Annotated in this window: 107 protein-coding genes; 62 read left to right on the forward strand and 45 right to left on the reverse strand. The window is 64.2% G+C overall.

The features are described 5' to 3' along the window. Together IVB27_RS28390 and IVB27_RS28395 are read right to left on the reverse strand one after the other, a co-directional pair. Positions 1-729, reverse strand: a 729-nt coding sequence (locus IVB27_RS28390) for an ABC transporter ATP-binding protein (RefSeq protein ID WP_247446264.1), incomplete at its 3' end; no start/stop codon positions are given. A gap of 66 nt (positions 730-795) precedes the next feature. Then, positions 796-1,662, reverse strand: coding sequence for an IclR family transcriptional regulator (locus IVB27_RS28395; protein ID WP_247343920.1), 867 nt, complete (start codon positions 1,660-1,662; stop codon positions 796-798). 126 nt (positions 1,663-1,788) lie between these two features. Between IVB27_RS28395 and IVB27_RS28400 the strand changes: the two genes are divergently transcribed. The 9 genes from IVB27_RS28400 (at position 1,789) to IVB27_RS28440 (ending at position 13,168) form a co-directional block, all read left to right on the forward strand. Beyond that, a complete protein-coding gene (locus tag IVB27_RS28400; RefSeq protein WP_247446265.1) occupies positions 1,789-3,885 on the forward strand; it encodes a 3-hydroxyacyl-CoA dehydrogenase NAD-binding domain-containing protein in 2,097 nt (698 codons plus the stop codon). 217 nt (positions 3,886-4,102) lie between these two features. Continuing rightward, positions 4,103-5,797: a dicarboxylate--CoA ligase PimA gene (gene pimA / locus IVB27_RS28405; protein WP_247446266.1), complete on the forward strand. Its 1,695-nt coding sequence runs from the start codon at positions 4,103-4,105 to the stop codon at positions 5,795-5,797. Further along, positions 5,794-6,981, forward strand: coding sequence for an acetyl-CoA C-acyltransferase (locus IVB27_RS28410; RefSeq protein ID WP_247446267.1), 1,188 nt, complete (start codon positions 5,794-5,796; stop codon positions 6,979-6,981). Before pimA ends, IVB27_RS28410 begins: the two co-directional genes overlap by 4 nt. A 16-nt stretch (positions 6,982-6,997) precedes the next feature. Then, entirely contained in the window at positions 6,998-8,188 is a 1,191-nt protein-coding gene (gene pimC, locus IVB27_RS28415; RefSeq protein ID WP_247446268.1) for a pimeloyl-CoA dehydrogenase large subunit, read from the forward strand. A gap of 131 nt (positions 8,189-8,319) precedes the next feature. Next, complete coding sequence (gene pimD / locus IVB27_RS28420; protein ID WP_247446269.1) at positions 8,320-9,462, forward strand: pimeloyl-CoA dehydrogenase small subunit; 1,143 nt, start codon at positions 8,320-8,322, stop codon at positions 9,460-9,462. Between the two features lie 125 nt (positions 9,463-9,587). Further along, positions 9,588-10,361, forward strand: a complete 774-nt coding sequence (locus tag IVB27_RS28425) for an SDR family NAD(P)-dependent oxidoreductase (RefSeq protein ID WP_247343903.1) — start codon at positions 9,588-9,590, stop codon at positions 10,359-10,361. A gap of 255 nt (positions 10,362-10,616) precedes the next feature. Next, the gene (glpK, locus tag IVB27_RS28430) at positions 10,617-12,119 is read left to right on the forward strand and encodes a glycerol kinase GlpK (protein ID WP_247343901.1); all 1,503 of its coding nucleotides are present in this window, start codon (positions 10,617-10,619) and stop codon (positions 12,117-12,119) included. Continuing rightward, a complete protein-coding gene (locus IVB27_RS43820) occupies positions 12,120-12,362 on the forward strand; it encodes a hypothetical protein (protein ID WP_524536525.1) in 243 nt (80 codons plus the stop codon). A 176-nt stretch (positions 12,363-12,538) separates the two neighbouring features. Further along, positions 12,539-13,168, forward strand: coding sequence for a glutathione S-transferase family protein (locus tag IVB27_RS28440; protein ID WP_247446353.1), 630 nt, complete (start codon positions 12,539-12,541; stop codon positions 13,166-13,168). 712 nt (positions 13,169-13,880) lie between these two features. Here IVB27_RS28440 and IVB27_RS28445 read toward each other — a convergent pair. The 5 genes from IVB27_RS28445 to metF form a co-directional block, all read right to left on the reverse strand. After that, positions 13,881-14,888 carry a DUF3592 domain-containing protein gene (locus IVB27_RS28445; RefSeq protein ID WP_247446270.1) on the reverse strand — a complete coding sequence of 336 codons (1,008 nt, stop codon included), beginning with the start codon at positions 14,886-14,888 and terminating at the stop codon, positions 13,881-13,883. An 82-nt stretch (positions 14,889-14,970) separates the two neighbouring features. Beyond that, complete coding sequence (locus IVB27_RS28450) at positions 14,971-15,663, reverse strand: hypothetical protein (RefSeq protein WP_247446354.1); 693 nt, start codon at positions 15,661-15,663, stop codon at positions 14,971-14,973. 56 nt (positions 15,664-15,719) lie between these two features. Further along, complete coding sequence (locus tag IVB27_RS43030) at positions 15,720-15,851, reverse strand: hypothetical protein (protein WP_256467615.1); 132 nt, start codon at positions 15,849-15,851, stop codon at positions 15,720-15,722. Positions 15,852-16,232: 381 nt separating this feature from the next. Further along, entirely contained in the window at positions 16,233-20,090 is a 3,858-nt protein-coding gene (gene metH / locus IVB27_RS28455; protein ID WP_247446271.1) for a methionine synthase, read from the reverse strand. Positions 20,091-20,096: 6 nt separating this feature from the next. Continuing rightward, positions 20,097-21,017, reverse strand: coding sequence for a methylenetetrahydrofolate reductase [NAD(P)H] (metF, locus tag IVB27_RS28460; RefSeq protein WP_247344344.1), 921 nt, complete (start codon positions 21,015-21,017; stop codon positions 20,097-20,099). 387 nt (positions 21,018-21,404) lie between these two features. Here metF and IVB27_RS28465 point away from each other — a divergent pair, with 387 nt between their 5' ends. Further along, on the forward strand, positions 21,405-22,418 hold the full coding sequence (locus IVB27_RS28465) for an LLM class flavin-dependent oxidoreductase (protein WP_247446272.1): 1,014 nt from the start codon (positions 21,405-21,407) through the stop codon (positions 22,416-22,418). 127 nt (positions 22,419-22,545) lie between these two features. On the opposite strand, the gene IVB27_RS28470 is transcribed toward IVB27_RS28465, so the two are convergent. Continuing rightward, positions 22,546-23,391 (reverse strand): prephenate dehydratase, encoded by an 846-nt coding sequence (locus tag IVB27_RS28470; protein ID WP_247343888.1) that lies wholly within the window; start codon positions 23,389-23,391, stop codon positions 22,546-22,548. Positions 23,392-23,412: 21 nt separating this feature from the next. Continuing rightward, positions 23,413-24,153: a 3-deoxy-manno-octulosonate cytidylyltransferase gene (locus tag IVB27_RS28475; RefSeq protein WP_247446273.1), complete on the reverse strand. Its 741-nt coding sequence runs from the start codon at positions 24,151-24,153 to the stop codon at positions 23,413-23,415. A gap of 218 nt (positions 24,154-24,371) precedes the next feature. Here IVB27_RS28475 and IVB27_RS28480 point away from each other — a divergent pair, with 218 nt between their 5' ends. The 6 genes from IVB27_RS28480 (at position 24,372) to IVB27_RS28505 (ending at position 32,860) form a co-directional block, all read left to right on the forward strand. After that, positions 24,372-24,923 (forward strand): c-type cytochrome, encoded by a 552-nt coding sequence (locus tag IVB27_RS28480; RefSeq protein ID WP_247343882.1) that lies wholly within the window; start codon positions 24,372-24,374, stop codon positions 24,921-24,923. A 211-nt stretch (positions 24,924-25,134) separates the two neighbouring features. Further along, positions 25,135-27,036 (forward strand): extracellular solute-binding protein, encoded by a 1,902-nt coding sequence (locus tag IVB27_RS28485; protein ID WP_247446274.1) that lies wholly within the window; start codon positions 25,135-25,137, stop codon positions 27,034-27,036. Between the two features lie 14 nt (positions 27,037-27,050). Further along, on the forward strand, positions 27,051-28,925 hold the full coding sequence (locus tag IVB27_RS28490) for an extracellular solute-binding protein (RefSeq protein WP_247446275.1): 1,875 nt from the start codon (positions 27,051-27,053) through the stop codon (positions 28,923-28,925). A 2-nt stretch (positions 28,926-28,927) separates the two neighbouring features. Beyond that, the gene (locus IVB27_RS28495; RefSeq protein WP_247446276.1) at positions 28,928-30,037 is read left to right on the forward strand and encodes a microcin C ABC transporter permease YejB; all 1,110 of its coding nucleotides are present in this window, start codon (positions 28,928-28,930) and stop codon (positions 30,035-30,037) included. Then, positions 30,037-31,218 (forward strand): ABC transporter permease, encoded by a 1,182-nt coding sequence (locus IVB27_RS28500; RefSeq protein ID WP_247446277.1) that lies wholly within the window; start codon positions 30,037-30,039, stop codon positions 31,216-31,218. The genes IVB27_RS28495 and IVB27_RS28500 overlap by 1 nt, the downstream gene beginning before the upstream one ends. 4 nt (positions 31,219-31,222) lie before the next feature. Beyond that, positions 31,223-32,860 (forward strand): ABC transporter ATP-binding protein, encoded by a 1,638-nt coding sequence (locus IVB27_RS28505; RefSeq protein WP_247446278.1) that lies wholly within the window; start codon positions 31,223-31,225, stop codon positions 32,858-32,860. Positions 32,861-32,866: 6 nt separating this feature from the next. On the opposite strand, the gene IVB27_RS28510 is transcribed toward IVB27_RS28505, so the two are convergent. Continuing rightward, complete coding sequence (locus IVB27_RS28510; RefSeq protein ID WP_247446279.1) at positions 32,867-33,709, reverse strand: C40 family peptidase; 843 nt, start codon at positions 33,707-33,709, stop codon at positions 32,867-32,869. Beyond that, positions 33,702-35,075, reverse strand: coding sequence for a leucyl aminopeptidase family protein (locus tag IVB27_RS28515; protein WP_247446280.1), 1,374 nt, complete (start codon positions 35,073-35,075; stop codon positions 33,702-33,704). Before IVB27_RS28515 ends, IVB27_RS28510 begins: the two co-directional genes overlap by 8 nt. A gap of 202 nt (positions 35,076-35,277) precedes the next feature. Between IVB27_RS28515 and IVB27_RS28520 the strand changes: the two genes are divergently transcribed. The 3 genes from IVB27_RS28520 to IVB27_RS28530 all read left to right on the forward strand — a co-directional run bounded on the left by IVB27_RS28520 (position 35,278) and on the right by IVB27_RS28530 (position 38,166). Next, complete coding sequence (locus IVB27_RS28520) at positions 35,278-35,481, forward strand: hypothetical protein (protein ID WP_247343862.1); 204 nt, start codon at positions 35,278-35,280, stop codon at positions 35,479-35,481. Between the two features lie 264 nt (positions 35,482-35,745). Then, the gene (locus tag IVB27_RS28525) at positions 35,746-37,245 is read left to right on the forward strand and encodes a metallophosphoesterase family protein (RefSeq protein WP_247446281.1); all 1,500 of its coding nucleotides are present in this window, start codon (positions 35,746-35,748) and stop codon (positions 37,243-37,245) included. 93 nt (positions 37,246-37,338) lie between these two features. Next, on the forward strand, positions 37,339-38,166 hold the full coding sequence (locus tag IVB27_RS28530; protein WP_247446282.1) for a tetratricopeptide repeat protein: 828 nt from the start codon (positions 37,339-37,341) through the stop codon (positions 38,164-38,166). Between the two features lie 58 nt (positions 38,167-38,224). Here IVB27_RS28530 and IVB27_RS28535 read toward each other — a convergent pair whose 3' ends face one another. The 10 genes from IVB27_RS28535 to IVB27_RS28580 form a co-directional block, all read right to left on the reverse strand. After that, positions 38,225-39,199: a type II secretion system F family protein gene (locus IVB27_RS28535; RefSeq protein WP_247446283.1), complete on the reverse strand. Its 975-nt coding sequence runs from the start codon at positions 39,197-39,199 to the stop codon at positions 38,225-38,227. A gap of 9 nt (positions 39,200-39,208) precedes the next feature. Further along, a complete protein-coding gene (locus tag IVB27_RS28540) occupies positions 39,209-40,186 on the reverse strand; it encodes a type II secretion system F family protein (RefSeq protein ID WP_247446284.1) in 978 nt (325 codons plus the stop codon). A 16-nt stretch (positions 40,187-40,202) separates the two neighbouring features. Next, complete coding sequence (locus tag IVB27_RS28545) at positions 40,203-41,663, reverse strand: TadA family conjugal transfer-associated ATPase (RefSeq protein ID WP_247446285.1); 1,461 nt, start codon at positions 41,661-41,663, stop codon at positions 40,203-40,205. A gap of 19 nt (positions 41,664-41,682) precedes the next feature. Further along, a complete protein-coding gene (locus IVB27_RS28550) occupies positions 41,683-42,951 on the reverse strand; it encodes a CpaE/TadZ family protein (protein WP_247446286.1) in 1,269 nt (422 codons plus the stop codon). Continuing rightward, positions 42,948-43,685 (reverse strand): CpaD family pilus assembly protein, encoded by a 738-nt coding sequence (locus IVB27_RS28555; RefSeq protein ID WP_247343843.1) that lies wholly within the window; start codon positions 43,683-43,685, stop codon positions 42,948-42,950. The genes IVB27_RS28550 and IVB27_RS28555 overlap by 4 nt, the downstream gene beginning before the upstream one ends. 17 nt (positions 43,686-43,702) lie before the next feature. Beyond that, on the reverse strand, positions 43,703-45,178 hold the full coding sequence (locus IVB27_RS28560) for a type II and III secretion system protein family protein (protein ID WP_247446355.1): 1,476 nt from the start codon (positions 45,176-45,178) through the stop codon (positions 43,703-43,705). Between the two features lie 11 nt (positions 45,179-45,189). Next, positions 45,190-45,987, reverse strand: a complete 798-nt coding sequence (gene cpaB, locus IVB27_RS28565; RefSeq protein WP_247446287.1) for a Flp pilus assembly protein CpaB — start codon at positions 45,985-45,987, stop codon at positions 45,190-45,192. A 127-nt stretch (positions 45,988-46,114) separates the two neighbouring features. Beyond that, positions 46,115-46,639, reverse strand: coding sequence for an A24 family peptidase (locus IVB27_RS28570; protein WP_247446288.1), 525 nt, complete (start codon positions 46,637-46,639; stop codon positions 46,115-46,117). Between the two features lie 122 nt (positions 46,640-46,761). Continuing rightward, positions 46,762-46,908, reverse strand: coding sequence for a hypothetical protein (locus IVB27_RS28575; protein WP_247343835.1), 147 nt, complete (start codon positions 46,906-46,908; stop codon positions 46,762-46,764). Positions 46,909-46,976: 68 nt separating this feature from the next. Beyond that, on the reverse strand, positions 46,977-47,141 hold the full coding sequence (locus tag IVB27_RS28580) for a Flp family type IVb pilin (RefSeq protein ID WP_011084259.1): 165 nt from the start codon (positions 47,139-47,141) through the stop codon (positions 46,977-46,979). A gap of 260 nt (positions 47,142-47,401) precedes the next feature. Here IVB27_RS28580 and IVB27_RS28585 point away from each other — a divergent pair, with 260 nt between their 5' ends. The 4 genes from IVB27_RS28585 to IVB27_RS28600 all read left to right on the forward strand — a co-directional run bounded on the left by IVB27_RS28585 (position 47,402) and on the right by IVB27_RS28600 (position 50,316). Then, complete coding sequence (locus IVB27_RS28585) at positions 47,402-48,229, forward strand: sterol desaturase family protein (RefSeq protein WP_247446289.1); 828 nt, start codon at positions 47,402-47,404, stop codon at positions 48,227-48,229. Positions 48,230-48,383: 154 nt separating this feature from the next. Beyond that, positions 48,384-48,881 (forward strand): pilus assembly protein N-terminal domain-containing protein, encoded by a 498-nt coding sequence (locus IVB27_RS28590; RefSeq protein ID WP_247343830.1) that lies wholly within the window; start codon positions 48,384-48,386, stop codon positions 48,879-48,881. 218 nt (positions 48,882-49,099) lie between these two features. Further along, entirely contained in the window at positions 49,100-49,672 is a 573-nt protein-coding gene (locus IVB27_RS28595; RefSeq protein WP_247446290.1) for a TadE/TadG family type IV pilus assembly protein, read from the forward strand. A 23-nt stretch (positions 49,673-49,695) separates the two neighbouring features. After that, on the forward strand, positions 49,696-50,316 hold the full coding sequence (locus tag IVB27_RS28600; protein WP_247446291.1) for a TadE/TadG family type IV pilus assembly protein: 621 nt from the start codon (positions 49,696-49,698) through the stop codon (positions 50,314-50,316). 75 nt (positions 50,317-50,391) lie between these two features. Here IVB27_RS28600 and IVB27_RS28605 read toward each other — a convergent pair whose 3' ends face one another. The 3 genes from IVB27_RS28605 to IVB27_RS28615 all read right to left on the reverse strand — a co-directional run bounded on the left by IVB27_RS28605 (position 50,392) and on the right by IVB27_RS28615 (position 52,675). Further along, on the reverse strand, positions 50,392-50,604 hold the full coding sequence (locus tag IVB27_RS28605; RefSeq protein ID WP_247320093.1) for a cold-shock protein: 213 nt from the start codon (positions 50,602-50,604) through the stop codon (positions 50,392-50,394). 266 nt (positions 50,605-50,870) lie between these two features. Then, positions 50,871-51,158 carry a translation initiation factor IF-1 gene (gene infA / locus IVB27_RS28610; RefSeq protein ID WP_007599789.1) on the reverse strand — a complete coding sequence of 96 codons (288 nt, stop codon included), beginning with the start codon at positions 51,156-51,158 and terminating at the stop codon, positions 50,871-50,873. 23 nt (positions 51,159-51,181) lie between these two features. Next, positions 51,182-52,675: a DEAD/DEAH box helicase gene (locus IVB27_RS28615; protein ID WP_247446293.1), complete on the reverse strand. Its 1,494-nt coding sequence runs from the start codon at positions 52,673-52,675 to the stop codon at positions 51,182-51,184. 521 nt (positions 52,676-53,196) lie between these two features. Here IVB27_RS28615 and urtA point away from each other — a divergent pair. The 16 genes from urtA to IVB27_RS28695 all read left to right on the forward strand — a co-directional run bounded on the left by urtA (position 53,197) and on the right by IVB27_RS28695 (position 67,446). Then, entirely contained in the window at positions 53,197-54,519 is a 1,323-nt protein-coding gene (gene urtA / locus IVB27_RS28620) for an urea ABC transporter substrate-binding protein (protein WP_247343819.1), read from the forward strand. Between the two features lie 82 nt (positions 54,520-54,601). Then, positions 54,602-56,209, forward strand: a complete 1,608-nt coding sequence (gene urtB / locus IVB27_RS28625) for an urea ABC transporter permease subunit UrtB (RefSeq protein ID WP_247446294.1) — start codon at positions 54,602-54,604, stop codon at positions 56,207-56,209. Then, positions 56,206-57,375: an urea ABC transporter permease subunit UrtC gene (gene urtC, locus IVB27_RS28630; RefSeq protein WP_247446295.1), complete on the forward strand. Its 1,170-nt coding sequence runs from the start codon at positions 56,206-56,208 to the stop codon at positions 57,373-57,375. Before urtB ends, urtC begins: the two co-directional genes overlap by 4 nt. 4 nt (positions 57,376-57,379) lie before the next feature. Beyond that, entirely contained in the window at positions 57,380-58,141 is a 762-nt protein-coding gene (urtD, locus tag IVB27_RS28635) for an urea ABC transporter ATP-binding protein UrtD (RefSeq protein ID WP_247343809.1), read from the forward strand. A gap of 3 nt (positions 58,142-58,144) precedes the next feature. Further along, positions 58,145-58,840 (forward strand): urea ABC transporter ATP-binding subunit UrtE, encoded by a 696-nt coding sequence (gene urtE / locus IVB27_RS28640; RefSeq protein ID WP_247343807.1) that lies wholly within the window; start codon positions 58,145-58,147, stop codon positions 58,838-58,840. Positions 58,841-58,876: 36 nt separating this feature from the next. After that, positions 58,877-59,707 (forward strand): urease accessory protein UreD, encoded by an 831-nt coding sequence (locus tag IVB27_RS28645; protein WP_247446296.1) that lies wholly within the window; start codon positions 58,877-58,879, stop codon positions 59,705-59,707. A gap of 37 nt (positions 59,708-59,744) precedes the next feature. Continuing rightward, positions 59,745-60,047 (forward strand): urease subunit gamma, encoded by a 303-nt coding sequence (locus IVB27_RS28650; RefSeq protein WP_247446297.1) that lies wholly within the window; start codon positions 59,745-59,747, stop codon positions 60,045-60,047. A 10-nt stretch (positions 60,048-60,057) separates the two neighbouring features. Further along, positions 60,058-60,363, forward strand: coding sequence for an urease subunit beta (locus IVB27_RS28655; protein ID WP_007599812.1), 306 nt, complete (start codon positions 60,058-60,060; stop codon positions 60,361-60,363). A gap of 57 nt (positions 60,364-60,420) precedes the next feature. Then, entirely contained in the window at positions 60,421-60,960 is a 540-nt protein-coding gene (locus IVB27_RS28660; RefSeq protein WP_247446298.1) for an HD domain-containing protein, read from the forward strand. Between the two features lie 37 nt (positions 60,961-60,997). Further along, a complete protein-coding gene (gene ureC, locus IVB27_RS28665) occupies positions 60,998-62,713 on the forward strand; it encodes an urease subunit alpha (RefSeq protein ID WP_247446299.1) in 1,716 nt (571 codons plus the stop codon). 129 nt (positions 62,714-62,842) lie between these two features. Continuing rightward, the gene (locus tag IVB27_RS28670; RefSeq protein WP_247343788.1) at positions 62,843-63,142 is read left to right on the forward strand and encodes a putative quinol monooxygenase; all 300 of its coding nucleotides are present in this window, start codon (positions 62,843-62,845) and stop codon (positions 63,140-63,142) included. A 24-nt stretch (positions 63,143-63,166) separates the two neighbouring features. Continuing rightward, positions 63,167-63,466: a putative quinol monooxygenase gene (locus IVB27_RS28675; protein ID WP_247343784.1), complete on the forward strand. Its 300-nt coding sequence runs from the start codon at positions 63,167-63,169 to the stop codon at positions 63,464-63,466. Positions 63,467-63,477: 11 nt separating this feature from the next. After that, positions 63,478-64,104, forward strand: coding sequence for an urease accessory protein UreE (locus IVB27_RS28680; protein ID WP_247446300.1), 627 nt, complete (start codon positions 63,478-63,480; stop codon positions 64,102-64,104). Further along, on the forward strand, positions 64,085-64,813 hold the full coding sequence (locus IVB27_RS28685) for an urease accessory protein UreF (protein WP_247446356.1): 729 nt from the start codon (positions 64,085-64,087) through the stop codon (positions 64,811-64,813). Before IVB27_RS28680 ends, IVB27_RS28685 begins: the two co-directional genes overlap by 20 nt. 51 nt (positions 64,814-64,864) lie before the next feature. Beyond that, entirely contained in the window at positions 64,865-65,488 is a 624-nt protein-coding gene (ureG, locus tag IVB27_RS28690; protein ID WP_247446301.1) for an urease accessory protein UreG, read from the forward strand. Between the two features lie 299 nt (positions 65,489-65,787). Continuing rightward, positions 65,788-67,446 carry a CHASE domain-containing protein gene (locus tag IVB27_RS28695; protein WP_247446302.1) on the forward strand — a complete coding sequence of 553 codons (1,659 nt, stop codon included), beginning with the start codon at positions 65,788-65,790 and terminating at the stop codon, positions 67,444-67,446. A gap of 7 nt (positions 67,447-67,453) precedes the next feature. Here IVB27_RS28695 and IVB27_RS28700 read toward each other — a convergent pair whose 3' ends face one another. From IVB27_RS28700 to IVB27_RS28720, 5 genes are all read right to left on the reverse strand, one after another. Continuing rightward, on the reverse strand, positions 67,454-68,062 hold the full coding sequence (locus IVB27_RS28700) for a TetR/AcrR family transcriptional regulator (protein ID WP_247446357.1): 609 nt from the start codon (positions 68,060-68,062) through the stop codon (positions 67,454-67,456). A gap of 88 nt (positions 68,063-68,150) precedes the next feature. Beyond that, positions 68,151-69,293, reverse strand: a complete 1,143-nt coding sequence (locus tag IVB27_RS28705) for an OpgC domain-containing protein (protein WP_247343773.1) — start codon at positions 69,291-69,293, stop codon at positions 68,151-68,153. A gap of 189 nt (positions 69,294-69,482) precedes the next feature. Further along, the gene (locus IVB27_RS28710; protein ID WP_247343771.1) at positions 69,483-69,938 is read right to left on the reverse strand and encodes a hypothetical protein; all 456 of its coding nucleotides are present in this window, start codon (positions 69,936-69,938) and stop codon (positions 69,483-69,485) included. A 91-nt stretch (positions 69,939-70,029) separates the two neighbouring features. Then, entirely contained in the window at positions 70,030-70,401 is a 372-nt protein-coding gene (locus IVB27_RS28715; protein WP_247343768.1) for an ElaB/YgaM/YqjD family protein, read from the reverse strand. Between the two features lie 77 nt (positions 70,402-70,478). Beyond that, a complete protein-coding gene (locus IVB27_RS28720; protein WP_247446303.1) occupies positions 70,479-71,594 on the reverse strand; it encodes an AI-2E family transporter in 1,116 nt (371 codons plus the stop codon). Positions 71,595-71,803: 209 nt separating this feature from the next. On the opposite strand from IVB27_RS28720, the gene IVB27_RS28725 reads away from it, so the two are divergent. Together IVB27_RS28725 and IVB27_RS28730 are read left to right on the forward strand one after the other, a co-directional pair. Beyond that, positions 71,804-72,592: a L,D-transpeptidase gene (locus tag IVB27_RS28725; RefSeq protein ID WP_247446304.1), complete on the forward strand. Its 789-nt coding sequence runs from the start codon at positions 71,804-71,806 to the stop codon at positions 72,590-72,592. 16 nt (positions 72,593-72,608) lie between these two features. Next, a complete protein-coding gene (locus IVB27_RS28730) occupies positions 72,609-73,262 on the forward strand; it encodes a DUF2865 domain-containing protein (RefSeq protein ID WP_247446305.1) in 654 nt (217 codons plus the stop codon). Positions 73,263-73,328: 66 nt separating this feature from the next. Here the strand turns inward: IVB27_RS28730 and IVB27_RS28735 are convergent, their stop codons facing one another. Further along, complete coding sequence (locus tag IVB27_RS28735; RefSeq protein WP_247446306.1) at positions 73,329-75,422, reverse strand: methyl-accepting chemotaxis protein; 2,094 nt, start codon at positions 75,420-75,422, stop codon at positions 73,329-73,331. A 274-nt stretch (positions 75,423-75,696) separates the two neighbouring features. Between IVB27_RS28735 and IVB27_RS28740 the strand changes: the two genes are divergently transcribed. Then, positions 75,697-75,852 carry a Thivi_2564 family membrane protein gene (locus tag IVB27_RS28740; RefSeq protein WP_007599832.1) on the forward strand — a complete coding sequence of 52 codons (156 nt, stop codon included), beginning with the start codon at positions 75,697-75,699 and terminating at the stop codon, positions 75,850-75,852. Between the two features lie 68 nt (positions 75,853-75,920). On the opposite strand, the gene IVB27_RS28745 is transcribed toward IVB27_RS28740, so the two are convergent. The 3 genes from IVB27_RS28745 to cysD form a co-directional block, all read right to left on the reverse strand. Further along, positions 75,921-78,086 (reverse strand): malate synthase G, encoded by a 2,166-nt coding sequence (locus IVB27_RS28745; RefSeq protein ID WP_247446307.1) that lies wholly within the window; start codon positions 78,084-78,086, stop codon positions 75,921-75,923. A gap of 293 nt (positions 78,087-78,379) precedes the next feature. Further along, positions 78,380-80,299, reverse strand: a complete 1,920-nt coding sequence (gene cysN / locus IVB27_RS28750) for a sulfate adenylyltransferase subunit CysN (protein WP_247446308.1) — start codon at positions 80,297-80,299, stop codon at positions 78,380-78,382. Between the two features lie 19 nt (positions 80,300-80,318). After that, positions 80,319-81,113 carry a sulfate adenylyltransferase subunit CysD gene (cysD, locus tag IVB27_RS28755; RefSeq protein WP_247446358.1) on the reverse strand — a complete coding sequence of 265 codons (795 nt, stop codon included), beginning with the start codon at positions 81,111-81,113 and terminating at the stop codon, positions 80,319-80,321. A gap of 245 nt (positions 81,114-81,358) precedes the next feature. Here cysD and cysG point away from each other — a divergent pair, with 245 nt between their 5' ends. The 12 genes from cysG to IVB27_RS28815 all read left to right on the forward strand — a co-directional run bounded on the left by cysG (position 81,359) and on the right by IVB27_RS28815 (position 92,579). Continuing rightward, positions 81,359-82,783 (forward strand): siroheme synthase CysG, encoded by a 1,425-nt coding sequence (cysG, locus tag IVB27_RS28760; RefSeq protein ID WP_247446309.1) that lies wholly within the window; start codon positions 81,359-81,361, stop codon positions 82,781-82,783. Then, positions 82,780-83,097, forward strand: a complete 318-nt coding sequence (locus tag IVB27_RS28765) for a DUF2849 domain-containing protein (RefSeq protein ID WP_247343749.1) — start codon at positions 82,780-82,782, stop codon at positions 83,095-83,097. The genes cysG and IVB27_RS28765 overlap by 4 nt, the downstream gene beginning before the upstream one ends. Before the next feature lie 11 nt (positions 83,098-83,108). Continuing rightward, complete coding sequence (locus tag IVB27_RS28770) at positions 83,109-84,764, forward strand: nitrite/sulfite reductase (protein ID WP_247446310.1); 1,656 nt, start codon at positions 83,109-83,111, stop codon at positions 84,762-84,764. Beyond that, positions 84,751-85,266 carry a DUF934 domain-containing protein gene (locus tag IVB27_RS28775; protein WP_247343742.1) on the forward strand — a complete coding sequence of 172 codons (516 nt, stop codon included), beginning with the start codon at positions 84,751-84,753 and terminating at the stop codon, positions 85,264-85,266. The genes IVB27_RS28770 and IVB27_RS28775 overlap by 14 nt, the downstream gene beginning before the upstream one ends. Continuing rightward, positions 85,263-85,994, forward strand: a complete 732-nt coding sequence (locus IVB27_RS28780; RefSeq protein ID WP_247446311.1) for a phosphoadenylyl-sulfate reductase — start codon at positions 85,263-85,265, stop codon at positions 85,992-85,994. Before IVB27_RS28775 ends, IVB27_RS28780 begins: the two co-directional genes overlap by 4 nt. Positions 85,995-86,118: 124 nt before the next feature. Beyond that, positions 86,119-87,120 (forward strand): sulfate ABC transporter substrate-binding protein, encoded by a 1,002-nt coding sequence (locus IVB27_RS28785; protein ID WP_247446312.1) that lies wholly within the window; start codon positions 86,119-86,121, stop codon positions 87,118-87,120. A 33-nt stretch (positions 87,121-87,153) separates the two neighbouring features. Continuing rightward, positions 87,154-87,990 (forward strand): sulfate ABC transporter permease subunit CysT, encoded by an 837-nt coding sequence (cysT, locus tag IVB27_RS28790; RefSeq protein WP_345946934.1) that lies wholly within the window; start codon positions 87,154-87,156, stop codon positions 87,988-87,990. 10 nt (positions 87,991-88,000) lie between these two features. Continuing rightward, positions 88,001-88,912: a sulfate ABC transporter permease subunit CysW gene (gene cysW, locus IVB27_RS28795; protein ID WP_247446313.1), complete on the forward strand. Its 912-nt coding sequence runs from the start codon at positions 88,001-88,003 to the stop codon at positions 88,910-88,912. After that, complete coding sequence (locus IVB27_RS28800) at positions 88,902-89,939, forward strand: sulfate/molybdate ABC transporter ATP-binding protein (RefSeq protein WP_247446314.1); 1,038 nt, start codon at positions 88,902-88,904, stop codon at positions 89,937-89,939. Before cysW ends, IVB27_RS28800 begins: the two co-directional genes overlap by 11 nt. A gap of 90 nt (positions 89,940-90,029) precedes the next feature. Then, positions 90,030-90,533, forward strand: a complete 504-nt coding sequence (locus tag IVB27_RS28805) for a CAP domain-containing protein (protein WP_247343726.1) — start codon at positions 90,030-90,032, stop codon at positions 90,531-90,533. Positions 90,534-90,612: 79 nt separating this feature from the next. Continuing rightward, positions 90,613-91,788 (forward strand): DUF3734 domain-containing protein, encoded by a 1,176-nt coding sequence (locus IVB27_RS28810; protein WP_247446315.1) that lies wholly within the window; start codon positions 90,613-90,615, stop codon positions 91,786-91,788. Between the two features lie 2 nt (positions 91,789-91,790). After that, on the forward strand, positions 91,791-92,579 hold the full coding sequence (locus tag IVB27_RS28815) for a 3-hydroxybutyrate dehydrogenase (protein ID WP_247446316.1): 789 nt from the start codon (positions 91,791-91,793) through the stop codon (positions 92,577-92,579). Between the two features lie 46 nt (positions 92,580-92,625). On the opposite strand, the gene IVB27_RS28820 is transcribed toward IVB27_RS28815, so the two are convergent. The 3 genes from IVB27_RS28820 to IVB27_RS28830 all read right to left on the reverse strand — a co-directional run bounded on the left by IVB27_RS28820 (position 92,626) and on the right by IVB27_RS28830 (position 95,996). Continuing rightward, on the reverse strand, positions 92,626-93,450 hold the full coding sequence (locus IVB27_RS28820; protein ID WP_247343720.1) for a sulfite exporter TauE/SafE family protein: 825 nt from the start codon (positions 93,448-93,450) through the stop codon (positions 92,626-92,628). 197 nt (positions 93,451-93,647) lie between these two features. Then, the gene (locus IVB27_RS28825) at positions 93,648-95,015 is read right to left on the reverse strand and encodes a flippase (protein WP_247446317.1); all 1,368 of its coding nucleotides are present in this window, start codon (positions 95,013-95,015) and stop codon (positions 93,648-93,650) included. A gap of 141 nt (positions 95,016-95,156) precedes the next feature. Continuing rightward, a complete protein-coding gene (locus IVB27_RS28830) occupies positions 95,157-95,996 on the reverse strand; it encodes a protein-disulfide reductase DsbD domain-containing protein (protein WP_247446318.1) in 840 nt (279 codons plus the stop codon). Between the two features lie 151 nt (positions 95,997-96,147). Here IVB27_RS28830 and IVB27_RS28835 point away from each other — a divergent pair, with 151 nt between their 5' ends. Beyond that, positions 96,148-96,792, forward strand: a complete 645-nt coding sequence (locus IVB27_RS28835) for a YqgE/AlgH family protein (RefSeq protein ID WP_247343712.1) — start codon at positions 96,148-96,150, stop codon at positions 96,790-96,792. Positions 96,793-96,904: 112 nt separating this feature from the next. Here the strand turns inward: IVB27_RS28835 and IVB27_RS28840 are convergent, their stop codons facing one another. Together IVB27_RS28840 and IVB27_RS28845 are read right to left on the reverse strand one after the other, a co-directional pair. Next, entirely contained in the window at positions 96,905-97,792 is an 888-nt protein-coding gene (locus tag IVB27_RS28840; RefSeq protein WP_247446319.1) for a TauD/TfdA dioxygenase family protein, read from the reverse strand. Positions 97,793-97,933: 141 nt separating this feature from the next. Further along, positions 97,934-98,713 carry an SDR family NAD(P)-dependent oxidoreductase gene (locus IVB27_RS28845; protein ID WP_247343707.1) on the reverse strand — a complete coding sequence of 260 codons (780 nt, stop codon included), beginning with the start codon at positions 98,711-98,713 and terminating at the stop codon, positions 97,934-97,936. Positions 98,714-98,810: 97 nt separating this feature from the next. Between IVB27_RS28845 and IVB27_RS28850 the strand changes: the two genes are divergently transcribed. Both IVB27_RS28850 and IVB27_RS28855 read left to right on the forward strand, forming a co-directional pair. Next, complete coding sequence (locus tag IVB27_RS28850) at positions 98,811-99,548, forward strand: SDR family NAD(P)-dependent oxidoreductase (RefSeq protein ID WP_247446320.1); 738 nt, start codon at positions 98,811-98,813, stop codon at positions 99,546-99,548. A 60-nt stretch (positions 99,549-99,608) separates the two neighbouring features. After that, positions 99,609-99,977 (forward strand): CsbD family protein, encoded by a 369-nt coding sequence (locus IVB27_RS28855; protein ID WP_247446321.1) that lies wholly within the window; start codon positions 99,609-99,611, stop codon positions 99,975-99,977. Positions 99,978-100,100: 123 nt separating this feature from the next. On the opposite strand, the gene IVB27_RS28860 is transcribed toward IVB27_RS28855, so the two are convergent. Continuing rightward, positions 100,101-101,795, reverse strand: a complete 1,695-nt coding sequence (locus IVB27_RS28860) for an SGNH/GDSL hydrolase family protein (RefSeq protein ID WP_247446322.1) — start codon at positions 101,793-101,795, stop codon at positions 100,101-100,103. 180 nt (positions 101,796-101,975) lie between these two features. Further along, positions 101,976-103,373 carry a lytic murein transglycosylase gene (locus tag IVB27_RS28865; RefSeq protein ID WP_247446323.1) on the reverse strand — a complete coding sequence of 466 codons (1,398 nt, stop codon included), beginning with the start codon at positions 103,371-103,373 and terminating at the stop codon, positions 101,976-101,978. Positions 103,374-103,575: 202 nt separating this feature from the next. Here IVB27_RS28865 and IVB27_RS28870 point away from each other — a divergent pair, with 202 nt between their 5' ends. Continuing rightward, complete coding sequence (locus tag IVB27_RS28870; RefSeq protein WP_247343690.1) at positions 103,576-104,451, forward strand: UTP--glucose-1-phosphate uridylyltransferase; 876 nt, start codon at positions 103,576-103,578, stop codon at positions 104,449-104,451. A 97-nt stretch (positions 104,452-104,548) separates the two neighbouring features. Here IVB27_RS28870 and IVB27_RS28875 read toward each other — a convergent pair whose 3' ends face one another. Beyond that, positions 104,549-106,045, reverse strand: coding sequence for a diguanylate cyclase (locus IVB27_RS28875; protein WP_247446324.1), 1,497 nt, complete (start codon positions 106,043-106,045; stop codon positions 104,549-104,551). Between the two features lie 144 nt (positions 106,046-106,189). On the opposite strand from IVB27_RS28875, the gene IVB27_RS28880 reads away from it, so the two are divergent. Beyond that, complete coding sequence (locus tag IVB27_RS28880; protein WP_247343685.1) at positions 106,190-106,453, forward strand: DUF7662 domain-containing protein; 264 nt, start codon at positions 106,190-106,192, stop codon at positions 106,451-106,453. 169 nt (positions 106,454-106,622) lie between these two features. Here the strand turns inward: IVB27_RS28880 and IVB27_RS28885 are convergent, their stop codons facing one another. Both IVB27_RS28885 and IVB27_RS28890 read right to left on the reverse strand, forming a co-directional pair. Then, on the reverse strand, positions 106,623-109,499 hold the full coding sequence (locus IVB27_RS28885; RefSeq protein ID WP_247446325.1) for an EAL domain-containing protein: 2,877 nt from the start codon (positions 109,497-109,499) through the stop codon (positions 106,623-106,625). A 153-nt stretch (positions 109,500-109,652) separates the two neighbouring features. Next, entirely contained in the window at positions 109,653-110,651 is a 999-nt protein-coding gene (locus IVB27_RS28890) for an NAD(P)H-quinone oxidoreductase (protein ID WP_247446326.1), read from the reverse strand. Positions 110,652-110,762: 111 nt separating this feature from the next. Here IVB27_RS28890 and IVB27_RS28895 point away from each other — a divergent pair, with 111 nt between their 5' ends. Further along, complete coding sequence (locus IVB27_RS28895) at positions 110,763-110,954, forward strand: DUF1192 domain-containing protein (RefSeq protein WP_247341843.1); 192 nt, start codon at positions 110,763-110,765, stop codon at positions 110,952-110,954. A gap of 611 nt (positions 110,955-111,565) precedes the next feature. Further along, the gene (gene rcdA / locus IVB27_RS28900) at positions 111,566-112,075 is read left to right on the forward strand and encodes a protease adaptor protein RcdA (protein ID WP_247341840.1); all 510 of its coding nucleotides are present in this window, start codon (positions 111,566-111,568) and stop codon (positions 112,073-112,075) included. Positions 112,076-112,167: 92 nt separating this feature from the next. Here rcdA and rpmE read toward each other — a convergent pair whose 3' ends face one another. Beyond that, positions 112,168-112,395, reverse strand: coding sequence for a 50S ribosomal protein L31 (gene rpmE / locus IVB27_RS28905; RefSeq protein WP_247341837.1), 228 nt, complete (start codon positions 112,393-112,395; stop codon positions 112,168-112,170). Between the two features lie 225 nt (positions 112,396-112,620). Between rpmE and IVB27_RS28910 the strand changes: the two genes are divergently transcribed. Next, complete coding sequence (locus tag IVB27_RS28910) at positions 112,621-114,447, forward strand: ABC transporter ATP-binding protein/permease (RefSeq protein WP_247341834.1); 1,827 nt, start codon at positions 112,621-112,623, stop codon at positions 114,445-114,447. An 18-nt stretch (positions 114,448-114,465) separates the two neighbouring features. On the opposite strand, the gene IVB27_RS28915 is transcribed toward IVB27_RS28910, so the two are convergent. Then, positions 114,466-114,933 (reverse strand): hypothetical protein, encoded by a 468-nt coding sequence (locus IVB27_RS28915; protein ID WP_247446327.1) that lies wholly within the window; start codon positions 114,931-114,933, stop codon positions 114,466-114,468. Between the last annotated feature and the right edge of the window lie 139 nt (positions 114,934-115,072).

Consider the following 115,072-nt stretch of genomic DNA (forward strand, 5'->3'; position numbering starts at 1 on the left):
TTCCGCGAGCTTCTTGCCGAAATTCAGCGCGACGACGTGGTCGGCGATCGACATCACGAGGCCCATGTGGTGCTCCACCAGCAGCACGGTCATGTGGCGCTCGTCGCGGATGCGGCGAATGAGGTCGCCGAGAACGTGGACTTCCTCGTGGTTGAGGCCGCCGGCGGGCTCGTCGAGCAGCAGGATCTTCGGATCGGCAGCAAGCGCGCGCGCCAGCTCGACGCGTTTTTGCGTGCCGAAGGGCAGGCCGGACACGACGGTGTGGGCGACATCCTCGAGGTTCAGATAGGCGAGGATCTCGTGCACCTTCTTGTTGACGTCGGCTTCGCTGCGGCGAATCCAGGCGAGACGGAGCGAGTCACTGATGATGTCGCTGGAGGTGCGGGCATGGGTGCCGACGCGGACATTGTCCATCACCGAGAGGTTCGGAAACAGCGCCACGTTCTGGAAGGTGCGGCCGATGCCGATCTCCGCGATCCGGTGCGGCGGCCGCTTCAGGATGCTCGCGCCCTCCATCAGGATGTCGCCGGACGACGGCTGATAGAGCCGGGAGAGGCAGTTGAAGAGCGTGGTCTTGCCGGCGCCGTTGGGGCCGATCAAGCCGAGTATCTGGCCCTTGTGCATGTCGAAGGACACGCCGTTGAGCGCGACAATGCCGCCGAACACGACGCTGACGTCGCGAACCGCGAGCAGGGGCGATGTCCCCTGCGCGAGCTGTGCCTGCGTCATCTCGTCTCGCCCACGCTGTTGAGTGGACGAAGGGGCGATACGAACCGCTCCTGATGATCACAAAGGCTATCTGATCCCCTCGACCACACGCGCAACTTTTCCTCCTGATTTCAGCTTTTTGCTGACGTCTTTTTTGGAATGCGGCATCAGACCCCCGAGCGCCGCTTCGATGTTCCTTACCATCGCAAGCAGACGCGGTCCAATGTCGTTGATCAAACGCTCTTCCGTGAAGCGGAATGCGGGCGCGCCGCAATTGAATGCGTAGGGACCGGTTCCGTCATTGAGCTTGAGCGCGACGCCGGCGGCGCCGATGTCGTCGTGCCAGTCGCCGACCGAAGTCGCAAAACCGTGTTTCGCGATTGTTTCGCCGGAACGTTCCAGTCCGTCGCGCATCTTGGGCCAGCGGCTGCCGTAATGCTCGCGCAGATCGCGCAACAATTCGGCACGCTCGTCGTCGTTCAGCGCCCAGAAATAGGCGCGGCCCATCGCGGTGGTTGCAATCGGCACTCGGGAGCCGACGTCAAGTTGAACGCCGACCGTCTCGCTGCCGCGGCTTTGCCCGAAATAGATCATGCTTTGGCGGTCGCGGCCACCGATCGCGACGGCTCCCCCGGTCGCGCGCATCATTTCCTCGCGGAACGGTTCGGACAAATGCCGAACGCCGAGATTGGATAGCGCCGCGTAGCCGAGCGCCATCGCAGCCGGCGCAAGCTGATACTTCTCGAAGCGGGGAACCGGCGTCAGATAACCGAGCTTCGTCAACGTATAGGTCAGCCGCGAAACGGTCGGTTTGGGCAGGTTGGTGCGGGCCGCGATTTCCTGATTGCCAAGAAGTCCGTCGCTGGGCTGGAATGCGCGCAATACGTCTAGTCCGCGGGAAAGCGCGACGACGAAATTCCGATCGGTCGCGGTCTTCTTTCCTGTACGCTTCATCCCTGATCTGCTTCTTGCGCGGAGTCGTTGACAAACCACGTGCTTCAAAATAACCCTGCCGTCAAGATGCGGAATTAAATTCCGCAATGCGAAATCGAACAAAGTTACCCAGCAAGGAGGGACATCGTGAGCGAAGTGGTCAAGCTTGAGCGTCATGACGAAGTCGGGATCGTCACGGTCGACAGCCCTCCGGTCAATGCGCTGAGTGCCGGGGTTCGCGGCGGTATTTTGGAGTGCATCAAGGCCGCGATCGCCGATCCCGCGATCAAGGGCATTGTGCTGACCTGCGCTGGCCGCACCTTCATTGCCGGCGCCGACATCACCGAATTCGGCAAGCCGCCGAAGGCGCCCGCCCTCAACGACGTGCTTTCCGAGATCGAGAATTCGCCGAAGCCGGTCGTTGCCGCGATCCACGGCACCGCACTCGGCGGCGGCCTCGAGGTCGCGCTCGCCTGTCATTTTCGCGTCGCTGTAAAAGAAGCCAAGCTCGGCCTGCCCGAGGTGAAGCTCGGCCTGCTGCCGGGCGCAGGCGGCACCCAGCGCCTGCCGCGCGCGGTCGGACCGGAGCTTGCGGTCAAGATGATCGTCGGCGGTGATCCGATCGGTGCGGCGGAAGCGCTGAAAAACGGCCTGATCGAAGAGATCGTCGAGGGCCCGGCTGCCGGAGGCGAAGCCTTCGTGCGAAAGCTGCTGGCCGAAAAGCGCCCGCTGCGCCGCCTGCGTGACGACGATTCCAAGATTGCTGCGGCCAAGGCCGATCGCTCGATCTTCACCAATGCGGTCGCCGCCATGACCAAGAAGTCGCGCGGCCTGGAAGCGCCGTTCGCGGCGGCCGACGCCGTCGGCTACGCCATTGACCTACCGTTCGACGAAGGTCTGAAGAAGGAGCGGGAGGGCTTCCTGAAGCTCGTCGCCAGCGATCAGTCCAAGGCGCAGCGCTATGCCTTCTTCGCCGAGCGCGAGGCCAGCAAGATCGCGGGCGTGCCTGAAGGCACCAAGTCGCGGCCCGTGAACCGCGTCGCCATCCTCGGCGCCGGCACCATGGGCGGTGGCATCGCGATGTCGTTTGCCAATGCCGGCGTGCCCGTCACCCTGATCGAGACCGGCGAAGAGCAGCTCAAGCGCGGCCTCGGCATCATGCAGAAGAACTGGGAAGCGACCGCGGCGCGCGGCGGCATTCCGGCGGATGCGCCCGCCAAGCGCATGGCGCTGATCAACGGCGTCGTCGGCATCGAGAACGTGGGCGATGCCGACCTGGTCATCGAAGCCGTGTTCGAGACCATGGCGGTGAAGAAGGAAGTGTTCGGCAAGCTCGACCAATACGTCAAGCCGGGTGCCGTGCTCGCCTCCAATACCTCCTACCTGAACATCGACGAGATCGCGCAGTCGACCAAGCGTCCGCAGGACGTGCTCGGCATGCACTTCTTCTCGCCCGCCAACGTCATGAAACTGTGCGAGATCGTGCGTGCCGACAAGACCGCGCCGGACGCCCTTGTGACGGCTGTCTCGATCGCGCGCAAAATTGCGAAAGTGCCGGCCGTGGTCGGCGTCTGCGACGGCTTTGTCGGCAACCGCATGCTCGCCCAGCGCGGTAAGCAGTCCGAGAAGCTGTTGTTCGAAGGTGCCTTGCCGCAGCAGGTCGACGCCGTGGTGACGAAGTTCGGCATGCCGATGGGCCCGTTCGCGATGGGCGACCTCGCCGGCCTCGACATCGGCTGGCGCTCGCGCAAGGACCGCGGCATCAAGTCCGAGATCGCGGACGCGCTCTGCGAAGCCGGTCGCTTCGGCCAGAAGACCGGCAAGGGCTATTACAAGTACGAAGCCGGCTCGCGCTCGGCGCTGCCCGATCCCGAGGTCGAAAAGCTGATCGACGAGACGCTGCTCCGTTTGGGCCGCAAGAAGCGCGTTGTCAGCGAAGACGAGATACTCGAGCGCATGATGTACCCGATGATCAACGAGGGCGCGAAGATTTTGGAAGAAGGCATCGCGGCGCGTCCCTCCGATATCGATGTGGTCTGGCTCTACGGCTATGGCTGGCCGATCTACCGCGGCGGCCCGATGTTCTGGGCCGACAGCGTCGGCCTCAAGCACATCGCCGATCGTCTCTCCTTCTATGCCAGGGAGACCAACGACCCCAGCCTCGAGCCCGCGCCGCTGCTGAAGAAGCTCGCGGCCGAAGGCAAGACCTTCGCCTCGCTGGCGGCGGCGTCGAAAGCGGCTTGATCGGATTGGCCGTGGCCGCGATGATTTGCTCCGGGCGACGCCCTCTCCGTTCCCTCGCCCCTTGCGGGGGACAGTCAGGCAGGGAGCCCCGGGCGAGGTCAATGTGCGTGGCTACCCCGCTCCCCAACCCTTCCCCGCAACGGGGAAGGGAGCCCGTTCCGTCCGTGCCCGCCTTACGTGGAACCGCTGCTCAGGCAGTGCAAAGTAACGAAGTGAAATGACCCATCCCGGCGAACAGTTTTATCCCGAAGGCGTGCGTTGGGACGACACCATCGTCCAGGGCTCGCTGCCTGACCTGCTGGCAAAAGCCGCCGCCGAGTACGGCCCGCGCACCGCGCTGGAATTCCGGGAGCGTCCGATCAGTTACACCGAACTCGCCGCGATGGCGGAGCGTGCGGCCGCCGCGTTCCTGCGCGCCGGATGCGGCAAGAACACCTCCATCGCGCTGTTTCTCGGCAACACGCCCGATCACCCCGCCAATTTCTTCGGCGCGCTGAAGGCCGGCGCGCGCGTTGCGCATCTCTCCCCGCTCGACGGCGAGATTGCGCTGACTCACAAGGTCTCCGATTCCGGCTCGCGCCTGCTCGTCACGTCCAACCTCGCGGCGCTGCTGCCCACCGCGCTGAAGTTCCTGGAGAAGGGGTTGATCGATCGCCTGGTCGTCTGCGAGGACGACAATTGGGGCAAGGTCGGCACGCCGCAGGCCGCGATCCCCGTTGATCCCCGCATCGTCACCTTCAAGACCTTCGTCGAGGGCGCGACCGCGCCGGCGCAGTGGCCGTCCGTGACGGCCGACGACGTCGCGCTGCTGCAATATACCGGTGGCACCACCGGCCTGCCCAAGGGCGCGATGCTCACCCATGGCAATCTGACTTCCGCGGTGTCGATCTACGACGTCTGGGGCAAGCCGTCGCGCGCGACGCGCGGCGATGCCATCGAGCGCGTGATCTGCGTGCTGCCGCTGTTCCACATCTACGCGCTCACCGTCGTGCTGTTATCCTCGCTCAGCCGCGGCAATCTGATCTCGCTGCATCAGCGTTTTGACGTCCAAGCAGTAATGCGCGACATCGAAATCAAGCGCGCGACCTATTTCCCGGGCGTGCCGACGATGTGGATCGCGATCGCAGCCCTTCCCGATCTCGACAAGCGAGATTTTTCCTCGCTGGCGACGATCGGCTCCGGGGGCGCGCCGCTTCCGGTGGAGATCGCAAATTTCTTCGAGCGCAAGGTCGGCAAGAAGCTTCGCAGCGGCTGGGGCATGACCGAGACCTGCTCGCCCGGCACCGGCCATCCGCCCACAGGTCCCGACAAGCCCGGCTCGATCGGCCTGATGCTGCCCGGCATCGAGCTCGACGTCGTCTCGCTCGACAATTCCACGAACGTGCTGCCGCCGGGCGAAGTCGGCGAGATCCGCATCAGGGGCCCGAACGTCACCCAGGGCTACTGGAACAAGCCGAAGGAATCCGCGGAGTCCTTTGCCGACGGCCGCTTTCTCACCGGCGACATCGGCTATGTCGACACGGACGGCTATTTCTTCCTGGTCGACCGCAAGAAGGACATGATCATCTCCGGCGGCTTCAACGTCTATCCGCAGATGATCGAGCAGGCGATCTACACCATTGCCGGCGTGCACGAGGTGATCGTGCTCGGCATTCCCGACCAGTACCGCGGCGAGGCCGCAAAGGCCTTCATCAAGCTGAAGTCGGACGCAAAGCCGTTCTCGCTCGACGATTTGCGCGCGCAGCTCACCGGCAAGCTCGGCAAGCACGAATTGCCGGCCGAGGTCGAATTCGTCGACGATCTGCCGCGCACGCCGGTCGGAAAGCTGTCGCGCCACGAGTTGCGTCAGCAGCAGAAACCATCACAATCCGCCCAACTTGCCACCCAACCTGTATCAGGAGGTCGCTCTTGACCGACGCCGTCATCGTTTCCACCGCCCGCACCCCGATCGGCAAGGCATATCGCGGCGCGCTCAACGCGACCGAGGGTGCGACCCTGCTCGGCCATGCCATCGGCGAAGCCGTCGCGCGCGCCAAGATCGACCCGAAGGAGGTCGAGGACGTCGTGATGGGAGCGGCGCTGCAGCAGGGAACGACCGGAGGCAATATCGCGCGCAAGGCGCTGCTCCGCGCCGGTTTGCCCGTCACCGTTGGCGGCACCACCATCGACCGGCAATGCGCCTCGGGCCTCCAGGCGATCGCGCTCGCCGCGCGCTCGGTGATTTTTGACGGCGTCGAGATCGCGGTCGGCGGCGGCGGCGAGTCCATCTCGCTGGTGCAGAACGACAAGATGAACAGCTTCCACGCCCAGGACCCGGCGCTGCTCGAGATCAAGGGCGAAGTCTACATGCCGATGATCGACACGGCCGAAATCGTCGCCAAGCGCTACGGCATCTCGCGCGAGAAGCAGGACGAATATTCGCTGGAAAGCCAGCGCCGCACTGCGGCCGCGCAACAGGGCGGCAAGTTCAAGGACGAACTCGCGCCGATCACCACCAAAATGACCGTGACCGACAAGGCGACCGGCGCTGTCTCGCTCAAGGACGTGACGCTGTCGCAAGACGAGGGTCCGCGGCCCGAGACCACCGCCGAAGGCCTCGCCGGCCTCAAGGCCGTGCGCGGTGAAGGTTTTTCGGTCACCGCCGGCAATGCCAGCCAGCTCTCGGACGGCGCCAGCGCCTCCGTCATCATGAGCGACAAGGAAGCGTCGAAGCGCGGCCTCACGCCGCTCGGCATCTTCCGCGGCTTCGTCTCCGCCGGCTGCGAGCCGGACGAAATGGGCATCGGCCCGGTGTTCGCGGTGCCGCGGCTGCTCAAGCGTCACGGCCTCACGGTCGACGACATCGGCCTGTGGGAGCTCAACGAAGCGTTCGCGGTGCAGGTCCTGTATTGCCGCGACAAGCTCGGCATCGACCCTGACAAGATCAACGTCGACGGCGGCGCGATCGCGGTCGGCCACCCCTACGGCATGTCGGGCGCGCGCCTCACCGGCCACGCCCTGATCGAAGGCCGCCGCCGCAAGGCGAAGTACGCGGTCGTCACCATGTGCGTCGGCGGCGGCATGGGCGCAGCGGGCTTGTTTGAGATTTTGCAGTAATTCACAGGAGGATCCGATGGATCTCGCATTCACGAAAGAAGAGCAGGCGTTTCGCGAGGAAGTGCGGGAGTTCTTCCGCGGTAGCGTGCCGCCGGATACGCGGCGCAAGCTGGTCGAGGGCCGCCATCTCTCGAAGGACGAGATGGTGACGTGGTGGCGCATCCTCAACAAGAAGGGCTGGGGCACCAGCCACTGGCCCAAGCAATATGGTGGTACCGGCTGGACTTCCGTGCAGCACTACATCTTCAACGAGGAGCTGCAGTCCTATCCGGCGCCGCAGCCGCTCGCCTTCGGCGTCAGCATGGTCGGCCCTGTGATCTACACCTTCGGCAACGAAGAGCAGAAGAAGCAGTATTTGCCGCGCATTGCCAATGTCGAGGATTGGTGGTGCCAGGGTTTCTCCGAGCCCGGCTCCGGATCTGATCTCGCTTCGCTGAAGACAAAAGCCGAGCGCAAGGGCGACAAGTGGATCATCAACGGCCAGAAAACCTGGACCACGCTCGCCCAGCACGCCGATATGATCTTCTGCCTCTGCCGCACCGACGCGACCGCGAAGAAGCAGATGGGCATCTCCTTCATCGTGTTCTCGATGAAGTCGAAGGGCGTCACCGTGCGCCCGATCCAGACCATCGACGGCGGCGTCGAAGTCAACGAAGTGTTCTTCGACGACGTCGAAGTTCCCTACGAGAACCTGATCGGCGAGGAGAACAAGGGGTGGGATTACGCAAAATTCCTGCTCGGCAATGAGCGCACCGGCATCGCGCGGGTCGGCGTCTCCAAGGAGCGGCTGCGCCGCATCCGCGACTTGGCCTCCAAAGTCGAATCCGGCGGCAAGCCGATCATCCAGGACGCGGCCTTCCGTGACAAGCTCGCGGCCTGCGAGATCGAGCTCAAGGCGCTCGAGCTCACGCAGTTGCGCGTCGTCGCCGACGAAGGCAAGCACGGCAAGGGCAAGCCCAATCCGGCGTCCTCGGTCCTGAAGATCAAGGGCTCCGAGATCCAGCAGACGACCACCGAGCTGCTGATGGAAGTGATCGGCCCGTTCGCCGCGCCCTACGACGTGCACGGCGACGACGGCTCGAACGAAGCCATGGACTGGACCGCCCAGATCGCGCCGAGTTATTTCAACAACCGCAAGGTCTCGATCTATGGCGGCTCCAACGAGATCCAGCGCAACATCATCGCCAAGGCGGTGCTGGGGCTTTGATCGTACACTATTAACACGCACTCACCGTCATGGCCGGGCTTGACCCGGCCATCCGCGCCTAGCGGCCGAAAGAACGTGGATGCCTGGCACAAGGCCGGCATGACGAAATCGATACCGGGAGAGCAAAGAACATGGATTTTGATCTGAACGAGGAGCAACGGCTTCTCAAGGAAAGCATCGACGGCCTCTTGACCGATTCCTACGATTTCGAGAGCCGCAAGAAGTACATGAGGGAGAAGGGCGGCTGGAGCAAAGCCGTCTGGGGCAAGCTCGCGGAGCAGGGCCTGCTCGGTCTGCCTTTCGCGGAGGCCGATGGCGGCTTCGGCGGCGGCGGCGTCGAGACCATGATCGTGATGGAAGCGCTCGGCAAGGCATTGGTGCTCGAGCCTTATCTCGCAACCGTCGTGATCGGCGGCGGCTTCCTGCGCCATGCCGGCTCCGATGCGCAGAAGGCCGTGCATGTGCCCGGCATCGTCGACGGCAGCAAGACGCTGGCGTTCGCCCAGCTCGAGAAGAACTCGCGCTACGATCTCTTCGACGTCTCCACGACGGCGAAGAAGAAGGGCGACGGCTGGGTCATCGACGGCGAAAAATTCGTCGTGCTCAACGGCGAGAACGCAGATACCCTCATCGTGACCGCGCGCACCAAGGGCGAGCGCCGCGACAAGAACGGCATCGGCGTGTTCATGGTCCCGGCGAGCGCCAAGGGCGTGACCAAGAAGTCGTACCCGACCCAGGACGGCATGCACGCCGCCGACATCACCTTCACCGGTGTCGAGGTCGGGGCTGATGCGGCGCTTGGCAATCCCGATGATTCGCTCGCGCTGATCGAGCGTGTCGTGGACGAAGCCCGCGTCGCGCTCTGCGCCGAGGCGGTCGGCCTGATGGACGAGTCGCTGAAGACCACGGTCGAGTACATCAAGACGCGCAAGCAATTCGGCGTCGCGATCGGCTCGTTCCAGTCGCTCCAGCACCGCGCCTCCGACATGTTCGTCGCCGCCGAGCAGGCAAGATCGATGTCGATGTTCGCGACCATGGCGGCCGATTTCGAGGACGCCAAGGAACGCTCCAACGCCATCGCCGCCGCCAAGGTGCAGATCGGCAAGTCGCTGAAGTACGTCGGGCAGCAGGCGATCCAGCTCCACGGCGGCATCGGCATGACCATGGAGGCGAAGATCGGTCATTACTTCAAGCGCCTGACCATGATCGAGAACTCGTTCGGCGACACCGACTACCACCAGCGCCGCGTCGCGGATGGTGGCGGGTTGATCTAAGCGCCACGCCGTCATTGCGAGGAGCTCTTGCGACGAAGCAATCCAGGCTTTCTCCGTGGAAAGATTCCGGATTGCTTCGCTGCGCTCGCAATGACGAAGCAAACGGAATCAACGGAGCAGCGACAATGAAAAACACCCCGTTCGATCTCACCGGCAAGGTCGCCGTGGTCACCGGCTCCAGCCGCGGCATCGGTCGCTCCTCCGCCGAGCTGCTCGCAAAGCTCGGCGCAAAAGTCGTGGTCTCCTCGCGCAAGGCCGACGCCTGCAAGGAGGTCGCCGACGGCATCAATGCGGCCGGCGGCGATGCAACCGTCATCCCCTGCAACATCGCGCGCAAGCAAGAGGTCGAGGCGCTGATCGCGGGCGCCACGAAACATTACGGCAAGATCGACATCCTCGTCTGCAACGCCGCGGTGAATCCGTATTACGGCCCGCTGCTCGACATCACCGACGAGGCCTTCGACAAGATCATGGGCTCGAACGTCAAGAGCAACATCTGGCTCTCCGCGCTGGCGATCCCGCAAATGGCCGAGCGTGGAGGCGGCTCCGTCGTCATCGTCTCCTCGATCGGCGGCTTGCGCGGCTCGACCGTGATCGGTGCCTACGGCATCTCCAAGGCCGCCGACTTCGCGCTGTGTCGTTCGCTCGCCGGCGAATGGGGTCCGAAAGGCGTCCGCGTCAACTGCATCGCGCCCGGCCTGGTCAAGACCGACTTCGCCCGCGCGCTGTGGGAAGACGAAGCGAATCTAAAACGCCGCACCGCCACCACCCCGCTTCGCCGCATCGGCGAACCCGACGAAATCGCGGGCGCAGTCGCCTACCTCGCCTCGGATGCGTCGAGCTTCATGACCGGCCAGACCATCGTCATCGACGGCGGCGTGACGACGGCGGCGGTGTAAAGCGGTCTGCTCCCTCGCCCCGCTCTTGCGGGGAGAGCGTCGGGGTGAGGGGCTGTCTCCAGGAATACGGCTGGCGATGAGTTCGGGCCCCCACGCCCGGAATTCAAGCTGCGCTTGAATTCCGACCTCTCCCCGCAAGCTGACCGCAAGCTGGGCGAGGTGAAGACGATTCCGGCAGCCTTGACCTTCCCGTCCTAATCCGCTCCCTTTGGCGCGACATATGACCCGTCACCGGGAAACACCAAGGTAGCTCCCATGTCTTTCGTCCTCGCCATCGACCAGGGCACCACCTCCTCGCGTGCGATCGTCTTTCGCGGCGACATCTCGATCGCCGCCCGTGCACAGCAGGAGTTTCCGCAGCATTTTCCGGCCTCGGGCTGGGTCGAGCACGAGCCGGAAGACATCTGGACCTCGACCGTGACGGTCTGCCGCGATGCGATCGCGCAGGCCGGCATCACCGCAAAAGACATCGCCGCGATCGGCATCACCAACCAGCGCGAGACCACCGTGGTGTGGGACCGCGCCACCGGCCAGGCCGTGCACCGCGCCATCGTCTGGCAGGACCGTCGCACCGCCGACATCTGCGCCAAACTGAAATCAGACGGCCGCGAGCCGGTGATCTCGCAAAAGACCGGCTTGATCATCGATCCCTATTTCTCCGGCACCAAGGTCGCCTGGATTCTCGACCACGTCCCCGGCGCGCGTGCGCGGGCCGCGCGCGGCGAGCTGATGTTCGGCACCGTCGATTGTTATCTGCTGTGGCGCCTCACCGGCGGCAAGGTGCACGCCACCGACGCTACCAACGCCTCGCGTACGCTGCTGTTCAACATCCACACCGGCCAGTGGGACGACGAGCTGCTGGAGATCATCGGCGTGCCGCGCTCGATGCTGCCCGAGGTGAAAGATTCCTCCGCCCGCTTCGGCGAGACCGTGCCCGATCTGTTCGGCGGCGCTATCGCGATCTCAGGCATCGCCGGCGACCAGCAGGCCGCGACCATCGGCCAGGCCTGCTTCCGACCGGGCATGATGAAGTCCACTTACGGCACTGGCTGCTTCGCCCTGCTCAACACCGGCACCACGCCGGTGGCCTCGAAGAACAAGCTGCTCACCACCATCGCCTATCAGCTCGGCGGCAAACGCACCTACGCGCTCGAAGGCTCGATCTTCGTCGCGGGCTCGGCGGTGCAGTGGCTGCGTGATGGCCTCGGCATCATCAAGCACGCCGCCGAGACCGGACCTCTTGCCGATCAGTCGGACTCAATGCAGAGCGTCTATCTCGTGCCGGCCTTCGTCGGCATGGGCGCGCCCTATTGGAATCCGCGCGTGCGCGGCGCGCTGTTCGGCCTCACCCGCAACACCGGCCCGGCCGAGCTCGCCCACGCCGCGCTGGAAAGCGTCTGCTACCAGACTTTTGACCTTTGGGCCGCGATGCGCGCCGACTGGCCGAGCTCGGAAACGGCAAGCGTCGTGCTCCGCGTCGACGGCGGCATGACCGCGTCGGACTGGACCATGCAGCGCCTCGCCGACCTGCTCGACGCACCCGTCGATCGTCCCGTCATTCAGGAGACCACCGCGCTCGGCGCCGCCTATCTCGCCGGTCTCCAGGCCGGCGTCTATCCCGAGCCGACCAAATTCGCCGACAACTGGCGGCTGGAGCATCGCTTCAAGCCGAACATGAGCCAGGCAACAAGAGAGCGGAAGCTCGCGGGCTGGGCGCGCGCGGTGAAGGGCGTGCTGGCGAGCGACGAGGGGGATTGAGTGATCCTCCCCGACAGCTATTCCGATGTGCCCAACGGGAAGATCGCTGCCGTCGTCACCCATCTGGAGGTGACCGCGCCGGCGCGGGCGAGTCTCCAGGTTCATGGTGTCGCAGCGGAGGACGCCTTGACCGTTATCGGTGAAAAATTGGCAGACGATGTTTTTCGACGGGGTCGAGAACCCGATCGGGCGGTCCTGCGCGTGAGCAGTGGTGGCGGCGAGCACGGAGACTCCAAGGACTAACATCGCAAATCGCGTCATCATGCGTGCACCTGCGCCCAGCTCTGTCATGCCCGGACTTGATCCCGGCATCCATCGCTTCCTAATCTGGGGAAAGATGGATTGCCGGGCCTTCGCCGCGCCGAAGGGGCTTCGGCCTCGCAGGCGGGTCAAGCCCGGCAATGACGAAAGGTCTCGCCATGTTCCTGATCGGCCAATACGACTCCCCCTTCGTCCGCCGCGTCGCGATTGCGCTCCGGCTCTACGGGCTCGCCTTCGAGCACCGGCCGTGGTCGACCTTCGGCGATGCCGACAAGATCGCGCCCTATAATCCGTTGCGCCGCGTGCCGACGCTGGTGCTCGACGATGGCGAGGCGCTGATCGAGAGCACGATCATCCTCGATTATCTCGACGAGCTCGTGGGACTCGAGAAGGCGATGCTGCCGCGCGGCGGCGCCGGGCGGCGGCGTCACCTGCGCATCTGCGCGCTCGCCTCCGGCCTCGGCGACAAGGCGGTGAGCCTGCTCTATGAGCGCGTGCTGCGGAAGGAGCAGCTTGCGCTGTGGGTCGAGCGTTGCGAGGCGCAGATTGTTGACGTGCTCGGCGTGCTGGAGGCCGAGCGCGCCAAGGTAACCACGCCGAACTGGCTGGGCGACCGCATCGGCCACGCCGACATCGCTGTGGCCTGCGTCGTCCGCTTCACCCGCGAGGCGCATCCGCAGTTGTTCGACGTCGTGCGCTATCCGGCGCTGTCGGCGCATGCCGACGCTTGCGAGGCGCTGGCGCCGTTCCGGGAGATCGTACAGCCACTGGCGCCGCCGAAGGGGTGAGCCTTTTTCAATCTCTCTCCGCGGGCGGCAGGGCAATTGCATTTGGCGTGCACGATGCGGCAGCATCAACAGTGGGCTCCCCGCTTGCGGGCAGGGCAAGTGCATATGAAGAAGCATATGCCTGGAAGCTCGACTGCGGCCATCCTTCGAGACGCCCGCCTGCGGCGGGCCCTCAGGATGAGGGATGAGTATGCGGCAGCATTTCAACGCAGAGGGATGCAGCTGAGCCTCATCCTGAGGAGGCCGCGAAGCGGTCGTCTCGAAGGACGAGGCGCTCGCTCAGGCGCCGCTGAGACGTCATATGCGATTGCCCAGCCGCTAGCGGGGAGAGGCGAAGGGAGAGGCGCCGCTACGCAAATCTAATTTTGATCAGGATTGTCAGGAAAAGGCCTCCGACGACCGCGCAGACCGCGGCACCGATCAGCGACCCCAGCGCACCTTCCCGGCTTGCGGGCAGGGCAAGTGCATATGAAGAAGCATATGCCTGGAAGCTCGACTGCGGCCATCCTTCGAGACGCCCGCCTGCGGCGGGCCCTCAGGATGAGGGATGAGTATGCGGCAGCATTTCAACGCAGAGGGATGCAGCTGAGCCTCATCCTGAGGAGGCCGCGAAGCGGTCGTCTCGAAGGACGAGGCGCTCGCTCAGGCGCCGCTGAGACGTCATATGCGATTGCCCAGCCGCTAGCGGGGAGAGGCGAAGGGAGAGGCGCCGCTACGCAAATCTAATTTTGATCAGGATTGTCAGGAAAAGGCCTCCGACGACCGCGCAGACGGCGGCACCGATCAGCGGCCCCAGCGCGCCTTCCCGGCTTGCGGGCTCCAGCACAGCCTGTCCCGGCTGGTCCGGATCGTAATAGACCTTCACACTCTGCCCGGGACGATATTTCGCCGCGGCCTCTGCGGCGACCTCGCGCAGCCCGGAGATCATGGCGCCGTTCCAATCGACTTCGGTGCCGATGAAGTCGCGCTTGCCGACCCTGTAGGCGTAGCGCAGGTCGACCTGATAGCGGTGGACGAGCTTTGAAGTCGTCGGTCTGTTGTCGTGGTCGGTCTTCTCCTCGATGATTTCCTCGATCACGTCGCAGCGCGTGACCCTGCCCGACGCGGTCGGCCAGCGCAGGCTGGCACTCGCCAGCCGGCGCGTCCTGACATATTCGGCGACGCAGAACACGCCGCCCACGAGCACGATGATCGGCAGCGCGAACGCGAACAGCGGAACGCCATTGTCGGCGTAGAGCACGTGGCCTGCGAACGAATGCGCGGTCAGGGTGGCGGCGATGACGCCGAACACCATGGTGAACGCCACCAGCGCCGCGACGTTCTGCGCGGCAGCAGGCTCCAGCAGCGCCTCGGTCGGTTGCTTCGGATCGACATGGACGTCGACATGGGCACCGACCGGGTAGCGTCCGGTCAGTTTTGCGGCCAGGACCCTCGTCGTGATGGCGGGGCCGCCGACAAAGATCTTGTCGCTTTCCAGCTCCTGGCCGCCGGCCTGATAGCGATAGCGGATGATGGGCTTGGCGTCGTTCCGATCGTCCGAGGCGTGCGCCGCCGGCTGGTCCACCCGGGAGACCGTGATGATACCCTCAACCCTGTCCCAGCTCCGCGCGGCCTGCATCCGGCCCCGCATGCGGACCAGATTGAACAGCGTCAATCCAAACAGCAGCACTGCGATGCCGGCGGCAATCTGTGTCCACATCAATTGTTGGGCGTTCAGCATCCGATTCCCCTGCTCTTCGGCGGCGACCGCCATTGGTCGCGGCGAGCGCGCGTTGCGTTCACGGCAGGGTGCGGCGCCGATCCTACCTCCGCGTGCAGGGCCTGATCTCGCCCGTCGCGGACTTCAGGACGATCGGATTTGGCGACAATCTTATGCCGAAGAACAGTTGAGAGCCGGACACCTTGTCGTCCGCCCCCTCGTGTACGTCCAGATCGAGCGTCGCGGCGATCTCGGATGTCAGTTTGGCCTTCTCCTCCATCGAAATCGCGTTGCGATATTTGATCTCGTAGACGACGTCGGCCTCCAGCACGGACCGCGTCTGGCACACGACGGCGCCGCTCGAAACGTTCTGGGTGATCGCGTCCTCGCATTCGGCCTTCAGCAATGCGTTCCGGGTCGATATCAGCGACTCGTCGGAAATCAGCAGAATGTTGGCATTCTCGAGCTTGAGGTTGACCGCCTCGACCTGCTGCATCCCGGCGACGGCCGACAGCTTGTCCCTGACCTGGGCCGACACGTCGAGCTTCTTCTCGAGCGACTGCTTCAGGTCCCGGTCAACGGTCCGCGATCTCTGAATCTTGCCGGTCAGGAGTGTAGGGTCGACGTCGCAGGTCGGATGCAGCTCCAGCCGGCCGTTGCTCAGATACTCGATCGTGTTGATCGTGCCGGGGCCGCCAAAAGTGCTTGGCGGTACCACTTCGAAATATCCGGTCTCGGAGAGGATGGCCGTGATCGTGTGCTTCTTTCGCGGGAAGCCGGCGTAGACCGAGACCATCACGAGGGCAATCGCGACAAAAACTCCGCTACCCAGCCAAAGCCATTTGCGGCTTGCTACTTGCCTGGGCAGCACAACTGACTTCGCTCTCCGCATGGCACGTAGCCTTTCGGACAGTCCGCCGAGGCAATCGTGGGCAGCACGACAAGAACGATCGCGGCGACGAACAGTGCAATGAACTGCTTCATGTGTTCGATCCCGAGCAAACCATCGGTTTGAAGGTAGCAGACCGGTAGGCTATCGAATCCAGGTTGAGTGGACAAGTGAGCGACTTCACACCGTCTGGTTCCCGCGCGAAAAAAGTCGGAGAGGCGAGATCGTGCAGCCGCCAACGCCACTGAGGCGTGAGGGCTCGCAACGCGGAGTGCGAAACTGGCGCGGTTGGCGATGATGGAATGCTACAGGTGTTTTGCCCGACGGAGCAACAGTGCTTGCGGTCGCCGCCCTGGTCGCGGCCGACGATCTCGTGCCCGCCCGCCGCTCCGGAGGGGAAAAAAATGTTCAGGCTTTTCAACCCCATGGCTACTGTGCATGGGGTTGTTTTTTAGTTTTTGAGTTGAGGGGGGCGCCTACCCCGCGCCCGCGCGCTTCTTCTGCCAGACGAGATGCACCGCGCAGGTGCAGCCGGGCGGGTGCGAGGCGAGGTCTTTTGACGTCTCGTCGTTTGCGGGTGTCGCCGCAAACGCCTTGTCGGTGCCCTCCCGCGACGGGATGTAGTTCAGCACCGGCGCGAGCCAGCGCTCGGTCTCGGCGACGCTCATGCCCTTGCGTACGGCATAGTCCTCGACCTGGTCGCGCTCGATCTTGCCGACGCCGAAATAATAGCTCTCGGGGTTCGCGAAATAGAGCCCGGACACGGAAGAGCCCGGCCACATCGCAAAGCTCTCGGTCAGCGTCACGCCGGCGGTGTTTTCTGCGTCGAGCAGCTCGAACAGCGTCGCCTTCTCGGTGTGATCGGGCTGCGCGGGATAGCCGGGCGCGGGGCGGATGCCCTGGTACTTTTCGAGGATCAGCTCGTCGGTCGAGAGCGCCTCGTCCGGCGCATAGGCCCAGAACTCGCGGCGCACGCGGGCATGCATGCGCTCGGCGAAGGCTTCCGCAAGGCGATCGGCCAGCGCCTTGCACAGGATCGATGAGTAGTCGTCGTTCGCCATCTTGAAGCGGTCGGCAATCACATCCTCCCCGATCCCCGCAGTGACGACGAAGCTGCCGACATAATCGGGCACACCGGTGCCGACCGGTGCGATGAAGTCGGACAGCGCCGCGTTGAAACGGCCCTCGCGCTTCTCGAGCTGCTGACGCAGCGTGTGCAGCGTCGCGATCGACTTGGTGCGGCTTTCGTCGGCGTAGAGCACGATGTCGTCGCCCTGCGCATTCGCCGGCCAGAAGCCGACGATGGCGCGCGCCCGGAACCATTTCTCCTTGACGATGGTGTCGAGCATTTTTCGCGCGTCATCGTAAAGCGAACGCGCGACTTCGCCGACCTTGGCATCATCGAGAATCGCCGGGAAGCGGCCCGCGAGCTCCCAGGTCTGGAAGAACGGCGTCCAGTCGATATAGGGCACGAGCTCGGCGAGATCGTAGTCGTCGAAGCTTCTGGTGCCGAGGAAGGTCGGCTTCACGGGCTTGTTCGCTGCGAAATCGACCGGCACGCGGTTCTTGCGGGCCACCTCCAGCTTCAGCCGCTTCTTGTCGGCCTGCGCGCGCATATGCGCGTCCGAGATCTTGGCGTATTCGGCACGCACCTCGGCGGCATAGGCCTCGCGCTTCTCGGGCGAGAGCAGCGCAGACGTGACGCCGACGGCGCGGCTGGCGTCGTTGACATGCACCACGGGGCCGGCGCGATAGCTCGGGTCGATCTTCACCGCGGTATGCACGCGGCTTGTCGTCGCGCCGCCGATCAGCAGCGGCAGCTTGAGGCCTTCGCGCTGCAATTCGCCGGCGAAGAACGCCATCTCGTCGAGCGAGGGCGTGATCAGACCGGACAGGCCGACGATGTCGGCCTTCTCCGCCTTCACGATCTCGACGATCTTGGCGGCAGGCACCATCACGCCGAGGTCGATGACCTCGTAATTGTTGCACTGGAGCACGATGCCGACGATGTTCTTGCCGATGTCGTGGACGTCGCCCTTGACGGTCGCGAGCACGATCTTGCCGGCGGAGGATTTTGCATCGCTGTCGATGCCGTTGGCGCGATTGCGCGCCTTCTCCTCTTCCATGAACGGCATCAGCCAGGCCACAGCCTGCTTCATCACGCGTGCGGATTTCACCACCTGCGGCAAAAACATCTTGCCGTCGCCGAAGAGGTCACCGACCACGTTCATGCCGGCCATCAGCGGTCCCTCGATCACGTCGAGCGGCCGCGTCGAGGCCTTGCGGGCCTCTTCGGTATCCTGCTCGATGAATTCGGTGATGCCGTGCACCAGCGAATGCGACAGCCGCTTCGCCACCGGCCATTCGCGCCAGGCGAGATCGGCTTCCTTGGTCTGGGTCTTGTTGCCGCGGAATTTTTCCGCGAGCGCCAGCAGACGCTCGGACGCGCCGGGATCGCGATTGAGGATGACGTCCTCGCAGACCTGGCGCAATTCGGCATCGATGTCGTCATAGACGATCATCTGCCCGGCGTTGACGATGCCCATGTCCATGCCGGCCTTGATGGCGTGATACAGGAACACCGAGTGCATGGCCTCGCGCACCGGCTCATTGCCGCGGAACGAGAAAGACAAATTGGAGACGCCGCCCGAGATGTGCGCGCCCGGCAGGTTCTTGCGGATCCAGCGCGTCGCCTCGATGAAGTCGACGCCGTAATTGTTGTGCTCCTCGATGCCGGTCGCGATCGCGAAAATGTTGGGATCGAAGATGATGTCTTCCGGCGGCAGGCCGACGCGGTTGACCAGGATGTCGTAGGCGCGCTTGCAGATCTCGGTCTTGCGCGCGAACGTGTCGGCCTGGCCGACCTCGTCGAACGCCATCACCACGACGGCCGCGCCGTGGCGGCGGGCGATCTTGGCCTCGTGAATGAATTTCTCCTCGCCTTCCTTCATCGAGATCGAATTGACGACCGGCTTGCCCTGCACGCATTTCAGGCCGGCCTCGATCACCGAGAATTTCGAGGAATCGACCATCACGGGGACGCGGGCGATGTCGGGTTCGGCGGCGACGAGGTTGAGGAAGGTCACCATGGCCGCCTCGGAGTCGAGCAGGCCCTCGTCCATGTTGACGTCGATGATCTGCGCGCCGTTCTCGACCTGGTCGCGTGCGACCTGCAGCGCGGCGGTGTAGTCGCCGGCGGTGACCAGCTTGCGGAAGCGGGCGGAGCCGGTGACGTTGGTGCGCTCGCCGATGTTCACGAAGGGAATCGCGTCGGTCAGGATGAACGGCTCGAGGCCGGAGAGCCGCAAGCGAGGCTCGATCTCCGGCACGATGCGCGGCTTGTGCGGCGCGACCGCAGCGGCGATCGCCGCGATATGATCCGGCGTGGTGCCGCAGCAGCCGCCGACGATGTTGACCAGACCATCACGTGCGAACTCGCCGATCAGGCGCGCCATGTATTCCGGCGTTTCGTCATACTGGCCGAACTCGTTGGGCAGGCCGGCGTTGGGATAAGCACAAACAAGCGTGTCGGCGACGCGGCCGATATCGGCGATGTGCGCGCGCAGATCTTCCGCGCCGAGCGCGCAGTTGAAGCCGATGGTGACGGGCTTTGCGTGCTGCACCGAATGCCAGAATGCCTCCGGCAGCTGGCCCGACAGCAGGCGGCCGGACTTGTCGGTGATGGTGCCCGACACCATCACGGGCATGTCGATGCCGCGCTCCTCGGTGATCTCGGCGATCGCGTAGAGCGCCGCCTTGGCGTTCAGCGTGTCGAAGATGGTCTCGACCAGCAGCAGATCGACGCCGCCGTCGAGCATGCCGTTGATCTGCTCGCCATAGGATTTGCGCAGATCGTCGAACCTGACGGCGCGGTAGCCGGGATTGGAAACGTCGGGCGAAATCGAGGCGGTGCGGTTGGTCGGGCCGATGGCGCCGGCGACAAAGCGCGGCTTGCCGTCCTCGGCTTCGACGCGGCGTGCGGCGTTGCCGGCGAGGCGGGCGCCTTCGCGCGCCATTTCGTAGACGATGTCGGTGAGGTCGTAATCGGCCTGCGCGATCGAGGTCGTGGAGAAGGTGTTGGTGGCGACGATGTCGGCACCAGCGCGCAAATACGCCGCGTGGATGTCCTCGATCGCCTGCGGCTGGGTCAGGATCAAGAGGTCGTTGTTGCCGCGCAAATCGCGATGAAAATTCTTGAAGCGCTCGCCGCGGAAGGCGGCCTCGTCGAACTGGAGGTTCTGGATCATCGTGCCCATGGCGCCGTCGAGCACGAGAATACGCTCGCGCGCGGCGTTCAAAAGGGCAGTTCGCTTGGAAGAGGTGGATACGGTCATGTTGTCTTAAGCCGCCTTCTGCGCGCTCTTGGCGCGGATGCCGAGCAAATGGCTGATCGCGAACACGAGATCGGCGCGGTTCATGGTGTAGAAATGGAAGGTGTCGACGCCGTGCTTGGCGAGCTTCTGCACCTGGCCGGCCGCGACGGTGGCTGCCACCAGCTTGCGGGTCTCGGCGTCGTCGTCGAGGCCCTCGAACTTCGCGGCGAACCAATCCGGCACGGAGGTGCCGGCGCGGGTGACGAAGGCTCTCGCCTGCTTGAAATTGTGCATGGGCATGATGCCCGGCACAATCGGGATGTTGATGCCGCGGGCGCGGACGCGGTCGAGATAGCGGAAGTAGAGATCGTTATCGAAGAACACCTGCGTGATCGCGCGGGTCGCACCCGCGTCGACCTTGGCCTTCAGCGTGTCGATATCATCGTCGAAGTCGCGCGCCTCGGGGTGCTTCTCGGGGTAGGCCGAGACCGACACTTCGATGTCGGCGTGACGCTTCTTGATGCCGGCGACGAGCGCATCGGACGTCTGGTAGCCGTCGGGATGGCTGGAATAGGGCGTGCCGATGCCGCCTGCGGGATCGCCGCGCAGGCCGACGATGTGGCGGACGCCGACCTCGTGATAGCGGTCGACGATCTCGTCGATCTCGCCGCGCGAGGCGCCGACGCAGGTCAGATGCGCGGCCGGCAGCAGCGCGGTCTCCTTCAGAATACGCGAGATGGTCGAGTGGGTGCGCTCACGGGTCGAGCCGCCGGCGCCATAGGTCACCGAGACGAATTTCGGGTCGAGCGGGGCCAGCCGGTTGATGGTGTCCCAGAGATTGCGCTCCATATCTTCGGTCTTGGGCGGAAAGAACTCGAAGGAGATCGCAGGCCGCTTCAGGTGCCCGTCGTGCCCGTCGGTGTGGGCGGCCGTCGTCACGTCAGTCATGGGCACCACTCACTCCAGATTATTCACCAGGTTTTGGCGCCGGTCAGCGCTAGCCTGGGATGTCCAAGATAGGACAAAGGCAGTCTGATCGACAGCCCATCGTGGATGGGAAATGGCCCACTTCATGTGTATTAGGCTGAGTTTTTCTACCTTATGGTCGAATAGTGGGAATTATGCTCATGGTAAAATACATCGATATATCAATATTTTGATGCAAGTTAAGGGCAGTTCGGTGGTTGGCTTGATCTGTGGGCAGCCTGGATTCGAAATGATATGCAGGCCGTTCGTCCCAACTACCCGCTTCCGCGTCCCGGCCCGCGGCCTGCACGTCAGACCTGCGCGGCCTGCCCATTGCCGCCGCGCCGCTCTCCACTAGGTTAGCGCGCCATGATCCCGCTCTCAGTCCTCGACCTTTCCGTCGTCACAACAGGCACAAAGCCCGCCGCGGCGTTGCGCAACAGCATCGATCTGGCGCGCCATGTCGATGGGCTCGGCTATGTCCGCTATTGGCTCGCCGAGCATCACAACCTCGCCTCCGTCGCGAGCCCGGCGCCCGACGTGATGATCGGGCAGATCGCGGCGGTGACGAAGCACATCCGGGTCGGTTCCGGCGGCGTGATGCTGCCCAACCACGCGCCGCTGGTCGTGGCCGAGCGCTTCAAGATGCTGGAGGCGCTGTTTCCCGGCCGCATCGATCTCGGCCTCGGCCGCGCCCCCGGCACCGACGGCGCCACGGCCTACGCGCTGCGTAGCCGGCTCGATCGCCGCGAAGGCGATGATTTCCTCGAGCGGCTGCACGAATTGATCCTGTGGCAGACCCGGGAATTCCCCTCGGGCCATCCCTACCACAACGTTGTCGCGATGCCCGACGATACGCCGTTGCCGCCGATCTGGCTGCTCGGCTCCAGCGATTATTCCTCAGAGCTCGCCGCGCAGGTCGGCATGGGCTTCGCCTTCGCCCATCATTTTGCGTCCCACGATGCGATCGATGCCATGGTGCATTACCGCAATCGTTTTCAGCCCTCGGCCTGGAGCGCGAGCCCGCGCGCGATCCTCGCAGTCGCCGTCATCGCGGCCGACACGGATGAGGAGGCCGAAAAGCTCGCCGCGTCTTTCGATCTCAACCGCCTGCGCCGCGACCGCGGTCAATATCTTCCGCTACCAAGCGTCGAGGAAGCACTGGCCTATCCCTATACCGACTCCGAGCGCACCTCGATGCGGCGCAACCGCTCCCGTCTGTTCGTCGGCAGCCCTGCCACCGTGCAAGAGACGCTGCGGCCGCTGATCGATTCGAGCAAGCCGGACGAGTTGATGGTGATCACCGCCGTGTACGACCACGACGCGCGCAAGAAGTCGTATTCGCTGCTGGCGGAGGCGTTTGGACTTAAGGCGGCCGGATAAAGCTCTCGTGTCCCGGACGCAGCGCAGCGCCCCTTCGGCGGTGCGCTGCAGAGCCGGGGCCCATCGCGCCCCTGCGCTTCGCAGCCTCTGGATCCCGGCTCGCGCTTCGCGCGTCCGGGACACGAAACTATTCCATCGTTGCCCGGAAAGGATGCCCCGGATACACGCCGACGATGCGGAATTCGCGCGAGAAGAATTTCAGCTCCTCGATCGCAAACGCAAGGCCCTTGTCGTCAGGGTGGCCGTCGACGTCGGCGTAAAACTGGGTGGCGAAGAAATTGCCGTCGACCATGTAGCTCTCGAGCTTGGTCATGTTGACGCCGTTGGTGGCAAAACCGCCGAGCGCCTTGTAAAGGGCGGCCGGCAAATTGCGCACCCGGAAAACAAAAGTGGTAACCAGCGGGCCGGAGTTTTGGGCGGCCCATTTCGGCTCGCGCGCGAGCACCACGAAGCGCGTGGTGTTGTGGGCCTCGTCCTCGATGTCCTCAGCCAGAATGTCGAGGCCGTAGATCTTTGCGGCGAGGCGCGAGGCGATTGCGGCGACGGTCTTGTCGTTGCGCTCGGAGATGTCGCGGGCGCTGCCGGCGGTATCGGCGTGCACGATCCCCTTGATGCCAAGCTTGCGGATGATGCGCCGGCATTGGCCGAGCGCGTGCACATGGCTCTCGACGCTCTTGATGTCGGCAAGCTTGGTTCCCTTCACCGCCATCAGCTGATGACGGACGGGCAGAAACCATTCGCCGATGATGAAGAGGCCCGAGGCCGGCAGCAAATGATGGATGTCGGCGACACGGCCCGCGACCGAATTCTCGATCGGGATCATGCCGAGATCGGCCTCGCCCGAGGAGATCGCCGACAGCGCGTCCTCGAAGGTGGCACAAGGCATCGGCTCCGCGTCCGGATAGGCCTCGACGATGGCGATGTGGGAATTGGCCCCAGGCTCGCCCTGGAATGCGATTTTCAGCTTGCTCATGCTCGGCCTTGTAACAGCGGCTCAGGATTTGGAAAGGATGCTGCGCGCGGTTTCGAGGTCCGCCGGCGTGTCCACCCCGCGCGGCACGGTATCGACAATGGTGAAGTCGATGCGCATTCCGGCCTCAAGCGCCCGAAGCTGCTCGAGCTTCTCCTGCAATTCCAGCGGCGAAGGCGGAAGCCGGACGTAGCGCTCCAGCGCGGCGCGGCGATAGGCGTACAGGCCGATATGGTGGTAACGCGGTCCGTCGCCCGTCGGAGCGGTGGCGCGGGTGAAATAAAGTGCGCGCATCCGCCTGCCGCCGAGCGAGGTTCCGATCGCCTTCACGACGCTCGGCGCGAGGTCCTCCTCCTCGGTGTGGATCTGCGAGGCCAGCGTGGCGATGTCCACGACGGGGTCTTGCAGCGGCGGCAGCACCTCGCGGATGTTGTCGATCGTGATGGTCGGAAAATCGCCCTGGAGATTGACCACGATCTCGGCCTTGCCGTCCGGATCGAGCTTCTGCATGGCCTCGTGGATGCGGTCGGAGCCGGAGGGGTGCTCCGGGCGGGTCATCACGGCCTCGCCGCCATGGGCGGTCACCACGGAAGCGATCTCCGCCGTGTCCGTTGCGACTGCGACCCGGCCTATCCCGGCGGCCTCGGCACGGCGCATCACATGCACGATCATCGGCTGCCCCGCGATATCGGCGAGCGGCTTGCCGGGCAGGCGGGTGGCGGCCATGCGGGCCGGAATCAGCACCAGGATGCGGGGATTGATCATCGGTTCAAGGGCCTGGAAACGGGGCGTTTTCCGCGCCGAGAAATGGGGTGGGGACGGGCCTGAAGCCCGCTCGCTTATACGGGTTGCCAGACCCCGGGCAAACCGATATCTCAATGGCAAAACTCGGGGAAACAATTGGGAACGTTTGATTCTCCCGAGGCTCGTCCTGGCGGCCGCCTGGCCGCCAATTCTTCTTGCGGTGTGGGGCCTGGCCGGAAATGGACTCTTTCGAACTCAACAAAATTCTCGGTGCCGTGCTCGGCACCTGTCTCATCCTGCTGGTGACGAGCTTCACCGCGAGTGCGCTGTTCTCGCCCAAGATGCCGGAAAAGCCGGGCTTTGAGATCGCCGTGAAGGAAGACGCCGGCCACGGCAAGGAAGGCGCCGCCGCTGCTGCGCCCTCCGAGCCGATCGAAAAGCTGCTCCAGACCGCCTCGGTCGAGAAGGGGGCTTCCGCCGCCAAGAAGTGCGGCGCCTGCCATACCTTCGAGAAGGGCGGCCCGAACCGCGTCGGTCCGAATCTCTTTGGCATCGTCGGCGAGCCCAGGGGTGAAGGACGCGGGTTCAATTTCTCGGCCGCCATGAAGGCCAAGGGCGGCACCTGGACGTTCGACGACCTCAACAAGTTCATCGCCAACCCGAAGGGCTTCATCCCGGGCACCGCGATGGGCTTCGCCGGTATTCCGAAGGATTCCGAGCGCGCCGATGTCATTGCCTATCTGAATTCGCTGTCGGACCATCCGCAACCGTTGCCGACCGCCTCGAAGTAAGGCGTCAAAAAACCCGTCTTGAACTATGCGGCCAGGCTGAAAAGCCTGGCCGTTTCCGTATCCGGGCCTCGCGGCAACGTTATCGGGGCGTTTGGCCGCATCGGATGGCCGTCCGGCCTTCCAAGATGAGGAAAAAGCAACATATTCCGTCGAAACCTCGCCTATATTGGGACCTTAAAGGAGTAGCCTCCTTCAAGACAGGAATGTTGATTTGGCCATTACCCGACGCGATCTCCTGCTCACCGGCACTGCTGCCGCCGCGCTCCCCGCCCTCGGTTCCGTAGCGGGCATTCCCGTCATTGGCGTGGCGCACGCGCAATCTGCCAGTGAGCTTCCTTGGCGCCACGCGCTGTCGCTGTTCGGACAGGTCAAATATCCCGCCGACTTCAAGCGCTTCGACTACGTCAATCCGGAAGCGCCCAAAGGCGGCGTCGCGCGCCAGATCGCCGTCGGCACATTCGACAATTTCAACATCGTCGTCTCCGGTGTGAAGGGGCAGGTCGCCGGCGCCGTTGCGTTCATTTACGAATCCCTCACGACGCCCTCGCTCGACGAAATCTCGACCGAATACGGCGCGCTGGCCGAGGCCGTCAGCCACCCGGACGATTTTTCCTTCGTCACCTATCGTTTGCGGTCCGACGCCAAATGGCATGACGGCAAGCCTGTTACCGCGGACGACGTGATCTTCTCGCTTGATTCCTTCAAGAAGCATCACCCGCAATACTCGGCCTATTACAGCCATGTGACGAAGGCCGAGAAGGTCGGCGAGCGCGAGGTGAAGTTCGTGTTCGACGCGCCGGGCAACCGCGAACTCCCGCAGATCGTCGGGCAGCTCACGGTCTTGCCGAAGCACTGGTGGGAGGGGACCGACGCGCAGGGTCGCAAGCGCGACGTTTCCGCCACTACGCTCGAAGTGCCGCTCGGTTCGGGCCCCTACAGGATCAAGGAATTCGTTGCCGGACGGTCGATCGCGCTGGAGCGCGTCAAGGATTATTGGGGGCGCGATCTCGCCGCCAATGTAGGCCGCAATAATTTCGACGAGATGCGCTACGAGTATTTCCGGGACGCCACCGTGGCGATCGAGGCTTTCAAGGCCGATCAGGTCGATTGGCGTACCGAGAACAGCGCGAAGAACTGGGCGACGGCCTACGACTTCCCGGCCGTCACTGAAAAGCGGGTGATTCTCGAGGAGTTCGCCAATCGCAGCTCGGGCGTCATGCAGGCCTTCGTGCCGAACCTGCGCCGTGCCAAGTTTAGCGACCCCCGCGTGCGACGCGCTCTCAACTATGCGTTCGACTTCGAGGAGATGAACAAGCAGATCTTCTATGGTCAGTACAAGCGCATCAGTAGTTATTTCGACGGCATCGACGACCTCATGGCGACCGGCTTGCCGCAGGGCAAGGAGCTCGAAATCCTCGAGACCGTCCGCGCCGAGGTCCCGCCCGAAGTCTTCACCACGGCCTACACCAACCCGGTCGGCGGCAGTCCGGAAGCCGTGCGCGAGAATCTGCGCGAGGCGCTTCGCCTGTTCAAGGAAGCCGGCTACGAGGTGCGCGACCGCAAGCTGATCGACGTCAAGACCGGCGCTCAGTTCTCGCTTGAGCTGCTGAACTCGGATCCGAGCTTCGAGCGGATCACGCTGTTCTACAAGCCGTCGCTGGAACGGCTCGGCATCGCGGTCAGCGTGCGCACGGTCGATCCGACCCAATACGAGAACAGGACCAGAGAGTGGGATTTCGACGTCGTCACCAACTCCTGGGGCGAGTCGCAGTCGCCGGGTAACGAGCAGCGCGAATTCTGGTCATCCAAGTCGGCTGATATCGCCGGGTCGCGCAACATTACCGGCATCAAGAATCCGGCAGTCGACAAGCTGATCGAGCGGGTGATCTACGCCACGGGTCGCGACGATCTCGTCGCGGCCACCAAGGCGCTCGATCGCGTGCTGCTGTGGAATCACTACGTCGTGCCGCAATGGACCTATTCGAAAGTCCGCACCGCGCGCTGGGACCGCTTCGGCCGGCCGGCGGAGCTGCCCAGATACGGTCAGTCCGGCTTCCCGTTCATCTGGTGGTACGACGCGGACAAGGCGGCGCGGATCGCAAAGAAGTCGTGAGGGGCATTTCTCGCATGGCGCAGCTTTCACGCCGGCATCTGCTGGCCTTGGGTGCAGGCGGCGCGTTCAGCGCCTCCTGGCTCCGGGGCGCGACAGCGTCCGAGATGCCCGCCGAGGTCCATGGCATCTCGGCATTCGGCGACCTCAAATACCCCGCCGACTTCCACCATTTCGACTATGCCAATCTCGATGCGCCGAAAGGCGGCACGTTCTCCCTCATTCCGTCGGTGCGCGCGTATAACCAGTCCTACCAGACCTTCAACTCGCTCAACGCCTTCATTCTGAAGGGTGACGGCGCGCAAGGCATGGACATGACGTTTGCGCCGCTGATGGTGCGCGCAAACGACGAGCCGGACGCGATGTACGGGCTTGCCGCCAAGTCTGTAAATATATCGGCAGACAAACTGGTCTATCGCTTCACGATGCGGCCTGAGGCGAAATTCCACGACGGCACCAAGCTTACCGCGCACGACGCGGCGTTTTCCTTGACGGCGCTGAAGACCAAGGGGCATCCGCTGATCATTGTGCAGATGCGCGACATGGTTAGCGCGGAAGCGATCGACGCCACGACGCTTGTCGTGACCTTCGCCAAGGGACGCGCGCGTGACGTCCCGCTCTATTTGGCGAGCCTGCCGATCTTCTCGAAAGCGTATTATGCCTCTCGCGCCTTCGACGAAACGTCGCTTGAGACGCCATTGGGCTCGGGTCCGTACAAGGTCGGGAAGTTCGAGGTCAATCGCTACATCGAGTTCGAGCGGGTAAAGGACTGGTGGGCCGTCGATCTGCCATCTTGTCGCGGCAGCTACAATTTCGACGTGGTGCGCTATGAGTTTTATCGCGACCGCGACGTCGCCTTCGAGGGATTTACCGGCAAGAACTATCTCTACCGCGAGGAGTTCACGTCCCGCATCTGGGCCACGCGCTATGACTTCGCTGCCGTGAAGGATGGCCGCGTCAAGCTCGAGATCGTGCCCGATGACACGCCGTCCGGTGCGCAAGGCTGGTTCATCAACACGCGGCGCGACAAATTCAAAGACCCTCGCGTGCGCGAGGCCCTGATCGATGCTTTCGACTTCGAATGGACCAACAAGACCATCATGTACGGCGCTTATGCCCGTACGGTGTCGCCGTTCCAGAATTCGGACCTCATGGCAAGCGACGGACCTCCTCCGCCGGACGAGCTGAAGCTGCTGGAGCCGTTTCGCGGCCAGATTCCCGACGAAGTGTTCGCCGCGCCCTATACGCCGCCGGTCTCCGACGGCTCCGGGCAAGATCGCAGCCTGTTGCGCAAGGCGCAGCAACTGCTCAGCGACGCCGGCCTGCCGATCAAGGACGGCAAGCGAACACTGCCGAACGGGGAGGTGTTCAGGATCGAATTTCTGTTGGATGAGCCTTCCTTCCAGCCGCACCACGCGCCCTACATCAAGAATCTCGCGACGCTCGGCATTGAAGCGAGCGTGCGCCTCGTCGATGCCGTGCAACACAAGGCGCGCCAGGAGGATTTCGACTTCGACATCACGATCCAGCGCTTCAGCATGTCGGCGACACCGGGTGATGCCATGCGCGCGTTCTTTTCCTCGCAGGTCGCGGCAACCAAGGGATCGTACAATCTGGCGGGCATCGCCAACCCGGCCATCGACGCGATGGTCGAGAAAATCATGGCGGCTGACAGCCGCGCAGAATTGACCGTGGCCTGCCGCGCCTTCGATCGCCTGTTCCGAGCCGGCCGCTATTGGGTGCCGCAATGGTATAACAAGACGCACCGGCTTGCTTATTGGGACCAATTCGGCCATCCGCAGAAGCTGCCGCGTTATGCCAACGGCGTTGGTGCCCCCGATATCTGGTGGCATGATGGCGGCAAGGCCGCCAAGCTCGAACAGGCGAAATAGCCATGAGCGCCTATATCGCCCGCCGCATCCTGCTGATGATCCCGACCTTGCTCGGGATCCTCTTCGTCTCCTTCATCGTCGTGCAGTTCGCGCCGGGCGGCCCGGTCGAGCGCGTGATTGCGCAGCTCTCGGGCGCCGACACCGGCGGCAGCTCGCGCATTTCGGGCGGCAGCGACTTTGCACAGCGCGCCCCGGGGCAGTTAGGGGCCGGCGGCGATGCCATCAACTCGAAATATCGCGGCGCGCAAGGCCTCGATCCCGATTTCATCAAGAAGCTGGAGGTGCAGTTCGGCTTCGACAAGCCGGCGCCCGAGCGGTTCGCGCTGATGGTGTGGAATTTCGCCCGCTTCGATTTCGGCAAGAGCTACTTCCGCGATGTCAGCGTGATCCAGTTGATCAAGGAGAAGCTGCCGGTCTCGATCTCGCTCGGCATCTGGCTGACGCTGCTGACCTACCTGATCTCGATTCCGCTCGGCATCCGCAAGGCAGTCAGGGACGGAACGCGCTTCGACACCTGGACGTCGAGCGTGCTCGTGCTCGGCTATGCGATTCCCGGCTTCCTGTTCGCGATCCTCCTGATCATCCTGTTTGCCGGGGGCTCGTTCTTCAATTGGTTCCCGCTGCGCGGACTGACCTCGGACGGCTGGTCGCAATTTCCCTGGTACTGGAAGATCATCGATTACTTCTGGCATTTGACGCTGCCGCTCATCGCCATGGGGCTCGGTGCATTCACCACCATGACGTTCCTGACCAAGAACTCGTTTCTGGACGAGATCCGCAAGCAATACGTGATGACCGCGCGCGCGAAGGGCTGCAGCGAGAATCGGGTGCTCTACGGCCACGTCTTCCGGAACGCGATGCTGATCGTCATCGCGGGTTTTCCCAGCACCTTCATTCACGCCTTCTTCTCGGGCTCGCTTTTGATCGAGACCATCTTCTCGCTGGACGGACTGGGGCTGCTCAGTTTCGAGAGCGTTCTCAACCGCGATTACCCCGTGGTGTTCGGCACGCTCTTCATCTTTTCGCTCGTCGGCCTCGTCATCAACCTCATCTCTGACCTGACCTATATGTGGATCGATCCGCGGATCGATTTCGAGGCGCGGGAGGTCTGATGACGCTGGCCGCCCCCACCACGCCGATCGAAACCACTGCGAAGTCGCCGCTCGGCAATGCGGTGCCGATCACGCGCAAACCGTTCGTGCCGTCGCCGCTCAACAGGCGCCGCTGGCAGAATTTCAAGGCGAACCGGCGCGGCTACTGGTCGTTCTGGCTCTTCATGATCCTGTTTGTGGTGTCGCTGTTCGCCGAGCTGATCGCCAATGACCGGCCATTCATGATCAAATATGATGGCCGCCTCTACTGGCCGTCCGTCATCACCTATTCGGAAACCACTTTCGGCGGCGACTTCGAAACGGCGGCCGATTATCGCGATCCCTATTTGCAGAAGCTGATCAGGGACAAAGGCGGCAGCATCGTCTGGCCGCTGATCCGCTACTCCTACGACACCCACAATCTCGATCTGCCGACGCCGGCACCGTCGCCGCCGACCTGGATGCTGACGGAAGCGCAGTGCAAGCCGGTGGTCGAGAAGAAGGGTCTCAAGAGCTGCCGCGACCTGGAATACAACTGGCTCGGCACCGACGATCAGGGCCGCGACGTGGTGGCGCGGCTGATCTACGGCTTCCGCATCTCGGTGCTGTTCGGCCTCTGCCTGACCATCGTCTCCTCCATCGTCGGCATCGCGGCCGGCGCGGTGCAGGGCTATTTCGGCGGCTGGATCGACCTGCTGTTCCAGCGTTTCATCGAGATATGGACTGCGATCCCTTCGCTCTATCTGCTGCTGATCCTGTCGTCGGTGCTCGTGCCCGGCTTCTTCGTGCTGCTCGGCATCCTGCTGTTGTTTTCCTGGGTGTCGCTGGTGGGACTCGTGCGCGCGGAATTTCTGCGCGGGCGCAATTTCGAGTACATCCAGGCGGCGCGGGCGCTCGGCGTGTCGAACGCCGTGATCATGTTCAGGCATCTGCTGCCGAACGCGATGGTCGCGACGATGACGTTCCTGCCATTCATCGTGTCGAGTTCGGTGATGACACTCACGGCCCTCGACTTCCTCGGCTTCGGGTTGCCGCCCGGCTCGCCGTCGCTCGGCGAGCTGCTGTCGCAGGGCAAGTCAAACGTGCAGGCGCCATGGCTCGGTTTCTCCGGCTTCTTCTCGGTCGCGATCATGCTGTCGCTCTTGATCTTCATCGGCGAGGCCGTGCGCGACGCCTTCGATCCGCGCAAGACGTTCAGGTAAACCAATGGACGCGATCAACCAGCCCCTGCTTGCCGTGCGCGACCTCTCGGTGGCCTTCCACCAGGGCGGCGCCACCACGCTCGCGGTCGACAAGGTCTCGTTCCAGATCAAGCGCGGCGAGTGCGTCGCACTGGTCGGCGAGTCCGGCTCCGGCAAGTCGGTCAGCGCGCTCTCGATCCTCAAGCTGTTGCCCTATCCGAATGCCTCGCATCCCTCGGGCAGCATCCGCTTCAAGGGACGCGAGCTGATCGACCAGTCGGAGCGGGAGATGCGCGGGATTCGCGGCAGCGACATCTCCATCATCTTCCAGGAGCCGATGACCTCGCTCAATCCGCTGCACACGATCGAGTCGCAGATTGGCGAGATCATCCAGCTCCATAACCCGACCAGCAATGCCGAGGTGCGCAGGCGGACGCTGGAGCTGCTGACGCAGGTCGGCATTCCCGAGCCTGAAACGCGGCTGAAGAGCTATCCGCACCAGCTCTCCGGCGGCCAGCGCCAGCGCGTGATGATCGCGATGGCGCTCGCCAACGAGCCGGACCTGTTGATCGCGGACGAGCCGACCACGGCGCTCGACGTCACCGTGCAGGCGCAGATCCTGGCGCTGCTCGCCGAGATCCGCGGCCGGCTCGGCATGAGCCTGCTCTTCATCACCCACGATCTCGGCATCGTGCGCCGCATCGCCGACCAGGTCTGCGTCATGAAGGGCGGCGAGATCGTCGAGCAGGGGCCGGTCGAGCAGGTCTTCAAAAGCCCGAAGCATCCCTATACGCGCGACCTGCTTGCCGCCGAACCGAAGCCGGATCCAGCGCCGCCGCAGCCAGATGCGCCGGTGGTGATGTCGGCCGACGACCTGAAAGTCTGGTTTCCGATCAAGCGCGGGTTGATGCGCAAGACGGTCGGTCACATCAAGGCGGTCGACGGCGTCAGCATCGCCGTGCGCAAGGGCGAGACGCTTGGCGTTGTCGGCGAGTCCGGCTCGGGCAAGACCACGCTGGGACTGGCATTGATGCGGCTGATCTCCTCGAACGGACGCATCGTGTTCCTGGGAAAGGATATCCAGGGTCTGCGCTTCAAGGAGATGCGGCCCATCCGGCGCGACATGCAGATCGTGTTTCAGGATCCGTTCGGCTCGCTCAGCCCGCGTATGTCGGTTGCCGACATCGTCGCCGAAGGTCTCTCCGTGCATCAGCCGAAGCTCTCGCACGAGGAGCGTGAGGTGCGCGTCGTCAAGGCGCTCGAGGACGTCGGGCTAGAGGCAGACACTCGCCACCGCTATCCCCATGAATTCTCCGGCGGCCAGCGCCAGCGCATCTCGATCGCGCGCGCCGTGGTGCTTGAACCGGATTTCGTCGTGCTGGACGAGCCGACCAGTGCGCTCGACATGCTGATTCAGGCGCAGATGGTCGATCTGCTGCGTGAGTTGCAGCGCAGGCGCGATCTCACCTACATGTTCATCTCGCACGACTTACGCGTCGTTGCCTCGCTCGCCAGCCATCTGATCGTGATGCGTGGCGGCAAGGTGGTCGAGGAAGGCCAGGCTTCTGAACTCTTCAAGAGCCCGAAAACGGATTACACCCGCGCGCTGTTTGCGGCGGCGTTTCGGCTGGAGACGGCGGGGAACGGGTCGGCGGCCACGTAGCGTCCGTTAGAGCCGCTTGATCGCGGTGATCTCGCTGCCGGCTTGCTTGATCCTTGCGATTGCCGGCTCGATCGGCTCGATCACGGTTGCCATGTGATGCGCGTTGGCGTGGACCATGGTGGCGCCGTCGCGAACGATGGCGACATGGCCCTTCCAAAAAATGAGATCGCCGCGTTGCAGCTTGCTCAGCTCATGCGGCTCCAGCGCGCGGCCGAGGCCGGCCTGCTGCATGTCGCTGTCGCGCGGGCAGCCGATGCCCGCTGATGTCAGCGAGACCTGGACGAGACCGGAGCAATCGATGCCAAAACTGCTCTTGCCGCCCCAGAGATAGGGCGTGCCGACGAAACGCTCGGCGACTGTGACGAAATCCGACTCGCGATGTTCCAGCGGGACGAGATGAGCCTTGGGCAGATATTGTCCGTCGCGCGTCACAGCGAAGCTGCCGTCCTCGCGCGCGACCGCGATCTTCGATCCCATCACCAGCGTGTCTGCCGGGGGCAGCTTGATCGAGGGACCGGGGAAGGCAAAGGTTCGTAGCGCGCCGACCATGTGGGTCGGGGCGGACGAGGGCTTCATGAGCGCTGCATCCGGCAGCCAGCCGACATAGCCGTCACCGGAAAGCTGACCCCAGGCCCAGCCTTCGCCGTCGCGATCGTAGACCGTAACGCGTTCGCCGCGTAGCGCTTGTGTGAACAGCATCGCGTTCGACGACGGCTGCTGGCGCACGGGGGCGATCGCCTCGACTATCTCGTATTCCTCGCCCGTGACGAAGCGATCGGCCTGCACCTTGCCTTCGAGATATTTCGCGGCGAGGTCGCCCCGCATTGGTGTCAGCCGCGGATCATGCATAGCGCTCGCTCAGCAATGTGTAGATCGCGCGCGCGGCCTGGCATTCGCCGCCCTCGGGGCGCGCGGGCTTCGCCGACGGCGTCCAACCGTAGATGTCGACATGCAGCCAGCTCCTAGCCTGCTCGACGAACCGTTGCAGGAACAGCGCGCAAATGATCGAGCCGGCAAAGCCGCCGGACGGTGCGTTGGTGATGGTGGCCGTCTTGGAGTCCAGCCACGCATCGTAAGGCGCCCACAGCGGCATGCGCCACAACGGATCGTTCTCCTTCAGCGCACATCGCGCGACGTCGGCGGCAAGCGTCTCATCATTGGTGTAAAAGGGCGGTAAATCAGGCCCCAGCGCGACGCGTGCCGCTCCCGTCAACGTGCCGAGATCGATCAGCAGGTCCGGCTTTTCTTCGTCGGCCAGCGCCAGCGCGTCGGCGAGCACGAGGCGGCCCTCTGCGTCGGTATTGCCGATCTCGACCGTGATGCCCTTGCGCGAGGTGAAGATGTCGAGCGGGCGGAAGGCGTTGCTCGAGACCGCGTTCTCCACGGCCGGAATCAGCACGCGCAGCCGGACCTTGAGCTTCGCATCCATCACCATGCGCGCCAGCGCCAGCACGTTGGCGGCGCCGCCCATGTCCTTCTTCATGATCAGCATGCCGCTCGATGGCTTCAAATCGAGCCCGCCGGTGTCGAAGCAGACGCCCTTGCCGACCAGCGTCACCTTGGGATGAGCCGGGTCGCCCCAGCCGATGTCGATCAGCCGCGGCGCGCGGTCCGAGGCCATGCCGACGGCGTGGACGAGCGGAAAATTCGTCTTCAAGTCCTCACCGATGGTGCAGGCAAAGTCTGCACCGAATTCGGCGGCGAGATCTTGCGCGGCTGTGGCCAGCTCCTCCGGCCCCATGTCATTGGCCGGCGTGTTGATGAGGTCGCGCGCCAGCGTCGCAGCGTCCGCCATGCGGTTGATCTCGGCCGCGTCGACGCCGTCGGGCGGCACGAGGCGGACCTCGGGGCGGTCCGCCTTGCGGTACCGGGCGAAGCGATAACTGCCGAGCGCGAAGGCGACTGCGGCGAGCCGTGCATCGTGCGGTGCATTGGCGAAGCGATAGATGCCCGGCGGCAACAGGCCGGGCAGGGCGCCCGGCCGGAACAGGTCGGGCGCTCTTGCACCTTCGTCCTCGAGGCCGAACAGCACTTGCGCGATCGTGCCGTCGGGCGCTGGCAGCGCGAGGTAGCCGCCCGGCTTTGCGGTAAAAGCGCTCGCGGTGGCGAACCGGCGTTGCGCCGGCGGCAGCGTCTCGGCGACCTGATCCCAGCTCGACTTGGTGACGAAGGTGATCGGGATGGCGGAGGGCGACGTCTCGAAGACAGAAGGCATTTGGCGGGTCCGGATCGTCAGATCGAGCGGGTCATACGAACGGACGAGATTTCGCAGAGTTTCGCCGCCGCTGCAATCAGCTTTGCGCTCACCATTCGGCGATCCGCTACTCGCAGCAGGAGGGCCATGCTACGTTCCGGCAACGGCCGTCAAGTGAAGAGATATCCGGCGGCCGACGACCAAGCCGGCCGGGAGGAATGCAATGGAATTTGTGTGGAGCGTGGTCACATTCATCGGCCAGGCCGTCGAGGCGATTTTCGGCTATGTCGAGCATCATCATTGGATCTTCGCGTTCCTTGCCGGCGGTTACATCTTCTATCTCCACGACCGCTCCGTTCACGCGCGGTTCGATGCGCTCGACAAGCGCATCGACGAAATCCGCAAGCGGATGGCCATCGAATATTGATCGGGCGAGCGAAGCCATCAGCGGGCTCGTATCTCATGCGGAGAACTGCCGTTCACGCGAGCGTGGCCGCAAGGGCGTTACTAGCGCTGCGGTTGTGGCATTATCGATAAATATTTTAGATTGTGCCGTGCGGTTCTGCACCTAGCGAGAGTTTATTCTCACCTGGCTCATCACGGCCCGGGTTGAAACCGGACTGAACCTGATCGGCGAAGGCATTTCTCTTATCTTTTGGGCGGCGCAGCATTTGTAAACAAGCGGCGCAAGATGGATAGATCGTTTGTTATTGTACACATCTCCGACCTGCATCTGGACGGGACGGGTCGGCTGCTTGCGACGATCGAGACGCTCAATGCCGCAATTCGCGAGAGGATGGCGGACTTCGCGGACGTTTCCGATCGCATCCTGATGATCACGGGCGATCTGGTGGACGACCCGAAGCGTTCGCTCGACGAGGCACTGGCCGTCATTGCGTCCTTCCGGCAGACCGGGCTGTTCACCGACATCCAGGCGATTGCCGGTAATCACGACGTCAAGCGCCCGAGCCAGCGTGCAGGCCGCCACGACGTCTATGATTACCTGCATCTGCCACGCACCTCGAAGAGCGTCTACTACCGCCAGGCCGGCCTCGATCTGGTGCTGCTCGATTCCAACCGCGCCAGCATTACGACACTCGCGAGCGGCACATTGGACGAGGGCGCCTATAACGCCATGGTTGCGGATTCCGCGCGGCTGAGCGTCGAGCTTGCGGGCAGCCTTAGGTCGGCCGGCCGCGCCGATTATGCCGAGCCGGCGGAAAACCTAGTGCGTGTGCTGGCGCTGCACCATCATCCGCTACCGCAGGCAACCGGAGAGGGGAAGCGATTTCTCGGCGTGCCCGACGAGCCGCTGATGTATCTCGCCGCGCCCGCGACCTTCCTCGAAGCGGCGACGTCGCTCAACGTCGATCTGGTTCTGCACGGGCACCGGCATGTCGAGGGGCTGACACGTTATTCGATCCCCGATCCGCGTGCCACGTCGAGCGAGAGCGGTGAAGCATTGTGGCGCACGATCTACGTCTTGTCCTGTCCGTCATCGACCGGGCAGGCCGGTGACGATGCCGGCTTCAACGTCATCCATTTCGGCCCGATGTCCCATGCCGGCCGTATGGAATATCGCTTCGCGATCGCCCGCTACTCACGCTCACGCAACGACGGAGTCTTCAGGCCGCTCGATTCGAACCTGCCGCACGGCGTCGTCAGGCTGCCGGCAGGGCGGGATTTTTTCCGTGACCCGGCCGTCCAGTCGGCCATCGAGATCGACGCATGCACGGCGCTGAAACGGGATGAGGTTACAGCATTTGCCCGCCGGCTCCTGCTGCGCCGCGCCTTCTATGCCGACGGGGAGGTGGATTGGGCCAATTTGCTCCACGTCTATCTCGTCACCTCTCACGCCTGGGCCGATCTCGAAAGCAAGTTCCCGAGGTCTGCGTGCAAGCATGACGTCGAGGCGGCGTCCGTGGTGACATCGGTGCTGCGCCGATTGGTCGAGCAATCGGCCAATGTGCTCGGCATCGACGATTTTCAGCTCGACGAGCTCCGCGCGAGGCGTCTGGTCAATCGCGACGATCTTCGCCGCGAATTGCCGAGGGTGGCGCGCCCGGGCATCGATGTCGAGGTCGAGGCGCAGCAACGACTGCAATTGCTGCGGGACCTGAACGAGCAGGCGAAGGCGCTCGGCCTCGATCCGGGTCTCGGCGGCAAGGTGCCGCCGCAGACGCCGCAGTGACAGGCGGGTCGGGGAGCGTTAACCGGCCGTTAGGGTTAACAGTCTATTGCTGGCGCGTTCGGCTCGATCAATCGGCTCGAGAGTCAAAGCGTCATGCGTCAACGGTTCAGTCTCGAACGGTTCAGTCTTGCCCGGCTTCTTGCGTCTACCTCGCTGGTCGCGGCGGTGGCCATGGGCCTCGGCGGCTGCACGGCCATGTCGAAACTCTCCGACGTCACGGGCTCGATCGGGCCGCGGGCGGAAGCCGCTCCCACCGATCCCGCGCGCGCCGCTGAAGTCTATGGCGAGCGCTACCGTGCCAATCCCAAGGACGCCGAGGCGGCGCTCGCCTACGGCCAGGCCTTGCGCGCCAACGGCCAGCGCGCCCAGGCCGCCGCCGTGCTCGAGCAGGCGACCATCGCCAATCCCGGCAACAAGGCGCTGATGGCCCAATACGGTCGCGCGCTCTCCGACAACGGAAATTTCCAGCAGGCCTTCGATGTGCTGTCGAAGGCGCATTCGCCCGACAATCCGGATTGGCGCCTGCTCTCGGTGCAGGGTACCGCGCTCGATCAGATGGGTCGTCACGAGGAAGCGCGCTCCTATTATGCGAGCGCGCTGAAGATCGCGCCGGGCGATGCCGGCGTGCTCTCCAATCTCGGCCTGTCCTACATGTTGTCGAGAGATTTGCCGAAGGCCGAAGACGCGCTGCGACAGGCCTACGCCTCGCCGCGCGCAAGCACGCGGGTGCGGCAGAATCTCGGTCTGGTCGTCGGTCTCCAGGGCCGCTTCGCCGAAGCCGAGACCATCGTGAAGGCGGACCTGCCGCCGGACCAGGCCGCGGCCAATGTCGCCTATCTCAAGGAAATGCTGACCCGCAGCGCCGCCCCGCGCGGGGCCCCGAAGCGGACTCCGGTCGCCTCGCTCGGGCAGCCCGACTGATCAGACGTGATTTTCCAATGCTGAAGACAACCGTGGACCGCGCGGTCCGCGTCTTGCGTCATTGCATCGCGGAGATCTTGATGCCGGTCGGTCCGAGAATGACGACGAACAGCACAGGCAGGAAGAACAGGATCATCGGCACCGTCAGCTTCGGCGGCAGGGCGGCGGCCTTCTTCTCGGCTTCGTTCATGCGCATGTCGCGGTTTTCCTGCGCCATCACCCGCAAGGAGTGGCCGAGCGGGGTGCCGTAACGCTCCGCCTGCTGGAGCGCGAGGCATACCGATTTGACGCCCTCGAGCCCGGTGCGGCGCGCGAGGTTCTCATAGGCGACCTTGCGGTCCTGCAAATAGGACAGCTCGGCCGTGGTCAGGGTGAACTCCTCCGACAGCGCGATCGACTGGCCCACGATTTCGACCGCGACCTTCCGGAACGCCATCTCGACCGACATGCCGGATTCGATGCAGATCAGGAGCAGGTCGAGCGCATCGGGGAAGGCGCGCTTGATCGAGAGTTGTCGCTTGGAGATCGCGTTCCTCAGGAAGAGCATCGGCGCCTGAAGGCCGAGATAGGCCGCACCGACGCAGATGCCGATTTTGATCGGCATCGACTGCTCCATATGCGCGATCAGGAACACGTAGACGACCGAGCCGACGAACAACACGATCGGGGCCACCAGGCGGGCGAACAGGAAAGTGATGTAGGGCGCCTGGCCGCGATAGCCCGCCATGATGAGTTTGTCCCGCGCAGCTTCCTGCGCGAGCCATTTGGTCAGGTTGAAGTCATCGACGACTTTCGAGACGAGTTGCTTCGGCGTCTGGCGCAGCGAGACCTTTTCGCTCTTGTGAAGGCGCTCGCGCTCGCGCTGCCGGATGCGCTCACGTTCGTTCGCCACCGCCTTCATGCGCTTGGCAAGGCCTTCGCCGGCGAACAGCGGCATCACCAGCGAATAGACGGTGGCGCTGGCGGCGATGGCCGCCAGCATCATCGTCATGAAGTGGACGTCGTGAAGTTTCGAAACGAGGAACTCTACCATAAGGCACCATCAGAAGTCGAAGTTGATCATCTTCTTCATCACCATGATGCCAACCGACATCCAGACGACGCAGCCGACCAGCATGAGCTGGCCTGTGGGATGGGTCCAAAGCGTCGAGATGTATTGCGGCGTCGTGAGATAGACGAGGAACATCACGATCGGCGGCAGCGAGCCGATGATGCCGGCCGAGGCCTTGGCTTCCATCGACATCGCCTGGATCTTCTCTTTCATCTTCTTGCGGTCGCGCAGCACCTTGGAGAGGTTGCCGAGCGCTTCGGAGAGGTTTCCGCCCGACTTTTGCTGGATCGAGATGACGATGCCGAAGAAGTTGGCCTCGGGCAGCGGCATGCGATCGTAGAGCCGCGTGCAGGCCTCGCCGAGCGGCATGCCGACCGCCTGGGTCTCGATGATAGACAGAAACTCGCTGCGCAGCGGCTCGGGCGCGTCGGCGGCGACGACCTTGATGGATTCGAACAGCGGCAGGCCGGCCTTGATGCCGCGGACGATGACGTCGACGGCGTCGGGCAGCGCCTTCAGGAACTTGGCTTCGCGGCGATTCTTCAGGAAGCCCAGCGCCCAGCGCGGCAGACCGAGGCCGCCGGCAAAGGCGAGGCCGGCGGCGCCGAGCAGGCCGCCGCCGATGAACAAGGCGGCTGCGAACAGCACGCCCGCCACGACGGCGGACACGATCCAGAATTTCTGCGGCGCCCAGTCGAGGCCGGCCTGCGACAGGCGAACACTGAGCGGTACGCTCTTCTCCTGCTGGCGCCGCGCCTCGAGATCCTTGAGCGAGGTCTCGACCTGCTCGCGACGCGAGCGTTGCGTCTTCTCGGCCGCGCGGGCCGTGGGCGCCTCGGCGCGCGCGATCGAGGCGCGGCGGCTCTCCGCCTTCCGTTCCCCGGACAGCATTGGATAGAGGAAGACCCAGGCGAGGCCGCCGACGGCGGCGGTAGCGAGGAAGGCGAGGGCGAGGACCTGCATGTTCATGGCCGTGCTGACTTCCTCACGTCGGGGGTGCCACTTCTGCGGCGTCGAGTGCCGCGGCAAGGCGCTTCTCTTCGCCGTAATAGCGGGCGCGTTCCCAGAACTTCGGGCGGCCGATGCCGGTCGAGCGATGCCGGCCGATGATCTTGCCGTTGGCATCCTCGCCGACCATGTCGTAGAGGAAGACGTCCTGGGTGATGATGGTGTCGCCTTCCATGCCCATCACCTCGGTGATGTGGGTGATGCGGCGCGAGCCGTCGCGCAGACGCGCGGCCTGGACGATGACGTCGATCGAGGCGCAAATCATCTCGCGGATTGTTCGCGAAGGAAGCGAAAAGCCGCCCATCGTGATCATGGATTCGCAGCGTGACAGCGCTTCGCGCGGATTGTTGGCGTGCAGCGTGCCCATCGAGCCGTCATGGCCGGTGTTCATGGCCTGAAGCAGGTCGAAAGCTTCGGGTCCACGGACCTCGCCGACGATGATGCGCTCGGGGCGCATACGCAGGCAGTTGCGCACGAGTTCGCGCATGGTGACCTGGCCTTCGCCCTCGATGTTGGGTGGCCGGGTTTCCAGCCGCACCACGTGCGGCTGCTGGAGCTGGAGTTCGGCGGCGTCTTCGCAAGTAATGACGCGCTCGTCGTGCTCGATGTAGTTGGTAAGGCAGTTGAGCAGCGTGGTCTTGCCCGAGCCGGTACCGCCGGAGATCAGCACGTTGCAGCGGACGCGGCCGATGATCTGGAGGATTTCAGCGCCTTCCGGCGAGATCGCGCCGAACTTGACGAGCTGATCGAGCGTCAGCTTGTCCTTCTTGAATTTGCGGATGGTGAGCGTGGGGCCGTCGATCGACAGCGGCGGTACGATGGCGTTGACGCGGGAGCCGTCGGCCAGGCGCGCGTCGCAGATCGGCGAGGATTCGTCGACGCGCCGGCCGACCTGGCTGACGATGCGCTGGCAGATGTTGAGCAGCTGCTGGTTGTCGCGGAAGCGGATGCCGGTGCGCTGGATCTTGCCGTTGACCTCGATGTAGACGGTATTGGCACCGTTGACCATGATATCGGCGATGTCGTCGCGCGACAACAGCGGCTCCAGCGGACCGTAGCCGAGGACGTCATTGCAGATGTCGTCGAGCAGCTCTTCCTGCTCGGCGATCGACATCACGATGTTCTTGATCGCGATGATCTCGTTGACGATGTCGCGGATTTCCTCGCGCGCGGACTCCGAATCGAGCTTGGCGAGCTGGGCGAGGTCAATGGCTTCGATCAGCGCGCCGAAGATGGTCGCCTTGACCTCGTAGTAATTGTCGGAGCGGCGGGCTTCCATGGTCGGCGCAGGCTTCGCCGGGGCAAGCGGCGGCGAGGCGACCGCCGGCGGCGGCGCGCGCGACACGGCGGGCGCCGAAGCCTGGGCAGGCTCTGACGCCACAGCGCCGGGCTTCGGGGCCCGAGTATCGGTGTCTGTTCCGCTACGCTTACCGAACACTTAACAACTCCATGCGGGGCTATTTTCCCCGCAACTTCTCAATCAGGGGTGAAAGCAACGACGATTTTTGCTTCTTCGTCTCGCTGCGGCCGGTCAGGCGCTGGGCGATCTGAAGGAACATCTCGATTGACTTGTGGTTGGCCGAGATCTCCGCGATCATCTGGCCGTTATTGGCCGCCGAGCCGAAGATCTGCGGCTCGAACGCGATCGAGACGACCGGCTGGCTCTCGATCGCCTTGGCGAACTCCGCCGCGGCGATTTCGGGCCGTTTCGGGACGCCGACCTGGTTCAGGCAGTAGAGCGGCGGTCTGTCGTTGGGCCGCGCGGCCTTCAGGAGATCGAATAGGTTCTTGGTGTTGCGTAAATTGGCGAGGTCGGGCGCTGCTACGATCAGGATGTCGTCCGCTCCGATCAAGGCGCGCTTGGTCCAGCCCGACCATTGGTGCGGAACGTCGAGCACGATGCAGGGCATGGTGGAGCGCAGCGTGTCGAACACGGCATCGAAGGCGTCGGTGCCGAAATCATAGACCCGGTCGAGCGTCGCCGGCGCCGCCAGCAGACTGAGGTGGTCGGTGCATTTCGACAGCAGGCGGTCAATGAAGGCGGTATCGACGCGATCGGGCGAGAACACGGCGTCGGCAATGCCCTGCGGCGGGTCCTGGTTGTAGTCGAGCCCGGCGGTGCCGAAGGCGAGGTCGAGGTCGGCGACGACCGCGTCCATCGCGAGATCGCGTGCGATCGCCCAGGCGACGTTGTGAGAGATGGTCGAAGCGCCGACGCCGCCCTTGGCACCGACCACAGCGATGATACGGCCGACCGCCTTGGCTTCCGGCGCCGAGAACAGGTTGCAGATCGAGCGCACGACGTCGATCGGGCCGACTGGCGCAAGCACGTAGTCGCTGACGCCGCGGCGCACCAGCTCGCGGTAGAGCGTGACGTCGTTGATGCGGCCGATCACGACCACGCGGGTGCCGGCGTCGCAGACGGTCGCGAGATGGTCGAGCCCGCCCAGGATGTCGCTGCGGCCATCGCTTTCGAGCACGATCACGTTCGGCGTGGGCGCTGAGCGGTAGGCTTCGACCGCAGCCGCCATACCGCCCATCTGGATCTTAAGATGGGCCTTGCCGAGACGGCGATCCTCGCCAGCCGACTGCACAGCGGCCGCCGTTTCCACGGTCTCGCAGAAGGCCTGCACGGAAACGCGCGGCGCAGGCGCAATATGCTCCTCGATCGGGGGGAGAGATGCCTCAGACTGCTCTTCTTGAGGCTGGCGAGCGTAGTTGATCATCTGCCGGTGTCGCTGAGTTTGGCTTTGTCGGCGTCAGGATAGGCGACGCCCGTCGCCAATCCCTTGCGATACTTCTCGAACGCGGCAGTGCGCCGCGCCGTGTAAGACGGCGTTTCCGGCCGCGGCTGCTCGAGATCCGATGGATTGTCGACCATCGCCGCGAGGTTGCGCTGATAGGCGCAGCCATAATTGTAATAGTCCTTGTTCTCGAACCAGCTCTTGTTCTTCATTGAGGGGCCGATGTCCTCCGGCCACAGGCCGCAGGGACCTGCGACCGCGGCGATCTTGGAATAGGTGAGCCGGATCGGCGGCAGGAAACGCTTGTCTTCCGGCTGGTAAGGACGCGCGTTGACGCCGCGCGGCGGAACGCCCGCTGCCGACAGCATCGCCTGGATTTCACGCATTGTCTCCGCGACTGGACGCGCGTTGGGCGTGCCGGACGGCACGTCGATCCGGATGGCGCCGGTGCCTTCGTGCAGCCAGGCCGACGCGACGCCCATCACGTCGGCGCGCTGGGCGGCGGTCAATCCGCCGCGGGCATGGCCGACGAAAACGACGATGGAGCGGTTCTGCTCCTCGATCGCGATCGGATGGCGCTGCTTGTAGTCGTCGGGAATCGAGCCCGTGACCGCTTCGTCGTGCTGGCAGCCGCCAAGGGCGAGCGCCATGCCGACGAGCGCGCCACCGAGGCGGATGGCGCGACTGCGAAGCTGGGGTGGTCTTGTGATCTTCATGAAGTCCCCGTTCCGCCTCAGTCGGTGATGAAGCCGTAGGTGCCGCGGTAGCTTTTGGCCGGTTCGGTCCGGCCGGGCACACCGTAGATGCGGTTGATGTTGCCGAGCAGCTCGGCCTGCGGATCCGCAGGCGCGGAGAAGCCATCATCCGGCCGCGACAGGTCCTTTTGCGCAACGGCGCGAACGATATAGGGCGTCACGATCACGACCAGCTCGGTCGCGTTGTTGACGAAGTCGCGGCTGCGGAACAGCGTGCCGAGGATCGGAAGCTGCATCAGGCCCGGCAGTCCGCTGACCGCCTGCTTGGTCTGCTGCTGGATCAGGCCGGCCATCGCCATCGCGCCGCCGGAGGGAATTTCCAGCGAGGTCTCGGCGCGGCGGGTCTTGATCGAGGGCACCGTCAGCGAGTTGACCGACGTCGAGGTCACGGCCTGGGACAGCGTGATCGCATTTTCGTTTGAGAGCTCAGAGACCTCGGTCATCACCCGCAGGCTGATCTTGCCCTCGCTGAGAACGACCGGGGTGAAGTTGAGCGAGATGCCGAACTTCTTGAAGCTGATCTGGGTGGTACAGACATGCGTGGTTGGGTCGCACGCATAGCCCGCAGGCACGGGGAATTCACCGCCGGCGATGAAAGTTGCCGATTCACCGGAGATCGCGGTCAGGTTCGGTTCGGCCAGCGTCCGGATCACGCCCGCGGTTTCCATCGCACGCAGGGTGGCCTGCACCGACGGGGTCGCGCCGAACTTGGTGGTCAGGTTGTTGCCGTCGACGAGGTTGTGGCCGAGAGCCGTGAACGGATTGGCGTTGGTGAAGCTGACGACCGAGGTGCCGTAGTTGAGGTTGGCCGTGAGGTCGATGCCGAGCTGCTTGACGATGCTGCGCGCGACTTCCGCGACCGTCACCTTCAACATGACCTGGTCGCGGCCGCGGACCACGATCGAGTTCACGACCTTCTCAGGGCCGCCCGCGAGGCGCGAGGCGAGATCGTTGGCCTGCTGGGCTTCGGCCGGGTTCGCCGCCGAGCCGGTCAGGATGATGCCGTCACCTAGCCCGTCGATCTGGATGTCTGAATTGGGCAGGACCTGCTTCAGCGCGGCGCGCACGCCGTTGAGGTCGCGCTTGACCGCGATGTCATAGGCCGCGATCTGCTGGCCGGCGGAATCGAAGAACACGATGTTGGTCTGGCCGATCGCGGCGCCGATGATGTAGGCGCGTTGCGCCGAGCGAACGACCGCATTGGCGATCTTGGGATCAGCGACCAGCACGTCCTTGATGTCGCGCGGCAGGTCGATCACGATCGACTTGCCGATGCCCAGCGAGAGGAAGCGCGCGTTCATCTGACCGTCGGCCGCGGCCTGCGCCGCAGGGCGATAGTCGGCAGCGACCGCGGGGGTCAGCACCGGGTTGAGCGCGAGCGCAACGGCAGCCGAAAACGACAGGGCGCGGACCATTGAGGTTCGCATCGTCATCAAATCTGCCCTGCATTCCATATCGACAGTCCTCATCGTGCCTTCGCCGTCGAGCTTGGGATGCCATAGCGAATGATGGAAACGCCGTCGCGCTTCTGCGCGGATTCATCGAGCGTGATCTCACTCATCTTGACGTCGACGATGCTGCGCAGCGCCAGCGACAGCGTGCCGCTCTGGCGCGCGGCGGAGAGTGTCGCAGTCTGCGCGGGGTTGAGCTCGAGGGTGACGGTCTTGCCGACCACCGCGTTCTGACCGTCCTTCTCCTTGGGTGCCTGGTCGATGGCCAGGACGCGGACATTGGCCAGGATGATCTCGGACGTGACGACATCGGGCGCGCCGTTGTTCTGGTCCGGGTTCTTGAGACGGCGAGTCAGAAGCACGTCGACACGATCGTTGGGCAGGATGAAGCCGCCTGCGCCGGTCTCCGGCGAGATCTCGGTCGAGATTGCGCGCATGCCGGTGGGCAGGATTGCCGCCATGAAGCCGGAGCCTTCGGCCTTGACCAGCTTCTGGTCGCGCATCGGCTCACCCTGGATGAAGGGAGCGCGTGCGATCGAGCCGGTGACCTGGGTTACCGCCTCAGGGCGCTCATTGCGGCGGATAAAAGTGGCGCTGGCGGTCGCGGTCGGCCAGGTCTGCCACTGCACATCTTCCGGTTTGACGGTCTGGCCGAGGCCGATGTCGTTCTTGGCCACCAGGACGTCGACCGTCGGAAGCTGCGCGACCGGAGCCGGAGGCGGCGCAGAATTGTCCGTGCCGCTCGCCAAGTACGCGGCGACACCGCCGGCGCAAATGGCAACCGTCAGGACGACAATGCGTGCCCTATTCATACGCTTCACTTTCCACCAAACGCCGCGACGCTGCCGTCGCTGTAATCGGCAGTTGACCAGCTATTCGTCAAAGCATGGTTAATGAGGCGTATCTAAATCGCCTTGACGCCGGGCTTACCCGATGCGTTCAGCGCAATGCGAGGTGAGCGAGGTCGATCGCCTTCACCCATTCGGTTTCCGGGTAGATCATCAGGGCGCCGAGCGTGAGCGCGATGCCGTAAGGGATGCCGCTTTCCTTGTCGTGCAGCCGTGCCAGCCAGGCCTGGCCCGCCAGCCCGTATGGCAATGGCCATTGCCGGAACTGGAGCAGGAGCAACGTCAGCGCTCCGCCGAACAGCGAAGCGTAGAGCAGAAAATCCATCAATTGCGCGAAGCCGAACCAGAGCGCGACCGCCGCGGCGACCTTGGCGTCGCCGCCGCCCATCCAGCCCATTGCAAAACAGGTGAAGGCCACGACCAGAAGAAGCGCGCCGGCGCCGACATGGTTCAGTATCTCGTAAGGTGCCATGCCACCGGCGAGAGCGAGCGCGAAAAAGCCGGCGACCAGCGCCAGCGACACGCGGTTCGAGATCGTCATCGTGAAGAGATCGCTCGCGGCGGCAAACGCCATCAGGGCAGGGAAGAGCAGAAGGCGCGCAAGGTCGAGGATCATGGCTGCGTCTTGAGGCCTGGGTTTTGGCGCGGAGCTGGCGTCGCCGGAGGCTAGCCGGCAGTGCTAAACAAACCGACAACGGCGGCCGCGGTCCCGAAGGGTGCAACCCGCCGAACGCGTGCTCACCAGAGACTGGCGATGCGCGCGGCGAGGGCGGTCGTCGCAAGCAGCAGCGCAAGGCAGATCCAATAGGCCGGCGAGCCGGTCTGCGCCGTCTCCGCCTCGTTCGCCGCGACCGCGGCATCGGTTCTGTACTTGCGCAACGCCACTGGAACTCACCGTCTTAGAAAACAAAGGCCCCGGAGGTCCGGGGCATTTGCCGTCGTTCGTCGGTCGCTTACTTCAGCGAGGTGCTGATCGAGGTGAACTTGGTGTTCAGCGTGCTGCCGAGATTGTTGACGACGGTGATGATGGCCAGCGCGATGCCGGCGGCGATCAGGCCGTATTCGATGGCGGTGGCGCCGGATTCATCTTTCGCGAAACGCGCAATCAGGTTCTTCATGAACATAACTCCATCTGGGGTGGGATCGCCTCGTTCGGCGCTGTGCTTGACGCGCTGACCATGAGATCCGAGCTCTTTCGGTAGAGTTAATTCGATCGGGCAAACCCGCTTCCCGCTGGCCAGAGTGAATTTCACCTTAAGGCGGCAGCTGCAATTCGCCCCGGAAGCGGATGTGCAGCAAGCGCAGTGCCGGCTTCACCGTCCCTTAAATTTAGGGGAGTACGCGTAGGCGGGACCAGCAATTCGCAAGAGAGACGATGATGTCGAGCCTGCCCATGCAAGTCGCCCTGATGCTCGGCGAGACCATCGCGAAAGTGGTCCCCACGACCTTTGCGCTGGCGATGGTCTTCACCGTGCTCGAGTATTTCTGGGCCTGCAATCCCGGCGTGCCGTGGTGGCGCAAGCGGGAGATCGTTACGGATATCTGCTACTGGTTCTTCGTTCCGGTGTTCGCACGCGTCATGCGGATCGGACTTCTGATCGTCGGCGCCAGCTTCGTCTTCAACATCCACGATGCCGACGAGCTCATCGCCTTTTACGACAATGGCCACGGCCCGCTGTCGCTATTGCCGCTCTGGGTCCAGGCCGTGCTGTTCCTGGTCCTGTCCGATTTCATGCTGTACTGGCTGCACCGGTTGTTCCACGGCGGCGGGTTCTGGAAGTACCACGCGATCCATCACTCCTCGGAGGAGATAAGCTGGATTTCGGCGGCCCGCTTCCATCCCGTCAATCTCATGCTCGGCACGATCGGGGTCGACGTCGTGCTGCTGATGGCCGGCATCTCCCCGAACGTCATGATCTGGGTCGCCCCGTTCACGACCTTCCATTCGGCCTTCGTGCACGCCAACCTGAACTGGACCTTCGGGCCGTTCAAATATCTGCTGGCGACGCCGGTGTTCCACCGCTGGCATCACACCTCTCTCGAAGAGGGCGGCGACACCAATTTTGCCGGCACGTTCCCGATCTGGGACGTGCTGTTCGGCACCTTCCGCATGCCCGTGGGGGAACTGCCGCAGGATTACGGCAAGGACGAAGCCACCATGCCGAAGGAGATCGGAGGGCAGCTTGCCTATCCGTTCCGCCACTAGGGTCCTCGAGGGCCGCAAAACGCCAGTCCGTTCAAACAATAGTCGGCGAATTTGCGGAACGTTCACGAATTGAGGGCAGGTTAGCCGCGTCGGGCACCGGCTCCGCTGCTATCTGATCGCTTCTGCCGGTTTGTGACGTCCCGGGGGTAAGAGTATGCGTAAACAACTGCTGCGCCGTCATGCGCGCGTCTGTCTTCTGGTTGCGGCCGCGGTGCTGGCATCGCCGGCTGCCGGACTTGCCGAGCCGACCGCCGATACGATCGCCGTCAATGTCGACCAGGCCAAGCTGGTGCGGCTGCCCGGCAAGGTGGCGACCATCGTGGTCGGCAATCCCATGATCGCCGACGTCACGCTCCAGCCCGGCGGCATGATCGTCGTGACCGGAAAGGGCTATGGCGCCACCAATTTCATCGCGCTCGACCGGGGCGGCGAGATCCTGGTCGACCGCCAGATCCAGGTCGAAGGTCCGAGCGACCGGCTCGTCACCGTCTATCGCGGGATCGAGCGCGAGTCCTACAGCTGCGCGCCGCTTTGCCAGCGTCGCGTGACGCTCGGCGACAGCGACGTCTACTTCAACAACACGATGAGCCAGGCCGGTTCGTTGAGCAGCACGGCCAGCGGCAGTGCCGGTGCGGGCGCCAAGACGAACTAGCAAGACGAACCAGCAAGACCGATTGGCGGGCGTGCCCGGGCAGGATCGTCGTGCCCGGGACGCACGCGCGTGGGGGTGTTCCTCTCTCCGAGCCTCGGGTCGTTCGCGGTTAACGCACCTTTAACGGCCCGGGCCGCCGAGTGCGGATCGCCTGAACACTTAAACAATCAGTTTCCGCTACTGAATGGGGCAGATGATCGCCGCTGCTGGGGAATTTGATGCCATCGCCCGCGTCTAAGAGGTTCACGCTCCTCGCCGCATTACGCCGGTTTCGCGGCAACCGCCGTGGCTCGGCAGCCGTCGAGTTCGCGCTCGTCGCGCCGGTTTTCTTCGCGCTGCTGTTCGCCATCATCGAGTCGGCGCTGATGTTCTTCGCGAGCCAGGTGCTCGAGACCGTCGCGCAGAATTCCGCGCGCGTGTTGCTGACCGGTCAGGCGCAATCCGGTTCAGTGACGGCCTGCGCGGTATCCGGCGTGAGCACACCCTGCTCGCAAACGACGTTCAAGACTTACGTTTGTAACCAGATCCCGGCGCTGTTCGATTGCGCCAAGCTCTACGTCGACGTCGTGAGTACGAACACTTTCGGATCGCTGAGCCTCACCAGCTATGGCAATTCCTGCAGCTTCAACCCAACCGGCGTGCAGTACAGTGCCGGGGCCGCCGGCCAGGTCGTCGTGGTGCGGCTGTTCTATCAGTGGCCGCTCTTCGTCACCGGCCTCGGCTTCAACATGGGCTGCAGCAACAAGCGGCTGCTGGTGGCGACCGCGGCCTTCAAGAATGAACCCTTCTGAGACAGATGGATCTGAGCAGACCGATGCAGGAGATTGCGAATATCTGGAGAAATGCCCATAGCTGCGTGCGGGACTTCGTCGCCGACAAGCGCGCGGTCGCGGCGACTGAATTCGCGGTGATCGTGCCGCTGATGCTGGCGATGTTCTTCGGCACCGTCGAATTTTCATCGGCCGTGGCCATCGATCGCAAAATCACGATGATTGCACGGACTCTGTCCGATTTGACGTCGCAGTCAACGAAGCTCGACAATACCAACATGCCGGACACGTTCACGGCAAGCATATCGGTCATCATGCCTTACGACGCTACGCTCGTGAAGGCGGCGATCTCGCAGATCCATATCGATAAGAACAGCATTGCCACGGTTGACTGGAGCACGGGCGGCACCATTGCGAGCGGTGCAACGCAGGCGACGCTGACGGTCTCGGCCCGGAAGGCCGGCGACATTGTCACGTCGATGATCCCCGCGACGCTCCTGGTCCCGAAGACCTACCTCATTCTCAGTGAGGTGAGCTACCTTTACACACCTTCGGTGGGCTACGTGTTGAAATCGGGCGTAACGCTGGCCGATGTCTCCTACACGCGGCCGCGCCAGGTCACCTGCGTTCCTTACAACGATGTACCGTCGCCCTGCGTGGAATGAAAAAAAGGCCGGGCGTCGCGCCCGGCCTTTTCTTTTGACTTGTTCGCTTGAGCCGATCGGGCCCTAAGCAGTAGCTCAGCCGGCGGAGCGGAGGTTGTCCGCTGCCGACTTGCCGGAACGGCGGTCGGCCACGATCTCGTAGGAGATCTTCTGGCCTTCGTTCAGCGTGCCGAGGCCAGCGCGCTCGACGGCGCTGATGTGGACGAACACGTCCTGGCCGCCGTCGTCGGGCTGGATGAAGCCAAAGCCCTTGGTCGCGTTAAACCACTTCACGGTTCCCATGCTCATGGGGGTAGTCCCTTCTCAGATAACACAATGTAAGAGCCCGCTTGCGCGGACAGGTTAGATCGAATTTTGGAAGGGTCGTCAGCGTGTCTGAACCGGCTGTACCGGTGGATGCCAATGTCGTCCGGCCGAAAATCGATGAGCTGTTTTTACTGGAAACGAGGCCGCATAACAATCCTGCATGCACGTTTTTTTGATCCGCCGTGACGGTCACGGCGGATCAGCATACAGGTCGAGATTTTGGGTCCGCGCTCGCGCGCTGACCCCTGTTAGCGGCGGCGGAACTGGCCACCGCGCTGCCCGGGACGCGGAGGTCCGCCCATGCCGCTCGGGCGTTCATCCTTGTGGCGGAAAATCAGCCGGCCCTTTTCGAGGTCATAGGGCGACATCTCCACCGTCACGCGGTCGCCCGCCAGCGTCTTGATGCGGTTTTTCTTCATCTTGCCGGCGGTGTAGGCGACGATCTCGTGTCCGGCGTCGAGTTGCACGCGGTAGCGCGCGTCGGGGAGGATTTCGGTGACCAGTCCTTCGAACTGGATCAGCTCTTCCTTAGCCATGAATTTCTCCAGGTCGTGGACGGCTAGTGCGAATGGGGTTTGCGGCTCGGTTGGCCGTTCGGCCGACTCTCGCGGCGCAAAAAGGCAACGCCTTGTATCCCATCAGACGCCCCGGCGCTATGCGCGGAACGCTGTTCAGGACGGCCGTTTGGCGAAGAATGCACCTTGCCGCCGGAGCGGCCGTGACGAGATGGCTTCGAAGCCTTCGGGCCGCTGCCGGGCCGTCCGTCGCCCTGCTTGCCGGCACTGTGGTGACGACCGTCAGCATGCCTTTCGTCGGCACGCCGCCCGTCGCCATTCCGTGCGCCTTGCGGACGCTGGCCTGGGCGGCTGGGCCGGCCTTGACGCTGCTGGGACGGGGGAGGGCCCGCATCGCGGCGGCCCGCGTCGGTGCGGTGGTCTTCGCGCGGCAGCGTCACTTTGATCAACCGCTCGATGTCGCGGAGATAGGCGAGTTCCTCGCCGCCTGCGACCAGCGAGATCGCGGTGCCCTCGGCGCCGGCGCGCGCGGTGCGGCCGATGCGGTGCACGTAGGTCTCGGGCACGTTGGGGAGGTCGAAATTGATGACGTGGGTGATGCCGTCGACGTCGATGCCGCGAGCGGCGATATCGGTGGCGACCAGCGTGCGGATTTCACCGGTGCGGAACTGGGCAAGCGTCCGTTCGCGATGGTTCTGCGACTTGTTACCGTGGATGGCGCTGGCGGGGATGCCCGCCTTCTCGAGTGTCTTTACGACCTTGTCGGCGCCGTGCTTGGTGCGTGTGAAGACCAGGGCCCGGTTGACCGGCTCGTCCTTCAGCAGCTTGGCCAGTAAGGCGGGCTTGGAAGAGAAGTCGACCTGGATGATGCGCTGCTGGATGCGTTCCACCGTCGAGGAGACCGGGGTGACCGCAACGCGGGCCGGGTCCCGCAGCATGGCGTCGGCCAGCTCGGCGATGTCCTTCGGCATGGTGGCCGAGAAGAACAGCGTCTGCCGCTTGATCGGCAGCTTGGCGACGATTTTGCGGATGTCGTTGATGAAGCCCATGTCGAGCATACGGTCGGCCTCGTCGAGCACGAGGAATTCGACGCTGCCGAGCTTCAGCCCGTTGCTCTGCACGAGGTCGAGCAGGCGGCCGGGAGTAGCGACCAGCACCTCGACGCCCTGCATCAGCGAGCGGACCTGACGGCCCATCGGCACGCCGCCAATGGCGAGCGTCGAAGACAGGCGGATGTGGCGGCCATAGGCGTTGAAGCTGTCGAGGATCTGGCCGGACAGCTCGCGGGTGGGCGAGAGCACCAGGACGCGGGTCGTCTTCGGCTGCGGCTTGATGCGGTTCTCGAGCAGGCGGTGCAGGATCGGCAGCGCGAAGGCCGCGGTCTTGCCGGTTCCCGTCTGGGCGATGCCGACCACGTCGCGGCCAGTCAGCGCGGTCGGGATCGTCTGGGCCTGGATGGGGGTGGGGGTGACGTAGTTCTCTTCGGTGAGGGCACGTGCGATGGGTTCGGCGAGGCCGAAATCCTGAAAGGAAGTCAAAGAGGGGTTCTTTCCATGTCGAAAGCAGGCGCCCGGCGCAGTTAGCGGGGCACGCGCAATAGGGGTGTCAAATGGGACACCTGCGTGTTTGGGGTGTCGGATGGCTTGGTGAGATGGGGCAAGCCAGACGCCCGAAAGGGCTTAAGAACACGCGGCTCGCAACGGCCTCTTGATTCGCAAGAGGCCTCGGCCACCATATGGAACATTGAGGGGGCGCTTTCAAGGCACGTGGGCCACAAATGGCGATTGCGGTGCAGAAATAGTTATGCCGGAAATTTAGCCAGAGTGCGCAGCCTGCTCAGAAAGTAACCTGCCTGCCGCTTTCGCATACATTTGAATTGCCTAAATTTTGGGCTGGCGAATAGTGGCGATACTTCGTTTTCAGGAAATTTTCCAAACAAAAACAATGACTTGATTGGTGTCCAATCCATGGCACGGTTCTTGCGAATCCGTTAATCGCAGGCGGCCGTGGGGCCGTTTCGCAGCGTTTTTCACGTCTGCGTCAGGGAGATGAGACACTCATGCATAGCAAATCCACTCACGATATAGCGGCGTCATTTAGCCGCCGTGGCGTTCTCGCCGCGACCGCCGGACTGATGCTCGGTCTGGCTTCCATTTCCAGTGCGAAGGCCGCTGACGACACCATCAAGGTCGGCGTGCTTCACTCCCTCTCCGGCACCATGGCCATCAGCGAAACCACGCTGAAGGATACCATCCTCTTTCTGATCGACGAGCAGAACAAGAAGGGCGGCGTGAACGGCAAGAAGCTCGAAGCCGTCGTCGTCGATCCCGCTTCGAACTGGCCGCTGTTCGCCGAGAAGGCGCGCGAGCTGATCACCAAGGACAAGGTTGCGGTCGTGTTCGGCTGCTGGACCTCGGTGTCGCGCAAGTCGGTGCTCCCGGTGTTCAAGGAGCTGAACAGCATCCTGTTCTACCCCGTCCAGTACGAGGGCGAGGAGAGCGAGCGCAACGTGTTCTACACTGGTGCTGCGCCGAACCAGCAGGCGATTCCCGCCGTCGACTATCTGATGAAGGACGAGAAGGTGAAGCGCTGGGTGCTCGCGGGCACCGACTATGTCTATCCGCGCACCACCAACAAGATCCTGGAAGCCTATCTGAAGTCCAAGGGTGTCGCCCAGGAAGACATCATGATCAACTACACGCCGTTCGGTCATTCCGACTGGCAGACGATCGTGGCTGACATCAAGAAGTTCGGCTCGGCCGGCAAGAAGACCGCGGTGGTCTCGACCATCAACGGCGACGCCAACGTTCCGTTCTACAAGGAGCTCGGCAACCAGGGCATCAAGGCAAAGGACATCCCGGTCGTCGCGTTCTCGGTGGGTGAGGAAGAACTCGCCGGCATCGACACCAAGCCGCTGCTCGGCCATCTCGCCGCCTGGAACTACTTCCAGTCGATCAAGTCGCCGGAGAACGAGAAGTTCATCAAGGCGTGGCAGACCTATACCAAGAATCCGAAGCGCGTGACCAACGATCCGATGGAAGCGCACGTCATCGGTTTCGACATGTGGGTCAAGGCGGTCGAGAAAGTGAAGTCGACCGATCCGGACAAGGTGATCGATGCGCTCCCGGGCATCGAAGCTAAGAACCTGACCGGCGGCACCTCCAAGATGCTTCCGAACCATCACATCACCAAGCCGGTGTTCATTGGCGAAATCAAAGCCAACGGCCAGTTCGACGTGGTGTGGAAAACCCCGGGTCTTGTCGCGGGCGATGCCTGGTCGAAGGAGCTCGACGGCTCCAAGGACCTGGTCGGCGACTGGGTCGGCAAGAAGTGCGGCAACTTCAACACCAAGACCAACAAGTGCCTCGGTTCGGGCTCCTGATCCGGATCTGACGCTCCATTGCACGATCGGAGAAGGCGGCGATCCCGCCGCCTTCTCCACCATTCTGCCGGGGTCTTTCACAGTGCCAGCCAATTTGTCCGCCCGTTTCTGTTCGCTCCTGCTCTCGTTGTTCCTGATCGCGTTCGCGCTGCCGGCCTTCGCCGGTCCGTTCGAGGATGCGGTCGCCAAATTCGCCAACGATGATTTTTCCGACACGGATGAAGCGATCGGCGTCGTCGCGAGCAGCGGCAACAAGCTGGCCTTTCCCATCATCAGCGCGCTCCAGGACGGCCGCCTCATGGCCGATCCTGATAGCAAGAAGGTTTACGTCACCGGCGCCGACGGCAAGTCGGTCGACGCGGCGACCGGTGAATCCGTCGCCAGCGTTCCCGACAGCGCGAGCGCAGTGCGTCTCAACAACCGCCTGCGCCGCAGCGTCGATGCTGCGATCGGCAGCCTGACGCTGCAGTCGCCGGATGTCGGAACGCGGCTCCAGGCTGCGCAATCCGTGTTCAAGTCGCACGACGAAACCGCGCTCGAGGCGGTCGATGGTGCGCTCGCCAAGGAAACCAACAAATCCGTCAAGGCTGCGCTCGGCGACGCCCGCGCCGCCATCCTGCTGTTCAAGCCTGATGCCGCCGAGGTCGAGAAGCTCGAAGCCGTCGCCACCCTCAAGGCGCGCGGTGACCAGGAGGCGCTGGCGCTGCTCACCGGCATGGGCGACCAGCCGGCCTCTGTGACCAAGGCCGCCGCGAGCGCGATCGGCTCGATCCAGAGCTCGCTGGCGGTCTGGTCCACCGTGCAGAATGCTTGGTACGGCCTCTCGCTCGGCTCGGTGCTGCTGCTCGCCGCGATCGGGCTCGCCATCACCTTCGGCGTAATGGGCGTCATCAACATGGCCCATGGCGAGATGGTGATGATCGGCGCCTACGTCACCTTCGTGGTGCAGGACGTGATCCGCACCCGCTATCCCGGCCTGTTCGACTATTCGCTGCTGATCGCCGTGCCGCTCGCCTTCATCGTCGCCGGCGCCCTCGGCGTGCTGATCGAGCGCAGCATCATCCGCTTCCTCTATGGCCGTCCGCTGGAGACGCTGCTGGCGACCTGGGGCCTGTCGCTGGTGCTCCAGCAAGCGGTGCGCACCATGTTCGGTCCGACCAACCGCGAGGTCGGCAACCCCTCCTGGATGAGCGGTGCGTTCGAGCTCGGCCAGATCACCATCACCTATAACCGGCTCTGGATCCTCGTCTTCACGCTTGCGGTGTTCGTCATTCTGCTCGCGATGCTGCGCTACACGGCGCTCGGGCTCGAGATGCGCGCGGTGACGCAGAACCGCCGCATGGCGGCTTCGATGGGCATCGCCACCTCACGCGTCGACGCGCTGACCTTCGGTCTCGGCTCGGGCATCGCCGGCATCGCCGGCGTGGCGCTGTCGCAGATCGACAATGTCAGCCCCAATCTCGGCCAGAGCTACATCATCGATAGCTTCATGGTCGTGGTGTTCGGCGGTGTCGGCAATCTCTGGGGCACGCTGGTCGGCGCCTTCACGCTCGGCATCGCCAATAAATTCCTGGAGCCGGTCGCCGGCGCCGTGCTCGGCAAGATCGCGATCCTCGTTCTCATCATCCTGTTCATTCAAAAGCGGCCGCGCGGCCTGTTCGCGCTCAAGGGCCGTGCGGTGGAAGCATGACCCCTCACATGCTGACGCGGTCGCTGGACCGCGGCGCGACGATCTTCCTTGCCGTCGTCGCGGCCTGCGGCATCCTCATCCCGCTCTCCAACCTGCTGCTGCCCGCGGGCTCGTTCCTGCAGGTGCCGACCTATCTCGTCGCGCTCTGGGGCAAATATGTCTGCTACGCAATTCTCGCGCTCTCGATCGACCTGATCTGGGGTTATTGCGGCATCCTCTCGCTGGGTCACGGCGCCTTCTTCTCGCTCGGTGGCTATGCGATGGGCATGTACCTCATGCGCCAGATCGGCAGCCGCGGCGTCTACGGCAACCCGATCCTGCCGGACTTCATGGTGTTCCTGAACTATTCGAACCTGCCCTGGTACTGGCAAGGCTTCGACATGTTCTGGTTCGCAGCCCTGATGGTGCTGGTCGTGCCGGGACTGCTCGCCTTCTGTTTCGGCTGGCTCGCCTTCCGCTCGCGCGTCACCGGCGTGTATCTGTCGATCATCACGCAAGCCATGACCTACGCGCTGCTGCTCGCCTTCTTCCGCAACGATTTCGGCTTCGGCGGCAACAACGGCCTGACCGACTTCAAGGACATCCTGGGCTTCAACGTCCAGGCGGAAGGAACCCGCGCGGCGCTGTTCGCGCTGAGCTGCCTGGCGCTGATCGCGAGCTTCCTGATCTGCCGCTCCGTCGTGTCCTCCAAGCTCGGCAAGGTGCTGATCGCAATCCGCGACGCGGAATCGCGCAGCCGGTTCCTCGGCTACCGGGTCGAATCCTACAAGCTGTTCGTGTTCACGTTGTCGGCCTGCATGGCCGGCGTTGCCGGTGCGCTCTACGTGCCGCAGGTCGGCATCATCAACCCGTCCGAATTCGCGCCGGGCAATTCGATCGAGGCGGTGATCTGGGTCGCGGTCGGCGGCCGCGGCACGCTGGTCGGCGCGGCGCTCGGCGCCGTCGTCGTCAACTACGCCAAGACGGTCTTCACCTCGGGCATGCTCGCGCCCTACTGGCTCTTCATGCTGGGCGCGATGTTCATCCTGGTGACGCTGCTGCTGCCGAAGGGCATCGTCGGCACCTTCAATGCATGGTGGGACTCGTCGAAGGAAAAGCGCGCCGCTGCGACGACGGCGAGCGCCGCGGCCGAAGACGGCATCACCGAACCCAGGATGGCGGAGTAGCGCGATGAACGTCATGGACACCCGCGCCACTTCCGCAATGCTCTATCTCGACGGGGTGCACGTCTCTTTCGATGGCTTCCATGCCATCAATAACCTGTCGCTGACGCTCGAGCCCGGCGAGATGCGGGCGATCATCGGCCCGAACGGCGCCGGCAAGACCACGATGATGGACATCATCACCGGCAAGACCAAGCCCGACGAAGGCACGGTGCTGTTCGACGGCGTCACCGACCTGACGCGCCTGGACGAGACCCGCATCGCCGAACTCGGCATCGGCCGCAAATTCCAGAAGCCGACCGTGTTCGAGAGCCAGACCGTGCAGGACAACCTGCTGCTGGCGCTCAATGTCGACCACAGTGTCAAGGGCACGCTGTTCTGGCGTGGCAGCAAGGACGAGTCCGAGCGCATCGACAGGGTGCTGGAGACGATCCGCCTCACCGATGCCCGCAATCGTCTCGCCGGCAGCCTCAGCCACGGCCAGAAGCAGTGGCTCGAGATCGGCATGCTGCTCGCGCAGGATCCGAAGCTGCTGCTGGTCGACGAGCCGGTCGCCGGCATGACCGACGTCGAGACGCATCTCACCGCCGAACTGCTCAAGGAAATCAACAAGACCCACACCGTGATGGTGGTCGAGCACGACATGACGTTCGTGCGCGAGCTCGGCGTCAAGGTCACTTGCCTTCACGAGGGGACCGTGCTCGCCGAAGGCACCATCGACCAGGTCTCGGCCAACGAGCGGGTCATCGAAGTTTATCTGGGACGCTGAACGATGCTCGAGGTCAAGGATATCAACCTGTTCTACGGTGCGGCGCAGGCCCTGCGCGGTGTGTCGATCGCGGCCGAGCCGGGCAAGGTGACCTGCGTGCTCGGACGGAACGGCGTCGGCAAGACCTCGCTCTTGCGCGCCATGGTCGGCCAGTATCCGATCTCATCGGGCGCGATCGTGCTCGACGGCAGCGACATCACGGCCCTGAAGCCCTATGAGCGCGCGCGCAAAGGCATCGGCTTCGTGCCGCAGGGCCGCGAGATATTTCCGCTTCTGACGGTCGAGGAGAATCTCAAGACCGGCTTCGGCCCGCTCAGGCGCGAGGACAGGCACATTCCGGACGACGTGTACTCGCTATTCCCGGTGCTGCAATCCATGCTCGGCCGGCGCGGTGGCGATCTCTCCGGCGGCCAGCAGCAACAGCTCGCGATCGGCCGCGCACTGGTGATGCGGCCAAAGCTGCTGCTGCTCGACGAGCCGACCGAAGGCATCCAGCCCTCGATCATCAAGGACATCGGCCGCGCCATCTCGTACCTGCGCAACCTCGGCAACATCGCCATCGTGCTGGTCGAACAATATCTCGACTTTGCCTGCGAACTCGGCGACAGTTTTGCGGTGATGGATCGCGGCGCGGTGAAGTTCACCTGCGACCGCTCCAATCTCGACCCGGCCGAAATCAGCCGCCAGATGGCGCTGTAATCCCAAAATTTCTGCTGCGGCCGGCTGGGGAGACGGATGCGCAGCGACGTTTTAACGACATCTTCGGTGTTTGAAGCCAACCGCGCCCGTGGCGTAGTGCGCTTCGACGTCCACGCGCGCGACGGCGTGACGCGGCGAGGGATCTTGCATGAATCCGGCTCCCTGCGCGTCCGCTTTCCCTCTCCGGAAGGCGAGGGCCTCTCCGGCGTGTTCGTCAACACGGCCGGCGGCGTTGCCGGCGGGGACAATTTTGATATCGATATTGCCGCGGGCGAGGGTTCGCGCCTGACCTTGACCACGGCGGCGGCCGAGAAGGTCTATCGTGCCCCCGGAGCGGCGGCGCAGCTCAATATCGCCTTGAAGGTCGCCGCGGGTGCGCATATCGGATGGCTGCCGCAAGAGACCATTCTGTTCGATCGGGCCCGCGTCCATCGTAGCTTCGACATCGCTCTCGATGAGACGGCCTCGCTCCTGCTTTGCGAGATCGTCGTGTTCGGCCGCACCTCCATGGGCGAGCGGGTGGAGCAGGGCGAATTCGTCGACCGTTGGCGGCTCTCCCGCGGCGGCAAGCTCGTGTTCGCGGAAACCGTCAGGCTCGACGGCAATATCGGCGCAAAACTCGCGCGATCCGCGATGGCCAAAAGCGGCGCGGCGATCGGCACGGCGCTGATCGTGCCCGGCGACGAGGCATTGATCGAGCGCATCCGGGAAGAGTCGGACTCATTCTCCGGCGAGGTCGGAATGTCCGCCTGGAATGGCTTTGCAATGGCGCGGTTCTGTGCCCAAGATGCGGCGCGCCTGCGTGCCGACATGATGGCCGTGCTGGCGCGCAGCGGTGCGGCGCTGCCGAGGCTCTGGCTGAACTGACCGGCTGAATTGATGCGTTGAACGGAAGAGATTTCGCATGAACCTGTCTCCCCGCGAAAAGGACAAGCTTCTGGTCTCGATGGCGGCCATCGTGGCCCGCCGCCGGCTGGATCGCGGCGTCAAGCTCAACCATCCCGAATCGATCGCGATCATTTCCGATTTCATCCTCGAAGGCGCACGCGACGGGCGCACCGTCGCCGAGCTGATGCAATCCGGCGCGCAGGTCCTCACCCGTGAACAGGTGATGCCCGGCATCCCCGAGATGATCCACGACATCCAGGTCGAGGCGACGTTTCCGGATGGCACCAAGCTCGTCACCGTGCACGAGCCGATCAGGTAGGAGCGAGAGCATGATCCCCGGCGAACTCTTCATCCAGGACGGCGAGATCGAGCTCAATGCTGGCCGCAAGACCGTGACGCTGACGGTTGCCAACACCGGCGACCGTCCGATCCAGGTAGGCTCACACTACCATTTCTTCGAGACCAATCCGGCACTGAAGTTCGACCGCAAGAAGGCCCGCGGCATGCGCCTTGACATCGCCGCCGGCACCGCCGTCCGGTTCGAGCCCGGCCAGACCCGCGACGTCCAGCTCGTCGCCGTCGCCGGCAAGAAAACCATCTACGGCTTCCGCGGCGACGTGATGGGGAAGCTGTGAGCTCCACAGGAACGAGCGCGGCACGGCACGGTTGAGACGAAAACGGAGGTCTTTGCCATGCTGTCACCCGTCCGCCTCGTCTCCGAAGCCGCCGAGTTCGCCGCGCGCCGCCACAACGGGATGGCGCGCAAGGGCCGCGGTCATGAGCCTTACATCAATCACCTCGCCGAGGTCGCGAACCTGCTTGCGATAGCGACCGATGGCGCCGACGCCGAACTCGTTGCGGCCGGCTGGCTGCATGATGCGATCGAGGACACCGACACCACGCGCGAGGAGCTCGCGCAAAAATTCTCCGACCGTGTCGCGTCACTCGTCGTCGAGTGCACCGACGACATGAGCCTGCCGAAGGCCGAACGACGGCGTCGGCAGGTGATCGAAGCACCGAAAAAGTCGGCCGGTGCCAGGCTGATCAAGATCGCCGACAAGATCAGCAACATCGGCGCGCGCATTCATTCCGATCCAGCCGCCGAAGAGCGTGACGACCTCACCGACTACGTCGGCTGGTCCGAGCAGGTGATCGCGGGCTGCCGCGGCGACAACGCCTGGCTCGATACGACATTCGACGACATGGTGCTCACAGCGAGGGCCTCGCTGTGAGCACCGATCCGAAATTCAAACGCAAACGGGGCTTGTGATGTCCGTCAAAATAAAGCGTTCCGTCTATGCCGACATGTTCGGTCCGACCACCGGCGACAGGGTGCGGCTGGCCGACACCGACCTCATCATCGAGGTCGAGAAGGATTTCACCACCTACGGCGAGGAGGTGAAATTCGGCGGCGGCAAGGTGATCCGCGACGGCATGGGGCAATCACAGGTCACCAACAAGCAGGGCGCGGCTGATACCGTCATCACCAATGCGCTGATCGTCGATCACTGGGGAATCGTGAAAGCCGACGTCGCGATCAAGGACGGCATGATCGCCGGTATTGGCAAGGCCGGCAATCCCGACATCCAGCCGGGCGTCACCATCGTCATCGGTCCCGGCACCGACGTGATCGCGGGCGAGGGCAAGATCCTCACCGCCGGCGGCTTCGACAGTCACATCCATTTCATCTGTCCGCAGCAGATCGAGCACGCGCTGATCTCTGGCGTGACCTCGATGCTCGGCGGCGGCACCGGTCCCTCGCACGGCACGTTCGCCACCACCTGCACGCCGGGGCCGTGGCACATGGGGCGGATGATCCAGTCGTTCGACGCCTTTCCGGTCAATCTCGGCATCTCCGGCAAGGGTAACGCCTCGCGGCCTGCCGCGCTGGTCGAGATGATCAAGGCCGGCGCCTGTGCGCTGAAGCTGCACGAAGATTGGGGCACGACGCCGGCTGCCATCGACAATTGCCTGTCGGTCGCCGACGATTACGACATCCAGGTGATGATCCACACGGACACACTGAATGAATCCGGCTTCGTCGAGGATACCATCAAGGCCTTCAAAGGCCGCACCATTCATGCCTTCCACACCGAGGGCGCCGGCGGCGGTCACGCCCCTGATATCATCAAAGTCGCCGGCTTGAAGAACGTGCTGCCGTCCTCGACCAACCCGACGCGCCCCTTCACGCGCAACACCATCGACGAGCATCTGGATATGCTGATGGTGTGTCACCATCTCGATCCCTCGATCGCGGAAGATCTGGCCTTCGCCGAGAGCCGTATCCGCAAGGAGACGATCGCCGCCGAGGACATCCTGCACGATCTCGGCGCGCTCTCGATGATGTCCTCGGACTCCCAGGCCATGGGCCGCCTTGGCGAAGTCATCATCCGCACCTGGCAGACCGCCGACAAGATGAAGAAGCAGCGCGGCTCGCTGCCGCAGGACAAGGGCAAGGACAACGACAATTTTCGCGTCAAGCGCTATATCGCCAAATACACCATCAATCCCGCGATCGCCCATGGCGTCTCGAAGCTGATTGGCTCGGTGGAGAAGGGCAAGCTCGCCGATCTCGTGCTGTGGTCGCCGGCCTTCTTCGGCGTCAAGCCGGACTGCATCGTCAAGGGCGGCATGATCGTCGCAGCGCCCATGGGCGATCCCAACGCCTCGATCCCGACGCCGCAGCCGGTGCACTACCAGCCGATGTTCGGTGCCTTCGGCAAGGCGCGGACCGCGTCCTCCGTGGTGTTCACCTCGAAGGCCGCGATCACCGGCGGCCTCGCGCGAAAACTCGGAATCGACAAGAAGCTCTATGCGGTCCAGAACACCCGCGGAAAAATCTCGAAGAAGAGCATGATCCACAACGACGCCACGCCCAATATCGAGGTCGATCCGGAGACCTATGAGGTGCGCGCCGACGGCGAGCTTCTCACTTGCGCGCCGGCCGAAGTGCTGCCGATGGCGCAGCGATATTTCATGTACTGAAATAGCGCCTCGACACATGCCCCCGGCGCGCCCCCGGGGGAGCGGATTTACGGTGTTGCGTTCGATCCCGCCTGGTCTAATGTCCCGCCCGGTATCTTGAACCCAAAAGAAAAGCCGGGAGGATTTCTCGTGATCTACGTCGTTGCCACCCTGACCATCAAGCCCGAAACGCGCGCCGAATTCATTGCAGCTGCCACTGCCTGCATCAAGGAGACCCGGAAAGAGCCCGGCAATATCGCCTATGATTTGCACGAGAGTGTCACCGATCCCGCCAAGATGGTGTTCGTCGAACAGTGGGAGAATGCCGAGGCGCTGGTGCCGCATCGCGGCCAGGAGCACATGAAGACATTCGGCCGCGTCGCGGTGAAGTGCTTCACGGCACCGCCGAAGATCGAAGTGATCACGCCCGAGAAGGTCGACATACGCTAACAAGAACAACAGGGAATAACCCTCATGATCTATGTCATCGCCACCACGCCCATGAAGCCGGAAAACAAGGACGACTTCATCAAGGGGCACAAGGCCTGCACCGTCGAGACGCTCAAGGAGAAGGGCTGCCTCTCCTACGACGGTAGTGTCAGTGTCAATAACCCCAATCAGTACGTGGTGGTCGAACGCTGGGAGACCCGCGATGATCTCACGGCGCATGCCAAGGCGCCGCACATGAAGGTGTGGCGCGAATATTCCGCGCAGATGAAGACGGCGCCGACGGTGATCGAGATCATCAGCGACGGCAAGGTCGAGAAGCTCTGAGGTAGCAGCGCATGATCCGGGCGACGCAGGTCAAGGGACAACACCGCTTCGCAGAAGCGCCGGCGGATACAGTCGTGCTCGATTTCGACGATCGGCACCGCCGCCGCATGGCGATGATGGGGACGCGGGGGCTCGCCTTCCTGCTCGACCTGGAGAATGCCATAGCGCTGCGCGGCGGCGATGCGCTGGTGCTGGAGGACGGTCGGCTGATCGAGGTGGTCGCCGCGCCCGAGCCGCTGCTGGAGATCCGCGGCCAGGATCCGCACCACCTCATCCGCATCGGCTGGCATCTCGGCAATCGCCATCTGCCGACGCAGATCATGGCCAAGGGGTTGCGCATTCGCCGCGACCACGTCATCGAGGCCATGGTGAAGGGCCTCGGTGCGCGCGTGATCCAGATCGAGGCGCCATTCGATCCCGAAGGCGGCGCCTATGCCGATGCCGGCCACGCACATGGACACGACGACCACGCGCATCACGATCATGGCCACGGTCACCATGATCATCATGGTCATGACCATGCCGCGCATGACCATGTTGCGCATGACCATGGTCACAGCCACGATCATCACCACGATGAGCATTGCGATCACCCCGACCATCACCACGGCCACAAGCATGCTCACGACCACAAATGAGCCGGTCGGCGCCGGCGATCTCGCGGAGCGCGAGGCGGCGGCGCTGTACCGGCTGATGACCTGGCTGTCGCCAGCGTTTCCCGTCGGCGGCTTTTCCTACTCCAGCGGCATCGAATGGGCGGTCGAAGCCGGAGACATCGCGGACACAGCGACGCTGGCGGACTGGCTCGACGCAATGCTCCGCGACGGCTCGGGCTTTTGCGATGCGACGTTTCTGGTCCACGCCTATCGCGCCACTGAAGCGGACGAGGGCGCCACCTTGAGCGATATCGCCGAGCTCGCCGCGGCCTTTGTGCCGTCGCGCGAGCGCCAGCTGGAGACGACGTCGCAGGGCCGCGCCTTCATCGACATCGCCCGCGCCGCTTGGGATGCCGACGGATTGAATGCCATGGTTGGGGCATGCCGAACGCCGCTGGTCTATCCCGTCGCCGTCGGCGTCGTCGCTGCCGTGCATGGCGTGCCGCTGGCGCCGACCTTGCACGGCTTCCTGCATGCGCTGGTCTCGAACTGGATTTCCGCGGCCAGCCGGCTCATTCCGCTCGGCCAGACCGACAGCCAGCGCGTGCTGGTGAAGCTGGAAGTTGCGGTTGCCGCGACGGCCAATCGTGCGCTGAATGCGACGTTGGACGATCTCGGCAGCGCGACGTTTCGCGCCGACCTCGCCAGCCTGCGGCACGAAACGCAATATACGCGGCTGTTCAGATCATGATTGCGGGCCAGTACATTCCGCAATCGCCAGGACGACGATAGGAAAGAATCGATGGCTACGTCTCACGGCCCCTTGCGTGTCGGCATCGGCGGCCCGGTCGGATCGGGCAAGACCGCGCTGATGGACCTGCTCTGCAAGACCATGCGCGAGCGCTACGACATCGCCGCGATCACCAACGACATCTACACCAAATGGGATGCGGAATTCCTCGTGCGCTCGGGCTCGCTGACGCCGGATCGCATTGCAGGGGTCGAGACCGGCGGCTGCCCGCATACCGCGATCCGAGAGGATGCCTCGATGAATCTCGCAGCGGTGGCGGACATGCGCGCCAAGTTTCCCGGGCTCGATCTCGTGCTGATCGAGTCCGGCGGTGACAACCTCGCTGCCACTTTTTCCCCGGAGCTCGCCGACCTCACCATTTACGTCATCGACGTCGCGGCCGGCGACAAGATACCGTCCAAGGGCGGCCCCGGCATCACCCGGTCCGACCTCCTTGTCATCAACAAGATCGACCTGGCGCCCCATGTCGGCGCCTCGCTGGAAAAGATGGAGACGGACGCCAGGCGGATGCGCAGCGAGCGTCCGTTCGTCATGACCAACCTGAAGAAGAGCCAAGGGCTCGACCGCATCATCGGCTTCATCGAGGCCAAAGGCGGCTTGAAACGGGACAGCTGACCGACGCGACGACTTAACGCAGGCGTTTCTCTCCGTTAACGCCCAGTGGGCGGAGCCATCCGCGGAACAAATTTCGGACAGGGCGATTATCTACCTCCGGTGCCCGGGAGCAGAACCATCCCGGCCGGACCATCGGCCGAGCGGATTATGCTTTTCAGGCGACCCAAGTTGCGTACTGATGCCTCCTCCTTCATTATCTCCGCCACCGGGGTTCACCCTGTTTCGGCACATGGCCGTTCGAGCGGCGTTCATATGTTCCTTGTTTATTGCCGACCTCCCGCTTTCGCCTGAGTAGTCGCGTGGTCCGGCTGGGTTTCATCATCGGCTTCATCGCCCTGCTCGGAGCCTTGCTCTCCGGGCTTGCGGCCTATCGCGTCCACGACCAGGAGCTGGCGCTGGACCGGATCGCGCTGGCGCGCGCGATCGACGTCCATGCGAGCCTGGTCCAGGACCGGCTCACCGAGCGCGAGCTGCTCGCGCGGGTCGCCTCCGGCCTGTTCCGGACGCCGTCGGTGCTCAAACCGAACATGCTCGAGCCGCTGCGCTCGGCGATCTACGCCTTCAAGACCGATTTCGTGGTGGCCGGCTGGGTCGCCCGCCTGAAGCCGAACGAGCTTGCCGCAGCGCAGGCTGCCATCGCCAGCGCCGGCTTCCCCAATCCGCGGATCCGCAGCTATGACGACAAGCCGATCGATCCGGCGAGTGTCACTCAGCCGATCGACGTGCTGATGGACCTCGAACCGCGCAGCAATGAGACCAAGGCGCTGCCCGGCCGCAGCTACGACCAGGATCAGGTGCGCAGCGCCATGCTGATACGCGCCAGAGTGGAGAAGAGGTCGGTTGCCTCCGAGCCGGTTCCTCTCCTGCGCGGCGACGGACCGGTCGGCATCATCGTGGCCGCTCCGGTCATCCCCGAGGGCGCGACGGAGCCGGTGGGCTTCATCACATTTTCCTACGAGCTCGCCTCCTTGATGCTGACCAATGACGACATGTCGCTGTTCGCGGTCGCGCTGAAGGATCCGCGCAGGGAGGGTGGCGAGCTTGTCGCCAACGATCAAGGCGTGGTCTCCGCCCGCACGACGGCGGCGGATGGGCCGGCGCCGTCGGCGACGCGCACGGTGAGCTTCGGCGGTCGCGACTGGCAGCTCGGCTATTACGCCAAGACCAGCTCGGCGCGTCGCGCCGAGCAGACTGCGATCATCGTGGCGGCGATCGGCTTTGCGATCACCGCGATGGTGTGTGGCCTGTTCGGCTATGTTGCCTACAACAATCTGCGGCTCAGCCGGGAAATCCAGGTCAGAATCGGCTTCGAGCGCCGGCTGACGGCTGTCATCGACGAGCTCAACCACCGGGTCAAGAACATCCTGGCGGTGATCCAGTCGATCGTGACGCGCACACTGCGCCATGGCTCCGACATCGATGTCGCGCGTGAACTCCTGATCGGCCGCATTCACGCCATGTCCAACGTCGTCTCGCTGCTCAGCGAGAGCCAGTGGCAGGGCGTCAAGCTGAAGGGCCTGTTCGAGGCGCGCGCCATCCCGCACGCCGACCGCATCGCCGTCACCGGTCCGGATATCGCAGTCAGCGCGCGCGCGGCGCAGAGCCTGTCGCTGCTGTTCTTCGAACTGGCCTCGCACTCCGACGAGGGCCTGTCGCTGGTCGGCAAGCATCCGCACATCACCGCCAATTGGACGGTGACGAGCGAGGGGACTGGCGAGGTTTTTCATTTCCGCTGGGAGGAGTTCAACACCAGCGAGGCGACGCGCCGCCCCGATTCCGATTTCGGCCTGATCCTGCTCGACCGCGTCGCGCCCGAGGCGCTCGGCGGCGCCGCCAAGCGCTATTTCACCGACGTCTCCTATGTCTACGAGCTGACCGCGCCGATGGACACGGTCGAGGACGTGACCGAACGCGACCGCACTGACAAGCTTTCAGCACCGATCCGGCCGGCGCGGTAATGCGAGGCTAGCTCTTCGGCCGCAGCACGAGGTCAACCAGATTGCGCGCGTAGGCCGGCGTGATCGGCGCAGTGCGGAAGACGTAGCGGTAGAACAGGCCGCCATAGATCGCGTCGTAGAGATCCTCCGGCGGTGCTTCCGCCAGAATGCTGCCGTCGTTCTGGCCGGCGGCGATCATCTCGACCAGGGCGTCGCGGCGGAATTGCAGATAGCGGGCGTAGAACAGCTCGGCTGAGCCGGTCTTGGAAATGCATTCGGAGATCACGGCGAGCTGGACCTTGCCGAACTCGCCCTGGAGCGCTTCGGCATAGGCCGCGGCGTGGCGGCGTGCGCGCGCGGCGGCACTGCCGGAGCTTGCAGGCGGTAGCGGCAGCATCTGCGCGGCATGCTGGAGGAAGGCGTCGATCAGCAACGCCTCGCGAGACGGCCACCATTTGTAGATCGTCATCTTGGAGACGCTGGAACGCCGCGCGACCGCGTCGATGGTGGTGGCGGCAAGGCCGGTCGTGGCCATCAGCGCATAGGCGCTCTGGAGAATGGCGTTGGTGGTCTCGATCGACCTTGGCCGGCCGCGCCGGGGCGCGCTGTCGGCTCCCTCACCCCCGCCTTTCGCCATCGCCACGCCCGGCCTCCTCGCGCAATCCGCTCCCGCTCCGCATAGCGCAGCCGTGATGGTCGGCCTAGCGGAATCGGAAGGTGCCGGGCTAGGCCTGCTGGCGCAAGGCCGCGGGCAGGTCCTGCCGCTTCGACCAAGCGATGTAATACGCGACCGCGGCCATCGCCGCGAAGCCGGCCAGACTCACGGCGATCTGCATCACCACCAGATTGGCGCCGGTGATCAGGATGAGATGTCCGGCAAAGGACAGGAACACGCCGACGCAGAACACGGCGAGCCATTCCTCGCCGCATCTGATGACCGCCTGGAGCGGCCTCAATTGCAGACCGGGATGATCGGCCGGGACCAGATGGGTCGCGAGGAAAGCGAGCGCGAGGAAGTGGACCACGCGATAGGGTGCGAGGTTTTCCTTGTCGGTCGGCGTGATGTTGTCGAGCACGATATCCGGCAAGTAGACGGCCAGCGTCGGCGAGTGGCGCATCAGCGTGATCGCCATCGCGAATACGAGATAAGCGCCTGCAAGCACGCGCAGCCAGGTCAGGCCGTGCAGGGTGCGGCCCGACGTACCGGTGACGGCGAACCAGCCGCCCAGCACCATCAGCATCTGCCAGCAGAACGGGTTGAAGGTCCACTCCTGGTCCGGATAGACCCGGAAATTCCAATCGAACCAGCGCGCCGCGAAGTACAGGGCGACCGATGCCGCCAGCGTCAGGTTCGGACGCCGCAACAGCCCCCACAGCGCGAACGGAAGAAACGCCATCAGCGGGATCATCAGTTGCAGGAGATCGAGGTTCAGCGGCTCCTCCTGAAGCACCAGTCCGCGTACCAGGATGCGCAGCGGATGCTCGATGATCCCGGAAATGTTGTATTCGTGGATGATCTCGGGCGCCATCGATTGCGAGGCGACATAGGCGATGGTGTCGATGTAGATCACGAACAGAACGACATAGGCGGCGTAGAGCCGCCAAACGCGCTGGAAGATGCGCGTCGCTGCGACGACGTAACCACGCTCCAGCACCATCTTGCCATGAATGATGGCCATGCCATAGCCGGCCACGAACACGAACAGATCTGCGGCGCCGCTGAAGCCGAAGTTTCGCAGCGTCAGCAAGTTGACGACATTGTTCGGGATGTGGTCGACGAAAATCGACCAGTTGGCGATGCCGAGCGTCAAATAGAGCCGGGCGTCGTGATTGAATGCGGCGAGGTTCGCCTTGACGGACGGTTTCATCGAAAAAAATAGCTTTTGGAATCAGGGGCGCTGCTTGTAGCGGCAACCTCCTGCCTATCCGAGTAGCGATTGCGTGATGAAGGGGGCATTGGTGCCAAATGGCGCAAAATTGCGCGGCGGCGTCCGTGCCCAATTCCGATAAATGCGCTCGTGAGACTTACGACGAAATTTTCTAACCCGCTTGAGCCGTCACTCGGCAGGTTCAGCCGACGTCTCGTCGGGCACGCCGGCGCGGCTCGCCATGATTCCGAGGGCGACGCCGCCGATCGCCAGGATCGGCAACAGCCGCTTGATCCCGATGGCGCGAACGATCTGGAGTCCCGTGGCGAGCAGCATGGGGTCCGCGAGCATGCTCGCGGCCGTCGACTTCGCGGCGCGCTCGGCCGCGATATGGGCTTGCTTGCGCAACTGCCGCTTGTAGGCCCAATAGCTCACTGCAGCAGTCAGGGTCAGCAGAAAGAAAACGCCGGCACCGGCGAGGCAAGCCTGCACCGGACCATATTTTTCCAGCACCGAGATGAATGCCGCCGCGCACAGGAAGCATGTCGTGATGAAGAGCGCGAGCGCCGCGCCCGCCGCCAACGAGGTCAGCCGCACAGTCGTGCCGGTGGATGCGCTGATCCCGTCGATGATGCGCTGAAACATGGCCTTGCTCCTCAAACCCCCACGAGCCGAATCGTCACATGCCGGCACCGACGGCGCCGCAGCGCCGCCGTTTCAAAGCTCGTTCACGACCTCAGCGGCGCCAGGCGGCACCAATCAGGAAGCCGATGCCGAGCGCGATGCCGACGGTCGCGAGCGGTCGCTGCGTGATCGCGTCTTCCAGCCTCTCCTCGATCGAGCCGTAGGCATCTTGCGCTGCGCCCATCATGGCGCTGCCGCGCTCCGACATGTCGTCGAAGGTCGAATCCACGTTTTCGCGCGCTTGGCGGTAGCCGCGGCGGGCTTGCTTGCCGGCAGAATTGGCAAAGACGTTGAGCGCGTCGGTGATCTGGTCGGTGAGGGCGGCGATATCGTTTTTCACGGCTGCTACATCCTTCTCGAGGCGTTCTGCGGTGGCCTTGTCAGTCCAGTCTCTCATCCTGGCTTCGCCGTCGGACGTTGACATCGGGAGCTCCGAACTGTTGGCGGTTGAGATGGGCGGAGAACGTTTCGTCGTGACGGAAGTTCCGTCATCGAAACCTCTCAACCTTGTGGGAGCTGCGGCGAATCCGTCGGCAGCAGATGCTCCTTCAGGACCAGCGCGACGATCAGAAGCGGCGACGACAGGAACGCGCCCATCGGGCCCCACAGCCATGTCCAGAATGCCAGCGCCAGCAGCACGGCGAGCGCATTGAGCTCCAGCCGCCGGCCGATGATGGTTGGTGTGACGAAGTGCCCCTCCAGGAAGGTGAGGCCGCCAAAGGCAAGCGCCGCCATCAGGCCACCTCCAATGGTCGGAAAAGTGACCAGTCCGACCACGACCAGAATGGCGAACATCGCAACCGGCCCGATGATCGGGATAAAGTTGAGGGTGGCCGCGAGGGCTCCGAGGCCGGCGGGATTGGGCATGCCGATGAGCGCGCAGACCAGGCCCGCGCCGATGCCGACGCCGACATTGATGACAGTCACGGTCAGAAGATAGTTGCCGAGATGGACCTCGATCTCGTTGAGGATTCGAAGCGTGCGCAGCCGCGCGTCGTGATCGCCGAAGGTCATGATCATCGCGCGGCGCAGGTCGCGCCAGCTCGCGATGAACAGGATGAGGGTGACGAAGAACAGCAGGAATTCGGTAAAGGTTGGCGACAAAAATTCCAGCGTCGGCTGCACCCATTCGAATTTCGGCATCTGGAAGCTGTGCAAGCCGTCCGAGCCGCCGCCGACCATCGTCTGCAGCTCCTGCCACAACGCCAGCGGCCGGTCGAACACGTGCAGCTTGTCCTTCAATTGCGCGCCGAGTTCGGGCAGGCGCGAGCTCCATTCCATCAGCGGTGAGGCGATCAGCGCGACGATGAAGCCGACCACGGCGGTCACCGCGATCACGATCGACGCGGCCGCGAGCCCGCGCGGCACTTTCCGCTCCTCCAGGAAGGTTGCCGCCGGCGACAGCATCGTGCCGGTGACGAACGCCATCACGACAGGCAGGAAGAACGCCTTTCCGACATAGAGAACGGCGACCACCGCGATCAGCAGCAGTCCCGCAAGCGCGAATGCGACGAATTCGGTGCGCCGGATCACTGGCGGAAGTTCGCCGTGGCGCTCGGGGAGCGGTGTGCCTTCGCTGTTGCCGGGAATTATACGTTCACTGGGAAGGACGCGCACAATACCTCTCCGGCACGGAAGGCTTCGGTCCGCGTGCCCTATGAAATGAGAAACGTACCAACGCGCCACCGGTTCCATCGCCGCTTCGTGAAGAGACGCTCGCTTGACTGTGACTTGGAGGCCGCATCCTGCCGCGGAACTTATAGCGGCTCGACCGCGTTTATCGGATCAGCGCATCACCCTGATGCAGGCATCCAACGGGGCAGCACATGACCAAGTTCTCTGCAGTCCGACGCCGCTTTCCGCCGCGCCGCATCGCCGCTTTCGCCTTCACAACCGCTGTGCTGGCAGTGCCGTTCGGCGCCGCGAGCGCGCAGACGCTGGGTTATACGTACCCGCAGGAGCAGGCCTATCCGCAGGATCAGGGTTATTCGCAGGGCTATGCCAGGCCGGGTTATGCGAATCAGGAGTCGCAGGCCTCCGACGAGGATGCCGCGCTGCCCGATCGCCTGCGCAAGCAGATCGTCAGCTTCGACCGGAGCGAGCCGGCCGGTACTATCGTCATCGATACCAACAACACTTATCTTTACTATGTGCTCGGCCAGGGCCGCGCCATCCGGTATGGCGTCGGCGTCGGCCGCGAGGGCTTCACCTGGTCGGGCGTGCAGAGCGTCAGCCGCAAGGCGGAATGGCCGGACTGGCACCCGCCGGCCGAGATGATCGCACGCCAGCCCTATCTGCCGCGCTTCGTCGCTGGCGGTCCCGGCAATCCGCTCGGCGCGCGCGCGATGTATCTCGGTTCGAGCGAATACCGCATCCACGGCACCAACGATCCCACCACGATCGGCAAGTTCGTTTCGTCCGGCTGCATCCGCCTGACCAACGAGGACGTCACCGACCTGTTTAGCCGCGTCAATGTCGGCGCCAAGGTCGTGGTGCTGCCGAAGAACGCACCGCTGATGGCGAGAGGCGGAGATTCCCTGCGCAAGCGCCCGGCACCGACGACGTTGCCTTCAGGCAGGCAGGCGCTGAACATTTCGACGTCGGCCGTGAATTAGAGTTGAGCGAGGTTACATGAAGAGACGTTCGATCGGCAAACTGGCAGGTGGCGCGGCGGCGTTCTTCGCCGTCGCCTCCTTCGGCCTCGCGCTGACGCCGTCGGCGCACGCGGAGGACTTTTTCTCGGCGCTGTTCGGCGGCTTCCGCGGGCGGCCGGCGCCGGAGATCCGCATGCCGTTCCCCGGCGATGACGTGCCGCGATACGACGCGCCGCGCCAGCGGGCCTCCTATGGCGGCGGCACGGCCTATTGCGTGCGCGGCTGCGACGGTCGCTATTTCCCGGCGCAGGGAAACGATGCCGAGAGCAAGGCGCAGTCCTGCAAGAGCTTCTGCCCGGCCTCGGAGACTTCGCTGGTCTATGGCGGCAATATCGACGACGCCACGACGGACAAGGGAAAATCCTATTCCGAGCTGCCGAACGCCTTCCGATACCGCAACGAGATCGTGGCGGGCTGCACCTGCAATGGCAAGGATCCGGCCGGGCTCGCTCAGGTCAAGGTCGACGACGATCCCACCTTGCGCAAGGGCGACATCGTCGCGGGCGCGGACGGCCTGGTGGTCGCCAGCCGCAATGCCAACGACCGTCGCGGCGTCGCGATGAACTTCTCTCCGCTGCCGGACTCGGTGCGCGCAAGATTCCGCCAGGTGCCGGTGGTGGCGAAGGAGTAGGGGGAGCTCTTTCCACGTCGTCCTGGCTTTCTCCAGGATGACTGTGAGCGGATAGCGCCCGCAGCCCTACGCCGCCCGAATCTTGCCCAGGAAGTCGCTGACCTGATGACCGAGCTGGCGGCTCTGCGTTTCCAGCGTTTCGGAGGCTTGCTTGACGTTCTCGGCGGCCCCGGCTGCGGTATCGGCGTCGGCCTTTACGCCGGAAATATTCTCCGAAACGTTCTTGGTGCCCTGCGCCGCGTATTGCGTGCTGCGGGTGATCTCCTGGGTCGCCGCGCCCTGCTCCTGTACGGCGGCGGCGATGGCGGTGGCGACTTCATTGACCTCGCCGATGATGCCGCCGATCGCCTGGATCGCGTTGATGGCATCGCCGGCGACCTTCTGGATGTCGGCGATCTGCTCCGAAATCTCCTCGGTCGCCTTGGCGGTCTGGCTTGCCAGTGACTTCACCTCGGATGCCACAACCGCAAACCCGCGCCCCGCTTCGCCGGCGCGCGCGGCCTCGATCGTGGCGTTCAGCGCCAGCAGATTGGTCTGTGCCGCGATGGTGTTGATGAGGCCTACGACCTCGCCGATGCGTCCCGCGGATTGTGCTAGCCCCTGAACGGTGCTGTCGGTTTCGCGGGCCTGGTTGACGGCGCGGCTGGCGATGCCTGCGGCGTGTGCGGCCTGCTGGCTGATGTCGTTGATCGATGCAGAAAGCTCCTCGGCGGCGGCAGCGACGCTGTCGACGCTCATCGAGGCGTCGTTGGAGGCCTTGCCGGCGATTTGCACGCGGTCGTTGGTCTGGCGCGACACCGCGGACAGATCGCCCGAGGTCTTGCGCATTTCGCCGGAGGCTTCGCTCAATTCGCCGAGCGTCTTGCGCACCGCGCCCTCGAACTCGCCGACATAGGCCTCGACCGCGCGCTGGCGCGCGGTGGCGCCCACATTGCGCTCGCGCTCGTGCGCCTCGATCTTGAGCTTCTCGTTGGCCTGCTGCTTGAAGGTCTCCAGTGCGCCGGCAAGCGCGCCGATCTCGTCCTGGCGATCGAGATAGCCGCTGTCCACCGCGAGGTCGCCGCCGGCGACCTTCAGCATGGCATCGCGGATGGTGTTGAGCGGAGTGATGACGCGGCGGCTGACCAGCATGATCGCGCCGACGGCAAGCCCCATGGCTAGCGCTAGCAGCGTGAGCTGCACGATCAGGGCGCGCTGCGCGCCACTGCGCTGCTCCAGCGTATGCGTCCTGGCGGCGTCGAGTGCGGCTTCCGCTACCGCGACCGCGCTTGCCATGCGGCCGACCGTGAGCGGGCTCCACTGGTTGGCGGTCATCTCGGGCTTCTCGCTCTTTACCAGCGCGTCCGCAAGGCGGTCGCGCAAGGCCAAATATTGCGGCTCGAAATAGGCGGTCTTGGCAGCAGCCACGGCAGAGGTCAGCGCCGGTGCCAGTTGCATGCCAAACGTCGACAATTCCAGCGCCTTCCACATCGCCGCCGTGCCGCCGACATATTGGGTGTAGTTGTAGCGGCGCTCTGGCGTGATCTTCCCCGCCGCCAGGCCGGTCGAGACGATCAGCGAGGCTTCGCCTGCGGTGTTGCGCAGCAGCCAGGCGTTCTGCTTGATCGACAGCAATTGGTCGATCGTGGCGTCCTGGTGGTTGACAGTGCCGGCTAGCGTGTTCGACAGCCTGTCGAGCACATCGAGCAGGCCTTGGGTCGTCTCCATGTATTCCTTGGTCAGGCCGGCCCGGCGTTGATCCTTGGCCTTGGCGACGTCGTCCCAGAACTGCGTTTGCTCCTCGATCAGCAGCTTGTAGAGGCGAGCCAGCTCCGGCACCATCGTGCCCGATTGCGGAAAGTCGATGCTAGGCAGCAGCTTGAGCGCGCGAGCCATCGCCGGCATCTGCGCATCGCGCAGGCTCCGCAGATATTTCTCGATTTCGGGGTCCATCGGCTCGGTCGCGTTCAACAGCCGTGACGTGGTCGACCGGTCGGTGCGCAGATTGTGCATCGCTTTGAACAAATCGGCGGAGGCGTCGGCGATCTGCGAGATGCGGTTGGCGGTCCTGAGGCGATCCCACGACTCGTAGGCAGTAAGCGAGAGCGAGATCACCACACAGACCGACGTGATCGCGATCACCGCCTTCAGCAGCGCGGATACGGTCAGACGATTCAGCATCGAAGTCCCCAATTCCCGTTGCAAAGTTCGTGACGTCGCCCCGGGCAACATCGGAAAAGAGGGGCACGCAAGAATCGGCAATCGCATGCCGTTTGCGGCTCAGGACCCAAACGGTTTCTGCATCTGAAAGGAAAAGGGTAAAGTTTTAGGCAGGCCGGCGGATCGTAGAAGTACGTATTTACTAGAAGTTGCAGAGGGTTGCGGCGATGGAACCGGTGCGGGAGTTGCGCGTTGTGAAACCGTCAGCAACTTTGCCTAAAGGGGGGTCCCAGCGATGCTGGTCGGCGTACTCGTCACCTTTCTCGTCGTCATTCTCGTGCTTTACCTCATCAACATGTTGCCGATGGATGGCCGAGCCAAGCAGATCGCGCGCGTTGTCGTCATCATCATCGGTATCGTGTCGCTGCTGAAATATCTCGCAGTGTTCTAGCGGACGGTGCTACCGCAAACAAGAAAGCCCCGGCGTGAGCCGGGGCTTTGGCATGAGACCGATCGGGCTCAGCCGTTGGCCTTGGCCTCGCGGCGGCGGGCGGTGAGAATGTATTCGGTGTAGCCGTTCGGCTGCTCGCGGCCCTTGAAGACGAGGTCGCAGGCGGCCTTGAAGGCTGTGCCGTCGAACGCCGGCGCCATCGGCTTGTAGATGGCGTCGCCGGCATTCTGCTTGTCGACCACGACCGCCATGCGCTTGAGTGACTCCATCACCTGCGCTTCGGTGATGACGCCCTGGTGCAGCCAGTTGGCGAGGTGCTGGCTGGAGATGCGCAAGGTGGCACGGTCTTCCATCAGGCCGACGTCGTGGATGTCGGGCACCTTGGAGCAGCCGACGCCCTGGTCGATCCAGCGCACGACATAGCCCAGAATACCCTGGCAGTTGTTGTCGATCTCCTGCTTGACGTCGTCGGGCGCCCAGTTCGACTTCGACACCGGAATAGTGAGGATGTCGGAGAGTTTTGCGCGCGGGCCGCCCTTGGTGAGCTCCTGCTGGCGCGCGGCGACGTTGACCTGGTGGTAGTGCAGCGCGTGCAGGGTCGCGGCGGTCGGCGAGGGCACCCAGGCGGTGGTGGCACCGGCCTGCGGATGGGCGAGCTTCTGCGCCAGCATGTCCGCCATCTTGTCCGGCGCGGCCCACATGCCCTTGCCGATCTGGGCGTGGCCGGGCAGGCCACAGGTCAGGCCCATATCCACGTTCCAGTCCTCATAGGCCTTGATCCAGGGCTGCGCCTTCATCTCGTTCTTGCGGATCATCGGACCCGCTTCCATCGAGGTGTGGATCTCGTCGCCGGTGCGGTCGAGGAAGCCGGTGTTGATGAACATGATGCGCTTGGAGGCGCGCTGGATGCAGGCCTTGAGGTTGACGGTGGTGCGCCGCTCCTCGTCCATGATGCCGACCTTGAGCGTGTTCTCGGGCAGCGACAGCATCTTCTCGACGCGGTCGAAGATCTCGCAGGTCAGCGACACCTCGTCGGGGCCGTGCATCTTCGGCTTGACGATATAGGCCGAGCCGGTGCGGCTATTCTTGACCTTGGAGTTGCCCTTGAGGTCGTGAACGGCAAGAAGCCCGGACACGGCGGCATCGAGCAGGCCTTCGGGAATCTCCTCGCCCTTTTCGTCCAGCACCGCGTCGGTGAACATGTGGTGACCGCAATTGCGCATCAGCAGCAGGCTGCGGCCGTGCAGCTTGACCTCGCCCTTGCCATCCGGCGTCTTGTAGCTGCGGTCGGCATTGAGCGAGCGCGTCAGCGTCTTGCCGCCCTTCTCGAAATCGGCCGTCAGCGTGCCGTTCATCAGGCCGAGCGTGTTGCGATAGACCAGCACCTTGTCCTCGGCATCGACCGCGGCGACCGAATCCTCCATGTCGAGGATGGTGGAGACCGCGGACTCCATGATCATGTCGGCGACGCCGGCCGGATCGTCCTTGCCGATCGTGCTGCTGCGGTCGATCTTCACCTCGACATGCATGCCGTTGTTGACGAGCAGCACCGCGCTCGGTGCGGCCGCGTCGCCCTGGAAGCCCGCGAATTGCGCAGCGTTCTTCAGCGCGGTGGCGTTGCCGCTCTTCAGCTTCACCGCGAGCTGGCCCGCGACGACGCTATAGGCGGTGATGTCGGTGTGGCTGCCGGTCGCCAGCGGCACGGCGGCATCGAGGAACACTTTTGCTTTCGCGATCACCTTGTCGCCACGCGCCTTGTTGTAGCCCTTGCCGCTCTCGGAAGGATCGTGCGGGATCGCATCGGTGCCGTAGAAGGCGTCATAGAGCGAGCCCCAGCGCGCATTCGCCGCGTTCAGCGCGTAGCGTGCATTGGTCAGGGGCACGACGAGCTGCGGGCCGCAGATCTTGCCGATCTCCTCGTCCACATTGGTCGTCTCGACCTTCTGCGTCACCGGCTCAGGGACGAGATAGCCGATCTCCTTGAGGAAAGCGGTATAGGCATTGAGGTCGAACGCCTTGCCCTTGTTGGCGCGGTGCCAGTCGTCGATCTTGGCCTGCAGCGTGTCGCGCAGCGCCAGCAATGCGCGGTTCTTCGGCCCCAGCTCCTTGATGATGGCGGCGAGCCCGGCCCAGAACGCATCCGGCGCGATTCCCGTCTTCGGGGCCGCTTCCTTGGCGACGAAATCGAACAGGACGGGAGCGATCTTCAATCCGTGGGCGTCGACGCGTTTCATGATGGGCTTTCTCGTTGGAAATGGCTGTTTTTGGCTGCTTTTGACCAGACAGCAGCAAAATGCGCTCCAAGGGAGCAGCTTTCGGGGCCTTATTAGCCCCAAAATCGGGGCCGTGAGAAGGCCCCCGACGTCTGTCAAAATGTCAAGGCGCGGTGGGCGGCCCACGCACCGGCGTCATTCCCCGCGAAGGCGGGGAATCCAGTACGCCGCGGCCTCTGGCTGAATCACTGCTGTCGGTGGAATACTGGTCGCCCGGTCAAGCCGGCCGACGACAGCGGAGCAGCAGCCCGGCTTCAAATATTCGCGGCGAGGTCCACGACTTCGTCGAACAGCACGCCGGTCGTCTTCAGCATCTGCTCGATCTCGTCGGCCGCCTCGGCGACCGTCCGCGTCGAGGTGTCGATCACGAGCTCGGCGGCCTGCGGCGTCTCGTAATCGTTGCCGATGCCGGTGAACGACGCGAGCGCGCCGGCGCGGGCCTTCTTGTAGTGTCCCTTGGGATCGCGCTCTTCGCACACGCCGGCCGGGGTCGCGACATGAATCTCGCGGAACGAAGTGTCGGCGGCGATGCGGCGCGCGGTGGCGCGGTCCTCGCGGGCGGGCGAGACGGCGGCGACAATGGCGATGTGGCCGTTGCGCGCGAGATGCGTCGCCACTTCGGCGAGCCGGCGGATGTTCTCGCTGCGATCGGCGGCCGAGAAGCCGAGATCGCTGTTGAGCCCGGCGCGCAGCGTGTCGCCGTCGAGCAGGATCGGCGAGCCGCCATTCGAAAACAGCCGCCGCTCCAGCGCCTTGGCCAGCGTCGACTTGCCGGACGCCGGCAGGCCCGTAAGCCAGACCACGGCGCCGTTGTGCTGATAGCGCGCAGACCGTTCGTCGGGCCGCAGCGCGGATTCCACCGGCACGATGTCCACGGGCAGGGCGCGCTGGCCGGCATCGACCGACAGCACGAGGCCGCCGCCCGCGATGCGCCCAGACACCTCGATCACGATGCGGCCGGTGCGCGGGTTCTCGGTGTAGGGGTCGGTGGCAATCGAATTCGAAAGAGAGATGTCGATCTCGCCGACATGGTTACGGCCGATCGCCTTGTTCTCGACGCTCGACAGTTCGCCCGGATCGACGGCTTTCTCGATCGCGACGACGGTGGCGCGGCTTTCCTTCGGTCCGCAGCGCACCAGGAGCTGGTCGCCCTTGGCCAGCGGCTTGTCGTGCAGCCAGAAGATCCGCGCGCGCAATCGCCGCGTCTCACGCGGGGCGCTGTTGGCATGCGCGATGATATCGCCGCGCTCGACGAACAGCTCGCGGTCGAGCGTGATGCCGACCGAACGGCCCGCACCCTGCCGTCCCGCGACCGGCGTCACCGGCCAGTTTTCGACCGTCTTGATCCTGGCGATCTTGCCGGCCGGCATGATCACGATCTCGTCGCCGGCGATGAGGCTGCCGGATTCGATACGGCCAGCTACGATGCGGCGGTCGTCGAATTTGTAGATCGCCTGCACCGGCAGCCGCAGCGCCAGCGCTTCCAGCGGCCGCGCCGGCTCGAGCCTGTCCAGCGCCTCGACCACGGTCGGTCCCTTGTACCAGCCGATCCGGTCGGTGCGCTCGGCGACGCCGTCGCCGTCGCGGGCGGAAATCGGAATCACGGCCGTGGGCTTCACGCCGAGGCCCAGCAGATGCGCCGAGATCTCGTCGCTGATTTCGTTGAAGCGCTCGGCGGAGAAGTCGACGCGGTCCATCTTGTTGACGACGACCGCGACCTGCTTCACGCCGAGCAGATGCAAGAGATAGCCGTGTCGCCGGGTCTGGTCACGCACGCCTTCGAGCGCGTCGATGATCAGCACCGCGCCGTCGGCCTGCGAGGCGCCGGTGATCATGTTGCGCAAGAATTCGGCGTGGCCGGGCGCGTCGATCAGCACGATGTCGCGCGAATTGGTGCGGAAGCGGATCTGCGTGGTGTCGATGGTGATGCCCTGGTCGCGCTCGGTCTGGAGCGCATCGAGCAGGAACGACCATTCGAACGGCATGCCGCGCCGCGCGCTGACGGCCTTGAGCATCTCGAGCTTGCCGTCGGGCAGGCTGCCGGTCTCGTGCAGCAGGCGGCCGACCAGCGTCGACTTGCCGTGGTCGACATGGCCGACGATGACGATGCGGACTTGGGGCCGCGTGGTGCCGTTCGGCGTGGCGGGCGAAGCGGGGGTGACGATCATGTTCATACGGCGCTCGCGTCCTTGATCAGAGATAGCCGGCGACACGGAGGCGTTCGAAAGCGTCCTCGGTCTCGTGGTCGAGCGCGCGGCCGGCACGTTCCGGCACCTTGGTCTGCTCGAGCTCGACCAGGATCTCGTCGATGTTCGACGCCGTCGAAGCGACTGGATTGGTGATGTCCTGATCGCCCAGCGAGCGGTAGCGCTTGCCGTTTTGCGAGAGATACAGCGGAATGATCGGGATGTTCTCGCGCTTGGTGTAGGCCCAGATGTCGGACTCGGTCCAATGCAGGATCGGGTGAATGCGCAGATGCGCGCCTTGCGGCGGCGAGGCGTTGAAATGATCCCAGAACTCCGGCGGCTGGTCGCGCACGTCCCAATTGCCCTCCAGGCCGCGCGGCGAGAACACGCGCTCCTTAGCGCGCGTCGCCTCCTCGTCGCGGCGGATGCCGGCAATCAGGCCGTCAAAACCGTATTTGCCGAGCGCCATCTTGAGACCCTCGGTCTTGCGCGCGGCGGAACGGGCGGCGGGCGGCAGCGTTGGGTCGACGGCATCGATGGGCGGGCAGGGCTCGACGCGCAGATCCAGCTCCCACTCCTTGCCGTAGTGATCGCGGAAGCGATACATCTCCGGAAACTTCTTGCCGGTGTCGACATGAAGGGCCGGGAACGGCAGGCGGCCGAAGAACGCCTTGCGCGCCAGCCAGATCATGACATTGGAGTCCTTGCCGAGCGACCACAGCAGGGCAATCTTCTTGAGGCGACCGAAGGCTTCGCGGAAGATATAGATACTCTGGGCTTCGAGCTGGTCGAGATGGTCCATGCTCGGGGCAAGGTCAGCAGAAAATTCTTTTGCGGGCGCGCGCACGGTGAATGCGGGGCTGCTCAGTCCGTTTGCTGCGGAATCGTCCTTGAGAAGATGCATCTCTGCCACTTTGCGTTTGGAGGCGAAAATTCTATAGTTGCGGTGCGGGAGAGAAGAAAAAATTTTCTCTTTGCGCGCTCGAAACGACACATATATAGAAAATAATTCCAGTCAACCCCGGATGTGGGGGAAGCGAGTATCGCATGCGGTTCTTGCCGGTGTTTCTCGATCTCAAGGCCGGCCCGGTGGTCCTCATCGGCGCGGGTGAGCTTTTGCGCGCCAAGTTGCGCGTGCTCGCCGCTGCCGGTGCGCGCATTCGCGTGCATACGATCGACGGCAATCAGGACTTGGGTTTGAGCCCTGCGGACGCGGTGCGTATCGAAGTTGTGGCCGGCGATCCGCTCACCGCCGATCTCGCCGGCGTCATCGCCATCGTTTGCGCAGGCGCGGGGGATATCGGCGTGGCGATGTCGGCCCGCGCCAAGGCGCTCGGCCTGCCCGTCAACGTCATGGACGATCTCGAACATTCCAGCTTCATCTTCCCGGCGATCGTCGATCGCGGCGATGTCGTGGTCGCTGTCGGCACCGGCGGAACGTCGCCGGTCGTCGCGCGGCGCGTGCGCGAAAAGATCGAGGCGTTGCTGCCGGCGCGGATCGGCGAGCTTGCCGAGTTCATCGGCGGCTTTCGCAAATCCATCAACGAACGTATTGCCGAGTTTCCGCTGCGCCGCCGCTTCTGGGAGCGCGTCATCGACGGCCCGATCGGCGCCGCCGTTCTGGCCGGCCGCAAGGGCGAGGCTGGAGCGGCGCTGAACAGGATCACCGATCCGTCCGCGTTCGCGCGCGCCGACAAGCCGGAAGGCTCCGTCGCACTGGTCGGCGCCGGACCCGGCGATCCGGATTTGCTCACCATCAAGGCGCTGCGCGCATTGCAGGACGCCGATACCGTCTTCCATGACGAACTGGTTTCGCCCGAAATTCTCGACCGCATCCGCCGCGACACCACGCGCGTGCCGGTCGGCCGCCGCGTCGGCAAGCCCGGCATCGGGCAGGACGCGATCAACAAGCGCATGATCGAGGCCGCGCAATCCGGCCAGCGCGTGGTGCGGCTGAAGGGCGGCGATCCCTTCGTGTTCGGCCGCGGTGGCGAAGAAGTCGAAGCCCTGCGTGCAGCCGGCGTTGCTTATTCGATCATTCCCGGCATCACCGCAGGGCTCGGCGGCGCCGCCGATTTCGAGGTGCCGCTCACCTACCGTCATGAAGCGACCCGCATCACCTTCCTCACCGCGCACAAGGCGCGCGCCGCGGAGACGGTGGACTGGTCGACGTTGACCGACGCCAAGATGACCGTCGTGGTCTACATGGGCATGACGGCTGCCCCCGCGATCCGCGCCGGCCTGTTTGCCGCCGGGCGTTCGCCGGAGACGCCGGTCGGCGTGTTCGCCCGCGTCACGCGTCCCGATGCGCAAGGCGCGATCGGCACGCTGCGCGACCTGCCCGAACTGGTGCGGCGGACCAACGGCGGCCCCGCCATTCTCATCATCGGCGATGTGGTCCGGCATGCCGGCTTGCTTCGCCGCCAAACCCCAAAGCAAATCATCTCTGACCTATTGGATGCAGCCGAATGACCTCCCCGCTTGAACAGAAGAAGATCAAAATCGCCGGCCCCTCGGTCGTAACCGCCAACCGTACCTGGGACGGCATCGTCGTTTACCGCACCGCCGCCATGAGCTGGTCCGCGGACCTGTCGGAAGCCGCGATCGTGCGCAACTCCGACGAGGCGAAAGCGTTGCTTGCGGAGTCCGTTGCCGATGACGTCGGCGCGATCGGTCCCTATATCGCACCAGTACAGGTCGGTGCGGACGGCAAGATCGAACCCGGAAATCTGCGCGAACAGATCCGCCGCACCGGCGTGACCATCGGACAGCCGGTACAGGTTTAAGGCGTTTTCTTATGTATGCTTACGATGAAATCGACCGCACGCTCGTCAACGAGCGCGTCTCGGAGTTCCGCGACCAGGTGAAGCGCCGCCTCTCCGGCGAGCTCACCGAGGACGAGTTCAAGATCCTGCGGCTTCAGAACGGCGTCTACCTGCAACTGCACGCCTACATGTTCCGCGTCGCGATCCCCTACGGGACGCTGGCATCGAACCAGTTGCGGGCGCTCGCCCATGTCGCGCGCAAATACGACCGCGGCTACGGCCATTTCACCACGCGGCAGAACATCCAGTTCAACTGGATCAAGCTCGCCGAATTGCCGGATGCGCTGGCTGATCTCGCCGAGGTCGGCATCCATGCGATGCAGACCTCCGGCAACAACATGCGTAACGTCACCTCGGACCAGTGGGCCGGCGTCGCGCCCGGCGAGATCGAAGACCCCCGCATCTGGTCGGAGCTGATCCGCCAGCACACCACGCTGCATCCGGAATTCTCGTTCCTGCCGCGCAAGTTCAAGATCGCAATCACCGCGTCGGACCATGACCGCGCGGCGATCAAGATCCACGATATCGGCCTGCGCCTGATCAAGAACGAGAAGGGCGAGACCGGCTTCGAGGTGCTGGTCGGTGGCGGGCTCGGCCGCACGCCGTTCATCGCCAAGACCATCAAGCACTTCGTGCATGGCCGCGACATCCTCAGCTATATCGAAGCGATCCTGCGCGTCTACAATCAGTACGGCCGCCGCGACAATATCTACAAGGCGCGCATCAAGATCCTGGTGCACGAGCTCGGCATCGAGAAATTCTCGCGCGAGGTCGAGGAAGAGTGGCAGCACATCCGCAACTCCTCGCTCCAGATCGACGACGAGGTGATCGAGGACATCCGCTCGCGCTTCGCCTACCCGTCCTACGAGAAGCTGCCGCACATGCCGGACCAGCTGCGCCAAGCCGCGGCCGATCCTGATTTCGAGGCGTGGCGCAAGAACTCGGTCGCCCCGCACAAGGTCCAGGGCTATTCCATCGTCACGATCTCGCTGAAGCCGATCGGCGCGCCTCCGGGCGATGCCACCGCAGAGCAGATGGATGCACTGGCCGATCTCGCCGACAAATACTCATTCGGTGAGATTCGCGTCGGCCACGAGCAGAACCTCGCTCTGCCGCACGTTGCCAAGCGCGACCTGCCGGCCTTGTGGAAGGCGCTGGACAAGCTCGGGCTGGCGACACCGAACGTCAATCTGATCACCGACATCATCGCCTGCCCGGGGCTCGACTATTGCTCGCTGGCGAATGCGCGCTCGATCCCGATCGCGCAGGAATTGACGAGGCGCTTCGCCAATCACGAGCTCGCCAATCTGATCGGCCGTCTCCACATCAACATCTCCGGCTGCATCAATGCATGCGGCCATCACCATGTCGGCCATATCGGCATTCTCGGCGTCGAGAAGAACGGCGAGGAAGTCTACCAGATCACCATCGGCGGCCGCGCCGACGAGAGCGCCGCACTCGGCAATCTGATCGGCCCTGGCGTCAAGTTCGACGAGGTCGCCGACGTCGTCGAGGACATCGTGGAGGCCTATCTGGCGCTGCGCGAGCGGCCGGAAGAGCTGTTCATGGACACCGTAAAGCGCCTCGGCGTCGAACCCTTCAAGGAGCGCGTTTATGCCACTCGTTAACGGCGGAAAGATCGTCGACGACAGCTTCGTCAAGCTCGCCGTCGACACGCCGCTGCCCGAGGGCGGCGACATCCTGGTGCCGGCCGAGCGCTTCGTCGGCGAGGCGGATGCGTTGCTCAAGCGGACCGGCAAGATCGGCGTGATCTGGCCGAATAATCGCGACATCGCCGAGCTGGTGCCGTATCTCGGCAAGATTGCCGTCGTCGCGCTGGTGTTCCCGACCTTCCGCGACGGACGCGCCTACAGCCAGGCGCGGCTGCTGCGCGAGCGCTACAATTATCGCGGCGACCTGCGTGCCACCGGCCAGATCCTGCGCGACCAGTTCGTGTTCATGCTCCGCGCCGGCTTCGATTCCTTCGACGTCAAGAAGCAGGCCGACGCGGAAGCCTTCATGCAGACCGCGAAGCGCTATTCGGTATTCTACCAGCCGACCGGCGACGGCCGGATCACGGCGCTACACCGGCGCATGCAGCTGCGTCACTCCGAAGGTGTCGGCACGTGAACGCAATCGCGCCTCAGGTTCCGTCGATGTCCTTGTCTGCGCTGCCCTCAGCGGAGGAGCTCGATTATGCCCTACGCGATGCCTCGCCCGCTGAAATCATTGCCGCTGCGCTGAAGACGGTCGGGCGCGAGAAGCTGGCGCTGGTGTCATCCTTCGGCACGGAATCGGCGACGCTGCTGAAAGTCATGGCTGACGTCGATCCGGCGATCCCCGTGATCTTCCTCGACACCGGCTGGCTGTTCGAGGAGACGCTGGCCTATCGCGACACGCTGATCGCGACGCTGGGCCTGACGGACGTCCGCTCGATCAAACCTGCCGAAGAGACGCTGTCGCGCGAAGATCCCGACCGCGACCTCTGGTTCTCGGATCCCGACGCTTGCTGCCGTATCCGCAAGGTCGAGCCGCTGGCGCGTGCGCTGAAACCGTTCGATGCGTGGCTCAACGGCCGCAAGCGCTTCCAGAGCAGCACGCGCGCCGACATTCCGGTGGTCGAGGACGACGGCGCGCGGTTGAAGTTCAATCCCTTCGCCAATGTCTCGCGAGAGGAACTCGAGGCGATTTTCGCCCGCGCTAAATTGCCGCGCCATCCTCTGGTGGAGTCCGGTTTCCTGTCGGTTGGGTGTATGCCTTGCACGAGCAGAACGGCTGAAGGCGAAGACGAACGCGCCGGTCGGTGGCGCGGCCGGGCCAAGACAGAATGCGGCATCCACACGATGAAGATTTCGTAGCACAGTCGCGCTGCCCGGCTACGAACAAGAAAATCCGGTTCCGTTGACTTAAGCCCGTTTGGATCCGAGTTATGCCTGTAGGTCTTCGCTGACACCGACGTCATCGAAGTGAATGGAGATGGACATGATGCGCCGTATCGTTCCGCTCGCTGCAGGACTTCTCGTGACTGGCTTGCTGGCAAGCTCGGCTCTCGCCGCCGACATCAATCTGCTGAACGTCTCGTATGATCCGACGCGTGAGCTCTACGTCGAGTTCAACAAGGCGTTCGCGAATGCCTATCAGAAGGAAACCGGCAAGAGCGTCGAGATCAAGCAGTCGCATGGCGGCAGCGGTTCGCAGGCGCGCGCTGTGATCGATGGATTGCAGGCCGACGTGGTAACGCTTGCGCTCGCCTACGACATCGACGCTATCGCGGGCAAAGGCCTCACGGCGGCCGACTGGCAGAAGCGGTTGCCGCAAAATTCATCGCCCTACACCTCGACCATCGTGTTTCTGGTCCGCAAGGGCAATCCCAAAGGCATCAAGGACTGGGACGATCTGCTCAAGCCGGGCGTCGCGGTGATCACGCCGAACCCGAAGACGTCGGGCGGTGCGCGCTGGAATTATCTCGCGGCCTGGGGTTTTGCGCAGAAGAAATACGGTTCAGTCGACAAAGCCAAGGACTTCATAGGCAAATTGTATCAGCAGGTGCCGGTGCTCGACACCGGCGCGCGCGGCGCGACCGTGACCTTCGTCGAACGCGGCGTCGGCGACGTGCTGCTCGCCTGGGAGAACGAGGCGTATCTGGCGCTGAAGGAGTTCGGTCCGGAGAAATTCGAGATCGTGGCGCCGCCGCTCTCGATCCTGGCGGAACCGCCGGTGACCATCGTCGACAAAGTTGCCGATAAAAAAGGCACCCGCAACGCCGCCGATGCCTACCTGCAATATTGGTACACCAAGGAAGGTCAGGAAATCGCGGCGCGCAATTTCTATCGCCCGCGCGATCCCGAGATCGCTAAAAAACATGAAAACTCCTTCGCGAAGGTCGAGCTGTTCACGATCGACGAATTTTTCGGCGGTTGGACCAAGGCGCAGAAGGAACATTTTGCCGACGGCGGCGTCTTTGATCAGATCTACAAGAACTGATCGGGCGCTGTCGGAGGGGCTTTAGGGGGCCTGGTGAGCGCATTAGCAGCACGACGCCGGACATTGCCGGGCTTCGGTCTCACGATGGGGCTGACGCTTTCCTGGCTGTCGATCATCATCCTGATTCCGCTCGCCGGCCTGTTCCTGAAATCGCTCGAGCTCAGTCCCGAGCAGTTCTGGAATATCCTCTCCAGCCGTCGCACCCTGAATGCCTTGCGGGTTTCCTTCGGCCTCGCCTTTGCCGCGGCCTGCGTCAACCTGGTGATGGGCAGCATCATCGTCTGGGCGCTGGTGCGTTACCGCTTCGCCGGAAGGCGGCTGTTCGATGCCATCGTCGACGTGCCCTTCGCGTTGCCGACGGCGGTTGCCGGCGTCGCGCTGACCGCGTTGTTCGCCGAGAAGGGCTGGCTCGGCGCGCCGCTTGCGGCGGCCGGCATCAAGGTTGCGTTCACGCCGCTCGGCATCTTCATCGCGATGATCTTTATCGGCATCCCGTTCGTGGTGCGCACCGTGCAGCCGGTGCTCCAGGATCTCGACCCCGAGATCGAGGAGGCCGCGGGAAGTCTTGGCGCCAGCCGCTGGCAGACCATCATTCGCGTGATCCTGCCCTCGCTCGGGCCGGCGCTGCTCACCGGGCTCGCGCTCGCCTTCGCCCGCGCCGTCGGCGAATACGGCTCGGTGATCTTCATCGCCGGCAATCTGCCGAACGTGTCCGAGATCGCGCCACTCCTGATCGTGATCCGCCTCTCTGAATTTCGCTACGCCGATGCGACCGCCATCGCGGTGGTCATGCTCGTCGTGTCTTTCGTCATCATCTTCGCCGTCAACCGGCTCCAGCGCTGGGCGCGGAGCCGGATCCCGGCGCGCTGAGGGCGGATCAATGACGATGCAGATCGCTGATTCCGTATCACTCTCGGCCCCCGACGCCAAGGCACGCGCGCATGCGGCGGCTGCGCGGAACAGCCTTCGCACCGAACCACGCGCGGTCCGCATCATTATCATCGCGCTGGCGATGACCTTTCTCTCTGTCTTCGTTGTGCTGCCGCTGGTGGTCGTGTTCGCGCAGGCCTTCTCGAAGGGAATCCTCGCTTATCTCGCCGCGCTGGCCGACCCGGAGGCTTTGTCCGCGATCAAGCTGACACTGGTGGTAGCGGCGATCTCAGTCGGCCTCAACCTCGTGTTCGGTCTCGTCGCGGCCTGGGCCATCGCGAAGTTCGAGTTTAGGGGCAAGACCTTCCTGATCACGCTGATCGACCTGCCGTTCTCGGTGAGCCCGGTGATCTCGGGTCTCGTCTTCGTGCTCCTGTTCGGCGCGCAGGGCTATTTCGGGAGCTGGCTGCGCGATCACGACATCCAGATTCTGTTCGCCGTGCCCGGCATTGCGCTCGCGACCACCTTCGTCACCTTCCCCTTCGTCGCACGTGCGCTGATTCCGCTGATGCAGGAGCAGGGCACGCAGGAGGAGGAGGCCGCGATCTCGCTCGGCGCCTCGGGCCTGCAGACCTTCTTCCGTGTCACGCTGCCCAATATCAAATGGGGCGTGCTCTATGGCGTCCTGCTCTGCAACGCGCGCGCGATGGGCGAGTTCGGCGCAGTGTCCGTCGTCTCCGGCCATATCCGCGGCGAGACCAACACCATGCCGCTCCTGGTCGAGATCCTCTACAACGAATACCAGTTCGTCGCGGCGTTCGCGATCGCATCGCTGCTGGCGATGCTGGCGCTGATCACGCTGATCGCCAAGACCGTTCTCGAACATCATCTCGACGAAGGACACGACGCAAGTGACCATTGAAGTCAGGAATCTCGTCAAGAAGTTCGACAGCTTCAAAGCCCTCGATGGCGTCGACCTCAAGGTCGACAACGGCGAGCTGCTGGCGCTGCTCGGCCCGTCCGGTTCCGGCAAGACCACGCTGCTGCGCATCATCGCCGGCCTCGATTGGCCTGATTCAGGTGACGTCGCCTTCAACGGCGAGGACGCGCTGGCGCAGGGCGCGCGCGAACGCCACGTCGGCTTCGTATTCCAGCACTATGCGCTGTTCCGCCACATGACGGTGTTCGAGAACGTCGCCTTCGGCCTCCGCGTGCAGCCGCGCGCCATCCGCAAGGATGAGTCTACCATTCGTGCGCGCGTCAAGGAGCTGCTTGATCTTGTGCAGCTCGACTGGCTCGCCGACCGCTATCCGAGCCAGCTTTCGGGTGGCCAGCGCCAGCGCATCGCACTCGCCCGCGCGCTCGCTATCGAGCCGCGCATCCTGCTGCTCGACGAACCCTTCGGCGCGCTCGACGCCAAGGTGCGGAAAGAGCTGCGCAGATGGCTGCGGTCGCTGCACCACGAGATCAACGTCACATCGATCTTCGTCACCCATGACCAGGAGGAGGCGCTGGAAGTCGCCAACCGTGTCGTGGTGATGGACAAGGGCAGGATCGAGCAGATCGGTTCGCCCGACGACGTCTACGAAACTCCGGCGACGGCCTTCGTCCACGGCTTCATCGGTGAATCCATCGAGCTGCCGGTCAAGATCGAAGGTGGCGTCATCAGGCTCGGCGATCGGCCGCTGCGGCTTGCGGCCGACGGCCTTGCGCCTGGCGCGTCAAGACTGTTCGTGCGGCGACACGACATGCTGGTCGGGCCGCCCGGCAGCGGCGCTTTCGAGGGCGCGGTTCAGCACGTCCGGAATTTCGGCCCCGTGCAGCGGGCCGAGGTCGCCCTGTCAGGCGGCGAGACCATCGAGATCGACGCCCCCCGCGACAGGGAACTGCGCGCCGGCGATACGATTGGCCTGGAGCCCCGCCGCTACCGGATATTTGCGGGCGCCTGAGCCGGCTCGACGGGTCAATTTTTCTTCAATATTCACCTTTCAGCCACGGTTGCTATGCAACAACGGCCCCTGATTTGGGGGCTTCTGTTCATGCGCGCCGCGGCCGCGATACTCATCACTTTGCTGCTCGCCGGCTGCGCCGGCAACGAAGCGCCGGTCCAGCAGCCGTCCATGTATGCCGATATGTCCGTCCCCGGCACCAAGCTCGATGCGCAGGCGGCTGCGATCATGATCTCGCAATACCGCCAGAATAACGGGCTCGGCACCGTCGTGATCGACCCCGATCTGATGCGGCTCGCCGAATCCCAGTCACAGGCCATGGCGGCGGCCAACAAGATGGACCATGACGTCCGCGCGCCGCTGGCCAAGCGCCTCAGCGCCGGCAGCTATCCGGCGAATGTTGCGGTTGAGAACGTCTCGGCCGGCTATCATACGCTGGCGGAAGCGTTTTCCGGCTGGCGCGACTCGCCCCCGCACCGCGCCAACATGCTCAAGAGCGGTGTCACAAAATTGGGCATAGCGGCGGGTTATGCTCCCGGCACCAAATACAAGGTGTTCTGGACCATGATCCTGGCCTCGACCGACCCCCGATAAGCCAGACTTGATCCCGGGATGCATTGACGCCGCGGCGAAACTGTCGCCACGGTGGCTCGCCTTTTGCTACTGTTCCCACATGACAGATCATAGCCCGGAAATCGCAACAGTCCCCGCGAATGCGCAACGCGTCCTGGTCCTCCAGGGCGGCGGCGCGCTCGGCTCCTATCAGGCCGGCGCCTATCAGTCGCTCTGCCATGCCGGCTTCGAGCCGGAATGGGTGGCCGGCATCTCGATCGGCGCGATCAACGCCGCGATCATTGCCGGCAACGAAGGGCAGACGCGGGTCAAGCGGCTCAAGGAATTCTGGGAGATGGTCTCCGCGCCGGTGCCGTGGAAGCCGATCGGCAAGAGCGATCACAGCCGCGAGCTGTTCAACTCCAGCAGCGCCGCGCTCATTGCAACGTTCGGCGTGCCCGGCTTCTTCGTGCCTCGCCTGCCTCCCGCGCTGCTCTGGCCCCCCGGCAGCCCACAGGCGCAGAGCTACTACGACACCGCGCCACTGAAGAAGACACTGGAGCGCCTTGTCGATTTCGACCGCATCAATGACTTGAAGACACGGCTGTCGGTCGGTGCGGTCGGCGTCACCTCCGGCAACTTCAAGTATTTCGACAATTACGAATTCAAGAAGCGTGGCAAGAAAATCGGCCCGGAGCACATCATGGCCTCCGGCGCGTTGCCGCCGGGCTTTCCGTCCGTCGTGATCGACGGCGAGCATTATTGGGACGGCGGCATCGCCTCCAACACGCCGCTCGACTACGTGCTGGACGCCGAGGTCGACCGCGACCTCCTGATCTTCCAGATCGACCTGTTCAGCGCCCGCGGCGATCTGCCGACGTCGCTGCTCGAGGCCACCGAGCGCGAGAAGGACATCCGCTTCTCCAGCCGCACGCGGATGAACACCGACAAGAACAAGCAGGTGCACAACGCCCGCAGGGCCGTGCGCGACCTGATTTCCAAATTGCCCGATTATCTCAAGAACGACCCTTCCGTGGAATTCCTTGCCAAGGTATCGCGCGAAAGCACTGTTACTGTGGTGCACCTGATCTACCGCAGCAAGAACTACGAATCCTCGTCCAAGGATTACGACTTCTCGCATGTCGCCATGGTCGAGCATTGGGAAGCCGGCGTGCGCGATGTGCATCTGTCGATGCGCCACAAGGACTGGCTCGAGCGGCCGCAATCGGGCGAGACCATGGTGACCTACGATCTCACGGGGGACGTCACCGCGCCCCCGCCAAAAAGGAGCGAATGAATATGGGTAGTCTGTCAGGCAAGAATGCCGTCGTGACCGGGTCGACCAGCGGCATCGGGCTCGCCTATGCGCGCGCCTTCGCCGCCGCCGGCGCCAATGTCGTCATCAACGGGTTCGGCTCGCCGGAGGACATCGAGAAGGAGCGCGCCAAGATCGAGTCCGATTTCGGCGTGAAGGCGGTCTATTCGCCTGCCGACATGACCAAGCCGGCCGAGATCGCCGGGATGATCGCTCTCGGCGAGAAGAGTTTCGGTTCGGTGGACATCCTCGTCAACAATGCCGGCATCCAGTTCGTCTCGCCGATCGAGGAATTCCCGCCGGAGAAGTGGGATCAGATCATCGCGATCAACCTGTCCTCGGCCTTCCATGCCATTCGCGCCGCCGTGCCCGGCATGAAGAAGAAGGGCTGGGGCCGCATCATCAATACCGCTTCCGCGCACTCGCTGGTCGCCTCGCCCTTCAAGTCGGCCTATGTGTCGGCCAAGCACGGCATCGCCGGCCTGACCAAGACCGTGGCGCTGGAGGTCGCGACCAGCAAGATCACCTGCAACTGCATCAGCCCCGGCTATGTCTGGACGCCGCTGGTAGAGAGGCAAATTCCCGACACGATGAAGGCGCGCAACCTTACGCGCGAGCAGGTGATCAACGACGTGCTGCTCGATGCGCAGCCGACCAAGGAGTTCGTCACCTCCGAGCAGGTCGCGGCACTCGCGCTGTTCCTGTGCGGCGACGATGCCGCGCAGATCACCGGCACCAACCTCTCGATCGACGGCGGCTGGACCGCGGAGTAGGGGACTACGGCTGGCGAATGGCGGAGCCGAGCTCCGCCATTTTCGTTCAGTGTGTCCAGGCCAGCGCCGTCACGAATGCCGAGGACAGGTTCAGCTCGGCGAACATGATCTTGCCGGCGACCACGAACAGCACGCTGGCAAGTGTCAGGCGCAGTACCGTCTCGGGCACGCGCGTCGCGCTGAAGCTGCCGACGATGATGCCGGGCAGCGAACCCAACAGCAGCACGCCCATCAGCGCCCAATCGACGTCGCCAAGCGCCCAGTGCCCGATTCCGGCGACCAGCGTCAGCGGGACCGCATGGGCGATGTCGGAGCCGACGATGGTCGCCATCGGCAGGCGCGGATAGAGCAGCAGCAGGACGGTGACGCCGACGGCGCCGGCGCCGACCGATGAAATCGAGACCAGCACACCGAGCACGATTCCGGTGACGACCGTCGCGATCGCAGTGGTGCGGTCATCGACCTGCTCCAGGCGCCGCCGATAACGCTCCATGATCGCCTTGCGGAAGATCAGCGAGGTCGCAGTCAGCAGCAGAGCAAAGCACAACACCAGATTGACCAGGCCGCGCTCGGAATCGCTCTTGAGGTCGAGCTTCCACAGCACGAGCAGCGTCAGCGCGCTCGCCGGAAGGCTGCCGCAGGCGAGCCGCAGCACGGCCGGCCAGTGCACGCTGCGCGACCAGCCATGCACCACGCTGCCGCCGGTCTTGGTGGCGGCCGCATAGAGCAGGTCGGTGCCGACCGCGGTCGATGGATGAATGCCGAACAACAGGATCAGCAGCGGCGTCATCAACGAACCGCCGCCGACGCCGGTCATCCCGACCAGCAGGCCGACGCCGAAACCGGAGGCGACGTAGAGTGGATCGATCATGTCCAGGGAATCTTAGGTTTATCTCGTCAGTTGGGCAATATGACGTAGAATAAAATTTCCCTGAGGCGCAACCGGTTGGGAGCAATAAGAAAAATCGTGCTGCATGCCGACGATAGGTAGGCATTTCTCTTTGTTCCCGGGCCTGCTGCGAAACAGCCGTTCCCCGAGGGCAGCACGCGAGGGCAGGTGTGAAGCGCCTATTTACCGAACGCCAGCACGTGCAGGCCGAGGCGCTGTCGCACGATCCAGAACAGCAGCACCGTCTCGAAGCAGAGCGAGATCGAGGTCGCGGCCGCGGCGCCATGACCGCCGTAGCGCGGTACCAGCGCGAGGCAGAGTACCAGGTTCATCACAAAGGCCAGCGCATAGGCCAGCGCGCAGATCTTCTGCTGCCCGAGCATGTTGAGCAGGCGTTCGACCGGGCCGATCGCGGAGCGCACCACGAGCCCGATCGCGGCGACGAACATGATGTCGTAGCCGACCACGAATTGCGGCCCGAACAGCCAGAGCAGCGGCTTGCCGAGCGCGAGCAGCACGATGGTCGCCGCCAGCGACGGCCAGAACGTCCAGTTGATGGCATGCGCCACGTAAGCCGACAGCCGCACCTTGTCGCCAGCTGCGTTGTATTCAGCGAAGCGATGCGCGGTGGTCGCCGACATCGCGTAGTGGATGAAGGAGACCAGCGCCAGCGTCTTCACCACGGCGAAATAGACGCCGACCTCGTCGGAGGGGCGGAACTGCTGAAGCACCAGCACGTCGGTATAGGACAAGAGCAAGTAGAAGCTTTCGACCAGCAGGATCGGCAGCGAGACGGCGAGCCAGCCGCCGATGTCATAAGCCTTGGGGCCCGGCTCGATGTGATTGGCAAGCTTGCGGTTCAGCACCATCATCTGCCCGGTCATCGCGATCCACACCGCGCCGGCGCTCGCGACCATCGCGGCGACCGCGCCGAGATGATACCCGAGCAGGAAGGCGCAGGCCGTGATGCCGATGATCAGCGCCTGGCGGATGATGAATTGCGGCATCAGGCCGAGCTGCATCCAGTCATGCGAGCGCGCGATGCCGTCCTGGGTGTTGGCGACGACGAAAGCGGGCAGCGTCATGCAGCCGATATAGAGCGGCAGTACCTCGGCCGGATCGATCCAGGGCGACAGCAATTTGACGATACCGGCAAGGCCGAGCGACGCCAGCGCGGAGACGGCAAAGGTCAGCCAGCGGCTGCCGGAGAGAAAGCCGCGCAGCAGCGCCTGCTCACCGCTGGTGCGGTACTCCGGAATGATTTTTTGCGCGGAGGCCGAGATGCCAAAATCCATCATGCTGCCGAGCAGCAGCACCCAGGTCCAGACATAGACGTAGACGCCGTAGTCGGACGTGCCCATCCAGCGCGCGAGCAGGACCTGCGAGAAATATGCAAGGCCCGCGCTGATCACCCGGATGATGAAGATGGTGCCCGCCAGCCGCCGCGTCAGCGACGCCTCGCTCGATCCGCCCGTCAATTTTTCGCGCAACCGCGCGATCAGGCCGGCAGGTCCGGTCGTTGCGGGTTCTGCATCCATCACGGCCAATTCGAAGGATCCCCGAGGCGCACGCGCATGCTGCGGCAGCCTTGCTGCAGTAGCCTTGGGGATTAGCAACCATTCGTTAAGATTCGGTTGGGTGTTTCCGTCGTCTCCCCCGTGCGCAATTGCGCACGGGGGAGACGACGACTACTCCAAATTCGTATTGAACTCGTACGACTTCTGCGGCCCGACCAGCGTGAACTTCAGCGCGGCGCCGTCGGGCTTGGCGCCCGGTGGCAGTCCGTCGAGCTCGAAAGAAAATCGCTTCACGCCCGGCGGGCTGGGCTCGACCGGCGCGGGGATCGGCAACGACCAATCCGGCGTCGGACCTTCCACGAACAAATTGACGTTGCCCGCATCCGGCGTCACCACGTCGATCACCACATTCTTGGGCCCGTCACGCTTGACGTCGCGGATGGTGATCGGGTTGGGATCGCCGATATTGGCGGGCTTGGGCACGGTGTCGAGCGCCGCACGCAGATTGGCGTCCTCGGTCGACGCGACGCTGTTGAAGCCAAGCTCGGCCTTGGCCTCGACCGGAATGCAAAGCTTTTCGCACACGGCGTAATTGATCTCGGCGCGCAGCGTCACCGGCTTGTCGGCCGCCTTGGCGATGATGCGCAGCGGCAGCACGATCTGGTCGTGATAGCCGATCGAATGGCCGCCGGCGCCGTCGTCGAACTTCAGCGGCGCCGGCCACATCACCGTCACCGCTTCGACATTGTCAGACTTCGAGAAATCGAAGCGCGGCGGAACGCCGGAATCGCCCGGCATGCGCCAATAGGTTTTCCAGCCGGGCTGGATCTGGAAGGCGATACCGCCGAGCAGGACGGCGCCGCTGCGCGATCCCGCGAGCAACCGCACCGCGGAATGTCCGTCGCGCTGCCACGGCGATGCGTCGTCGGCATGGGCCGCAAGCGCCAGCGATGACACAAGCAGGGTTGTCGCGACGCCAATCGCCGCATGCAGGGGAACTCTTGTCAGCATGATACGTCTTTACAGGGTCACCCCGGGGCAAACCATTGAATTGCTTGTGATGACTTGAATCAAGTCCTGCAAGTCTTGACCTTGCAAGCCTTGATTTGACAGCGGACCGGCCCGACATCAGGATAGGAATTGAAACCGGAGTGCTTCACCGATGGCTCCCACAGGAAAGAGGATGGGCGAAAGCACCCGCAAGCCCGGCCCCGCGCTCCCCAGTTCGGCGGGTTACCTCGACGGCCGCCTCCTCATCGCGATGCCGGTGATGGGCGATGAACGCTTCGAGCGCTCCGTGATCTACCTCTGCGCTCACTCCGCCGAAGGCGCCATGGGCATCATCGTCAACCATCCGGCCGGCAGCATCGACTTCCCAGAGCTGTTGCAACAGCTCGGCATCATCAAGAAGGGCGAGCACATCAAGCTGCCGGAGAACGCCGAAAGCATGAAGGTGCTACGCGGCGGTCCGGTTGATACCGGCCGCGGCTTTGTGCTGCACTCCAGCGATTTCTACATCGAGAACGCGACGCTCCGGATCGACGACGGCGTCTGCCTCACCGCGACCGTCGACATCCTGCGCGCGATCGCCGACGGCTCCGGCCCCAAGCATGCCATCCTGGCGCTCGGCTATGCCGGCTGGGCGCCGGGCCAGCTCGAGACCGAAATCCAGAGCAATGGCTGGCTGCATTGCGACGCGGATTCGGATTTGATCTTCGGCGATGACGTCGATGAAAAATACGGCCGCGCGCTGCGCAAGATCGGCATCGATCCCGGCATGCTCTCGAACGAGGCGGGTCACGCGTAGCTGTCGCCACACTCTCGGTGTCGTGCATCGCGTATCTGCTCGATCACACCCGTCTCGGCGTACAGGATCGCCCGGTCAAGCCGGGCGTTGACCAGCTTCGGAAAATGACGAACTACTCCGCCGCCTGCTGCTGCACCGTCGGCTCGGTCCCCGCCACCGTCGCGCGGCGCATGTCGCGGGGCTGGGACTGGTCGTAGCGGCGGACGCGGTGCATGGTCTGGCGGTTGTCCCACATCACGAGATCATGCAGCTTCCATTTGTGGACGTAGACGAACTCCGCGCTGGTCGCGTGCTCGTTGAGATCGCGCAGCAATACCCGGCCCTCCGGCACGTTCATGCTGACAATCTTGCCGGCATGCGATGAGAGATAAAGCGACTTGCGACGATGCACGGGATGGGTGCGCACGAGACGTTGCAGCACCGGTTTGAACATCTTCTTCTCGTCGTCGGTGTATTCGGTGAAGCCGAGCGATCCCCGCGAATACATCAGCGAGTGCTCGCACACGAGGTCCTCGATCTCCGCCTTGGTGTCGTCGTCGAGCGCGTCATAGGCCGCGCGCATATCGGCGAATTCGGTGTTGCCGCCCTTCGGGTTGAGCACGCGGGCCGACAGCAGCGAGAATTTTGCCGGGATCGGGCGGAACGAGCTGTCGGAATGCCACAGGCAGTTGCCCAGATTGAACAGATGCGCCCGGCTGTCTTTCGCCAGCGGCTTGCCGTCCTTGCCGAGATTGGAGACGTCGTTCAGTCCGGACTGGAGCCGGTAGTCCTTCTCCTTCGTCACCGTGCCGCCGCGCGCGTCTTCGCGCTGGCCGAAATTCAGCGCAAAAGCCATCTGCTGCTCGTCGGTGATGTCCTGGTCGTGGAAGACCAGCACCGCATATTTGTCCATGGCAGCCTCGACCTCGCCGGCCTGGTCCTGTGTGAGAGGCTGTCTCAGGTCGAGGCCCGAGACCTCGCCGACAAAATGCTTCTGAAGCTGCCGGATGGCGATCGTCATGACGTTTTCTCCCGCGAACCGCGAGCGGTTGGTCCCGCTCTGTCGCTGAAAAAGCTACTCTCGTAACCGGCGTTGTCAACGCTCGGTGCGCATAGCTGCCCGTAGCCCTGATTGCGCTGCGCTCCATCCGGGCCACAGCTCTTACGCGTTGCGCGCCATCAGGCCGCCGTCGACGGGGATGACCGCGCCGGTGAGGAAGGACGCTGCCGGCAGGCACAGGCTCAGCGTCATGTGCGCGACCTCTTCGGGATCGCCGTAGCGGCCCAGTGCGGTGCGGCGCTTGGCGTAGATCGTCTTGTGCTCTTCCGATATCCGGTCGGTGATGGCTGTGCGGATCGGACCCGGGCAGATGCAGTTGACGGTAATGCCTTCGCGGCCGAGCTCCACCGCGAGCGAGCGGGTGAGGCTGGCGACGCCGCCCTTCGCCGCCGAATAAGGGCTGTGCAACGCGGTGGCGCCGAGCGCCTCGGTGGAAGCGATGTTGACGATCCGCGGGCTGTTTGACTTGCGCAAGTGAGGCAGCGCGGCGCGGACGATGCGCGGATGCGCCGTCAGCATCACCGCGATGCCCCTGGCCCAGGCGTCTTCATAGGCCTCGTCGTCGATCGCGACGCGCACGGAAATGCCGGCATTGTTGACGATGATGTCGAGCCCGTCGAAATGCGCGGCGACGTCGCCAACCACGCGCTTGATCTCGGCGCCGTCGGCAACGTCGAGCTTCCAGGCTTTCGCCGATCCGCCGGCTCTCGCGATGTCCTCCGCCACGGCTTGCGCGCCTTGCTCGTCATAATCGGTGAGCGCCACGTTCGCGCCCTCAGTGGCGAACACACGCGCCGTCGCGCGCCCCATGCCGCTGGCCGCGCCGGTGACGAGAACGGTCAGACCCTTCACGGACCGGCTGAGCTGTTTGAAATCGGACATGCTGTTTCCTCGCGCCTGCTTGTTCTTGTTATGATTGACAAGGCTGGCATCGATCCGCAGACAGGTCAAACAAGCAAAGCAAAAGGGGGAGGTGGCGATGACGAACGAACTCGATTTCTCAGGCAAGCAGGTGCTGGTCGTCGGCGGCTCCAGCGGCATCGGCAACGGCATCGCGCAAGCCTTTCGCGTCAGGGGCGCGCAAGTTGCGGTCTGCGGTACGCGTGCTCACGCCAAGGAATATTCGCAGGAGGAAGGCTCGGATCTCGCCGGTCTCTCCTACGCGCAGCTCGACGTCGGCAATGCCGGAGCGGTCGAAGCGTTCAAGCCGTCGTTCGACAGGCTCGACGTGCTGGTGCTCGCGCAGGGCGCGGTGCTCTATCGCCGCGGTGAGTTCGAGATGGCCGGCTTCCGCAAGGTCGTCGAGGTCAATCTGATGAGCCTGATGGCCTGCGCCACGCGGTTTCATTCCATGCTGCGGGACTCGCAAGGGTCGCTGATCATGGTGTCCTCGACCGCGGCCTATCATTCTACGATGGGCAATCCCGCTTACAACGCATCGAAGACCGGCGCGGTCGGATTGACGCGGACGCTGGGCGAGGCCTGGGCCGAGGACGGCATCCGCGTCAACGGCATCGCGCCCGGTCTCGTCGACACCAAGATGACCAAGGTGACGACCGACAATCCCAAGCGGCTCGAAGGTGCACTTTCACGCATTCCGCTGCGGCGATTGGGCACCCCGGCTGACATGGCGGGCGCGGCGCTGTTTTTGGCGTCGCCGCTGTCGTCCTACATCATCGGCCAAACATTGGTCGTCGACGGCGGGCTTATTCTCTAGCGCGAAGGAACCGTGCCGCTCCTGATCGGTTACTTGGGCTGACCCCCGAGGAGGAGCATCATGGATAAGGATCGGATTGTCGGATCGGCCAAGGAATTCGCCGGACGCGCGGAAGGCGCTGTCGGTGATCTCGCAGGCGATGCGCAGACACAGGCGTCGGGCAACGCGCGGGAAGCCGCAGGCACCGTGCAAAATCTCTACGGCCAGGCCAAGGATGCCGTCCGTGACGCTGGTGAAACGGCGGCGGGTTACGCCAAGGATGCCTACGAGAACAGCGGCGACACTTTCCGCGATGGTTCGCAGGCAATTGCCCAGAAGGTGCAGGACAACCCGCTCGGCGCGCTGCTGGTCGCCGGCGGCATCGGCTTTGCACTCGCGCTGTTGATGGCGCGGCCTACGCGCCGCCCGCCGCCGCGCTGGCGCTATTAGGGCTCGGCTAAACGCCATCCAACGTGCCCCGGACGCAATGCGGCGTGTAGCGCCACATTGCGTCCGGGGTCCATTTTTTGGGGATGCCGCGAGAGCCAGGACACGAGGGCTCAGCTCGGTAAACTACCGAGCCACTTCCGCCGACCGCCCGACATTGCCCGGCGGTCGCGGGATCGCGGGGTTCTGATTGGGATTGCGCGGCCCTGGCGCGGGCGTCAATTGACGCGGCGGTGCTTGCGGAGAGCCGAAGCCGAAGAAATCACGAATTGACGGCGTTGCCTGTGCCGGCTGCTGCGGCACCGACGGCTTCTTCGGCGCGAGCTTTTGCGGCGCGATCGCTGCGGCGGCTCCCGGTGAACCCGGAGCAGCATTGCCCTCGGGCGACGTCGCGGCCATCGGCGCATCGCCTTTGGCCTGCTCGCGGCCGACTTCGCGGCGCGGCCAGGCATAATCGTCGGCACGGCCCGCGGGCGCAGCCAATGGCTCGCCCTTCACCATTGTTCTCGCAGCGAGCGCATCGACGGCGGCAGGGCGCGAGCCCGGTCCGCCCAGCAATTGATCGGTCGAGATCGAGGCCGCAACCAGCGGCACGATCGGGCCGGCCAGCGGCCGCGGCGCGGGCTTGCCGGGTTCGGCACTGGTGTCGGGCGTTGCGGGTTCGCTCGGCAGCGCGATCGGGCCGGAGCGCCCGGCGAGCAGGCGCGTGATCTCGCGTTCGACATAGTGAGCGAGCTTGCGCGCGCCGGGTTTTGTGAAATAGACGCCGTCATAGCTGCGGAGCTGACGGATCTGGCCTTCGAAGTCCGGGCCCTTCTGGAGGAAGCGGCCGGCCTCGTCGACAAAGCCGTCCCAGACATCGACGTAAGTTATGCCGGCCTTGGCCGCGCCTTCGCGATAGAGCGAATCCAGGAACAGCATGTCCGCGGTGCCCTTGGGGCCGCGGATCGCGGGCAGGCCGACCCAGAGCACCGGCACGCCCTTGCTCTTGAGCACGTTGGCGAGCTCCTCGATCTTCTTGCCGTAGAGCTCGACCCAGCGCTCGTCGCGGAATTCGTAGAGGCCGTTCGGGTTGCGTGCGCTCTTCTCGGGCGTTGCGACCGCCGGTGTGTCAGCGTTGTCGGCATCATCCTGCGGCAGGTCGGCGTCGTCCGGCTTGGCCGCGCTGTCGTTGGGCTTGGCATCGCCGGGCTTGGCCGGTGGTTTGCCACGCGCGCCCTTGTCGTTCTTCTTGTCCTTGTCCGTCGCCTTGTCCGACTTATCGGGGGCTGCTGCCTCGCGGATGGCGATGCGGTCGTTGAGGCCGAGCATGACCACGATCACGTCGGGCTTTTCGGTTTCGAGGATGCCCTTCGCGGCTGCCGCCCAGTCCGAAGGCTCACCCTTGGGCTGGTACTTGATCAGGCCGGACGTGGTTTTGTGCTTGCGGATCACGCCCATGTCGGGCTGCTCGGTGTAGGCGTCTTCGAGGCCGTAGGCGAGCCAGTCGGCCATGGCGTCGCCGATCACCAGCACGTTCTTGTCAGGCGTCGTGTCGTGCTTGGCCGGCGCCGGTGCGCGCGAAAAATCCTGGCGCGGCGCCTGCTGCTGCTGTTGCTGCTGCTGGAACGGCGCGAAGAAGTCGCCGCCGAACCATCCGCCACGTTCACCGCCGCTTCGCGGTGGCGGGGCCTGGCGCTGCGGCGGGCCGCCGAAGCCAGGGAAATTGAAGAATTGCGCCGAGGCCGGCCCCGCGATCAAGACCAGAATCGCAAGCGCCGTCCCCAGCGCGATCAGCGGGCCGGTCTCGGTCAGCGCCTTGAACAGGGACTTCTTCGACATGCGATCTCGGGCACGCGCAATGGGGATCGGGACTAGTTCAATATAATAACGGAATCAGGCGCCAAACGGGCAGATTCTCTTTTCAGATTCTCTTCAGATACTGGCCCATACACGGGGAACAGCCGCCCCCGTCAAGGCTGCCTGCCAGAATCCTTGTTCAGGGTTACTTTCGGCGCGATTTTACCGCCCGCGCAGCCGGTCCAGCGCGTCTGAGGAGGCAAATCCGTCCGCGGGGACCCCGATCGAGGCCTGGAAGTTGCGCAGGGCTTCCCGGGTCTGGCCGCCGAACTGGCCGTCGGGGGTGCCCTTGTAGAAGCCGCGCTGGGCCAGCAGCTGCTGGAGTTCCAGCCGCTCGGTGCGGGACAGCTCGCGTTCCTGCCGCGGCCAGGGCTGCACGAAGGGCTGGCCGCCGCGCAGGCGGTCGGCGAAATGGCCGATCGCCATCGCATAGGCCTCGGCAGGGTTGTACTTCATGATGACACGGAAGTTCTGCAGCATCAGGAAGCCCGGCCCCTGCGCGCCGGCGGGCGCCAGCAGATAGGCTTTCTCCGCCGGGTGCGGCAACGGCTGGTTGGCCGGGCGCTTGAGCCCGAGCTTCTCCCATTGCGCCATCGTCATCGCCTTGGCGCGATCGGCCAGCATGTAGTTGAATCCCTCCGGCACCACGACCTCGTAGCCCCAGGTCTGGCCGGCCTGCCAACCGTCCTTCTTCAGATTGTTGGCGGTCGAGGCGATCAGGTCGGAGGGATTGTCGACGACGTCGCGCCGTCCGTCACCGTCGCCGTCCACGGCAAAGCGCTTGAACGCGGTCGGCATGAATTGGGTCGGGCCGAAGGCGCCGGCCCAGGAGCCGCGCAACTGTTCGGGCCTGAGGTCGCCGCGGTTCAGGATCTCCAGTGCCGAGAGGAACTCGTCCTTGAAATAGGCCTGGCGGCGGCCGATGCAGGCGAGCGTTGCGGTCGATTGCAGCACGCTGCGGTCGCCCATCTGGGTCGAGTAGTTGGACTCGATGCCCCAGATCGACGCGATGATATAACGATCGACGCCGGTGGCCCTTTCGGTGGCGTCGAACTGCGCCTTGTATTTGGCGAGGACCTCGCGGCCCTTGGCGAGGCGGTTGTCGTTCACGAGGATGTCGAGATAGTCCCAGATCGACTTGGTGAACTCCGGCTGCGAGTCCATGAGGTCCATGATACGCAGGTCGGGCGCAAGGCCTGCCGTGAAGCGTTGGAAATTTTCCTGCGTGATGTTGCGCCGTGCAGCATCGGGCCACATGCCTGCGACGCAATTGTTGAAGTCACCCGCGGCCTTGCGGATCGCGGCGGCCGTCATCAGCGGATGACCGGAGGCGCCGTCCTCGCCGCTCCAAGGTTGAGCTCCCGTTTGAGCGCCCCCGGGGCCGGGCGTTGCTTGCGAGGGCGCCGGGTTCGGACCGGAAAAAATGCCGCCGAACAGATTTGACAGACCGTTCTGAGTCTGCGCGCCGGCGGGGAGCGGGAACAGCAGGACGGTCGCAATCATCATCGCACCGGTCACGGACCCGCCCCGTTTTGCCAGCCCTGCCATTGATTGCATCATGTCCTCACCTGTCCGGCCAAATCCGCCCTCAGGAGGCCTGGTTACGGTTGCCAACTGCTTAACAAAGGTGAAATTTTGATGGTGGCCTTTTTCTTAACTCTGTGAGGACGAGGCCCCACATCCGCCTTTGTTGGCGGCTGCAAACAAGCTAGCAAGATGCCATTGCTTCCTTCACGTGTTCCTCAGGTATTCGATCAATCCCATGAAAATCCGCAAAGCCGTATTTCCCGTTGCCGGCCTCGGCACCCGCGTCCTGCCCGCCACCAAGGCGATGCCGAAGGAAATGCTGACGATCGTCGACAAGCCGCTGATCCAGTATGTCTATGACGAGGCCAGGGAAGCCGGCATCGAGCACTTCATCTTCGTCACCGGCCGCAACAAAAGTGTCATCGAAGATCATTTCGACCGGATGTTCGAGCTCGATGCGACGCTGGCCGCGCGCGGCAAGAAGACCGAGCAGGACGTTCTGGCGCAGAACCAGCCCGAAGCCGGCGCCGTCAGCTTCACCCGCCAGCAGGCGCCGCTCGGCCTCGGTCATGCGGTCTGGTGCGCGCGCGACATCGTCGGCAACGAACCGTTCGCGGTCGTGCTGCCCGACGAACTCGTGCTCAATTCGCCGGGCTGCCTGAAGCAGATGATCGAGACCGCCAGCAAGCTCGGCGAAAAATCCAACATCATCGCGGTCGAGGCGGTGCCCGACCATCTCACCCATCAATACGGCATCTGCGGCGTCGGCAAACGCACCGGCAAGATGTTCGAGGTCGACGGCATGATCGAGAAGCCGGCCAAGGGCACCGCGCCCTCCAACCTCTCGATCACCGGCCGCTACATCCTCCAGCCGGAGATCTTCAAGATCCTGGAGACCCAGGAGCGCGGCGCCGGCGGCGAGATCCAGCTCACCGACGCCATGATCGGGCTCGCCAAATCGCAAAAATTCTACGGCGTCGAATTCGAGGGCGAGCGCCACGATTGCGGCTCCAAGCCCGGCTTCCTCCGCGCCAACATCGCCTACGGCCTGAAGCGGCCCGAACTGCGCGATGGCCTGATCGCGGAAATGAAGAAGTATCTGGGGGAATAGACGTCGGTTTCTACTCGTCACGGCGAGCGAAGCGAAGCGATCCGGAATGCTTCGTCGCAAGAGCTTCCCGCAATGACGGCGGTAAGCAGCGTAGCCCTCACGCCACCAGCGACAGCTTCGGCAAGCTCGCGACCACCGACTGGTTGCGGCCGCCGGCTTTCGCGGCATAGAGCGCCTTGTCGGCGGCGGCGACCAGGATCGGCCAGTCCATGCCGGTGGTGGGAACGAAGCTCGCGATGCCGCAGGAAACCGTCGAGGCCGTCTGGTCGTCGGACCAGCCCTGCACCTTGACGCGGATCGCCTCGGCGACCTCCAGGGCGTCGGTGACCGAGGTGCCCGGCAGCAGCACGGCGAATTCCTCGCCGCCATAGCGCGCGGCGCAGTCGCCGGCGCGGCTCACCGAGTCGGAAATGCAGATGGCGATGCCGACCAGCACCTGGTCGCCGGCCTGATGGCCGAAGGTGTCGTTGTAGGCCTTGAAGTGATCGGCATCGATCATCAGCAGCGCGACCGGCGTCTTCTGGCGCATCGCGCGGCGCCATTCGACGTCGATGACCTGGTCGAACTTGCGGCGGTTCCTCAGTCCGGTGAGCGCATCCGTCGTCGCCATCTCCTCAAGCTTGCGCTCGGCTTCGGCGCGCCGGCCGATCTCGCGCGCGAGCACCAGCGTCGAGGCCAGCATGAACAGGATCAGCGCCAGGACCACGGCGCCGATGCGATACGCTTCCTTCTGCCAGAGCTCGAACACGGCTTTCAGCGGCTTGCCTGCCACCACAAACAGCGGACCGCTGTCGGTGCTGCGTACATAGAGCCGCGGCGTCGGATCGACCGGGCCCTGGCCTGCATAGGAGGCGCCGGCCCGGAGATTGTCGGCGCTCCAGGTCCGGCGATCATTCAGGTTCGTGCCGATCACGTCGAGGTCGAACGGCCGCCGCATCATGATGGTGCGGTCGCGCTTGAGCACGGTGATGGTGTCATCGGGGTTGAGGTTCAGCCGCTCGAACAATTCGTGGAAATAGCTGAAGCGGATCGAGCCGGCGACGACGCCGAGAAAGCCGCCGTCAGTGTCGCTGATGCGCCGGCTCAGCACGATCGCGTAGGCGCCGCGGAACAGCATGGGACGGCTGATGTAGAGCCCGGCTCCAGGATTGTCGCGGTGAATCCTGAAGTAGTCCTCCTCGCTGCGGTTCTCCGGCAGGGGATCGAGCGTGGAGGCATCGATGGTCAGCCTGCCCTCGGCATCGAACACCTGGATCGCGCCGAAGTTCCTCGCCGTGGTCGCATGGTCGAACAGGATCAGGTGCCGGATCGGCTTTGAGACCGTCGCGATCTCCGGCAGCAGCATGTTGCCGGCGACCGCCTTCAGAGACAAATCGTAGATCTCGATGTTGCGGGTGACGTCGGACTCGATGGTCGTTGCGAGGTTTTCCAGCGTCTGGCGGGCGAGCGCCTCCTCGCCGCGGCGCATGTCCAGCATGACGTTGACGCAAATGGCGGAAAAGCCGATCACCGTCACCACGGACGAGATGATCAGCAGCTTCGCCGAAAGCCGCCACGGCCGGCGGGCCATGACTTCGCGCCATCCAGACAACATCATTCGCTCCCGACATCAGTGAATGCGCCCGAAAGCTTGAGTAGTGTTTAAGCCGGGACGGCGCTGCCGTAATGAGTTAAAAATTGGTTTCCGCGGCTGACGTTTTTTGGCAAAGCGGGGCTTCGACCAGCGAAGAGGACAGCGGTGAACGATTACGACGCGTTGCGCGATTATCTGATGCGGCACAAGCAGGCGGAATTCGTGCTGACCTATGAGCAGATCGAGGAGATCATCGGCGCGGCCCTGCCGCGCGCCGCGAATCGTGCCTCATGGTGGGACAGCCTGCGCAGCCCCGACCTCAAGATGCCGCAGCGCGAAGCCTGCCTCGCCGCGGGCTTCGTGGCAATGCGAATGCCGGATGGCCAGAGCGTGCGGTTCACGAAGCGGAAGAGCGACCGACGGCAGTAGCGCCGTGCGCTTTCTTCTCTTCTCCCCTTGTGGGAGAAGGTGGCGCGAAGCGCCGGATGAGGGGTTGCATCCGCAATTGAGATAGCAGCGTTCGGGGAGAGATACCCCTCACCCCCGCTCGCTTTACGAGCGGACCCTCTCCCACAACAAGGGGAGAGGGAAAGAAGAGCTAGCTCGCCGCTTCCAGCCGCACTTCCGTGAGCAGCCGCATCGCGGCGTCGGCGTCCATGGGCTCGCCGAAGGCGAAGCCCTGCGCGTATTCGCAGCCCATCTGGTAGAGCTCGACCGCGTCGGAATCGGTCTCGGCGCCTTCGGCGACCACGTCCATGCCGAGGTCGTGCGCGAGCGCGATGATCGATTTCAGGATCACCGGCCGGGTGCCGCGATTGGTGGTGCGCACGAACGACTGGTCGATCTTGATGGTGTCGAACGGGAAGCGCTGGAGATAGGCCAGCGACGAATGGCCGGTGCCGAAATCGTCGAGTGACAGCCCGGTGCCGAGCTCGCGGATCCGCGTCAGCATCTGCGCCGCGTGCTCCGGATTCTCCATCACCATCGATTCCGTCAATTCCAGCTTGAGCGTGCCGCGGGCGACCGACGAGCGCGACAGCACGGTGCGGATGTCGTGGATGAGGTCGTGGCGCAGCAATTGCCGCGAGGAGACGTTGACGCTGGCGAAGATCGGCTCGCGCGAGCGCATCGCACGCTGCCAGATCGAGAGCTGCTTGGCGGTCTGGTCGAGCACGAACATGCCGAGGTCGATGATGAGACCGGTCTCTTCCGCGATGGCGATGAATTCCGACGGCGCCATGCGCCCGAGCTTCGGATGATCCCAGCGCACCAGCGCCTCGAAACCGGCGATCGAACGATCCTCCAGCCGCACGATCGGCTGGTACAGGATCGTGAGCTCCTGCCGCTCGATGGCGCGTCGCAGCTCGCTCTCCAGCGTCAGCCGGTCGGTTTTTCGCGCGCGCATCGCGGGCTTGTAGACGTCGATGCGGTCGCCGCCGATGCGCTTGGAATGATACATCGCAAGCTCGGCGTCCTTGATGATCTCGTCCGTGAGCTGCACTTGCGGATCGGACAAGGCGAGACCGATCGAGGCGGTGAGAAAAATCTCGCGTTCGTTGAAGGCGATCGGCGCGCGGATGGTCTTGCGGATGGTCTCGGCGAAAGCGGTGATGCGCGCGGGGTCTTGCTCCGATAGCAGGATCAGGCCGAACTGATCGCCGGCAAGCCGCGCCAGCGTGTCCTGCGGTTTCAGGATGCGGGTGAGGCGGCGGGCGAGCGTCAGCAGAATCGAGTCGCCGACCGCGATGCCGACGGAATCGTTGACCTGCTTGAAGCGGTCGAGATCGATCACCATCAGCGTCGGCCGCAGCGTCGGCATGGTCTTGGCGAAATGCGCGACCGCACCGAGCCGGTCCATGAACAGTTTGCGGTTGGGCAGGCCGGTGAGGTTGTCATGCACGGAATCGTGCAGCAGGCGCTCCTCGGCATTGCGCAGTTCGGTGACGTCGGTGAGGGTGCCGACGACGCGCGAGACCTCGCCGTCGGAGCCGACCACCGGGCGCGCCTTCAGCGCAAACCACATGAAGTGACCGTCCGGCGTGCGCAGACGGAAATCCTGCACCAGGCGGCCGCGGCGCTGATCCAGCACGCTGTCCAGCGCGGCGCGGAAGCGGTCCTGGTCGAGCGGGTGCAGCACTTCCAGCCAGGACGCGGCCGGGCCTTCCAGCGTGCCGCGTTTGAGACCGAGCAGGGCTTCGGTCTCCGGGCTGGTGAACACCTTGTCGGCGGAAACGTCCCAGTCCCAGATCAGATCGCCGGAGCCGGCCAGTGCCAGCGCGCGCCGCTCGATGTCGGAGACCACGCCGGTGGTGGCGCCGCCGCCCGCGAACGCGTGCTGCATCACCGTGAAGCCGATCAGCATCACGATCAGCACGAGGCCGCCGAGCAGCGCCGGACCGACGATGTCGTTGGTGACGGAGCCCGCGACCGTCATGCCGGCCGCGATCACCCAGATCACCAGCAGGAACCAGGTCGGGATCAACAGCACCGCGCGGTCGAAGCCGTGGGTCGAGAGATAGACGATCAGTGCGAAGCCCGCGAAGGCGATCAGCACCAGCGAGATGCGCGCGATGCCGGAGGCGACCGCAGGGTCGAACAGAGCGAGTGCAACCAGCGAGCCCAGGAACGCGAGCCAGCCCACCGTGATGTGCGAATAGCGCACGTGCCATCGACTGAGGTTGAGATAGGCGAACAGGAACACCAGCAGCGTTGCCGCCAAAATCGCCTCACCCGCCGCGCGCCAGATGCGCTCGGCGTTGTTCGACATGTCAAGCACCTTGCCCCAGAAGCCGAAATCGACGCCGATATAGACCAGCACCGCCCAGGCCAGCGCCGCGGCGGCCGGAAACATGATGCTGCCCTTGACCACGAACAGGATGGTCAGCACCAGCGCGAGCAAGCCGGAGATGCCGATCACGATGCCCTGGTACAGCGTGAAGGAGTTGACCTTGTCCTTGTAGGCTTCCGGCTCCCACAGATAGAGCTGCGGCAGCTTGTCGGTGCGCAGCTCCGCGACGAAGGTGACGACGGCGCCGGGATCGAGGGTGACGCGGAAGACGTCGGCGGTCGGGCTCTCCTGCCGCTCCGGCCGGTCGCCGGTCGAGGGCGTGATGGTTGCGATGCGCGACAGCCCGAGGTCGGGCCACAACAGCCCCGAGGAGACGATGCGGTAATGCGGGGCGACGATCAGGCGGTCGAGCTGGTCGTCGGTGTTGTTGGCGAGCGCGAACACCACCCAGTTCTGGCCGCCTTCGCGGGCGCGCACCTCGATGCGGCGGACGATGCCGTCGGTTCCGGGCGCGGTAGAGACCTGAATGCGGTCGGCGTCGCTGCGCTGATGCTCGAGCACGCCGGTGAGGTCGATCGCGGGCGCGTCACCGCGGACGCTGACAGCGTCCAGCGCGCGCGCCGGGAACGCGCAGACGAGAATCATGAGGCCCAGCGCTATGGGCGCGAGGCGCCTGATCAGACGCAAGGTCAGTTCTCCGCGTTCGACGCAAACTCTTCAGTGCAGGCTCTTCGGTGCACGGCGTTTTCCGAACGGAACAAGATGGTTCGGTGCGTCGCGATAGATGCCACGAAAGCAAGGAAAATCAAAGGGTTTCCGGCCCGCCTGTGGGTCGCTGGCCTAGACCTCCAACACAATTTTGCCAATATGTGCCGAGGTTTCCATCCGCCGGTGTGCATCGGATGCCTTTTCCAGCGGGAAAGTGCTGTCCATCAGCGGCTTGACCCGGCCTTCGCGCAAAAGCGGCATCACTTTCGCCTCGATAGCGGCCACCATCGCCGCCTTGTCCGCATTACTACGGGGGCGCAGCGTCGAGCCGGTATGGGTGAGGCGCTTGACCATCACTTTGGCGATGTTGACGGTGACCTTGGGCCCGTTGAGGGTCGCGATCTGCACGATGCGTCCGTCGACCGCGGCGGCATCATAATTGCGGTCGACATAGTCGCCGGCGACCATGTCGAGGATCAGATTGGCGCCGGTATTGTTCGTCTCCGCCTTGACCACGGCGACGAAGTCTTCGTCCTTGTAGTTGATGGCCCGATCCGCGCCGAGCTTGAGGCAGGCGTCGATCTTGTCCTGCGATCCCACGGTGACGATCACCTTCGAGCCGAACGCTTTCGCGAGTTGGATCGCCATGGTGCCGATGCCGGACGAGCCGCCATGGATCAGCAGCGTCTCCCCGGTCTTGAGGCCGCCGCGCTCGAACACATTGTGCCAGACCGTCATCAGGGTTTCCGGCAGCGCGCCGGCTTCCTTCATCGACAGCGACGCCGGCACGCTCATCGCCTGGGCGTCCTGGGCGATGCAGTACTGCGCATAACCGCCACCGGCGACCAGCGACATCACCTTGTCGCCGATCTTGTGCCGCTTGGCATTGCTGCCGACGGCGACCACTTCGCCCGCGATCTCGAGGCCGGGCAGGTCGCTCGCGCCGGGCGGCGGCGGATAGGCGCCGGAGCGCTGCGCGACGTCGGGCCGGTTGACGCCCGCGGCCTGCACCTTGACCAGGATCTCGTCGGGGCCAGGCTGCGGCAGCGCTCGCTGTTCCGGCACCAGCACTTCCGGTCCGCCGGGTTTGGAGATGGCGACCACCGTCATTTGCGCGGGCAGCTTGTCCATGATGTGTCCTTGAGCAAAGGTGCGGGATGGAAACGAGGCCATTGCTTAGCCAGCGCGGTCCACGCTGGCAACCTCGGCTTGGCTCGCCGTGTGAACGCAGGAGGAACAAGGATGGCGATGGAAGACGACGACCGTCCGCGCAAGAAGATCAGCCACGAGATCGGACAGGATCTCTCACTGTTGTCGGTCGAGGAACTGACCGAGCGCATCGCGCTGCTCAAGGGCGAGATCACAAGGCTTGAGGAAGCCGCCACCAAGAAGCGCGCCTCGCGCGATGCGGCGAATAGCGTTTTCAAGTCGTAGAGCCCGACGCTGGAGCGGGGTGGCCCCACACGATAGTCCTCATCCTGAGGAGACCGCGCAGCGGTGTTCTCGAAGGATGGCCGCGGGCGAGAGCGGGGCCTTCATGGTTCTCGCGGCGATGCGGAGCATCGTCCGCCACGCGCGCGATGCGCGCTCCTCACCATGAGGGAATAGTCTTTGTCCCTGCCGCTGAGCCTGGATTGTTCCGCAGCGCCCTCGGCCACTGACCGACATGGCTAATGAACTCTCAAAATAATTGCTCGTTTACTCCACATTAAGCTTTCGAGTTTATGACTGGAACTGTCCTTGTTTGGACACCGAGTGGCTCCTGTCCACTCTGTTTGACGCCTCCCTGTTATCAACTTTCAAGCCGCCGGTTTTCCGGCGGCTCTTTTTTTGCTTCGAAAGCGTTTCCGAGCGAAGTGGGTACCGGTTCGCGTGAAGAAAACGCGTCAAAAAAGAGACTGGTTTCGGTTGAATTCCGAGGAAAGACCCGCGGAAACCATATCCGCGCTTGCCGCTGGACTCGGCGTCCCGCCCGCGCAATGATTTATTCATCATAAGCCGGCGCCAAGCCGGGCAGTCAGACAGTTGCGTAAGGGGCGTTAACCATGGAACGTTTGCAAGCCGACGGCGCTCTCGTTCAACTCAGCGAGCGGTTCACCAATTCTGCGGCGTTCGGCGTCCTGTTCCGGGAGGGTATGGATCTGGTCGAGGAGACCGCCGCCTATCTCGACGGCGCCGGCCGCACCGAGGCCAAGGCGCTCGATCGCGCCGTCAGCCTCACCTACGCGACCGAGAGCATGCGCCTCACCACCCGCCTGATGCAGCTCGCCTCGTGGCTGCTGCTGCACCGCGCGGTCAAGGAAGGCGAGATGACGCTCGGCCAGGCCAGCCGCGAGAAGACGAAGGTCAAGCTCTCGGCCGCCGATCCCGGCCCCACCGATACCGTCGAGAAGCTGCCCTCGCAGCTCCAGGACCTGATCCATCGCTCGATGAGCCTCCAGACCCGCGTGCGCCGCCTGGACACCACCATCCACACCCCGCCGGTCGATCATCCCTCGATCGGCAACCCGCTGGTGCCGCATCTCAACGCGCTGAAAGCGGCGTTCGAGCGGTAAGATCCGGCTGGCAGCTACGCGACAGACCCCCACAAACAAAAACGCCCCCGGCTCTCCGGGGGCGTTTTTCATCTCCAGCCTCGAGGGCCGGATCAATCCTTCTTGAGGAAGCCCGAAAACTTCTTCTGGAAGCGCGAGACGCGGCCGCCGCGATCCATCAGCTGGGCGTTGCCGCCGGTCCAGGCCGGGTGCGACTTGGGGTCGATGTCCAGGTTCAGCGTGTCGCCTTCCTTGCCCCAGGTCGAGCGGGTCTGATACTCGGTTCCGTCGGTCATCACGACCTTAATCGTATGATAATCCGGATGAATTTCGGCTTTCATGGCAATTCCTAGGGCGCCCCGGCGCCTCGCTTGAGTGGCTATCGAATGACGGATTTGGCCGGGTCTATACCCCACGAGCCCCTGTAAAACAAGCCACCGGACGGCTTTGGGAGCGCTTTCGCGGTGCCTGAAGGACCGGCGGTCCTCCTAAGGGACATCCCGGATTTGCCACTCCCGCTCGCCAGGCCTATTTGGAGCGGACTCCTCTCTTTTTGGTCAGATCTCATGAGCGCAGTAGAACGGCTTGAAACCGGGCCCGCAGAAGCCCCGTCGATCGAAGCCGAATTGATGGAGGCGCCGGCGAAGAGCCGCGCGAAGCTGCGGCCGCTGCTGGCGCTCGCGCCCTATGTGGCCCGCTACCGCGGCCGGGCGGCGCTCGCTTTCGTCGCGCTGACGGTTGCGGCGTTGACCACGCTGCTGGTGCCGGTGGCCGTGCGCCGGATGATCGATTTCGGCCTGACGCCCGAGGGCATCGCGCTGATCAACAGCTACTTCTCGGTGATGATCGCGGTGGTCGCCGTGCTCGCGCTCGCAAGCGCCGCGCGCTACTACCTCGTGATGACGATCGGCGAGCGCATCGTCACCGATCTCAGGCGCGACGTCTTCGCCCATCTCTTGTCGCTCTCGCCGGCCTTCTTCGATTCCGCGCGCAGCGGCGAACTGGTGTCGCGTCTCACGGCGGATACCACCCAGATCAAATCCGCCGTCGGTGCTTCCGTCTCGATCGCGCTGCGCAATCTGATGATGTTCTTCGGCGCCGCCGCGATGATGGTGTTCACCAGCCCGCGGCTATCGGGCTTCGTGCTGCTTGCCATTCCCCTGATCGTGTTGCCGCTGGTCGCCTTCGGGCGCTGGGTGCGGCGTCTGTCGCGCAACGCGCAGGACACGCTGGCCGAGGCCTCTGCCTATGCGGGCGAGCTGATCGGTGCGATCCGTACCGTGCAGGCCTATACCAGTGAAGGGTTGGCTGCGAAGCGCTTCGGCGGCGAGGTCGAGCAGGCCTATGAAGCCGCGCGCACTTCGACCCAGGCCCGCGCCGTGCTGACCGCCATCATCATCTTCATCGTGTTCGCAAGCGTGGTCGCGATCCTCTGGATCGGCTCGCACGACGTGCTGACCGGCGCCATCTCGCCGGGCCGGCTCGGCCAGTTCGTGCTCTATGCGGCCTTCGCAGCGGCGGGCCTCGGCCAGCTCAGCGAGGTCTGGGGCGAGGTTTCGGCAGCGTCCGGCGCTGCCGAGCGGCTGTTCGAGATCCTGCATGTGCAGCCTGACATCAAGGCGCCCGCGGCGCCGCGCGCGCTGCCGGTGCCGGCACGCGGCGAAGTCGGTTTCGACCAGGTCAGCTTCGCCTATCCGGCGCGGCGCGACGTCAATGTGCTCGATGCCGTGTCGTTCACCGTGCGCCCCGGCGAGAAGGTCGCGATCGTCGGTCCCTCCGGTGCCGGCAAGAGCACGATCTTTCATCTGCTGCTGCGCTTCTACGATCCGCGGAGCGGCGCGATCTCGCTCGACGGCGTGCCGGTCAAATCCGCCGATCCGCGCGATTTCCGCTCCCGTATCGCGCTGGTGCCGCAGGAATCGAACGTGTTCGCGACCAGCGCCCGCGACAACATCCGCTTCGGCCGGCCCGATGCGACCGACGCCGAGGTCGAGCGCGCCGCCGAGCTCGCGCACGCCGCCGAGTTCATCCGCCGCCTGCCCGAAGGTTTCGAGACCCCACTCGGCGAGCGCGGCGTGACGCTATCAGGCGGCCAGCGTCAGCGCATCGCGATCGCCCGCGCAATCCTGCGCGATGCGCCGCTCCTGCTGCTCGACGAAGCCACCTCCGCGCTCGATGCCGAAAGCGAGACGCTGGTGCAGACCGCGCTGGAAGAGCTGATGCGCCACCGCACCACGCTCGTCATCGCGCATCGCCTCGCCACAGTGCTGTCCTGCGACCGCATCCTGGTGATGGACCAAGGCAAGATCGTCGAGCAGGGCACGCATGCCGAACTCGTGGCGGCGAACGGGCTTTATGCAAGGCTGGCGAGGTTGCAGTTCGAGGGTGCGTGAGGCCGCCGGACTATTGGCCTATCCACACGGTGTCATCACCCACGAAAGCGGGTGATCCAGTACTCCGAGACCGTAGTGATGGGTCGGTAAGCCGCGGCGCCGGCGTGCGACCTCGATCTTGGCGACGATGAACCGGCCACCGTTCGAGGGCGCCTCGTCGAAGAACGCCTTGTTGGCGGCGGCGCGCTCGACCAGACGGCCGGCGTCCTTCGCGAAGTCGACCGCCCGCTGGCGTGCGAGGTAGTTCTCTTTGACGCGCTGAGCTCCGGCAAAGGGGAGCATCTTGCCTTCGGCGAGCTGCTGCTCGAAGTCGCCGTCCGCCGCGTCGGGCGTCGGCGTTGCATCCGGGCGGCCAGGCGTTGCATTGGCGGATGCAACATTGCCAGGCTTCGCGGGCGCCTTCCCGCCCTTCGTCTTGGACGGCCGGCGGCGCGACTGGCTGAGATTGACGTTGTTTTTCCGGTCCTCAAGGACTTGAGACAGCACGACTTTTCCGTCGTGGGACCGAACCGCGCCGCTCTCGACCTAGCAGCTCAGCGTGGACTTGTTGACCCCGATCTTCCGGGCCGCCTCGCTGATCGGAATCAGCTGCAAAGGCGTTGCATCAGGCGACCGTTGCATCAAA

The sequence above is a fragment of the Bradyrhizobium sp. 197 genome, from assembly GCF_023073375.1.
In the GTDB taxonomy this organism is placed as follows: Bacteria; Pseudomonadota; Alphaproteobacteria; order Rhizobiales; family Xanthobacteraceae; genus Bradyrhizobium.

Coding starts and splice junctions, on each gene's coding strand:
- IVB27_RS28910 (WP_247341834.1), top strand. CDS start 112,621: ATGAGCGCAGTAGAACGGCTTGAAACCGGGCCCGCAGAAGCCCCGTCG.
- IVB27_RS28555 (WP_247343843.1), bottom strand. CDS start 43,685: ATGAAGATCACAAGACCACCCCAGCTTCGCAGTCGCGCCATCCGCCTC.
- IVB27_RS28440 (WP_247446353.1), top strand. CDS start 12,539: ATGTTCCTGATCGGCCAATACGACTCCCCCTTCGTCCGCCGCGTCGCG.
- IVB27_RS28510 (WP_247446279.1), bottom strand. CDS start 33,709: ATGCATGATCCGCGGCTGACACCAATGCGGGGCGACCTCGCCGCGAAA.
- IVB27_RS28705 (WP_247343773.1), bottom strand. CDS start 69,293: ATGAAACCGTCCGTCAAGGCGAACCTCGCCGCATTCAATCACGACGCC.
- IVB27_RS28735 (WP_247446306.1), bottom strand. CDS start 75,422: ATGCTGAATCGTCTGACCGTATCCGCGCTGCTGAAGGCGGTGATCGCG.
- IVB27_RS28645 (WP_247446296.1), top strand. CDS start 58,877: ATGCGCAGCGACGTTTTAACGACATCTTCGGTGTTTGAAGCCAACCGC.
- IVB27_RS28815 (WP_247446316.1), top strand. CDS start 91,791: ATGGGTAGTCTGTCAGGCAAGAATGCCGTCGTGACCGGGTCGACCAGC.
- IVB27_RS28860 (WP_247446322.1), bottom strand. CDS start 101,795: ATGTCGAAGAAGTCCCTGTTCAAGGCGCTGACCGAGACCGGCCCGCTG.
- IVB27_RS28870 (WP_247343690.1), top strand. CDS start 103,576: ATGAAAATCCGCAAAGCCGTATTTCCCGTTGCCGGCCTCGGCACCCGC.
- pimA (WP_247446266.1), top strand. CDS start 4,103: ATGACCCATCCCGGCGAACAGTTTTATCCCGAAGGCGTGCGTTGGGAC.
- IVB27_RS28520 (WP_247343862.1), top strand. CDS start 35,278: ATGGAATTTGTGTGGAGCGTGGTCACATTCATCGGCCAGGCCGTCGAG.
- IVB27_RS28515 (WP_247446280.1), bottom strand. CDS start 35,075: ATGCCTTCTGTCTTCGAGACGTCGCCCTCCGCCATCCCGATCACCTTC.
- IVB27_RS28850 (WP_247446320.1), top strand. CDS start 98,811: ATGACGAACGAACTCGATTTCTCAGGCAAGCAGGTGCTGGTCGTCGGC.
- IVB27_RS28775 (WP_247343742.1), top strand. CDS start 84,751: ATGCCACTCGTTAACGGCGGAAAGATCGTCGACGACAGCTTCGTCAAG.
- IVB27_RS28465 (WP_247446272.1), top strand. CDS start 21,405: ATGATCCCGCTCTCAGTCCTCGACCTTTCCGTCGTCACAACAGGCACA.
- IVB27_RS28875 (WP_247446324.1), bottom strand. CDS start 106,045: ATGTTGTCTGGATGGCGCGAAGTCATGGCCCGCCGGCCGTGGCGGCTT.
- IVB27_RS28840 (WP_247446319.1), bottom strand. CDS start 97,792: ATGACGATCGCCATCCGGCAGCTTCAGAAGCATTTTGTCGGCGAGGTC.
- IVB27_RS28895 (WP_247341843.1), top strand. CDS start 110,763: ATGGCGATGGAAGACGACGACCGTCCGCGCAAGAAGATCAGCCACGAG.
- IVB27_RS28480 (WP_247343882.1), top strand. CDS start 24,372: ATGGACTCTTTCGAACTCAACAAAATTCTCGGTGCCGTGCTCGGCACC.
- IVB27_RS28675 (WP_247343784.1), top strand. CDS start 63,167: ATGATCTATGTCATCGCCACCACGCCCATGAAGCCGGAAAACAAGGAC.
- IVB27_RS28450 (WP_247446354.1), bottom strand. CDS start 15,663: ATGGTCTCGGTCTACGCCGGCTTCCCGCGAAAGAAGCACACGATCACG.
- IVB27_RS28740 (WP_007599832.1), top strand. CDS start 75,697: ATGCTGGTCGGCGTACTCGTCACCTTTCTCGTCGTCATTCTCGTGCTT.
- rpmE (WP_247341837.1), bottom strand. CDS start 112,395: ATGAAAGCCGAAATTCATCCGGATTATCATACGATTAAGGTCGTGATG.
- IVB27_RS28505 (WP_247446278.1), top strand. CDS start 31,223: ATGGACGCGATCAACCAGCCCCTGCTTGCCGTGCGCGACCTCTCGGTG.
- glpK (WP_247343901.1), top strand. CDS start 10,617: ATGTCTTTCGTCCTCGCCATCGACCAGGGCACCACCTCCTCGCGTGCG.
- IVB27_RS28660 (WP_247446298.1), top strand. CDS start 60,421: ATGCTGTCACCCGTCCGCCTCGTCTCCGAAGCCGCCGAGTTCGCCGCG.
- IVB27_RS28490 (WP_247446275.1), top strand. CDS start 27,051: ATGGCGCAGCTTTCACGCCGGCATCTGCTGGCCTTGGGTGCAGGCGGC.
- IVB27_RS28590 (WP_247343830.1), top strand. CDS start 48,384: ATGCGTAAACAACTGCTGCGCCGTCATGCGCGCGTCTGTCTTCTGGTT.
- cysW (WP_247446313.1), top strand. CDS start 88,001: ATGACGATGCAGATCGCTGATTCCGTATCACTCTCGGCCCCCGACGCC.
- IVB27_RS28730 (WP_247446305.1), top strand. CDS start 72,609: ATGAAGAGACGTTCGATCGGCAAACTGGCAGGTGGCGCGGCGGCGTTC.
- IVB27_RS28560 (WP_247446355.1), bottom strand. CDS start 45,178: ATGGAATGCAGGGCAGATTTGATGACGATGCGAACCTCAATGGTCCGC.
- IVB27_RS28830 (WP_247446318.1), bottom strand. CDS start 95,996: ATGCTGACAAGAGTTCCCCTGCATGCGGCGATTGGCGTCGCGACAACC.
- urtC (WP_247446295.1), top strand. CDS start 56,206: ATGACCCCTCACATGCTGACGCGGTCGCTGGACCGCGGCGCGACGATC.
- IVB27_RS28725 (WP_247446304.1), top strand. CDS start 71,804: ATGACCAAGTTCTCTGCAGTCCGACGCCGCTTTCCGCCGCGCCGCATC.
- IVB27_RS28835 (WP_247343712.1), top strand. CDS start 96,148: ATGGCTCCCACAGGAAAGAGGATGGGCGAAAGCACCCGCAAGCCCGGC.
- urtA (WP_247343819.1), top strand. CDS start 53,197: ATGCATAGCAAATCCACTCACGATATAGCGGCGTCATTTAGCCGCCGT.
- IVB27_RS28445 (WP_247446270.1), bottom strand. CDS start 14,888: ATGCTGAACGCCCAACAATTGATGTGGACACAGATTGCCGCCGGCATC.
- ureC (WP_247446299.1), top strand. CDS start 60,998: ATGTCCGTCAAAATAAAGCGTTCCGTCTATGCCGACATGTTCGGTCCG.
- IVB27_RS28680 (WP_247446300.1), top strand. CDS start 63,478: ATGATCCGGGCGACGCAGGTCAAGGGACAACACCGCTTCGCAGAAGCG.
- IVB27_RS28770 (WP_247446310.1), top strand. CDS start 83,109: ATGTATGCTTACGATGAAATCGACCGCACGCTCGTCAACGAGCGCGTC.
- pimD (WP_247446269.1), top strand. CDS start 8,320: ATGGATTTTGATCTGAACGAGGAGCAACGGCTTCTCAAGGAAAGCATC.
- IVB27_RS28785 (WP_247446312.1), top strand. CDS start 86,119: ATGATGCGCCGTATCGTTCCGCTCGCTGCAGGACTTCTCGTGACTGGC.
- cysD (WP_247446358.1), bottom strand. CDS start 81,113: ATGGACCATCTCGACCAGCTCGAAGCCCAGAGTATCTATATCTTCCGC.
- metH (WP_247446271.1), bottom strand. CDS start 20,090: ATGACCGTATCCACCTCTTCCAAGCGAACTGCCCTTTTGAACGCCGCG.
- IVB27_RS28540 (WP_247446284.1), bottom strand. CDS start 40,186: ATGAACATGCAGGTCCTCGCCCTCGCCTTCCTCGCTACCGCCGCCGTC.
- IVB27_RS28525 (WP_247446281.1), top strand. CDS start 35,746: ATGGATAGATCGTTTGTTATTGTACACATCTCCGACCTGCATCTGGAC.
- rcdA (WP_247341840.1), top strand. CDS start 111,566: ATGGAACGTTTGCAAGCCGACGGCGCTCTCGTTCAACTCAGCGAGCGG.
- IVB27_RS43030 (WP_256467615.1), bottom strand. CDS start 15,851: ATGAAGCAGTTCATTGCACTGTTCGTCGCCGCGATCGTTCTTGTCGTG.
- pimC (WP_247446268.1), top strand. CDS start 6,998: ATGGATCTCGCATTCACGAAAGAAGAGCAGGCGTTTCGCGAGGAAGTG.
- IVB27_RS28600 (WP_247446291.1), top strand. CDS start 49,696: ATGCAGGAGATTGCGAATATCTGGAGAAATGCCCATAGCTGCGTGCGG.
- IVB27_RS28745 (WP_247446307.1), bottom strand. CDS start 78,086: ATGAAACGCGTCGACGCCCACGGATTGAAGATCGCTCCCGTCCTGTTC.
- infA (WP_007599789.1), bottom strand. CDS start 51,158: ATGGCTAAGGAAGAGCTGATCCAGTTCGAAGGACTGGTCACCGAAATC.
- cpaB (WP_247446287.1), bottom strand. CDS start 45,987: ATGAATAGGGCACGCATTGTCGTCCTGACGGTTGCCATTTGCGCCGGC.
- IVB27_RS28655 (WP_007599812.1), top strand. CDS start 60,058: ATGATCCCCGGCGAACTCTTCATCCAGGACGGCGAGATCGAGCTCAAT.
- IVB27_RS28605 (WP_247320093.1), bottom strand. CDS start 50,604: ATGAGCATGGGAACCGTGAAGTGGTTTAACGCGACCAAGGGCTTTGGC.
- IVB27_RS28395 (WP_247343920.1), bottom strand. CDS start 1,662: ATGAAGCGTACAGGAAAGAAGACCGCGACCGATCGGAATTTCGTCGTC.
- IVB27_RS28475 (WP_247446273.1), bottom strand. CDS start 24,153: ATGATCAATCCCCGCATCCTGGTGCTGATTCCGGCCCGCATGGCCGCC.
- IVB27_RS28580 (WP_011084259.1), bottom strand. CDS start 47,141: ATGAAGAACCTGATTGCGCGTTTCGCGAAAGATGAATCCGGCGCCACC.
- IVB27_RS28710 (WP_247343771.1), bottom strand. CDS start 69,938: ATGTTTCAGCGCATCATCGACGGGATCAGCGCATCCACCGGCACGACT.
- IVB27_RS28500 (WP_247446277.1), top strand. CDS start 30,037: ATGACGCTGGCCGCCCCCACCACGCCGATCGAAACCACTGCGAAGTCG.
- IVB27_RS28820 (WP_247343720.1), bottom strand. CDS start 93,450: ATGATCGATCCACTCTACGTCGCCTCCGGTTTCGGCGTCGGCCTGCTG.
- IVB27_RS28715 (WP_247343768.1), bottom strand. CDS start 70,401: ATGTCAACGTCCGACGGCGAAGCCAGGATGAGAGACTGGACTGACAAG.
- cysN (WP_247446308.1), bottom strand. CDS start 80,299: ATGAACATGATCGTCACCCCCGCTTCGCCCGCCACGCCGAACGGCACC.
- IVB27_RS28550 (WP_247446286.1), bottom strand. CDS start 42,951: ATGATCAACTACGCTCGCCAGCCTCAAGAAGAGCAGTCTGAGGCATCT.
- IVB27_RS28855 (WP_247446321.1), top strand. CDS start 99,609: ATGGATAAGGATCGGATTGTCGGATCGGCCAAGGAATTCGCCGGACGC.
- IVB27_RS28535 (WP_247446283.1), bottom strand. CDS start 39,199: ATGGTAGAGTTCCTCGTTTCGAAACTTCACGACGTCCACTTCATGACG.
- IVB27_RS28585 (WP_247446289.1), top strand. CDS start 47,402: ATGTCGAGCCTGCCCATGCAAGTCGCCCTGATGCTCGGCGAGACCATC.
- urtD (WP_247343809.1), top strand. CDS start 57,380: ATGAACGTCATGGACACCCGCGCCACTTCCGCAATGCTCTATCTCGAC.
- IVB27_RS28470 (WP_247343888.1), bottom strand. CDS start 23,391: ATGAGCAAGCTGAAAATCGCATTCCAGGGCGAGCCTGGGGCCAATTCC.
- IVB27_RS28425 (WP_247343903.1), top strand. CDS start 9,588: ATGAAAAACACCCCGTTCGATCTCACCGGCAAGGTCGCCGTGGTCACC.
- IVB27_RS28865 (WP_247446323.1), bottom strand. CDS start 103,373: ATGATGCAATCAATGGCAGGGCTGGCAAAACGGGGCGGGTCCGTGACC.
- IVB27_RS28570 (WP_247446288.1), bottom strand. CDS start 46,639: ATGATCCTCGACCTTGCGCGCCTTCTGCTCTTCCCTGCCCTGATGGCG.
- IVB27_RS28685 (WP_247446356.1), top strand. CDS start 64,085: ATGCTCACGACCACAAATGAGCCGGTCGGCGCCGGCGATCTCGCGGAG.
- IVB27_RS28650 (WP_247446297.1), top strand. CDS start 59,745: ATGAACCTGTCTCCCCGCGAAAAGGACAAGCTTCTGGTCTCGATGGCG.
- IVB27_RS28805 (WP_247343726.1), top strand. CDS start 90,030: ATGCGCGCCGCGGCCGCGATACTCATCACTTTGCTGCTCGCCGGCTGC.
- ureG (WP_247446301.1), top strand. CDS start 64,865: ATGGCTACGTCTCACGGCCCCTTGCGTGTCGGCATCGGCGGCCCGGTC.
- IVB27_RS28700 (WP_247446357.1), bottom strand. CDS start 68,062: ATGGCGAAAGGCGGGGGTGAGGGAGCCGACAGCGCGCCCCGGCGCGGC.
- IVB27_RS28495 (WP_247446276.1), top strand. CDS start 28,928: ATGAGCGCCTATATCGCCCGCCGCATCCTGCTGATGATCCCGACCTTG.
- IVB27_RS28530 (WP_247446282.1), top strand. CDS start 37,339: ATGCGTCAACGGTTCAGTCTCGAACGGTTCAGTCTTGCCCGGCTTCTT.
- cysG (WP_247446309.1), top strand. CDS start 81,359: ATGCGGTTCTTGCCGGTGTTTCTCGATCTCAAGGCCGGCCCGGTGGTC.
- urtE (WP_247343807.1), top strand. CDS start 58,145: ATGCTCGAGGTCAAGGATATCAACCTGTTCTACGGTGCGGCGCAGGCC.
- IVB27_RS28765 (WP_247343749.1), top strand. CDS start 82,780: ATGACCTCCCCGCTTGAACAGAAGAAGATCAAAATCGCCGGCCCCTCG.
- IVB27_RS28845 (WP_247343707.1), bottom strand. CDS start 98,713: ATGTCCGATTTCAAACAGCTCAGCCGGTCCGTGAAGGGTCTGACCGTT.
- IVB27_RS28890 (WP_247446326.1), bottom strand. CDS start 110,651: ATGGACAAGCTGCCCGCGCAAATGACGGTGGTCGCCATCTCCAAACCC.
- metF (WP_247344344.1), bottom strand. CDS start 21,017: ATGACTGACGTGACGACGGCCGCCCACACCGACGGGCACGACGGGCAC.
- IVB27_RS28595 (WP_247446290.1), top strand. CDS start 49,100: ATGCCATCGCCCGCGTCTAAGAGGTTCACGCTCCTCGCCGCATTACGC.
- IVB27_RS28810 (WP_247446315.1), top strand. CDS start 90,613: ATGACAGATCATAGCCCGGAAATCGCAACAGTCCCCGCGAATGCGCAA.